This is a genomic window from Pararhizobium mangrovi, from assembly GCF_006516965.1.
GTDB lineage: Bacteria > Pseudomonadota > Alphaproteobacteria > Rhizobiales > Rhizobiaceae > Pararhizobium_B > Pararhizobium_B mangrovi.
The window spans coordinates 1-103,709 of sequence record NZ_VHLH01000018.1 but is presented as its reverse complement, the minus strand read 5'-3'; the positions used below and the strand labels follow the sequence as shown (position 1 = coordinate 103,709).

Sequence of the window (103,709 nt, the reverse complement as noted above, 5' to 3'; positions counted from 1 at the left end):
TGGCACCGTCCCCATGGCGGGATAAACGACACCGTGCCCATCAGCCGCCTCGGTCTCGATCGGGACAACCTGTTGAGGCTCCACATCTAGCCGATCGTCTGCTCCGGCAGTTCGATGAGCGGTGCGGGCACGTCGGTCGTCTTTTCCTTCGCCTTGCAGAGGTCGGCGATGACGCAGGCGGGACAGTCCGGCTTGCGCGCCTTGCAGACGTAGCGACCGTGCAGGATGAGCCAGCGATGCGTGTGCGGCAGGTAGTGGTCCGGAACCACGCGCATGACGTTCGCCTCCACTTCGTCGACCGTCTTTCCCGGCGCGAGCCCGATGCGGTTGGCTAGGCGGAAGATGTGGGTGTCGACGGCGACCGTCGCTTCGCCGAAAGCCATGGAAAGGACGACGTTCGCCGTCTTGCGGCCGACGCCCGGCAGCGTCACGAGGTCTTCCCGCGTGCGCGGCACGACACCGCCGAAATCGGCAATCAACCTTTCGCTGAGCGCGATGACGTTCTTCGCCTTGTTGCGATAGAGGCCGATCGTGCGGATGTGTTCGCGCACAGTCTCCTCGCCGAGCGCGAGCATGGCTTCCGGCGTGTCGGCGATCGCGAAGAGCTTCCTCGTCGCCTTGTTGACCCCGGCATCCGTCGCTTGCGCGGAAAGCACGACCGCGACGAGCAGTGTGAAGGCGTTCGTATGCGCGAGTTCACCTTTCGGCACCGGACGCTGGACGGAAAGGCGCCGGAAGATCTCCTCGATCTCTGCCTTCGCGTATCGGCTTCGCGGCAAGCGCCTGGCCGGCGCCTTCATGCGCTTCGTCGCCGCGTCGGCCGCTTTCGTCGCCGTTTTGCCCTTCAGCTTTCCCATCCGGCCTCTATACTCAGGCAGGATGAACGATGGCAATGCGAGCGAAGGCATGAACGAACGGCCGGTGTTCGAGGCGCTTCTGACGCCGCACCGATCGCTTGGCCGACGCGGCTTCATCGCACTGATGTGTGTGTTCGGGGCCGTGTGCTTCGCCAACGGCGTCGTCTTCGTCATCATGGGCGCATGGCCCGTCTTCGGCTTCTGCGGGCTCGACATCGCCCTGGTCGCGGGCGCGTTCTGGCTGAACTACCGCGACGGCCGGGCGCGCGAGGAAGTATCGATCTCGCGCACGCACCTGCATATCCGCAAGGTCGCCCCGTCGGGGCGTTTCGTCGATCACGACTTCAACCCGTTCTGGGCACGCTTCCGCGTGGCGCGGCACGAAGAGATCGGCATCACCCGCATGCGCGTTTCGGGTGAGGGCCGCTTCACCGACGTCGGCACCTTCCTGAACCCGGACGACCGGGAAACCTTCGCCGACGCCTTTTCCGGCGCGCTCGCTTCGGTCAAGCGGCCGTAAGGCCAAGAAGCCAATTTGGCAGGAATCGGGTGGCGGGGTGCATTTCCGCATGCTTGATTGGCACCGACGAAGGAGGCCAGTGCCATGACCGTCGCAGCAAGGTTCGAAGCCGATATCACACCCACCGGAACCGATTACGATACGGTACGCCGGGTCATCGAGCGGCTGTCGCGCGACTATCGCGAGCAGCCGACGCTGGAAACGATCGCCGCCGATCTCGGTCGTTCGCCGAGCGAGGTGCAGAAGACTTTCACGCGCTGGGCCGGCCTTTCGCCCAAGGCCTTCCTGCAGGCGGTGACCCTCGACAACGCGAAGCACCTGCTCGGTACGGAAGGCCTGCCGCTGCTCGATGCCAGCCTCGAGCTCGGCTATTCCGGTCCCGGCCGGCTGCACGACCTCTTCGTCACCCACGAGGCGATGTCGCCCGGTGTCTGGAAGGCGCGCGGCGAAGGGCTGACGATCGCCTACGGCTACCACCCCTCGCCCTTCGGTACGGCGTTGATGATGGCTACGGACCGGGGTCTCGCGGGCATCGCCTTTTGTGATGGGGACGAGGAGGAAAGCGCCTTCGAGGACATGGCGCGCCGCTGGCCGAAGGCTGCCTATGTCCGCGACGATGCGAAGACGGCGCCCTATGCGAGCCGCGTCTTCGATCCCGGCCGCTGGAGGGCGGACGAGCCGCTGCGCGTCGTCATGATCGGCTCCGATTTCCAGATCCGGGTCTGGGAGGCCCTGCTCGACATTCCGATGGGCCGGGCGAAGACCTATTCCGGCATCGCCGGCGAGATCGGGAGCCCGAAGGCCGCGCGCGCGGTAGGTGCCGCGGTGGGCCGTAACCCCCTATCCTTCGTGGTGCCCTGCCATCGCGCGATCGGGGCGTCCGGTGCGCTGACGGGCTATCACTGGGGCCTGACGCGCAAGCGCGCCATGCTCGGCTGGGAAACCGGGCGTCTCGGCGCCGGTTGAACGACACAGCGCACGCCGAACGAAACCCGACGAGCGACGACGCATCCCGAACCACCGGACGCGCGAAACCGGCGTTTCGCGCGTCCGGTTCGAAGAATTATTTTCCGTCGTTCGGGCGAGCCTTGTCGCCCTTTTCGTTCGACGTCGTCTTGGCGTCGCTTTCCTGGCCGAACTTGGTGCCGCCGAGATGGGCGCCGCCGGAGGTGTTGTCGACGGCCTTCTCGTCGTCGTGCTTCTTGTTCGTCATCGTCGAGGATTCCTTTCGCATGGACTGCGCGGCCAACCCGCTGCGCCGCTTCGAAGTTCCATCGCCTCCGCGGTTTTGCATCCAAAAGTATAAATCGCGACCCGTTGCGGCGCTTTACTGAAAGAAAGCTTGAACCAATCGGGCTTTTCGGTCAGATTGCCGCACTGCGACCATTTGGCAGGGGAGAGCCTCGGTCGCTTCTTCGAGGAGGAGGATTTCATGACCATAGAGACCGAAAGGGATACCCGGATTCCGACGCCCGGGCCGGAACTCGGCATTGCCGGAACCATATTCTTCGCGCTGGCGACCATCGTCTTTCTCGGCGGCGGCCTGTTCGCAGCCGCGTCGATGTTCTTTTAGAGCATTCAATCCAGACCGATCCGGTCTGGCGTCACGGACGATGAACGCAACTCGATGAGACGGATCGCTGCCGGTTCGCACCGTAAGCGCACGGGCATGTCTGCGATCGGCCTTCCGTCGCCAACATGGTCGGCTGCGATCATCGTTCGGCTGGGTCGTCCGGCGGGCATCGAAGTGTTCCCGGCTCTTAGCGAACCACTTCATTCAAGTGTCTGATCGATGCCGGAGGCCATGCTTTCATAGCGGAATTTCTTCCTAATTCTGCTTTACGCGGATGCGCTGCTCGGCTACGACTGGTGCCGCGCGGTCCGGCCTTCCGGATCGCGGGAAACGCATTTCGGCGCCCCGGAACGGACCGTAAGTCATGCTGTCGCATTCGCGCATATGGGCGGCCCTCGACGCGCTCGCGGCGCGCAACGGCCTTTCGCCATCGGGTCTCGCACGCCGTGCGGGCCTCGACGCGACGTCCTTCAACAAGTCGAAGCGGCGCGCCGCCGACGGCCGGGAGCGATGGCCGTCTACGGAATCGATCGCCAAGGTGCTGGGCGCCACCGGGGCCTCGCTCGACGACTTTTTGATGCTGGTACGCGGTGAAACGGCGCAAGCGCGCCGAACGCGCGATGCCTACCCGCCGCGGACGAGCTCCTTCCCGCTTCTGGGTTTCGCCCGGGCAGGCGCCGGCGGCTTCTTCGACGACAGCGGATTTCCCGTCGGCGAAGGGTGGGAACTCGTCGACTTCCCCACCCCGCCCGGCGAACGCGCGGGTGCCTACGCGCTCGAGGTGCAGGGCGACAGCATGCTGCCGCTCTATCGCGACGGGGACGTGCTCATCGTCGAACCGGGAGCACAGGTGCGCCGCGGCGACCGGGTCGTCGTGCGCACGCTTGGCGGCGAAGTCATGGCGAAGGTGCTCAACCGGCGCACGAGCGATGCGATCGAACTCGTCTCGATGAATACGGAGCATCCCAACCGCACCTTCGCGTTCGACGAGATCGAATGGATGGCGCGCATCGTCTGGGCGAGCCAGTAGCTGGGCCACCGGCCCCGCCCCGGCCTGTTGGAAGGTGGCGCGCCGCCGCTTTCGTTCGACCGGGGAACGCACTATGGTGCCGGGCCATCGACACGTTGCGGTGCGCGACGACGGAATCTCCAGCAGAGGTCACTCATGGCATCGACGATTTCAGTTCAGGACGCCCTCGTCTACATCATGGTGACGACATCGGCCGTCGATACCGCCATGAACGACAAGGAGCTCGCCCGCATCGGACGGTTGACGCGCTTCCTGCCGGTTTTCGACGGCTTCGACGAGGAACGCCTCATTCCGGTCTCGCGCGATTGCGCGGCGATCCTTTCCGAAGACGAGGGGCTTTCGACGATGCTCGCCCTCGTGCGCGACGCGATCCCGCCACGCCTGCACGACACGGCCTATGCGCTCGCCGTGGAAGTCGCCTCGGCGGACATGCATATCCAGGCCGAGGAGATCCGCTTCCTGCAGATGCTGCGCGACCGGCTCGACCTCGACAAGCTGACCTGCGCGGGCATCGAGCGCAACGTCATCGCCCGTTTCAGGACGCTTTGAAGCACCGGAGATTCCGGCGAAGGCATCGTCGCAGTCACTCGAACGTGTGTTGTCGGCCGGCGGCGCGGTTTCCATATGCGCAGGCGTTGACGAACGAGGCGAGTACGCCGCCTCGTCGCGTCCGGTACGTCGCCACGGAGTGCATCGGATGACCCTCGCCGGCTTTTCCGAGCCGATCGTACGGCTCGTCGCCTTCGCTGCGATCTTCGCGGCCATGAGCGTCTTCGAACTGGCCGCACCACGCCTCGAACGTGCGGAGATGGCAGGGGCATGGAAGTCCAGGCGATGGTTCGCCAATGTCGGCGTGCTCGTCGTCTCCTCGCTCTGCCTCCGGTTCGTCTTTCCGCTCGCAGCCGTCGGCACGGCGCTCTGGGCGAACGCGAACGGCATCGGTCTCTTTGCCCTTCTCGGCCTGCCGGCATGGCTTGCGGGGATCCTCGCCTTCGTCATCCTCGATTTCGGCGTGTGGGCCGAGCACGTGGCGAGCCACAAGGTTCCCCTTTTCTGGCGCATCCACCGCATCCACCATTCCGATACCGGATTCGACGTGACGACCGCCTTGCGTTTCCATCCGCTCGAAATCGTGCTCTCCATGGTATGGAAAACGGCGATCGTGCTTGTTCTCGGACCGCCGGCGATCGCGGTGCTCGTCTTCGAGATCGTGCTGAACGGCATGGCGATGTTCAATCACGCCAACCTCGCGCTTTCGCCGCGCCTCGACGGGTGGCTGCGCACGCTTCTCGTCACGCCCGACATGCACCGGGTCCACCATTCCTGCGAGCGGCGCGAGACGGATGCCAATTACGGCTTCAACTTCTCGCTCTGGGACCGTTTGTTCTCGACCTATGTCGCGCAGCCGGCACGCGGCCACGACGGCATGCATATCGGCCTCGACGACTACCGTGGACGGCGCACGGCAGGCCTCGGCTGGATCCTTCTCCTCCCCTTCCGGCGATGAACCGCAACGCGCTTCAGTAGAGGCCGCTCGGGAAGTAGCGCTGGTAGATCTCCGCGAAACGCCCGTCGCGCGTCATCGACAGGAGCGCATGGTCGAAGGCCTCGGCAAGGTCGCGATGCTTCTCGTCGACGGCGATCGCGAGGCCGTGACCGAGGAAATGCTCCGAAAGGTACGGGCCACCGAAGAAGGCACAACATTCCTTCGCCTGCTTGCTCGACAGCCAGAAGGACAGTCGTACGCCATCCCCGAAGGCGGCGTCGATCTTGCGCGAACGCAGCGCGTCGAGCATCGCGTCGGCGGTATCGAACGGCTTGGCGGCGAGCTTCGGAAAGAACGCGCGGAGCATGGCCGCATGTGCGGAGCCCTTCACCACGCCGACCGGCTTGCCGGAGAGCGCGATTGCGGGCGTACCGTCGAGGCTCGTCGCGCGGTTGCGCACGAAGCGGGCCGGCAGGTGCAGATAGGACCGCGTGAATGTGAAGCGTTCGCGCTGTTTCTGCGTGACCGCGAGACCGGCGATCACCGCTTCCCCCTTCCCCGTCGAGAGCGCACCGGTCAGGTCGTCGAAGGGCAGCGCCTGGATCTGGCAGCGGTCGACGATATCGAGTTCCTCGCAGAGGCCACGTGCCAGATCGATGTTGAAGCCGGTGAGCCTGCCGGTCTGGTCGATGAAGTTGAACGGCGGAAAGTCCGTCGTCGTGAGAAAACGGATCCGTTCGTAACCGGAAAGGTCGGGAAGGCTCAGCCTTTCGTTGGAATGGAAATAGGCCGGGATATCGCTCGACCCGTCAGACCCATCGGCCGGAAGCGACGTTTTCGGCACGGTATCGGCGGACGGTTCGCTTGCGCGAACCGGCGCGACCCGTTCGCCCGATCCATCGTCGGCCGGTGCAGCGCCCCGGGCGGGCATCGAGGCGGTCGCCATCGAGAAGCAGACGGCGCAAAGGAAAAATACGGATAAATTCTTTAACGAAAAATTTGCCTTATACGCCACGTTCGTTACCATCGGTGCGGGGAACTGGGGGCCGCCGTTTGGGGACGACGGTGAAAAAGATAATGCTTTCGGGTTCATACCTGCAAGGCTTGGTGTCGACGTATCGTGCCGAAACGGTACGACGTGGCACGCATGCGCCAAGGGCGACCAAGCCGCGAGGGTTCACGGCTTCACGAACAGTGCGCCCCGAAGACGCAGCGCACGGCATCGGCCGGCCGCCGCGGGAATCCATACGTTTTCTTCGCCGCCTCGGCATCGGCAAACCGGCGCTCGCCGCCGCATTGGAACGGTCGCGGCACAATGTCACCAGCCTCGAAGCCGAACTCATGGCCGCCGGCGACATCGACCCCGCCATCTATTACGAGGCGCTCGCGCAATGGCTCGGCGTGGCGTTCATCGCCGAAATGAACGCGGCGGACCTCGTGGAATGTCCACACATGGATGCCGCCCTGCGCGACTGTGCCCCCGTACGCGTCGAGCGGGCGGGGCAAACCATGCAGGTCATCGCTCCGTGCTTCGCGCAGTTCCAGGATCTCGCAGCGATCTTCGAGCGCAGGCCCGACCTTCGCGCGCGCTTCGCGATCGCGACACCGGCAACGATCCGCCGTTGCGTCTGGGAATGCCGCTCGATCGCGCGAGCACGCGAGACGACGCGGCGCCTCTTCGAGGGTTCCGCCTCCGAAAGCGCGCGGCTCGTCGTCACCGGCGCACAGGGGTTCTTCGCGGGTCTGGCGCTCGCCACGCTCCTTCTCGTTCTGACGGCCGCGCCATGGACATCGCTGTTCGTCACGCATGCATGCCTTTCGCTGCTGTTCTTCGCGTGCATCGCCATCCGCTTCTTCGCGCTCAAGCGAACCAGCGCCGACCCGTGGCGTCGGCCGAACGCCGACCCCGGAGTTTGCCCGCCCGTCTATACGGTTCTCGTCGCGCTTCACGACGAGGCGTCGGTCGTCGGCGAGCTCGTGGCCTCGCTCTCGCGCCTGGAATGGCCGCGCTCGCTCCTGGAGATCAAGCTCGTATGCGAGGCCGACGATCACGCGACGGTCGCCGCTCTCGAAAGCCTCGACCTGCCCGGCGAATACGAGATCGTCCGCGTGCCGGTCGTCGGTCCGCGGACCAAGCCGAAGGCACTTTCCTATGCCCTGTGCGGCACGACGGGCGACTATCTCGCGATCTACGATGCGGAAGATCACCCGCATCCCGAGCAATTGCTCGAGGCGCACTCCGTCTTCCGCCGGTCGCCGTGGAGGATCGGCTTCCTTCAGGCCCCGCTCGTCATCGCCAACGGGCGACGGTCTTCGTGGTCCGCACTCTTCGCGCTCGAATATGCCGGGCTGTTCCGGATGCTGCTGCCGATGCTCGCCCGCTTCGGCCTGCCGATGCCGCTCGGCGGCACGTCCAACCATTTCCGCATGCAGGCGCTTCGCGAGAGCCTTGCCTGGGACCCGCACAACGTCACCGAGGATGCCGATCTCGGCATTCGGCTCTACCGGCGCGGCTATCGCGGCGGCGTTCTGAATGCGCCGACGCTGGAGGTCGCGCCAGAAAGCCGAAGGGTCTGGCAGGCGCAGCGCACGCGTTGGTTCAAGGGCTGGCTGCAGACCTGGCTTGTGATGATGCGCGCGCCGCGTACGCTTCTCGCGGAAATGGGGCCGGTCGGCTTCCTCGTTTTCCAGGTACTCATCGGCGGCATGATCCTCTCGGCGCTTGCCCATCCGCTGCTGATCGGCTTCGTCGTCGAGGGCGTGCTTCACATCATGCCGCAATTTCATGCCCATACCGGCGTCTTCGGCTGGACGCTCTTCGGCATGGACGCGATCAACTTCCTCGGCGGATATATCGGCTTCCTGGCGCTCGCTCACCGCGCGATGGTCCCCGAAGAACGCCGGCGCGTGCGCGGCCGTGGGTGGCGGCTGCCGTTCTATTGGCTGGAAATGTCGCTCGCCGCATGGCTCGCCGTCTTCGAACTCGCCCGAAACCCCTTCTACTGGGCAAAGACGCCGCACGCTCCCGCTCGCACGCAAAAGGCCAAGACGGCACTGCCGTAAGACCGTGAACGATCGTCTTACGGCCGGCCGGTCCCCTAGAACATCGACCGCAGAGTCGTCCCGCCGAATGCCGTGCAAAAGCGCAACGCGCCGCGGCGAATGGGTCGGCGTCGCTTTCGACGCTTGCAATCCCGGCTTCGACGCCATTTAGTGCCTCGCGAATTCCCCTCGCGGGCACGTTCTTCGCGGGGCACTTTGCAAAGGAGCGAAGCATGCGCATCACACACGTCGGTTTCATTCTCGCGATCGCGTTCGCGGTTACCTCGTGTGGACGCACGGACTACGCGGCGAACGAGGCGAGCCAACCCGCAGGGCCCTCTTCCATCGCCGCCGCGCCCGTCGGCGGTGTCCAGCAGTCGCAGCTGCCGCCGCCAAGCGGTGATAACGGCATGGACAATGCTTCGACCGCGATGCCCGGCGACGAAACCGGCCCATCCTCCGACGATACCGGCGACCAGACGCAGATGGCGAGCCTGCCGACCGGCACCGGCGCTCCCTCGATCAGTCGCGAGGCGCTGCTCGGACGCTGGACGACCTCGACGGGAAGCTCGACCTGCGATCTCTTCCTCTCGCTTACCAAGTGGACCGGCGGCTACCGTGCCGCCTCGCGCAACTGCGCGGGCATCGCCGAAGACATTTCGGCCTGGGACGTGAAGAACAACACCGTCGTGCTCAGCGATTCGACCGGCAATCGCCTTGCCACCCTGACCAAGGCGGGCGACAAGAGCTATACCGGCACGACGCAGACCGGCCAGTCGATCAACCTGTCGCGTTAGGCCGATCGGTCGCGGTATCCGCGGTCACGAAGCCCCAGGACGATGGAGCCCGAACGATCGCGCTGCCTGATTCCATAACGGTCGTCGCGCGCTACAACGCGCTGGTCGATTCCGGCCGGGTCGAGAAGGACCCGGCACAAAAGGCACTGGCGGCGGCGCTCGACCGCGTTCTGGACGGCGTTCGCTCGCACCGCGTCGCGCGCAAGTCGAGCGCGCTCGGCTGGCTCTTCGCGAGCCGCCGCGAAGAGCCGCGGACCATCGAGGGGCTCTACATCCACGGCCCCGTCGGCCGCGGCAAGACCATGCTCATGGACATTTTCTTCAAGCTGGTGCCGGCCAAGCGCAAGCGTCGCACTCATTTCAACACCTTCATGAACGACGCGCACGAACGCATTCATGCCTACCGGCAGAAGGTGAAGGCCGGCGAGGTGAAGGACAGCGATCCGATTCCACCGGTCGCGGACGACCTGATGGCCGAAGGCTGGGTGCTGTGCTTCGACGAGTTCGCCGTCAGCGACATCACCGACGCCATGCTGCTCTCGCGGCTCTTTTCCGAACTCTTCTCGCGTGGATGCGTCCTCGTCGCCACGTCCAACGTGGCGCCACGCGATCTCTACAGGGACGGACTGAACCGCGATCTCTTCCTGCCCTTCATCGATCTCCTCGAAAACCATGCCCGCGTCTTCAACCTTCAGGCGCGAACGGACTATCGGCTGGAAAAGACTGCGAACCTGCCGGTCTACCATGCGCCGCTCGACGAGGAGGCGAGAAGCGCAATGGACTCGGCATGGCAGCAGGTCACCGCGGGCAAGACGGTGCGCGGCGAGGAACTTACGGTCAAGGGCCATGCGGTGCCGGTGCCGCAGGCGGCTGGTACGTCGGCGCGCTTTTCCTTCGAAGAACTATGCGCCCGGCCGCTCGGACCGGCGGATTATGCCGCGATCGCCGAACGCTTCTCGACGGTCTTCCTCGACGGCGTGCCGAAGCTCGCCGAAAGGCAGCGCAACGAGGCCAAGCGGTTCATCGCGCTCGTCGATACGTTCTACGATCGTCATGTCCGGCTTTTCGTTTCGGCGGAGGCCGAACCTGACGGACTGATGGAAACGGAAGGCACGACGGAAGCCTTCGAGTTCGAACGGGCCGCATCCCGGCTGATAGAGATGCGCAGCCGCGATTATCTCGACGGACGCCGATCGACAATATGATAGCTCGTTGACGTTTACGTCAATTGCGTCTTATCTAAGGGTCTGATTTTTCGTATCCTTGAAGTTTTGGTTGTCTTTTCCGTCTAGCGGCGTTATCCCCATCGCGTTTCCAGACGCCGACGCTTCCGGCCGGCGTCGTTTCACGGCTTGGACAAGGCGACCACGATGGGGCGCGAGAAAAGAACGCAAAAGCCCGGCGATGTCGGTGGAATGCCGTCGATCATCGCCTGGAAGCGATCTGCGACCTCGCATACGGCACGGGATGCCGCCCTTCCGGACGCACCGATCCTTCATCGGACACGATTCGAAGTTCGCCGAGGCTTCGGCTTCTGGCGGAACGACCGGCTCACGGCCGGCGTTCGACCTGTGTCCGCTCCCCTCCTGCCCGGCGCGAAGCCGGCGCGACCAGAGGAAACTCGACCATGAACATCCATGAATACCAGGCCAAGGCGCTCCTGAAAGGCTACGGCGCTCCGGTCGCCGAAGGCGTCCCGATCTTTTCAGCCGACGAGGCGCGCGATGCGGCGGCCAAGCTGCCCGGCCCGCTCTTCGTGGTGAAGAGCCAGATCCACGCCGGCGGGCGCGGCAAGGGCAAGTTCACCGAGCTCGGCGAAGGATCGAAGGGCGGCGTACGGCTGGCGAAATCGGTCGACGAAGTCGAAGCGAACGCGCGCGAAATGCTCGGCAATACGCTGGTGACCAAGCAGACGGGCCCGGCGGGCAAGCAGGTGAACCGCCTCTACATCGAGGACGGCGCCGACATCGACCGGGAACTCTACCTCTCGCTGCTCGTCGACCGCACGGTCGGCCGGCCGGCCTTCGTCGTCTCCACCGAGGGCGGCATGGACATCGAGACCGTCGCCGCCGAGACGCCGGACAAGATCCTCACTCGCGCCATCGATCCGTCGACCGGTGTCGGCGACGAGGACGTCGCCGCCCTTTCGGACGCGCTGAAGCTCGAAGGCGCCGCGCGCGAGGATGCGAAGACGCTCTTTCCCGCGCTCTACAAGGCCTTCGTCGAGAAGGACATGGCGCTGCTCGAGGTCAATCCGCTGATCGTCATGGAGAACGGGCATCTGCGCGTGCTCGACGCGAAGGTCTCCTTCGACGGCAACGCCCTCTTCCGCCATGACGACGTGAAGGAGCTGCGCGACACCTCCGAGGAGGACGAGAAGGAAATCGAGGCGTCGAAATACGACCTCGCCTACGTCGCGCTCGACGGCAATATCGGCTGCATGGTCAACGGCGCCGGCCTCGCCATGGCGACGATGGACATCATCAAGCTCTATGGCGCCGAGCCCGCGAACTTCCTCGACGTCGGCGGCGGCGCCTCCAAGGAAAAGGTGACGGCGGCCTTCAAGATCATCACCGCCGATCCGAGCGTGAAGGGCATCCTCGTCAACATCTTCGGCGGCATCATGCGCTGCGACGTCATCGCCGAGGGCGTGATTGCCGCGGTGAAGGAAGTCGGCCTGCAGGTGCCGCTCGTCGTACGCCTCGAAGGCACGAACGTCGAGATCGGCAAGAAGATCATCGACGAAAGCGGCCTCAACGTCATCTCCGCCGACGACCTCGACGACGCCGCCAAGAAAATCGTCGCAGCTGTCCAGAGCTAGAACGGATGGCACGCGAAGACACCGATCCGACCGAGGGGTTTGTCCTAGCTGCGAGCGGCGAGGGCCATGCCGTGTTGGCACAGCGCGCCGCACGTACGCTGCGCGAAGCCATGCCGGAATGCGTGATCGACCTCTTCACCGATCAAAACGTCGACAAAGATGTTTTCGATGGTGTCTTCGCGCTTGAGCGCTCGTGGTTTCGCCCGAAGATGGAAAGTCTTCGCCGTTCGCGTTTCGAGCGCACGATCTATCTCGACAACGACGTGATCGTGCTTTCCGATTTGTCGGAGATCTTTCAGGTATTGACCCGATTCGACATGACGGGCGTACAGATGATCCGCACGAACTGGAAGCTCGGACGCGTTCCTTCGGCATCGGACGTTCCACCTTGCTTCCCGCAGATCAACGGAGGCGTTCTCGGTATCGCGTCAAGTGCGCGGACGCGCAGCCTTGTTGACGAATGGGAGCGCAGGCTCATCAAGACCGGTGCGAAAAACGATCAGCCAATCCTGCGCGACCTGCTGTGGACCGGCGATGTCCGCTTTCACGTCCTGCCGCCCCAATACAACATGATGAGCCACAAGCTCTTGGCGAACTGGGACTCCTCCTTCGCGGCGCCACGGGTGCTTCATCTCGGCGCGAAGCTTAAGGCCGACGATCCTGGAGACGTTGCCAGCGCCTACGATCTCGATACCCTGATCGGACGAACTATGGCCGAACACATACGCGATCTTCGCGCCGCCGATCCGAACGTCGGGGGGAACCCGAAACACTCCGTACCGCCGTTGTCTTCTGCCATTCCGATCTCGTAGGCGACATTCGGTCCAACCGAACGACACATCAGCGATCATCGCCGCCATCTGCCGGAACGATCGCCGCAATAAACCGAGAGGCTTTGCCAATGTCCATTCTCGTCAACAAAGACACCAAGGTCCTGGTTCAGGGTCTGACCGGCAAGACCGGCACCTTTCACACCGAGCAGGCGCTCGCCTATCACGGCACCAAGATGGTCGCCGGCATCCATCCCAAGAAGGGTGGCGAGACGTGGACGGCCGGTGAAGGCGCGAAGGAAGCTTCCGGTACCGAGCTGCCGATCTTCACGAGCGTGGCAGAGGCGAAGGACAGGACGCAAGCCAACGCGTCGGTGATCTACGTTCCGCCGGCGGGCGCGGGTGCTGCGATCATGGAAGCGATCGAGGCGGAGATCCCGCTGATCGTGTGCATCACCGAGGGCATTCCGGTCGCCGACATGGTGAAGGTGAAGGCCAGGCTCGAAACATCGAACTCGCGGCTGATCGGGCCGAACTGCCCGGGCGTTCTGACGCCCGACGAATGCAAGATCGGCATCATGCCCGGCAACATCTTCAAGAAGGGCTCCGTGGGCATCCTGTCGCGCTCTGGAACCCTGACCTACGAGGCCGTGTTCCAGACGACGAACGAAGGCCTCGGCCAGACGACGGCCGTCGGCATCGGCGGCGATCCGGTCAAGGGAACCGAGTTCATCGAAATGCTGGAAATGTTCCTCGCCGACGACGCGACCGAATCGATCATCATGATCGGCGAGATCGGCGGCCAAGCCGAGGAGGACGCCGCTCAGTTCCTGAAGGACGAGGCGAAGAAGGGCCGCAAGAAGCCGGTCGTCGGCTTCATCGCCGGGCGAACGGCCCCTCCCGGACGGACGATGGGCCATGCCGGCGCCGTCATCACCGGCGGCAAGGGCGGCGCGGAAGACAAGATCGCGGCGATGGAGGATGCGGGCATTACCGTTTCCCCCTCCCCGGCGCAGCTCGGCAGCACCCTGGCCAGGAAGCTCAAGGGCTGACCGCCATCTTTGTTGGGCGATCGCGCACGAAAGAAGTGCACGATCCGGCGGTAACACGGTTGTAACGCGCACCGTGCACAACGACATGCGATAGGGCGGCGAAAGCGGCCGTATCGAACGGGTGCCGGAGGGCGCCCACGATGCAACGAAGGCCGGAACGGGACACCGGCACGACCCCAAGGATGCGCGGCGCGAGAACGCTTCGCAAAGGTTATGACCATGGCACGGCAGGAAGCCAACGACGCGTTCCAGGAAACCTCGTTCCTCTACGGCAGCAATGCGGGCTACATCGAGGAGCTCTACGCGCGCTACGAGGACGATCCGCAGGCGGTTCCCGAGGAGTGGCGCTCGTTCTTCGAGTCCCTGGCCGACGATGCGGAGAATGTGCGCAAGGCCGCTGCCGGCGCTTCCTGGGCGAAGTCCGACTGGCCCCCGAAGCCGAACGGCGAACTGATCTCCGCGCTCGACAACAACTGGGGTGCTGTCGAAAGCCATGTCGGCGCCAAGCTTCGCGACAAGGCCGAAAAGGCGCCGACGAACGGGGCCACCAACGGCCACGCGGCCGTCAGCGAAGCGGAAGTCATGCAGCAGACGCGCGATTCCGTTCGCGCCATCATGATGATCCGCGCCTACCGCATGCGCGGCCACCTCCACGCCGACCTCGACCCGCTCGGCATCGCCGGCCCGCGCGAGGACTATAACGAGCTCGATCCCAAGACCTACGGCTTCACGGACGACGATTTCGACCGTCCGATCTTTCTCGACAACGTGCTCGGCCTCGAATGGGCGACGCTGCGCGAGATGCTCTCGATCCTCGAGCGGACCTATTGCTCGACGATCGGCGTCGAGTTCATGCACATCTCCGATCCCGAGGAGAAAGCCTGGATCCAGCAGCGCATCGAGGGTCCGGACAAGGGCATCGAGTTCACCGAGCGCGGCAAGTCGGCGATCCTGCAGAAGCTCGTCGAGGCGGAAGGCTTCGAACAGTTCATCGACGTCAAGTACAAGGGCACGAAGCGCTTCGGCCTTGACGGCGCGGAAGCGCTGATCCCGGCGCTGGAACAGATCATCAAGCGCGGCGGCGCGATGGGCCTGAAGGAAATCGTGCTCGGCATGGCGCATCGCGGCCGGCTGAACGTGCTTTCACAGGTGATGCACAAGCCGCACCGCGTCATCTTCCACGAGTTCAAGGGCGGTTCGGCGAACCCCGACGACGTCGAAGGCTCGGGCGACGTGAAGTACCACCTCGGCGCCTCTTCCGACCGCGAGTTCGACGGCAACAAGGTGCATTTGTCGCTGACGGCGAACCCCTCGCATCTCGAGATCGTCAATCCGGTCGTCATGGGCAAGGCGCGCGCCAAGCAGGACCTTTGGGCCGGCAAGCCGCGCGAGGAAGTCGTGCCGCTCGAAAAGCGCGCACAGGTGCTGCCGCTGCTGATCCACGGCGACGCGGCCTTCGCCGGCCAGGGCGTCGTGGCGGAGTGCCTCGGCCTCTCCGGCCTTCGCGGACACCGCGTCGCCGGCACGGTGCACTTCATCATCAACAACCAGATCGGCTTCACCACGAACCCGCGTCTGCAGCGCTCCTCGCCCTACCCGTCCGACGTCGCGAAGATGATCGAGGCGCCGATCTTCCACGTGAACGGCGACGATCCAGAAGCGGTCGTCTACGCCGCCAAGGTGGCGATCGAATTCCGGATGAAGTTCCACAAGCCGGTCGTCGTCGACATGTTCTGCTACCGGCGCTACGGCCACAACGAGGGTGACGAGCCCTCCTTCACGCAGCCGAAGATGTATCAGACGATCCGCACGCACCAGACGACGTTGCAGGGCTATACCAAGAAGCTGATCGAGGAAAAGCTCGTCGACAACGATCGCGTCGAGGCGTTGAAGGCCGAGTGGCGTTCCCATCTCGACGACGAATTCGAGCGCGGCTCGAGCTACAAGCCCAACAAGGCCGACTGGCTGGACGGCGTATGGTCCGGCATGCGGGTCGCCGACGACGAGGACGAGCGTCGTCGCGGTAAGACCTCCATGCCGATGAAGCAGCTCAAGGAGATCGGCCGGAAGCTTTCCGAACTGCCCGAGGACTTCAAGGCCCACCGCACGATCAAGCGCTTCATGGACAACCGCCAGAAGATGATCGATACCGGCGAGGGCATCGACTGGGCGACCGGCGAAGCGCTCGCCTTCGGATCGCTGCTGCTGGAAGGCAACCCCGTCCGCCTGTCCGGCCAGGACGTGGAGCGCGGCACCTTCTCGCAGCGCCACTCCGTGCTCTACGATCAGGAGACCGAAGAGCGCTACATTCCGCTCAATCACGTCGGCAAGGGCCAGCAATTCTACGAGGTCATCAATTCGATGCTCTCGGAGGTCGCCGTGCTCGGCTTCGAATACGGCTATTCGCTCTCCGAGCCGAATGCGCTGACGCTGTGGGAAGCGCAGTTCGGCGATTTCGCCAACGGCGCGCAGGTGGTCTTCGACCAGTTCATCTCGTCGGGCGAGCGCAAATGGCTGCGCATGTCCGGCCTCGTCTGCCTGCTGCCGCACGGCTACGAGGGCCAGGGACCGGAGCACTCGTCGGCACGCCTGGAGCGCTATCTGCAGCTGTGCGCGGAAGACAACATGCAGGTCGCCAACTGCTCGACGCCGGCGAACTACTTCCACGTCCTGCGCCGGCAGATGAAGCGCGACTTCCGCAAGCCGCTCATCCTGATGACGCCGAAATCGCTGCTGCGCCACAAGCGTGCGATCTCGACGCTTTCGGAGCTTTCCGGCGACACCTCCTTCCATCGCCTGCTCTGGGACGATGCGGAGATGCTCAAGGACGAGCCGATCAAGCTCAAGAAGGACAACAAGATACGCCGCGTCGTCATGTGTACCGGCAAGGTCTATTACGATCTCTACGAGGAGCGCGAGCAGCGCGGCATCGACGACATCTATCTGCTGCGCCTGGAACAGCTCTATCCGTTCCCGGCGAAGGCGCTGATCAACGAACTCTCGCGCTTTTCGGGTGCGGAGATGGTGTGGTGCCAGGAAGAGCCCAAGAACATGGGCGCCTGGTCCTTCATCGACCCCTATCTCGAATGGGTGCTCGCCCATATCGACGCCAAGCACAAGCGCGTGCGCTACACCGGCCGGCCGGCCGCGGCGTCGCCCGCGACGGGCCTCATGTCCAAGCACAAGGCGCAGCTCGCGGCATTCCTCGAGGATGCGCTCGGCGGCGAATGACGACAGGCAAGCTGATTTCCGACAAGGACCGAAAGAATGGCAACTGAAATCCGCGTCCCCACCCTCGGCGAGTCCGTTACCGAGGCCACGATCGGCACCTGGCTGAAGAAGAAGGGCGACACCGTCTCGGCCGACGAGCCGCTGGTGGAACTGGAAACCGACAAGGTGACGCTCGAGGTTCCCGCACCCGCCGCCGGCACGCTCTCCGAGATCGTCGCCAACGAAGGCGACACCGTCGAGGTGGACGCGCTGCTCGGTTCCATCGAGGCCGAAGGCGCCGGCGGTGGCTCCGCCGGCAACGGCGCCTCGGGTGGCGGCGCCAAGGCGAAGGCGGAAACGACATCGGCCAGCGCGAAGAAGGACGATGCGGGCAAGGCCGCCAATGGCGGGGGTTCCGGCAAGGGCAGCGGCAAGATGGTCGACGTTCCCGTTCCGGCGGCCGGCGAATCCGTGACTTCGGCGACCGTCGGCGAAGTCTTCAAGAAGGTCGGCGACGAAGTGAAGATGGACGAGCCGTTGCTCGAACTCGAAACCGACAAGGCCGCGCAGGAAGTGCCCTCGCCGGCGGCCGGCGTCGTGCGTGAACTTCTGGTCGAACAGGGGCAGGACGTCGAGGTCGGCGAACTGCTGTTGCGCATCGAGGAAGGTGCGACCGGCGGATCGGCCGGTGCCAGCCACGAGAAGGGCGAGCCCGCCACGCCGAACGGTCCCGGCGAGACGCCCTCCCCACGCGAAGGCGGCGAGAAGAAGGGCGGCACCGACATGCCGCCGGCACCCTCGGCCAAGAAGATGATGGAGGAGAAGAACGTGTCCTCCGATCAGGTCGTAGGGTCCGGCAAGCGCGGCCAGGTGCTGAAGGGCGACGTGATGGACGCGGTCAACCGCGCCAGCCCCTCGAGCCCCGCTGAAGAGCCGAAGGTGCAGGCTCGCGCAAAGTCTTCCGACGAGGATTCTTCCCGCGAGGAACGCGTGAAGATGACGCGCCTGCGCCAGACCATCGCCAAGCGGCTGAAGGGCGCACAGAACACGGCCGCCATGCTCACCACCTACAACGAGGTGGACATGAAGCCGGTGATGGACCTGCGCGCCAAGTACAAGGAGCTCTTCGAGAAGAAGCACGGCGTCAAGCTCGGCTTCATGGGCTTCTTCACCAAGGCCGTCACCCATGCGCTGAAGGAAGTGCCGGCCGTCAACGCCGAGATCGACGGCACGGACATCATCTACAAGAACTTCGCCCATATCGGCGTCGCCGTCGGCACCGACCGGGGCCTCGTCGTACCGGTGGTGCGCGATGCCGACGCCATGTCGATCGCCGGCGTCGAGAAGGAGATCAACCGCCTCGGCAAGGCCGCGCGCGACGGGCAGCTTTCGATGGCCGACATGCAGGGCGGCACCTTCACGATCTCGAACGGCGGCGTCTACGGCTCGCTGCTTTCCTCGCCGATCCTGAACGCGCCGCAGTCCGGCATCCTCGGCATGCACAAGATCCAGGAACGCCCCGTCGCCATCAAGGGCGAGGTCGTCATCCGGCCGATGATGTATCTGGCGGTCTCCTACGACCACCGCATCGTCGACGGCAAGGAAGCCGTGACGTTCCTCGTGCGCGTCAAGGAAGTGCTCGAAGATCCCGAGCGTCTGGTGCTGGATCTGTAGAGCGGCAAGAACGGTGCGTAACTTAGGGGGAAGACGATGGAAGCGATGACCGGCGTACCGATCGAACTCAGCCTGCTCGGCTGGTCCGTCGTTCTCCTGATCGTCTACATGCTGACGCAGAGCGGCATCGCCACGAAGGATCGCGGGCTGACGTGGAACGCCGGTCCGCGCGACGAAGCACCGACCGAGCTCTCGAAGGAAGCCGGCCGCGCCGACCGGGCGTTGCGCAACTACCTGGAGACGTGGCCGGCCTTCATCGCGCTCGCGCTCGCCGTCGTCGTTGCAGGCGTCGCGGGCGGGCTGACGGCGACAGGGGCCTGGATCTGGTTCGTCGCGCGCATCGTCTACCTGCCGCTCTACGTCCTCGGGGTCCCCTATGTGCGCTCGATCGCCTGGGCCGCCTCGATCGTCGGGCTCGTGCTGATGCTGATCCCGCTTATCTTTTGACAAACGGGCGGTTCGCCCGCTCGGTTACAAACCGAACCCATTCTGGAGAAGTTCTATGGCCTATGATGTCATCGTCATCGGATCGGGCCCCGGCGGTTACGTCTGCGCCATCAAGGCGGCCCAGCTCGGGCTGAAGACGGCGGTCGTGGAAAAGCGCTCGACCTTCGGCGGCACCTGCCTCAACATCGGCTGCATACCGTCCAAGGCTTTGCTGCACGCCTCGCAGATGTACGACGAAGCCGGCAAAGAGCTCGTGCAGATGGGCATCGGCGAGGGCAAGCCCAAGCTCGATTTCAAGAAGATGATGGCGCACAAGGATGCGACCGTGAAGGCCAACGTCGACGGCGTCGCCTACCTCTTCAAGAAGAACAAGGTCGACACCTATACCGGCTTCGGCCAGGTGCTGGGCGGCGGCAAGGTCTCCGTCACGAACGACGAGGGCGAAACGCAGGAACTCGAGGCGAAGAACGTCGTGATCGCGACCGGTTCGCAGGTCGCCGGCATCCCGGGTCTCGACGTCGAGATCGACGAGAAGACGATCGTCTCGTCCACCGGGGCCCTCGAGCTCGAAAAGGTGCCGGAGACGATGATCGTCGTCGGCGCAGGCGTGATCGGCCTCGAGATGGGTTCGGTCTGGGCGCGTCTCGGCACCAAGGTCACCGTCGTGGAATTCCTCGACAAGGTGCTCGGACCGATGGACGGCGAGGTCTCCGAGCAGTTCCAGCGCATGCTCGACAAGCAGGGCATGGACATCAATCTCAGTTCCAAGGTCACCGCTGTCGAACGCACCGAAAAGGGCGCGAAGGTCACCTTCGAGCCGGAAAAGGGTGGCGACAGCCAGTCGATCGAAGCCGACATCGTCCTCGTTGCGACGGGCCGCAAGCCCTATACGGAGGACCAGGGAATGGCGAAGGCCGGTATTGTCTTCGACAAAGCCAATCGCATCGAGGTGGACTACCATTTCCGCACGTCGATCCCGAACGTGTACGCGATCGGCGACGCGGTGCGCGGCCCGATGCTTGCCCACAAGGCCGAGGACGAGGGCATGGCGGTCGCCGAGATCCTCGCCGGCCAGGCCGGCCACGTGAACTACGGCGTCATTCCGAACGTGGTCTACACGCACCCGGAAGTCGCCTCGGTCGGCAAGACCGAGGAGGACCTGAAGAAGGAAGGCGTCGAATACGTCGTCGGCAAGTTCCCCTTCACCGCCAATGGGCGCGCGCGTGCCATGCTGGCGACGGACGGCTTCGTGAAGTTCCTCGCGGACAAGAAGACCGACCGCGTTCTCGGCGTTCACATCATCGGCGCGGAAGCCGGCGACATGATCCACGAAGCCTGCGTGCTGATGGAGTTCGGCGGCTCGTCGGAAGATCTCGGCCGCACCTGCCACGCCCACCCGACGCTTTCGGAGGCGGTACGCGAGGCGGCACTCGCGACCTTCGCCAAGCCCATCCACATGTGAGTGTGGACATCCTGTGGACGGACGAACGGCCCGGCGCCTTGCGAGCACCGGGCCGCCGCATGGGGTGAAATCGGCGGTTTCCTATCCGAGATAGGGCACGAGCCAAAGGTCCACGGGAGCAGAGGCTGGCGCCAAAACCGCGGCCATCTCCTTTTTCACCGGCGTCGACATCTTTGCCGTGGTGTTGTGCCAGTCGCACGCCATGGCGCCGGTTGCGGTGAACATCGCGAATGCCAGCCCGAGGGCCAGGGTCTTCCTTGTCATTGCGGATCTCCTTTCCGGGTTCCAAGGAACTCGGAAAGAATACTGCGCCGTTTCGGCTCCGCAAAGGTGCTGCTTTGATCCCGCATCACGACTGCGTGAGATGGCGACGCTCTACGGCGAAAGCGATGGTTCAGTTGCGAACGGCGATGCGGGCCGCGCCCGCAGTCGCCGCATTCTTCAGCTTCGTGAAGAGACGCGTTCCATCCCGGTAGTCCGGGCCGGCGAGCGTCTCGACCCGTTGCCCGGCCGTCTGCTCGTCCGCGGCTTCGAAGTCGCCCTCGTCCTCGATGCCGATCGTGAGGCCGCCCATCGATGCCAGATAGCCGAAAGCCTGGAGATCGCTGGCACCGTCGCCCGCATAGACCATCTGGTCGAAGGGCACGTGCATGTCGTGCTCCTTGACGATCGACTCCGCCGAACCCGGCGAATTCGACTGCGAGACCGGGATGCCCTCGGCGATCGAACGCAAATGGAGCGCCTTTTCGGCGTGGGTGATCGTGTGCTTTACGCTCCTCACCAATCCGTCCTGAAAGTGGAAGGCGCCGCCGCGTATGGCGTCGAAGGCCTGTGCGACGTCGGTCCTGTCGAAAAGGTCGGCGAAGCCGGACGACAGGATGGTGAACTCGCAGGCGATGTCCTCGTCGAACGCCTCGACGTGGCGGCGCAGGCGCTCCGGCAGGTCGAGCACACCGGGAAAGGGGTCGATGCGCTCGCAAACGGCCTGAAGAAAGGCATCGTCGAGCTTCGTTCCGAAACTCTCAGCCGCGTCCATCAGCGCCTGTGCCTTCTGCTGGATCGGGTCCCAATCCTTGCCGAGCGGCTCGATGAAGCGATCGTCCCATTCGCTCCTCGACAGGCCGAGAACATGGCACGCGGCATCCCAGCTTTCGGACGCGAGCGTCCGATCGAAGTCGAAGACGAAACTGAGACGAGCAATATGCGGCTTCGTCGAGGGCATGGGCACTCCGTGCGTTGAAGGATCGGGGGGCGGAACGGACGTACCGTCTCGCGGCAGCAGGGCAAGCCCGGCGCAGCCGCGATCGGTCGCGAACCGCTGAAACGCTTATTGGGGCGTTTGGTCCCGAAAAAAGATCGAAACCGACAAACCGTTCGTTCCGTCGACTTCGATGCTGCCGTTGAGCTTGCGCACGCAGCTTTCGACGATGCGCCAGCCGAGAGACCGCGACTTGTGCAGCGTCGCCTCGGCGTTCTCGATGCCGGGTCCGTCGTCGCTCACCGTCAGGCGGATACCGCTTCCTTCGCGCACGACGTCGACCTTCACCACGTGGCGGGTCGTGTAGTCGCCGGCGACGTATTTGGCGGCGTTGGTCAGAAGCTCGTTGACGATCAAACCGATTTCGGTCGCCGTATCGAAGGAAACGTACAGCTTGTCGCTCGTCGTCTCGATTTCGATCCCGCTCTGGTCGAGTGCCGCCCGCAGCCGGCCGGCCAGCGTCTCGATATGCTGGCGCATGTCGACTTCGGCAACGTTTTCCCCGCGATGGAGAAGATTGTGCGCGCTCGCAAACGCCTGGATGCGGCCCGTCAGCAATTCGAGGGCAGCGCGCGTTTCCTCGCTTTCGGACTGGCGCGCCTGCATCAGGGCCAGCGACTGGATGATGGCGAGGTTGTTCTTCGTCCGGTGATGCATTTCGCGAAGCAGGAACTGCTGCTGCGCCAGCGCGTCGCGCAGCGCCCGGTTCTGCTCGCTCAATTCCTCCACGGCGGAACCATGACTGGCCTCGACGAGGACGTCGGCTGCCGACTGCGCAAGATCGGAAGGCGGCGTCGCGGTCTTCAGCTCGATGATGAGGTCGATGACCGTACCCGCTTCGCTGGTGTCGACGACGAAATCGTCGACGAGCCTGCGCGAACCGCTGAGCCCATGGCCGACGCCGCTTTGCACCGTGTGCCCCGAACCGAGCAGGGTGTCGATGTCGGCGATCCCGCCGCCGCGGTCCTGAACGCGGGCGACGAGGCGAGCGCCACGATCGCCTCCGTCGAAGGCGAACTCGGCGACCGCTTCCCGGCCGTACTGCAAGGCGTTGCGGGCGATTTCGGAAACGGCGGTCGCGAAGCGGATCTGGTCGTGGCTCGGGGCCTCGCCGACCTTGGCAATCAGGCGCGCGCTACGGCGTGCGTGCGAAATATCGCTGTCCTGCGCCAGGCTGATCGAAGTGACGACCGATTTCATGGATCGTACCTGACGACCAGCACGCCCGCATCGTCGCTGCCGCGCCGGCGCAACTTGTAGCGCGTCGCGGCGATGAGGGCGGCGCGACGGAAGAAGAGGGATCGCGGTTCGGGAACGCGCGCCGAACCTTTGAGGCCGTCGGTACTCATGACGAGAATGGAAGAGGCTGCCCACGGGTGCTCGCTCGGCCTCGGTCGTCGCGTCACGGCACCGAGGATGCCGGGCTTGGAAGGAATGCCGTGCACGTCGCCGTCCGACGTCATGATCTCGCCGCGCACATTGCCGAGCCCGACCGCACGCGCGACGCCGCCCTCGTGGGGGAGCTCCATGACGAGCGCGGCCGCCCCACGGCTGCCGGCGATCGCCTCGCCCATCGCGGCTTCGGTCTCCTCCAGCGATCGGCCGGCCGCTCCGAGAAACGCCTCGCGGGCGGTCTCGGCAATCGTCGCGGCGTTCGGTCCGTGGCCGAGCACGTCGACGAGCGTGACGAACGTCGCGGCCGCCTCCTCGCGCACCGCGAAGATGTCGCCGCCCTCGTCGAAGCCCGGCTTGGCCACGATGAGCCCGGCCGCATCGAAGCGCGACGATCGCCCGGCAGGCTTTCCGACGCGCGCGAGGAGCGTCGTTCCGTGCGAGGCACTGTGGATATCGAAATCGTCGGCTTGGCGCTGGATGGCGCCGAGGCCGCCGCCGATGCCCTTCGTCTGCTCTGCCGCCGTCGAGTAACCGTCGACCATGGCCGCCTCGACATTGGGGATGCCCGGCCCGTCGTCGAGTGCGATGACGGTAACGACGGGCGCTTCGCCGGCGCTGTCGACGTCGACCAGCATTTCACCGCCTGCGGCATGGCGCACCAGATTGGTGCATGCCTCAGTGACGATCAGCGCCAGCCGTTCGCATTCGTCTTCCGCCATGCCGGCATCTTCGGCGATGTGCGTGACCGCGCGGCGGGTGCTGCCGACCTGACTGTCTTCGGCAACGTCGAATGATTTCATCGTGCGCGGCTTTCCAGAATGACGACGGTGCCCGTGGTCTCGGAAGACCTGATCTCGAAACGATCGACGAGCCGTTTGGCTCCACCGAGACCGCGACCGAGCCCCTTGCCGGTGCTGTAACCGTCGGTCAGCGCCATCGCGACATCGGCGATGCCGGGTCCGCGGTCGGAACATTCCGCAACCACGCTCCGCACGCCCCCCTGCTCGCGTATTTCGAAAACGATCCGGCCGCCGCGGCCATAGATCACCGCGTTCCGCGCGATTTCCGATACGGCCGTCACGAACTTCGTGCGCCGTACCGTCGATGCGCCGATCTCCGTCATGGCCCGCTTGGCGGCCTCGCGGGCATAGGCGACGTCCTGCGCGCTCGCCAAAGTCACCGCTGTGCGCCCGTCTTCCACGACGGCTCAGGCCTGGCCGGCCCTGATCGCCTCGATGGCCCGGTCGGCATTGAGCGCGGTCTCCACCCCTTCGAGCGTCATGCCGAGGTCGACGAGCGTCATCGCGACGGCCGGCCGCATGCCGACGACGATCGTGCGGGCGTTCATCATTCCGGCCATCTGCGCCATGGCGCCCAGCATGCGCCCGGCAAAGGTGTCGACGATCTCGAGACTGGAAATGTCGATGACGACGCCGTTCGCGGAGCGTCGCGATACCTCCTCGACGAGTTCGTCCTGCAGCGTGAGGATGTCCTGATCGTCGAGATCGTCACGGATCGCGACGACGACGCAGCCGGCAATCGTGACGATCGGTACGCTTCCGCTCGCTCCGGCCACGGGCTTATCGTTCTCCGGCCGCCACGCCGATGCGCCGGAAGGCGTAGGCGAGACCGCTCTGCAGGTCGACGCGCGTCGTGATGTTCGGCAGGTCGACGCCGAGATTGACGACCGTCTGGGCGATCTTCGGGCTGATGCCGCAGATCACGCATTCCGAGCCCATCAGCCGGACGGCCGAAGCCGTCTTCAGGAGGTGCTGGGCAACGAGCGTATCGACGGTGGAAACGCCGGTGATGTCGATGATGGCAATCTCCGCTTCCCACTGGACGATCGCGTCGAGCAGGTTTTCCATCACCGTCTGCGCGCGGAAGGAATCGAGCGTGCCGATGAGCGGAACCGTGACGATGCGGTCCCAGATCTTCACGACCGGCGCGGAAACTTCGGTCATTTCCCCGCGCTGGCGCTCGATGATCGCCTCGCGCTTCTGCACGAGCGTTTCGATGGCGTAGAGGGCAACCTGGTCGACGATCCGCGTCGCGCTCCAGATCTCGCGCATCAGCTCCGCCGACGTCTCGCCGAGCTCTTCATGGAGGATCTCGAAGAAGGGTTGCTTGAGCGAGGCGATGAACCACCCCATCTCCGCCGCCGAGACACCGCGTTCGGTACGGTTTTCGGCGATTTCCTCCAGCGCCTCGCGCACCGGTGCCCACTGCGCGTCGGAAAGGTCGAAGCCGTCCGCCGTCGCCGCTTCGGGCGCGACGTCGGCAAGGGCAGCGAGCAGGTCGCGGCTCTGCTTTTCCGATTCCTTGGCCGAGACGAGGTCGGTGCGCTTGACGTTTTCGCTGGCCTGAACCTTCAGCCAGCCGGAAAGTACCCGATCGAAATCTTCTACCAGCACCGAGCCGGTCGTCACTTCTTTCGCCATGTCACGCTTTCGTGTTCTCAATCCGTGCGGGTATGCCGCGCCACGCGTCGATTCGCAATCGTCGAGCACCGAAGCGGCGCGAACGCATACGTAGAATATGCGCCGTAGCGGGCTCGCCTTAAAGGTTTGTTGTCGCACGCAGTGTATTCGCACGCGACAAAGAGGTGGAGCGATGCCAAGCGCGGCTTTCATTCTGGCCATCAATCTGGCCGTCGCCGGCATGTTCACGGCAGCGCTCATCGCCGTGGCCGCCGCCGATCGCACCAAAATCGCGCCGCGCTGGTTCGTCCCCGGGTTCCTCGCCGTCGGCCTCAATCTCGCTTTCGAATACACGCTCGCCAGTGCGGTACCGACCGAATGGATGCAACTCGTGACGTTCGTCGCGTTCCTGGCGGCGTTGTTCTTCATCAATATCGGGCTGTGCCATCTCTACGATCATCCGGTTCCGAAGTTGCTGCTTTCCGGCATCCTCGCAGGCGGCATCGTGCTTTGCCTCGTTTCGCAGGCGTTTCCCCGTGAATCCCTCTGGCGCCTCATCCTCTACCAGACCCCCGACGCCACGATGCAGGCCGTCGGCGCATGGGTGGTGCTCAGTCGCGCGAACAAACCGCTCGATCGGCTGTTCGGCACGGTACAGGCCGCAAGTGCGGTCCAGTTCCTGTCCAAGCCGTTCCTTGCAGCGCACCTGGGAGGTGCGGGTTCGGGTCCCACCCACTTCTTCGAGACCGATTACGCGAATGCCTCCCAGTCGCTCGGAACGGTGTTCGGCGTGGCGATCGCGCTGCTCCTGCTTTCCATCCTCGTACGCGACCTGCTCGGGACGGCCATCACGAACGCGCGCAGGGACGGCATGTCGGGCCTCCTGAACCATACCGCGTTCAACGCGGCATTGGCCGATCTCCTCGGCCGGGGCCGGAGCCGACCGGTCGCCTTCGTGCTGTGCGATCTCGATCACTTCAAGGCCATCAACGATCTCCATGGCCACGCGATCGGCGACCGCGTCATCACCGACTTCGCGGCGCTGTTGTCCGAAGCGACGCCGGCAAGCTGCCTCGTCGGCCGGCTCGGCGGCGAGGAATTCGCCGTCGCGCTACCCGACATCGGTCGCGACGACGCGCGCGTTTACGCCGAAAGCCTTCGCCTTGCCCTGAAGCACGCACGGATCGACGGTCTGCCGGCAAGCCACAGCGTGACGGCGAGTTTCGGCATCGCCGCGGTTCCCGCCAACGCGGGGATCGAACCGCTCGCGCTTACCCGAAGGGCGGATGCCGCACTCTACCTCGCCAAGCGCGCCGGCCGCGACCAGGTGAAGAGCGAACTCGACGTCGCGGTTGCCGAGGCACCGCTGCCTCCGAGGCAGGCCCTCGCCAGCTGATACGAGCAAGGCGCACGACGCTTTTTCGAACGGGGTTCACCGACCCCCGAGTATCCCGCCTGCCCGCGATGCCTCGAATGATTGGGGCGCGCATGCGTTGCAGGCTTGTGGCAATTCCCGACCTTGTCTAGCCTGCGTTCAAAAGCATTCGTGCATGCGTCGCGCGTTTTCGACCGAGCGGTCGATCATGTGAGGTGCGGCTTCGGAGCGAACCAGACGGAGGAAACGCATGAAGACCATCAAGGGACCCGCCATCTTCCTGGCCCAGTTCGCCGGCGACGAAGCCCCCTTCGACACGCTCGACGGCATCTGCGGCTGGGCGGCATCGCTCGGCTACAAAGGCGTGCAGATCCCGGCCTGGGATCTGCGTTTGATCGACATCGAGAAGGCCGCGGACTCCAAGGACTACTGCGACGAGATCGTCGGCACAGTCGCAAACCACGGGCTTTCCGTCACCGAGCTCGCCACGCACCTGCAGGGCCAGCTCGTCGCCGCCCATCCCGTCTACGACGAACTGCTCGACGGCTTCGCACCGGAAAAGGTGCACAACAATCCGAAGGCGCGCCAGGAATGGGCCGTCAATCAGGTGAAGTGTGCCGCCGTCGCCTCGAAGCACATGGGGCTCACCGGTCTGCCGACCTTCTCCGGCGCGCTCGCATGGCCCTTCCTCTACCCCTTCCCGCAGCGTGCACCGGGCCTCATCGAGACCGCATTCGAGGAACTGGCGACCCGCTGGAAGCCGATCCTCGACCATTGCGACGAGAACGGCGTCGATCTCTGCTACGAGATCCATCCGAGCGAGGACCTGCACGACGGCATTTCCTACGAGATGTTCCTGGAGCGGGTGAACGACCATCCGCGCGCGAACCTGCTCTACGATCCATCGCATTTCGTCCTGCAGCAGCTCGACTACATCGAATACATCGAGATCTATCACGAGCGCATTCGCGCCTTCCACGTGAAGGATGCCGAGTTCGTGCCGAGCGGACGGCAGGGCGTCTATGGCGGCTTCCAGTCCTGGGTCGATCGCGCCGGCCGCTTCCGCTCGCTCGGCGACGGCCAGGTCGATTTCGGCCGCATCTTCTCGCAGCTTTCGGCGCATGATTTCGACGGTTGGGCCGTGCTCGAATGGGAATGCGCGTTGAAGCATCCCGAAGACGGGGCGCGCGAAGGGGCCCAGTTCATCGCCGACCACATCATCCGCGTTACCGAACGCGCCTTCGACGATTTCGCCGGCGCCGGCTCGGACGAAGCGGCGAACCGGCGCATTCTCGGGCTCGAATAGGAAAGGACGCCATCATGGCCAGTCAGGAACATCCCGGCGGACGGCGCATCCGCCTCGGCATGGTCGGCGGCGGACAGGGCGCCTTCATCGGTGCCGTCCACCGCATCGCGTCCCGTCTCGACGACCGCTTCGAACTCGTTGCCGGCGCCCTCTCCTCCGATCCGGACCGTGCCGCGGCTTCGGCTGCGGAAAACGGCATCTCGGCGGATCGCAGCTATACGAGCTACATCGAGATGGCGAAGGCCGAGGCCGCGCGCGCGGACGGCATCGAGGTAGTCTCGATCGTCACGCCGAACCACCTCCATGCGTCGGCCGCCAAGGCGTTCCTCAACGCCGGCATTCACGTCATCTGCGACAAGCCGATGACGGTCAGCGTTTCGGAGGCGGAAGAGCTCGTCGAGCTCGTGCGCTCTTCCGGCAAGCTCTTCATCCTCACGCACAACTACACCGCCTACCCGATGATCCGGCAGGCCCGGGCCATGGTGCGCGACGGCGCGATCGGCCAGCTTCGCGTGGTGAAGGCGGAATACGCGCAGGACTGGCTCGCCGAAAAGGCCGAGGAGACCGGCGTGAAGCAGGCCGAGTGGCGCACCGATCCGGAGCGTTCCGGCGCCGGCGGCGCGATCGGAGACATCGGCACGCACGCCTACAACCTCGCCGCCTTCGTCACCGGCGAACTGCCGAACGAACTCTGCGCCGAGCTTTCGACCTTCGTCGAAGGACGCAGGCTCGACGACAACGTCCAGATCCTCATGCGCTACGAAAGCGGTGCGCGGGGCATGCTTTGGGCGAGCCAGGTCGCAGTCGGCAACGAGAACGGTCTCGCACTCGGCATCTACGGTTCGCGCGGCGGGCTCGAATGGTCGCAGGAGCATCCGAACCATCTCTGGTACGCGCCCTTCGGCGAAGAAAAGCGACTGATCACACGCGGTGGCGCCGGCATGGGCGAGGATGCGGGCCGTTTCGTCCGTGTGCCCGCCGGCCATCCGGAAGGCTATCTCGAAGGCTTCGCCAACCTTTACTCAGAAGCCGCGCAGGCGCTCTTCGCGGCACGGGAAGGCAAGTCGACACCCGGCGGCGTCATCTACCCGACGGTCGAGGACGGCCTCGACGGCATGAAGTTCATCGCGACGTCGGTGGAATCGTCGAAGAACGGAAGCGTCTGGACGAAGCTTTGATCGTGTCTTTGGCCGGGGCTCGGTCGGCACGAATATTCCGGGAGGCGTAAAGGGACAGGCGAAACGGTTCGGGGAGCGCAGCCATCGGCGGCTCGCCCGACACCCGTTCGTGATAAACATGGTATGGGGCGGCTCGTCCGGGTCGCTTTTCAATCGCGCTGTCGGGAGGCTTTGAATGGCGCGTGATGCGATTTCGGAAGAGAGCATGCCCGTCCTGGAGGCGCGCGGGCTGGCGAAGTCGTTCGGCCCCGTCGAGGTGTTGAGCGACATTGATCTCGCGCTCTACCCCGGCGAGGTCCATGCGATCATCGGCGAGAACGGTGCCGGCAAGTCGACGCTGATGAAGCTGATGGCCGGCCATCTTGCGCCGAGCCGCGGCTCGATCTCCTTGGAAGGCGAAACCCTCCGCTTTTCCGGTCCGGTCGACGCGGAAAAGCGCGGCATCGTGCTCGTGCACCAGGAAATCCTGCTCGCGCCGCACCGCACGGTGGCACAGAACATCTTCCTCGGCCGCGAACTCAAGCGCGGTTTCCTCACCCGCGACGGCGAGATGAACCGGCTTGCTGCCGCCGCCCTGAGCGATCTCGGCGCGGAGATCGATCCGCGCGCCGTCGTCGCTTCGCTTTCGATCGCCAAGCGCCAGCTCGTGCAGATCGCCCGTGCGCTGCAGGTCCCGCACAAGGCCGTCATCTTCGACGAGCCGACTGCGGCCCTCACCCCGTTCGAGACCGAAGCGCTGCTGAAGGTCATCCGCGACCTTCGCGATCGCGGCATCGCCGTCCTCTATATCTCCCACCGCCTTCCGGAAGTCGGCGCGATCGCCGATCGGGTCACCGTGCTTCGCGACGGACGTCGCGTCACGACACGTTCGGCCGAAGGGCTGGAACCGGTGGAGATGGCTCGCCTCATGGTCGGCCGCGACGTCTCGCAACTCTATCCCGAGCGCCATGTGCGCGCCGGCCGCGAAATGCTGCTTTCCGTCGAGAATTTCGAGGTGCCGGGCCTCGCCGCCAACATCTCCTTCACCCTGCATCGCGGCGAAATCCTCGGTTTCGCCGGACTGATCGGTGCCGGCCGGACGGAACTGATGGAGGGCATCGTCGGCCTTCGCCCCTCGCACGGCACGCTCAGGATCAAGGACCGGCCGACACGCTTTTCCTCCGCCGACCAGTCGATGAAGGCCGGCATCGTCTATCTTAGCGAAGACCGGAAGGGCAAAGGCCTGCTTCTCGACAAGACGCTCGCCACCAATCTGACGCTTGCGACCCTCTCGCGGTTCACGCGCGGGCCGATGGTCGACGGACGGCGCGAGAACGCCGCACTCGACAAGGCCTTCACCGATTTCGACATTCGTGCACGACGCCGCTCGCTGCTCGCCGGCCAGCTTTCCGGCGGCAACCAGCAGAAGCTGCTCCTTGCCAAGATGATGCTCGCCGATCCCAAGATCGTCATCATCGACGAGCCGACACGTGGCATCGATATCGGCACGAAGGAGCAGATCTACCGCTTCATCGCCGAGCTCGCCGAAGCCGGCAAGGGCGTCATCGTCGTCTCTTCGGAAATGCAGGAACTGATCGGCATCTGCGAGCGCATCATCGTCATGCGCGGCGGGCGAATGGCGGGAGAGGTTACGGGGGAGGCAATGACCGAGGACGAGATCGTGATGCGAGCAACCGGGGTCGAGTCCGTGGAGGAAATCGAGGGAGCGATGCACGCATGAGCGAAGAAACCGTAGCGCGGCCCGGCGAAACGCGCAGCTTCGGCCAACGCTTGCGCGAGACCGATCTCGCGGGCATCGCGCCCTTCGTCGCACTCGCGCTCCTCATGGTTCTCGGCTACGTCGTCAACGAGAATTTCCTGAGCGTCAACAATCTCCTGAACGTCGCGACGCGCTGCTCCTTCATCGCGATCATCGCCGTCGGCGCCACCTTCGTCATCTCCGCGGGCGGGCTCGACCTTTCGGTCGGTTCGATGACGGCGTTCGTGGCCGGCATCATGATTCTGTTCATGAACGGCGGGTACATGGCGGACGGCGTCGGCCTCGTCGCCGTCGCGATCCTCGTCGCGATCGGGACCGGCGCGCTGTCGGGTCTCCTGAACGGCACGGTGACGACGCTCGGGCGCATCGAACCGTTCATCGTCACCCTCGGCACCATGGCGATCTTCCGTTCCGTCACGGTCTGGCTCGCCGACGGCGGCTCGATCGCCATCTCGTCCAGCACCATGCGCAGTTATTTGCGGCCGATCTATACCGGAGAAATCCTCGGCCTGCCGGTGCCGGTCTGGATCATCCTCGCGGTCGGTCTCGTCGGCGCCTTCGTTCTCTACAAGACGCCCTTCGGACGCCACGTGCTCGCCGTCGGCTCCAACGAGGAGGTCGCGCGCTATTCCGGCGTCTCGGTCTCGCGGGTGCGTGCGCTCACCTACGTCATCCAGGGCGTCTGCGTGGCGATCGCGGTCGTCGTCTACGTACCGCGCCTCGGTGCTTCGACGACGACGACCGGACTTCTGTGGGAACTGCAGGCGATCACCGCCGTCGTCATCGGCGGAACGGCGCTCAGAGGCGGCGTCGGGCGCATCTGGGGTTCGATCTGCGGCGCCTTCATGCTGGAGATCGTCGGCAACATCATGGTGCTTTCGAACTTCGTCAGCGAATATCTGATCGGCGCCGTGCAGGGCGCGATCATCATCGTCGCCATGCTCATGCAGCGTTCGCTGATGCGCAAGGGCTGATACCATTCCTGAAGGTCCTGATGCCGAGGAGGAGCAGGGCCTTCATGATGCCGCCGGTCCGGAAGGGGATGCGGCGACTGGGAGGAGCGGGCCACCCGCCGTTTCGAAACGGCCCGCGCGTGAAAGGGAGAACACATGCGACGTAGCTTGATGGTCGGGCTGGCGGCGGCTCTTGCACTGAGCGCCGCAGTTCCCTGGGCGAGCGCCCAGGACAATGAGAAGAAGGATTACACGATCGGCGTTTCCGTGCCGGCGGCCGATCACGGCTGGACGGGCGGCGTGGTCTACCACGCCGAGCGCGAGGCGAAGATCCTCGAGAAGAAGTATCCCGGCCTGAAGGTGATGGTGAAGACCTCGCCGAACGGGGCCGATCAGGCGAACGCGCTCGAAGACATGACGGTGCAGGGCATCGACGCCCTCGTCACCCTGCCCCAAAATTCCGACGAGCTGACGGATCCCGTGCGCGAGGTCAAGGACAAGGGCATCTTCGTGACCGTCGTCGACCGCGCGCTCTCCGACGATTCGATCCACGACCTCTACGTCGCCGGCAACAATTACGGCCTCGGCCACGTCGCCGGGGAGTACATGAAGAAGAACCTCGGCAAGGCCAACGTCGTCGTCATCCGCGGCCTGCCGATCACCATCGACGAGGAGCGCCAGAAAGGCTTCAACGACGCGATCAAGGGTTCGGACATCAAGGTGCTCGACCGCCAGTACGGCAACTGGTCGCGCGACGACGCCTTCAAGGTCATGCAGGACTTCCTGACCAAGTACCAGAACATCGACGCCGTCTGGTGCCAGGACGACGACATGGCCGTCGGCGTGCTCGAAGCCATCAAGCAGGCCGGTCGCCAGGACGGCATCAAGATGGTCGTCGGCGGTGCCGGCATGAAGGACATGATCAAGCGCGTGGCCGATGGCGACAAGATGGTGCCCGTCGACGTTCTCTATCCGCCGTCGATGGTGGCGACCGCCATGGATCTGACGGCTGCCCATCTCTACGACCAGGCGCCGGTGCGCGGCAAGTTCATCCTCGACGCCACCCTCGTCACCAAGGACAACGCAATGGAATACTACTTCAAGGATTCGCCCTTCTAGCGCATTTTCCAGCCAGACGGATCCAGTCCGGCATCGTGAACAACGCTAAAAGCAAAGGGATAGAGCGCTGGACCTGATCCAATCAGGTCGCAAGGCGCTCCGGAAAAGAAACGCCGCGGTGAAACCGAACGGCCCCGTTTCGCAGCGGGGCCGTTTTCGTGTGCACCCGGCCGTCGTACGGGACAACCCGTCGCAAACGGTCGGTGTGGACTTTGCTGCGCTGCACTAGCATGCTCCGGCGACATCGTCGCAGCACAGGGATCACCGATTTTCCATGAAGACCGTTTCGAAGTTTCCGCACGAGATCGCCGAGCGGGACCACGTCCTCATACCGCTTCCCGATGGGTGCCGTCTATCCGCACGCATCTGGATGCCCGTCGATGCGAGCGAGAAGCCGGTGCCGGCGCTCCTCGAATACCTGCCCTACCGCAAGCGTGACGGCACGGCCGACCGGGACAGCCTCACCCATCCCTACATGGCCGGCCACGGCTACGCGTCGGTGCGCGTCGACATGCGCGGCAACGGCGATTCCGAAGGACTGATGAGCGATGAATATACCGAGCAGGAGCTCGCCGATGCCTGCGACGTGATCGCCTGGCTCGCCGAACAGGAATGGTGCGACGGCAATGTCGGCATGCACGGAATCTCGTGGGGCGGGTTCAACTCGCTGCAGGTTGCGGCGCTGCGGCCGCCCGCGCTGAAGGCCATCGTCACCATGTGCTCGACGGACGACCGCTATTCCGACGACATCCATTACAAGGGCGGCCTCATGCTCCACGAGAACCTCGGTTGGGGCGCCACCATGTTCTCCTTCACGCCGCGCCCGCCGGATCCCGAACTCGTCGGCGAGGACTGGCGCGCGCTGTGGATGGATCGCCTCGAAAACAATGCCATGCTGCACGCCACCTGGATCGAGCACCAGACACGCGACGATTACTGGCGACACGGTTCGGTCTGCGAGGATTATTCGGCGATCGAGGTGCCGGTTCTCGCCGTCGGCGGTTGGGGGGACGGCTACAAGAACGCCGTCTCGCGCCTCGTTTCCAACCTCGATGCGCCGGCCAAGGGCATCGTCGGGCCGTGGATCCATAAATATCCACACTTCGCAAAGCCGAACCCCATCGGTTTCCTTCAAGAGATGCGTCGCTGGTGGGACCACTGGCTGAAAGGTCTCGACACCGGCGTCGAGGACGACCCGGCCATGCGCCTCTTCGTCATGGATTCCGAACGCCCGCAGACCTGGTACGAGGAACGCACCGGACGCTGGGCGGCCGAAGCCGAATGGCCCTCGCCCCGGGTCGCCACCGAGACGCTGCAACTGAGCGGCGACGGCACGCTGTCGCGCAAGGGATCGGAACCGTTCGCCGTGGCCGTCTCGTCGCCGGCCGATACCGGGCTCTTCGGCGGCGAATGGTGCGCCATCTACTGGGGGCCGGAACTGCCCGGCGACCAACGCCGCGACGACGCGCTTTCGGCAACCTTCGACAGCGCGCCGCTCGAGGCCGATCTGACCCTTACCGGCGCGCCTGTGATCCGGCTCAAGCTCGCAAGCGACAAGCCCGTCGCGCAGATCGCCGTGCGGCTGAACGACGTCTATCCCGACGGCGCGGCGACGCGCATCACCTACGCCGTCCTCAACCTGTGCCACCGGAACGGACACGACCGTCCGGAAGCGCTCGTTCCGGGCGAGCCGTTCGAAATCGTCCTGCAACTGGACGACATCGCCTGGCGGATGCCGGCCGGCAACCGGCTTCGCGTGTCGATCTCGCCCGCCCACTGGCCGCTCGTCTGGCCGTCGCCCGAAATGGCGACGCTGACGCTGCACGGCGGGGAACTGGACCTGCCCGTGCATCCGGCCGTGGAAACGGACGAATGGCGTTTCGAGGAACCCGAAGCCGCGCGCTCGCGTGGCGTGCGTATCGTTCGAGCCCCGGAAAGCCGCCGCCTCATCGAGATGGACCAGAACACCGGTCTGACGCATGTTCGCATCGCCGACGATTTCGGCGAGAGCGAAGACACCGTCCACGGGCTCGTCGCAGGCAGCCATGTGGACGAGCACTGGCAGATCGATCCGGACGATCCCCTGACTGCGCGCGGCGAATGCGTCTGGACGCAGACGAGCGGGCGCGGCGACTGGTCGACGCGCAGCGAGGCGACGACGGCGCTGACGGCCGACGCGACGCATTTCCACCTCACGGGAAGCTTCCGCGCGTGGGAGGGAGAGACCCTCGTGTTTGAACGTCAGTTCAACAAGAAGCTTGATCGCCGGTGGCTATGACCCTATGGTCGCGTCTCAATCGCCGGGTGTGCCGCACGGACGCCCGCACAGGATCGAAGACAGCGAAAGGGAATTTCGTCATTCGTCACGCACGAATCGAACAGACGGTCACGATGACGATGCCCTTGAGACGCTGACGCCATTGCGGGCGCGGCGGACTTCCTTCTTCGCCGCCCCGCCAAGGGGCGCTCCGATTGATGCCGGGCTTGCGAAAGCCCGCCACTTGACGCCCCCCTTCGCTGCTACCGGCGTTTCGTGCGCCGGCCGATCGTATACAATACACCGGCCGCAAGGTCGCGATAAACCGGGAGAGCTTGAATGAGCAACAGGGAACTCGAATATCTCAGCCGACGCGTGGCTTCCGGTGGCATGAGCCGCCGCGACTTTCTCGGCCGGGCAGCCGCGCTCGGCGTCGCCGCGCCCTTCGCGGGCTCGCTGCTGACGACTGCCGCACAGGCCGCCCAGCCCGTTTCCGGTGGCACGCTGACCGCCGGCATCCAGGCCGGCCAGTCGACCGACAGTCTCGACCCCGCCTCATGGACGAACCAGGTTCCGACGATCTTCGGCCGTTGCTGGGGCGAGCAGCTCGTCCGGCTGACGCCGGACGGCAAGCCCATCCCGAACCTCGCGAGCGAATGGAGCTCGAACGACGACGCGACGGTGTGGTCGTTCAAGATCCGCAAGGACGTCCAGTTCCATAACGGCAAGACGATGAAGCCCGAAGACGTCGTCGCCACGATGGAGCGTCACTCCGACGCGAAGTCGAAGTCCGGCGCGCTCGGCATCATGCAGGGTATCAAGTCCGTCAAGAAGGACGGCGAGAACGTCGTCTTCACCCTCAAGACGGCGAATGCCGACCTGCCCTTCCTGCTGGAGGACTACCATCTCGTCATCCAGCCGAACGGCGGCCAGGACGATCCGAAGGCCGGCATCGGCACCGGACCCTACAAGGTCGCCGAGCATCAGCCCGGCATCCGCAACGTCGGCAAGAAGTTCGAGAACTACTGGAACAAGGGTGAGGTCGGTCACGCCGAAGAGGTCGTGATCCTCGTCATCAACGACGCCACGGCCCGCATGTCCGCGCTCCAGGGCGGCAAGGTACAGATCATCAACCGCGTCGAGCCGAAGATCGTGCATCTGGTCGAGCGGCTGCCCGGCGTGACGATCCAGAACACGCAGGGCAAGGGCTTTTACCCCTTCAACATGTTCTGCAACACCAAGCCGTTCGACAACAACGACGTGCGCATGGCGCTGAAGCTCGCCGTCAACCGCGAGGAGATGGTCAAGACCATCCTGCGCGGCTACGGCGCGGTCGGCAACGACTACCCGATCAATTCGGCATATCCGCTTTCGCCCGAAGGCATCCCGCAGCGCACGTTCGATCCGGACAAGGCGAAGCACCATATCCAGAAGTCGGGTCATGACGGGCCGATCGTGCTTCGCACGTCCGACGTTGCCTTCCCGGGCGCGGTCGACGCCGCGCAGCTCTACCAGCAGTCCTGCCAGCAGGCGGGCATCAACCTGCAGATCCAGCGGGTGCCCGGTGACGGATACTGGTCGGAGGTGTGGAACAAGGAGCCCTTCTCGGCTTCCTACTGGGGTGGCCGTCCGACCCAGGACCAGATGTATTCCGTCGCCTACATCTCCTCGGCCGACTGGAACGACACGCGCTTCTTCAACGACAAGTTCGACAAGCTGATCGTCCAGGCCCGCGGCGAACTCGACGAGAGCAAGCGCAAGCAGATGTACCACGAGGCCGCGATGATCATGCGCGACCAAGGTGGCCTCATTGCGCCGATGTTCAACCAGTTCATCGCGGCGACGAACGACAAGGTCGACGGCTGGGTCAAGGATCCCAACCAGGAATTCAGCAACCTGTCCGCCCTGATCCGCTGCTGGGTGAAGTCCTGAAGTAGCACCCATGGGAGCCGGTATCGCAAAACTGGTCGCCCAGCGTTTCGCGCTGGGCGTCCTTCTCCTCCTCGCCGTGTCCGTCGTCATCTTCGTCGGCACGAACATCCTGCCCGGCGACGTCGCGCAATCGATCCTCGGCCAGTCCGCGACACCGCAGGCGGTCGCCAATCTGCGCGAATCGCTCGGCCTCAATCAGCCGACCTATGTGCGCTACTTCGAGTGGCTCGGGGGCATTCTCCACGGCAATCTCGGCACGGCGCTTTCCAACGGCCAGCCGATCGGCCCGGAACTGCTTTCGCGTCTCGGCAACACGCTGTTCCTGGCGTTCTGGGCGGCGCTCGTCGCCGTTCCGCTGTCGATCATTCTCGGCCTGATCGCCGTTCGCCACCGCAACGGCTTCATCGACAATCTGATCTCGGCCTCGACGCTGGCGGCGATCTCGCTGCCGGAATTCTTCATCGGCTATCTGCTGATCTACTTCGTCGCCGTTCGCCTCGGCTGGTTCACGAGCGTGGCCACCGTCTATCAGAACATGCCCTTCCTCGACCGCATGAACGCGATCGCCCTGCCGGCCGCGACGCTGACGCTCGTCGTGCTCGCGCAGATGATGCGCATGACGCGCGCGGCCATCCTCAACGTCATGCAGTCGGCCTATGTCGAGACGGCCGAACTCAAGGGGCTGTCGCGCTTCAAGATCATCCTGCGCCACGCCTTTCCCAACGCGATCGCGCCGATCATCAACGTCATCATGCTGTCGCTCGCCTACATGGTCGTCGGCGTTGTCGTGATCGAGGTGATCTTCGTCTATCCGGGCATGGGACAGTACATGGTCGACCACGTCGCCAAGCGCGACATCCCCGTCGTCCAAGATTGCGGCCTCATTTTCGCGGCCGTCTACATCACCTTGAACATGCTCGCGGACATCTTCTCGATCCTTTCCAACCCGCGCCTGCGTCACCCGAAGTAAGGACGGCCCATGCTTCTTAGCCTACGCCGCATCCCCATCAGCGCGCAGGTGGGAATTCTCGTCACGATCGCGTTCGTGCTCGCCGCGCTGCTCGCACCGGTCATCGCGCCCTACTCGTCGACGGTCGTCGTCGGCGACGTATGGGAGCCGATGTCGGCCAAGCACTGGCTCGGCACGGACAATCTCGGCCGCGATCTCTTCACCCGCCTGCTCTACGGCGGCCGCATCACACTCTTCATCGCGGCGCTCGCGACCGCACTTTCCTTCACGCTCGGCGCCAGCCTCGGCTTTTCCGCCGCCGTCATCGGCGGCTGGTTCGACGAGGTGCTTTCGCGCTTCGTCGACATGATCATGTCCATCCCGACGCTGATCTTCGCCCTCGTGGTGCTTTCGGTGTTGCCGTCGAACACGGTGACGCTGATCGTCGTCATGGGCATCCTCGATTCCACCCGCGTCTACCGCATCTCGCGCGCCGTCGCCGTCGACGTGAACGTCATGGATTTCGTCGAGGCGGCGAAGCTGAGGGGCGAAGGCAAGATCTGGGTGATCTTCCGTGAGATCCTGCCGAACGCGCTCTCCCCGCTCGTCGCCGAGCTCGGGCTGCGCTTCATCTTCGCCATCCTCTTCCTTTCCGCCCTCTCCTTCCTGGGCCTCGGCGTGCAGCCACCACAATCCGACTGGGGCGGCATGGTGAAGGAGAACAAGGACGGCATCGTCTTCGGCATCCCGGCGGCCCTCCTGCCGGCGGCGGCGATCGCCATCCTGGCGATTTCGGTGAACCTCGTGGCCGACTGGGTGCTGAACCGCACCACCGACCTGAAAGGAGGGCGCGGCAATGGCTGACACGCTTCTCGACGTGAAGAACCTGCGCATCGAGGCGACGGTCTATCCGCCCGACGAGCCGGCCCACGACATCACCATCGTCGACGACGTCTCCTTCTCGCTCGAAAAGGGCAAGGTGCTCGGCCTCATCGGCGAGTCCGGCGCAGGCAAGTCGACGATCGGCCTTTCGCCGATGGCCTACGGACGCGGCGGCGTGCGGATCACCGGCGGCAAGGTCATGCTCAATGGCCGCGACATCCTGAAGGAACGCACGCGCGGCGTGCGCCGCCTGCGCGGCAAGGAAGTCTGCTACGTCGCCCAGTCGGCGGCGGCCGCCTTCAACCCCGCGCACAAGCTGATGGATCAGGTCATCGAGGCGACGGTGCGCCACGGCTCCGCCGGCAAGGACGAGGCGAAGAAGCGTGCGGTCGATCTCTTCCGCCGGCTCGGCCTGCCCGAACCGGAGCGCTTCGGCAACCGCTACCCGCACCAGGTTTCGGGCGGCCAGCTCCAGCGCGCGATGACCGCGATGGCGCTGTGCTCGCGTCCCGACCTCATCATCTTCGACGAGCCGACGACCGCCCTCGACGTGACGACGCAGATCGACGTGCTCGCGGCGATCAAGGACGCCATCCGCGATACCGGCGTCGCCGCACTCTACATCACTCACGATCTCGCCGTGGTCGCGCAGGTCTCCGACGACATCCTGGTGCTTCGCCACGGCAAGAAGGTCGAGCACGGCACCGCCCGGCAGATCATCGAGGATCCGCAGGAGCAATATACGCGCGACCTCGTCTCGGTGCGTTCCATCACGCACGAGGAGAAGAAGCCCGGCGACAGCCCGATCCTCTCGGTCAAGAACATCACCGCCGCATACGGCAAGGGACCGGCGGCCGTGCCTGTGCTGAAGGACGTGTCGGTCGACATCACCGCCGGCCAGACGCTTGCCGTGGTCGGCGAATCCGGTTCCGGCAAATCGACGCTCGCACGCGTCATCACCGGCCTTCTGCCCCCTCGTGAAGGCGAGATCACCTTCGACGGGCGCCCGCTCGCCCGTCGTCTGGGCTCACGCTCGCGCGACGATCTGCGCGAACTCCAGATGATCTACCAGATGGCCGACACGGCCATGAACCCGCGCCATACCGTGCGCACGATCATCGGCAGGCCGCTCGAATTCTATTTCAACATGCGCGGCAAGGAGCGAGACGCACGCGTTCAGGAACTGATGGACGAGATCGAACTCGGCAACGGCTTCCTAGACCGTTACCCGGCCGAGCTTTCCGGCGGGCAGAAACAGCGCATCTGCATCGCGCGCGCGCTCGCCGCCAAGCCGAAGCTCATCATCTGCGACGAGGTGACGAGCGCGCTCGATCCGCTGGTCGCGGACGGCATTCTCAAGCTGCTGTTGAACCTGCAGAAGATCGAGAACGTCGCCTATCTCTTCATCACCCACGACATCGCGACCGTAAGGGCGATCGCCGATTCCATTGCGGTGATGTATCGCGGCGAGGTCGTACGCTACGGCACGAAGTCGGAAGTGCTCTCCCCGCCCTTCGACGACTACACGGACCTGTTGCTCGCCTCGGTGCCGGAAATGAAGATCGGCTGGCTGGAAGAGGCGCTGAAACGCCGAAGCATGGAAAGCGCAGGCAACTAGACTCTTTCAGGTTTATACGGAAGCGCGGCGCCGTCTCCGACGAACGGCAGCGCGCTTCGCATCCTTCGTCAGACCGGCTTTGCGTACGGCCATTCGCCCGCCGCGAAGGCACCGATCGCGGCGATGACGCGCGCGAAACTCTCCCCCGCTCGGACCGTGCGATGGCGCGCCCTCAGATGGCCGTGGACGAGGCCCACATCCTCGAACCAGATCGCCCGGCCTCCCGCTTCGCGGATCCCTTGGCAATAGCGCTCTCCGTCGCTTGCGAGCGGGTCGAATTCGGCCGAGGCGACGAAGGTCGGCGGCAGCCCTGCGAGATTACCGTCCGCAAGGGGCGCGAAGGTCGGTTCGCCGCTGCGATCGCCATTACCGCTCCGGATCTCGCGGTAGAAGAGAAGGTCATCCATCGTCAGCATCGGCGCGTTCGCGTGCTCGCGGTAGGAGCGTCCCTCCATCTCGAAGCCGAGAGACGGATAGATCAGGACCTGACCGGCCGGCTCGCGCGAACTGCCGCGCTTGGCATGGGCGACCGCGGCCGCAAGGTTCCCGCCGGCGCTGTCGCCGCAAAGAACGAGCGGAAGGCCGCTCGTGCGTCCGACCCAGTCATAGGCGTCGAGGGCGTCGTCGAACGCGGCCGGATGCACGTGTTCGGGCGAAAGCCGGTAGTCGACCGAGACGACACGGCATCGCGTCGCCGCACAGATCTCCGCACAGACGTCGTCGTGGCTTTCCAGCCCGCCGACCACGAAGCCGCCGCCATGGTAAAAGACGACGCAGGCTTGCGGCGTCGTGTCCTCCCGGTCGTAGACACGGACGGGGACGGTGTGGCTGCCGGCATCGACGAACGTGTCGTTCGTGACGATGCCCACCGGTCGGCCGACGGCGAACGTCCGCGCCATGGCGTCGTAGACCGTGCGCTGGCGCTCGACCGTCAGATCGGCGGCGTCGGGCGGATAGCACGCTTCCGTCTCTTCGATGAAGGTGCGGACATCGGCATCGAGCCGCGCGGCATAGGCTTCCCGCCAGGAAGCTTCGGGTGCATCGTTGCGTTCCATCGGGCGATCTCCGGGCACGTGACCGCTACCGGCCCTTCCAGACCGGATCACGCTTTTCCGCGAACGCACGAAAACCTTCCATGTTGTCTTCGGAATCGTAGAGGACGTCCACGGTCTTGAACTGGCGTTTCGTCACGCGGTTCATCGCATCGCGGAAATCACGGCCCTCCGCCTCGCGCACGACCTCCTTGATCGCCGCGAAGACGAGCGGCGGGCCGCCGGCGAGCAGACGCGCGACTTCCCAGACGCGATCCTCGAGCTTTTCCTCCGGCAGCACCTCGTTGACCAGGCCCCATCGCGCGGCCTCACCGGCATCCATCCACCGACCGGTCAAAAGGAGATCCATGGCGACATGATAGGGAAGCCGCTTCGGCAGCTTGATGCTGGCGGCATCGGCAAGCGTGCCGGCGCGAATTTCGGGCAGCGCGAAGCTCGAATGCTCGGCGGCATAGATAAGGTCGCAGGAAAGCGCCAGCTCGAAGCCGCCGCCGACCGCCATGCCGTTGACGCAGGCGATCACCGGCTTGTTCATCTCCGGCAGTTCCTGCAGGCCGGCAAATCCGCCGACACCGTAGTCGCCGTCGACGGCGTCGCCACCGGCGGCCGCCTTCAGGTCCCAGCCGGCGGAAAAGAACTTCGATCCCTCGGTCCGCACGATCGCGACGCGCTGCGATGCATCGTCGCGAAACGCCTTGAAGACTTCGCCGAGTTCCCGCGAGGTCGCAAGGTCGATCGCATTGGCCTTGGGCCGGTCGAGCGTGACTTCGAGAACACCGTCTTCGGCGCGCGTGCGTACCACATCACTCATGGTCTTCTTCTTCCTCTTCGACGATCAGCGCGTCCGCGACGAACGCGCCTTTTTTGCATACGATCAGTGGATTGATGTCCATTTCGACGAGCGTGGCCGCGTTCGCCACGGCGAAATCGGCGATCTGCATCAGTGCGGTCACGGCAGCCTCGACGTCGCCGCGCGGGCGGCCGCGATAGCCGTCCAGAAGGGCGGAGAGCCTGAGCGAGCGGATCGCCTGCTCGACGGTTTCGCGTTTCGCAGGCAGGAGAACGGTCCGGCTGTCGCCGAGAAGTTCGACGAGGACGCCGCCGGTGCCGATCGTCAGGACAGGGCCGAACTGCGGGTCGCGCGTGACACCGGCGATCAGTTCGCCGACCACGTCCGGAATCATGCGCTCGACGAGAAGGCCGCTCCCCATATCGGCGAGATCCCCCGCTGCCCCGGCAACCGCCTCCGCGTCGCCGAGAGCAAGCCGCACGGCACCGCGTTCCGACTTGTGGGCGACACCGAGCGCCTTGACGGCCACCGGAAAGCCGAGCGCTTCGGCCGCGCGTACCGCTTCCCCGGCATCCGCGACGACGCGTCGTTCGGCGACCGGCAGACCGGCACCGGCGAGCCGGTCCTTCGCTGTCGCCTCGTCGAGCGTATGCCGCCTTCCGATTTCTGTGCGCGGTGGCGGAGCGAGCGGATCGGGGTTCGGGCTTGCCCAGACTTCCGCGATGAAGGCAGCCGCCTCCAGCGCGTCCATCGTTTCCGCAATGCCCATCAGCGGCGGCAGACCGCGCGCGATCAGGGCTTCGGCATGTGCCTCGGCAACGTTCTCGGTCATCGAAACGACGATCGCCCCGCGAGAAGCGTTGTTCGAAAGCGCACTCTCGAAGGCATCGATCGCCGGCCACCAATCCGCACAGGAGCATCGATCCTCGCGCGGAAAGTCGAGAACCAGAAGATTGCAGGCGAAATCGGATGTCGCGAAGGCGGTAAAGGTGCGCTTGAGCGCCGGCTCGTCGTTCCAGATGAAGGTATTGTAGTCGAGCGGATTGGCGACGGCGACGAGCGGACCGAGCGTTTCTCCGACGCGTTCGCGATGGGTCGCATCCAAGGCCGGAAAGCCGATCCCGCGGCCGTGGGCGGCGTCGGCCATCAGCCCCGCCTCGCCGCCCGAACAGCTCATCGAAGACACGCCCCGGCCTGCGAGCGGACCGCCGCAATGCAGGAGCTTCATCGTTTCGAGGAACGACGGCACGGAATGCACGCGGGCAATGCCGAGCCGTGCGAGAAAGGCGTCGGCCGCGGCGTCGCTTCCGGCGATCGACGCGGTGTGCGAAACGGCGGCTTCGCGCGCCTGTTGCGATCGACCGGCCTTCATGGCGACGATCGGCTTTCCGAGCGCGCGCGCTCTGGCGGCGAGACGCTCGAAATTCGCCACGCTGTCGAACGCTTCGATGTGAAGGCCGAGAACCGAAACGCGCGGATCTTCGAGAAGCCCGAGCGCCATCTCGGAAAGCCCGGTCTGCGCCTGGTTGCCCGCCGTCAGCACGTAGGCGAGCGGCAACCCGCGGCGCTGCATCGTCAGGTTGACGGCGATGTTGGACGACTGCGTGACGATCGCGGCACCCCGCATGCCTTCCGGCAACCGCTTGCCGCCGTGCTGGTCGGGCCACAGCAGCGCGCCGTCGCAATAGTTGATGACGCCGTAGCAGTTCGGTCCGACGATCGGCATTTCGCCGGCCGCCTCCACCAGTGCCGCCTGTAGCGCACCGCCTTCGCCGTTCCCGGCTCCCGTTTCGCTGAAACCGGCCGCAAAGCACACGGCACCACCGGCTCCGATCGCGCGAAGTTCTTCGACGATCGTCACGGTCAGGCTGCGATTGACGCCGACGAAGGCGGCATCCGGAACGCCCGGCAGATCGTCGATGCCGCGATAGGCTTTTTCGCCCGCGACCATGTCGCGTTTGGGATGAACAGGCCAGATCTTGCCGGAAAAGCCCATCTTGCGCGACTGCTCGACGACGGCTGCCGCCTGAACGCCACCGAAGACGGCGATCGAACGCGGCCGAAGCAGCCGGTCGAGCCGGTTTTCCGAAGCCGCGGGAAGGCCGCTTGCATCATAAAGCAGGGTCATCGCGCCCTTTCGTCCGCTGGTCGCCGCGCATCGTCCTTCAGCCTCCGAGCGGACGCAGGAGCGCGCGCGAGATGATGTGCCGCTGGATCTCGCTCGTACCCTCCCAGATCCGCTCGAGCCGCGCATCGCGCCAGATGCGCTCCAGCGGCAGTTCGTCCATCAGGCCCATGCCGCCGTGAATCTGAATCGCCTCGTCGGCGACCATGGCGAGCATTTCGGTCGCCTTCAGCTTGGCCATCGCCATGTCGGAATCGGTGACGGTTCCCTGATCGAACTTCCAGGCCGCCTCGAGCGTCATCAGTTCGGCCGCCTTCATCTCCGTCGCCATGTCGGCGAGCTTGAAGGAGATACCCTGGAACTTGCCGATCGGCTGGTTGAACTGCTTGCGCGTCGCCGCCCACTCGACGGAATGCTCCATCGCGCGCTCGGCCCGGCCGAGACAGGTCGCGGCAACCTGAAGACGGGTGGCGCCGAGCCAGTTGTTCGCCACATCGAAACCCTTGTCGACCTCGCCGAGAACGGCGTCGGAAGGCACGCGGCAATCGTCGAATTCGAGGATCGCGTTCGGATAGCCGCGATGGGCGACGTTGCGGTAACCCGGCCGGATCGCAAAGCCCGGATGGCCCTTGTCGACGAAGAACGCCGTCATCTTCTTGCGCTTGCCGCGCGGCCCGTCCTCCTCGCCGGTCGCGGCGAAGACGATGCAGAAATCGGCTTCTTCCGCATGGCTGATGAAGTGCTTGGTGCCGTTGATGACCCAGTCGTCGCCGTCCCTGACGGCCGTCGTCGCCATGCCGCGCAGGTCGGAACCGGCACCCGGCTCCGTCATCGCCAGCGCGTCGGCCTTCTCGCCGCGAACGCAGGGGTAGAGATATTTCTCCTTCTGCGCGTCCGTTCCGGCCATCAGAATGTTCGAGGGGCGAGCGACGCAGGTCCAGTGCAGCGCATAGCTCGCCCGCCCGAGTTCGCGCTCGTAGAGAAGCCACGTGACCGTATCGAGCCCGGCGCCTCCGGCCTCTTCCGGTATGTTGGCCGCGTAAAGGCCCGCTTCGAGCGCCTTCGCCTTCAGTTCCTCCACGAGATCCGGGCGCAGAACGCCCGTGCGCTCCACTTCCAGCTCGTGCGGATAGAGTTCGTTCTCGACGAAGGCCCGCGTCGTATCGACGATCAGGCGCTGCTCGTCCGTCAGGGAGAAATCCATGCAATCAGCCCTTTCTCGGCTGTCCGATCGCGCGGCCTGCCCCTTCCGGCATGGAAAGGCTGGCATGCGCATCGGCGAATTTCGCGAGTTCGGCGGCGATGGCTTCGGCCGGTTCGCTCGCCGATCGCGTCGCCATGTCGACGTGGAGGAGCATGTGCTCGCCGGTCGCGAGCAGCGTTCCATCGCCGTGATAGAGCGTATGGAAGAGCCTCAGCTTCTTGCCCTTGGCTTCCAGCACCTGCGTCTCGCAGCGGATCGGCTGCAGGGCGGCGACTTCGGCCAGATGACGGATATGCGTCTCGACGGTGAAATAGGATCCGCCCTTCGCGACGTAGTCCGCATCGACGCCGACCATGCGCAGGAACGCGTCGGACGCATCGGCGAAGCACTGCAGGTAGCGCGCTTCGTTCATGTGGTTGTTGTAGTCGGTCCAGTCCGCCGGCACCGTGCGGTCGAGGGTCGGCACCGGCTTCGTCCGATCGATCTCGGAGGGCTTCTGCGCGCCGGCATCGAAAAGGCGCTTCTCGTAGGCACCGAGCGTTTCACCCGCGCCCCAGTCGTTCACCTTCAGCGCCTGCATGATCGCAACCAGATTGTCGTCACGGATGCGTTCGAGCTCGCGGATCGAATGTCGGCCGGACTGCTCGTCGGACTGGCCGGCGATCAAATCGACGAGTTCGTCGTTATACTCCGGCACATCCATCAGCCGCGTCCACGGCCAGGAAAGCGTCGGCCCGAACTGATCGAGGAAGTGACGCATGCCCGCCTCGCCGCCGGCGATGCGGTAGGTCTCGAAGAGGCCCATTTGCGCCCAGCGCAGGCCGAAACCGTAGCGGATCGCGTCGTCGATCTCCTCGGTCGTTGCCACCCCGTCGCGCACCAGCCAGAGCGCCTCGCGCCAAACCGATTCCAGAAGCCGGTCGGCGATGAACGCATCGATCTCCTTGCGGATGGTCAGCGGCTTCATGCCGAGTTCCGGAAGGAAGGCCTCCGCCTTCGCGATCGTCTCGCCGGACGTCTTCTCGCCGCCGACGATCTCGACGAGCGGCAGGAGATAGACCGGATTGAACGGATGCGCGACGATCAGGCGTTCCGGGTTTTCCATCTTCGCCTGAAGGTTCGTCGGAAGGATGCCCGACGTGGAGGAGGCGATCACGGCATCGGCCGGTGCGCCGGCTTCCATTTCGGCATAGACCGCCTGCTTGATGTCGAGGCGTTCCGGCACCGACTCCACGATCCAGCCGGCGTCCGAAACGGCCTCGGCGACGCTGTCGGCATAGGTAATCGCGCCGGCTTTCGGTGCCGGCGCCATGGTCAGCCGCGAGAACGCGTGCCATGCGTTTTCGAGAACCGCGTCGATCTTCGCCCTGGCGTCGGGCGCCGGGTCGTAGACGGCAACGTCGATGCCGTTATAGGCGAGCCGGGCGATCCAGCCGGCACCGATGACGCCGCCGCCGATGCAGGCGGCCTTCGTGATAGTTTCCATGATCGACCTACCAGCGCTTTTCGAGCTTGAGCTTGGCGCGAACCTCGTTCGGCCCGAGGATGTTGCAGGCCATGCCTTCGGCCGTCTTCACCGCCTCGCGGGTCAGATCGCCGTTGGACGCGAGCACGCCCTTCTTCAGCCAGATATTGTCCTCGAGACCGACGCGGATGTTGCCACCGGCGAGAACGGCCGCCGCCACGTAAGGCAACTGGTCGCGGCCGATCGAGAAGGCGGAGAAGATCCAGTCGTCGGGCATGTTGGCGACGAGCGACATCAGGGTGGGCAGGTCGTTCGGCGCGCCCCACGGGATGCCCATGCAAAGCTGCACCATCACCGGATCGTCGAGCAGGCCCTGCGCATGCAGCCATTTGGCGAGCACCAGATGGCCGGTGTCGAAGACCTCGACCTCGGGCCGAACGCCGAGCTTCTGGATACGGCCGGCCATATCCTTCAGCATGGCGGGCGTGTTCGTCATGATGTAGTCGCCCTCGCCGAAATTCATTGTGCCGCAATCGAGCGTGCAGATTTCCGGGCGCACATTGGCGACGTGCTCGAGGCGCTTTTCCGCCGAGATCATGTCGGTCGCCGCGTCGTTCGGCGGCAGCGGCGCATCGCTCGGGCCGAGCGTCAGGTCGCCGCCCATGCCGGCGGTGAAGTTGATGACCATGTCCTTGCCGGAAGCAGCGATGTGCTCGGCGACCTTCTCGTAAAGCGCGGGATCGCGCGAAGGCTTGCCGGTCTCCGGGTCGCGAACATGGATATGAACGATCGCGGCACCCTCTTCGGCCGCCTCGATGCACGAATCGGCGATGGCGCGCGGGCTGACCGGCACCTTGTCCGAGCGACCCGTCGAGTCCCCCGATCCGGTCACGGCGCAGGTGATGAAGACGTCTCTGCTTGGCGTCAGGCTCATGGGGCTTTTCCTTCCGTCCGATCGAATTGTATCGAGCATCCCGCAGCTTGAAGTTCGAGGCTTTGCAAAATACGAAGTGCGAATGCCGGATTACGAACTCACATCGATCCTCTCGCCGGACGTCTCACCGCTGGAGGTCATCTTCCTGATCCTGCCGGGTGCATCGCTCATGTCCGTGGCCTCGGCGATCGATCCGCTGCGCGCGGCGAACCGGATCGAGCAACGCGAAGTCTTCCGCTGGCAGATCGTGACGCCGGACGGCGAGCCTGCCGCGACGACCTGCGGCATTCCCGTCGTACCGAACGACCGCTTCCGACCGGAACGGCGCACGGACCTTTTCGTGGTGGTCGCGAGCTTCGGCGCGGAAAGGGCCGATGGCCGGCTTCTCGCAAGGATCGCACGCGCCTCGAACGGTGCGCGGGCGACATGCGGTATCGAGGCGGGCTCCTGGCTCCTCGCGCGCTCCGGCCTCCTCAACGGCCACAAGGCGACGACGCATTGGGAGGATTTCGAGGATTTCGCGGCCGCCTTCCCCGACATCGACGTCGTGCCCGACCGGTACGTCATCGACAGGCGTTTCCTGACGACGGGCGGCGCCTCGCCCACCTTCGACCTGATGCTACACATCGTGCGCATGCGCCACGGCATGGCGACGGCGCTCGATGTGGCGAGCGTGTTCATCTACGAGCAGGCCTCGACCGGCGAGGACGCGCAGCCGCTCGTCTCGCTCGGCCGGCTCGACGATTACGATCCGCGTTTTGCCCATGCGGTGCGGTTGATGGAGGCGAGCATCGATGCGCCGGTGACCGTCGCAGCCCTTGCCAAGCGGTGCAGTGTGACGACGCGAACGCTCGAAAACGTCTTCGAAAAGACGATCGGCGAATCCCCCGGCGCCTATTTCCTGAGGCTGCGCCTGAGCGCCGCGCGGCGACTGGTGCGCGATTCCCGCATGCCGCTCGCCGACATCGCCGCACGCACGGGCTTTTCCTCCGCCGCCGCCTTTTCCCGCGCCTTCAGACGCGCCTACGGACAGAGCCCGAGCGGCGTACGCAGCGATTGAGATCCGCATCAAAACGAGGTCGAACGCCCATCGGCAACAACCGATCGGCACAATCGCGAATCACAATCTCCCCACGCATCCCGATTGTTCGCTCGCCGTAAAAGGGTGTTCCGGCCCGATCCCTCGCCTGCCTGTGCGTTTTTTTTCGATGTCGGCAAGGCTGATCGGCACTGCCCGATCCGTGGTGCAAGTGTCGACGAGCCTATCCTGCGGCTTAATCGCTCATCGTTATTTTCTACGGTCTTGTTCGGAAAAATTAGCATCGATTGCGCGTAATTTACGTTGCAGAATTCTTAATTAATATAACCTTACCAATAATATCCGCCGGAAAACGCGGTTTTACCGTCTATTTTCTGCCAAAATTACGAACGTATTCCTCATAACGCGTTGAAATATACGTCAGCCCCGCGAGCAAAATTAAGCTCGCAATCGTTTATTTCAGAAATCTAGGCGAAAGAGAAAATATGGCGAGTTTATCTGAAGGGCAGAGCTTTTCATCGTCTTCGGGGGAAACGACATCTTCCTTCGTTGATTCCATCGGCGTGAACGTTCACATGACCTGGACGGACACGGCTTACGCCAATGTCGATATGGTCGAAAGCAGTCTGCAGTATCTCGGCGTCGACAACGTGCGTGACGCCGCCCCGCCGGACTGGCTGAGCCAGCCGTTCGACCAGCTGGCCGATGCCGGCGTCGACTTCGACTTCCTCATTCCCGTCAACGACGGCGAGACGAAGCTTTACGGCAGCATCGACCGGATGGCCGATTTCGAGGACGCCCATCCCGGCAGCATCAATTCGATCGAAGGGCCGAACGAGGTGAACTACTCGCCCGCCCCCTGGAACGGATCGACGAGCCTGCAGGCCGAGGCCGACCTCCAGCACGACCTCTACAACGCCGTTCAGGACAACGCGACGTTGTCCGACATTCCCGTCGCCAACCTGACGCTCGCCGGGGTCGGCTCCTCGAGCTACGCGCCGCTCGGCGATCTTTCCGACGCGACCGACCTCGGCAACGCGCACATCTACTTCCCCGATGGCGAGCAGCCGAGCAATATCTGGGATCAGGCGCTTGCGACCGGCGAGACCCCGACGCCGTCCGAAACGGCGATCGTCACGGAAAGCGGCTACTACAGCATGCCGGACCACGACCGCGGCGTCAGCGAGACGGTGCAGGCGAAGTCCACGCTGAACCTGCTGATGGACGCCGCCGAAAGCGGCACGCAGACCACCTATCTCTATCAGCTGCTCGATCATGCCGAAGACAGCGGCAGCGATCCCGAACTGCATTACGGGCTCTTCAATCCCGACGGTTCGGCAAAGCCGGTCGCCGATGCGATCCACAACCTCACCACGATCCTCGACGACCATTCGGGCAACGCGACCTCGGCGGACGCATCCTTCGACTATTCCTTCTCCGGCGCACCCGACAGCGCCCACGAGATGGCGATGACGGCAGGCGACGGAACCACCGACATCGTCGTGTGGGACGAGCCGCAGATCTGGGACAGCGATACGGCGAGCGCGGTTCAGGCGGACACGCACGACGTGACGCTTTCGCTCGCTTCGGGCGAAGCCGACTTCACGGTCTACGACCCGATGACGGGAAGCGAACAGGTCGCGAGCGCGGACGACAGCGGCAACGTCACGTTCTCGCTTTCCGATCATCCGGTCATCATCAATGTCGACGAGGCTTCGAGTGCCAACCAGACGGCCTCCGCCAGCAATGGCACCGGCACTACTACCACCGGCACCGGCAATGCCACGACCGGTAGTACGGGTTCCGGACAAGCCGGCAACGTTTCCGCGCAGGTTCCTCCGACGAGCACCGACGATTCCGGTTCGAACAACGGTTCCACGACGGGCAACGACGACCACGCCTCGGCGAGCGCCGGAGACGACTCCGGTTCCGGCGACGACCAGCAGGCTTCCGGCGGATCCTCGACGGATGACTCCGGTTCTTCGGGCAACCAAGCGAGCGGTTCGGATGCCAGCAGCTCGGGCAACGGCGGCACCACGGTGGCCGACGGCTCGTCCAGTACGGACGACGGAACGCATACCGCCGACGGCTCGACCTCGCAGGGTGCGAGTGACGACGGCGCAGCGACCGGTAGCGACGCCGGGACGGACGACGGCTCGAGCGCCGACGCCGGTAATGCCGGCTCGCATTCCGGCTCCGGCCTTCCGTGGATGTCCGGCGATGCCGGCGACTGGCAGGGCGCGCTCGACTGGGCCCGCAACGCCGTCCATTCGCACGACTGGAGCGATCTTGCGGACCGCATGACACACGGCGACGGCAGCGACGTGCAGAACCTGCTCGATCACGTCTCTTCCGACCAGGCTGGCGGTGACGAAAGCGGTTCCACCGATCACGGCTCGCACGCCTTCGATTTCGACCAGATCCACAATTTCGTGGACCATCATCTGGCCGACTGGGGGTTCGCCGCCTAAACGCGGAACCCTCCTACCGAAGCACTGAGCGGCCCGGCGGATCCACCGCCGGGCCGCATATCCGCATTCGCGTAAGCTCGCGAAGCCCCGTGCTCGCGGCGACGAAGCCTCGCGGCCCTGCAAAGGCCCGCGCGTCGCCAGACCACGAGGGCGGACAATTCCGCTTGCCCTCTTCCATACGTTTCCGCGCGGCGGCGAAAGCCATCGCGCGGCACTGCTGCTTGGGACGACATTCATGAACCGCTCTTCCGACCGGCTGCTGCGCATCGTGCGAACGGCGGCGTTCCGTCTCGCGGGGCTCGGCCTCGTCATCAACGTCCTGCTGCTCGTGCAGCCGCTCTACATGCTGCAGGTCTACGACCGGATCCTGCAGTCCCGCTCGCTGGACACGCTGGTCTACATCTCCATCCTGGCCGCCGGCGCCGTCATGCTGCTCGGCCTACTCGACGCGATCCGCACCCTGATGGCCACGCGCATCGGCGTGCACCTTGCCGTCGCCGCCGGAGACACGGCCGTCGTCGCATGCATGCGCGGGCGCAAGGCCGGGCTCGGCGATATCCAGCCGCTTCGCGATCTGGAGACGGTCCGCAATTTCCTCGGCGGCCGTGGCGCGTTCGCGTTCCTCGACCTGCCGTTCACGCCGCTCTTCCTCCTGTTGCTCTATTTCATCCATCCGCTGCTCTGCCTCGTGGCGAGCCTCGGCGCGGCGGTCCTCATGCTGATCGCCTTCGCCAACCAGCGCTTCTCGGCCAAACCCTCGGCCGAGGTCGCCGAGCAGAACACGGCGGCCATGCTTTCGGCGCAGGCCATCGCCCGAAACGCCGAAAGCATCGAAGCGATGGGCATGACGCGCAGCGCCATCGGCGCATGGGGCGGCAGTGCGGCGCGCCACCTCCACGTGCAGAACACGCTCGGCCGGACCAACGCCGTCTTTTCTGGGATTTCCCGCGCCTTCCGCATTGCCTTGCAGATCGCCATTCTCGGCATCGGCGGCTATCTGGTCCTTCAGGGCGAGATGACCGCAGGCATGATCTTCGCGTCCTCGCTGATTTCCGGGCGGGCCCTCCAGCCGATCGACCAGATCATCGGCGGATGGAAGGGGGCGATCGAAGCCTCCCGCGCATGGTCGCGGCTGAAGGCGAAGCTCGACACGGCGGACGACGAAGAGCGGCGGACCGAACTGCCCACGCCGACCGGCCATATCACGCTCGAGGACGTGCTTGCCCTGCCCGCCGACGACCCTACGGGCGAACCGTTGTTGCGGCGCATTTCTGCCGTCGTCGAGGCCGGAACCTTTCTGGCGATCGTCGGCCCGTCCGGTGCGGGCAAATCGACGCTCCTGCGTGCCATGATCGGGGCCGTGCCCCTTCGCGCCGGTGCCGTGCGCATCGACGGCGCCGACATCCGCCAATGGAACCGGGAGCAGCTCGGCCGGCACGTCGGCTACCTGGCGCAAGACGTCGAACTGCTGCCGGGCACCGTGGCGCAGAACATCGCCCGCTTCGACCCGCACGCAACGGACGAGGCGATCGTCGAAGCCGCCCGCAAGGCGCATGTCCACGAGCTCGTCGTCGGCCTGCCGAAGGGCTACGACACGCCGGTCGGCCCGAGCGGCCTCAGGCTTTCGGGCGGTCAGCGTCAACGCATCGGCCTGGCACGCGCCTTCTTCGGCGAGCCGCGACTGCTCCTGCTCGACGAGCCGAACGCGAACCTCGATGCCGAGGGCGAGGCCGCACTCGAAAGCGCGTTGCAGGCCGCACACGAGGCCGGCGTGACGATCGTCGCCGTGACGCAGCGCCGCCATCTCGCCAAGCAGGCCGGCACCATCATGATCATCCGCAACGGGGCGCTCGAAAGCTTCGGCGAGAAGAAGCGCATTCTCGGCGCGGACTCTCCGATGCTCGCGGCGGCCTCGCGCGGCAACGAAACCGGAAAGGAGCCGTCCGACGCGTCCCGTGCGCAGGCTGGCGAGCGTCCCCGTCTACCCACGACCGTCGCAGGAGGTGCCCGTGGCTGAGATCACGCCGAAGCCGAGCGGAACGCTCGCACCCTTTTCCTCGTGGGGCGATACGGTCGTCACCGACATGCGCCGGCCGGGGCTGATCGCGCTTGCGACCACGGCCCTCTTCGTTCTCGGCTTCGGGCTTTGGGCCGGGTTCGCGCCGATCGCCGGCGCGGTCGTCTCGCAGGGCGTCGTCGTCGCATCCGGCAAGAACCAGGTCGTCCAGCACCTCGAAGGCGGCATCGTCCGTTCGATCCTGGTGCACGAGGGGGACCGTGTAGAAAAGGGCGATCCGCTCCTCAGACTCGACCCGACCGAGGCCGAGACGCAGACGAACCGGCTGACCAAGCAGGTCGTCGCCCTTTCGGCACGCATCGCCCGGCTGAAGACGGTGCGCGCCGGCGACGAGACGCTGACCTTTTCCGACAAACTGAAGACGATGGCGGGCGAAAGTGGCTCCGAGGACGTTCTCGCCGAGCAGCGCAACGAGTTCGCCGCCCGCCAGAAGCTGCACAGCCAGGAAACCTTTATCCTCAACCAGCGTCTGAAGGCGCTCGGGCAGAAGGTGGACGGGCTGAGCGCGCAGAAAAAGTCCGCATCCGACCAGCTCGCCACGGTCAAGGACGCGATGGCCCGCCAAAAGACCCTTCTGGAAAAGGGGCTGACCTCCCGTTCGCAATATACGACGCTCCTGCTTTCGCAATCGCAGATGCTCGGCCAGGTCGGCGAGACGAAGTCCGCCATCCTTTCCGCGCGCACCAATATCGAAAAAACGCGCGAGGAACTCTCGCAGCTCGACACCAAGCGCACGGAGCAGGCCGTCTCGCAGATCGACACCCTGCAGAGCCAGCTTTCCGACACGCGCGAGAAGCTGCAGGCGGCCGAAGACGTGTTCCGCCGGGTGGTGATCCGGGCGCCGTGCGACGGTGTCGTCGTGCGCATGCACGTCAACGCCATCGGCAGCGTCGTCAAGCCGGCCGATCCCCTCGTCGAGATTTTACCGACGGGGCGCAAGCTCATCGTCGAGGCGAAGATCCGGCCGCAGGACATCGACAAGGTCACGGTCGGACAGGAAGCGCGGCTGCGTTTTGCCGGCCTCAACAACCGTACGACCCCGACCGTGCCGGCAAGCGTCAGCTACGTCTCGGCCGACCGCCTCGTCGACGACAAGACGGGCAAACGCTACTACGTCGCCCGCCTGCAACTCGACGGAAAAGGCAAAGGCGTGCTGCCCGACGGCATGACGCTGAGGCCCGGCATGCCCGTCGAGGCCTATGTCGAGACCGGTTCGCGAACCTTCCTCGACTACCTGACCAAACCGATCCGCGACAGCTTCCACCGCGCTTTCCGCGAAAGCTGACGAGGCATCCGGCCGACGATCAGTAGTGAGATTGCCGCCGACAACGACGGCGCATGGACATGGCGGGCTCTCGCAGTATCCCGCGGCCATGCGTCGTCCATATTCCGAGCGTCAAACGAATGGCCTGGAAGCGCAGCGCCGATGCCGATCGAAGCTACCCCATGGCAAAGCTTCGACGAAACGCCGTCAATGCGCCTTTTTCTCGGGCGGCAGCCAGTCATCCCTGTCGGCGAGCTGCCCGCCGCTCTCGATGATCTTCCAGAAGCTGTAATCGGCCCAATGGATGATGGTATTCTCGAGACTGCGCGTCAGTAGCTCGCCTTCACCCGAATGAGCCCCGGCAATGTGCGCCACTTCCTCGGGCAGTTCGGCAGTCAGGCAGATATGCACGCCGTAGCCGGGATGGCGGATCGAAGGCATACCGGAGTTGGAGGGGTCCGCCCGCCAACGTTCCACGTTTTCGGGGTCGAACTCCCATACCTTGCCGATGTCGTGGCACAGACCGCCGGCTATCAGGATGTCCCGATCGTACTTGAACCCGGGCAGCAGGCTGTCGAATTCTTCGGCCATCGCGACGGCTAGGCGTGTCACGGACCGCATATGATCCGCTTGCGTGCCGGCGCGCAACGGCATGGAATCGTAATTGCCGGACGGCTTCATGTCGCCGATGCGGTCGAAACCGCTTGCAGCCAGTGCACCGGCCCAGGCGCCGAGGACCTTCGCCTTCAGTCCTTCATCGCTGATCCAGGCGATTTCCGGCATTTCCTCCAGCACCTTCTGGCGCATTTCCTCCGTTACGACGACCGTCTTGCCACGCAGGCGCACGGTTTGTTCTTCTTGCATTCTGTTCTCCATTGCAGGGTCAGTTCAGAAGCGAAGGCAGCCACAGGACTGCTTTCGGGAACAGCAGCACGATGGCGATGATCACGATGAGCGAGACGAGGAACGGCATGACACCGATCATGAGGTCGGTGATCGAACCTCTTCTTCGCACGCCCTGAACGACGAACAGAATCATGCCGATCGGCGGCGTGATCAAAGCGGTTTCGCACAACATGACGATGAGGATGCCGAACCAGATCGGATCGTATCCGGCCGCTACGACCAGCGGCGTGAGAACGGGGACCGTGACGATCATCATCGGCAGCGGGTCCATGAAGCAGCCAAGCACCACATAGATCGCGATGATCGAAAGCAGGAGGCCGAGCGGCGAAAGTCCCATGGATGCGATGGCGGAGTTGATCGCGGCGACGAGGCCCATCGCCGAAATGACGAAGTTCAGGAACCAGGCCGCCATGACGATCAGCATGATCATCCCGGTCGTGCGCATCGTGCCGTCTACGGCTTCCATGACCATTCGCAGCGTGAGCTGGCGATAGAGCGCGGCGAGGACCAAAGCTGCCAGTACGCCGAGGGAAGCCGACTCGGTCGGTGTCGCGATGCCCAGATAGATGGAGCCTATGATGACGGCGAAGATGAACAGCGGAGGCAGGAGCGAAGGCAGGCTCGCTATTCGGGACTGCCAGCTCGTTTCGATCTTGTAGCCGCCGAAGGATGGGCGGAGCAGGCAGATGATCAGGATGCTGGCGGAAAACAGGCCCGCCAGGACGATCCCAGGTAATATTCCCGCCATATAGAGTGCAGGAACGGATGTGCTCGTAAGCCAGCCGTAGAGGACGAGATTGATCGATGGGGGTACGAGGATACCCAACGTCCCCCCTGCTGCGACGGACCCGTAGAACAGGCGCTCGCTGTAGCCATATCTGCCGATCATCGGCTTCGCGACGACGCTGATCGTGGCGGCCGTCGCCACGCTGGAGCCCGAAGTCGCCGCGAATGCCATGCTGGCACCGATGTTTGCATGCATGAGGCCGCCCGGCAGCCAGCCGATCCACTGCATGATCGCCTGGTAGAGCCGTTCGGCGATGCCGGCACGCAGCAGGATTTCACCAAGCAGAATGAACAACGGGACGCAAACGAGAAGATAGTTCGACGACGACGTCCAGCTCAACTCCCCGACGGCGCGATAAAGCGGCATCGGAGAGAACCCGAAATCCAGTGCGAGCGCCAGGATCAGCATCATCGCGCCGATCGGTATCCCGATGGCAAGCAACGCAAACAGCAGTCCGAGGGCAACAGGTATCATCGTGCGTTACTCTTGACCGATCATTCTACCCTGAGTGTCATGGATGACGTCCTCGATCTCGTCGTCGGCACTCGGCGTACCCGCGATGCGAGCGATGTGGGAATGGTCTCCCCGCACGAGGAAGGTCGCCGCCTGCAGCGTGCGAACGAACGCGACCAGGGTGAACCAGCACAGGCCGAACAGCCAGGCTCCCTGCGGCAGGACGAGCGGCATGCCGAGCGTCGTGTTCGAGTGGGCGTCGAGGCGCAGGGAGGTTTCGAAGACCCCCAGCCCGCCGTACGAAAGGGCGAACCCGACGCCGGCCAGGCTCGCAAGCGCCACGATATCCAGGATGGAGCGCCAGAGCGGTGAAAGCCGCATGACGACGACATCGACGCGAACGTGTCCCCGTTCGAAGACAACGTATGCCAGCGACCACGTTGCACCGAGGGCAAGAGCGTACGAGGCCAGTTCGGCCCCCACGCTCAGGCCTCCAACGCCGAGTGAACGAAGACATACTTCGATCGATATGAGGACCGCGGATCCAAGGAGCCCTATGCCCCCGATCCTTGCCATCCATCGCGAGATCGTCGCGATGGATGATTCGATCTTTCCCATCGGAACGATCAGTTATCCGAGACGTGAACGCCGACCACCTTGCCGGCATTCTCGTTCCACTGCGAGACGCAGTCGGATCCGCATCTTTTCGCCCAGTCCGACAGGACGTTCTTCGTCAGGATCTCGCGAGCGTGATCTTTCTCGTCCGAAGTAAGGGTCACCAGCTTCATTGCGGGCTTGGCCTCGATACCGTTCTTGCAGGTTCCCTTGCCGGTATTGCAGTTTATGCCGTCCTGAACGTCGGCTTTCGCCTGCGCCCATTGCTTGTCTTCCATGTCGGAAAACTGCTTTTCGAGAAAAGCCTGCGTCTTTTCGGGAAGCTTGTTCCAGTTATCGGCATTCGCTCCGAAGAAAATCATCGACCATCCCATCGGCAGCATGACCAGATGGTCCGAAACTTCCCACCACCTTGCGGTATTGCCGGCGGACGTCGCGGTGATCGCGCAGTCGGCGACGCCTCGTTCCATCGCCGGCACGACTTCGGCGAACGGGATGTTCACCGATTGCGCCCCGAGCCCCTCCACGAGTTGCGCCATTCCTCGATTGAAGGTGCGAACCTTGAGCCCCTTGATATCCGCCAGGCTGGAAACCGGTTTGTTGCAGTAGAGAACCTGCAGGGCAATCGGCGCCAGGGAAAGCAGCTTCACACCAAATTTCGCCTTCATCGTTTTCGCGATCTCGGGCTTGAGACCTTCGGCCATCTTCCTCTGCTGATCGATATCCGAGGTCAGTCCCGGGAAATCCAGCGACTCGAAGAGAGGCGCTTCGCCCGCCATGTAGCTGAGCGTGCCTTCCGACATGTCGAACATGCCCATGCCGAGCAGACGAAGCACTTCGGGGCCCTGAATTCCAAGATCTTCCAGGGAGGAAAAGTTCACCGTCACCGCGCCATCGGACGCCTCGGGCAGTTGCTTGGTGAAGAAGGGCACCTCGACGAGCCGAAACTGGTTCTGCGTCCGGTTTCCGCCCGAGACCTTGAGATTCACACTGGGAATGTCTTGGGCGGCACACGGTCCGCCGATGAAGAGTGCCAACGATGCTAGGCTAACGGCCAGAGTTTTGCAGCGTATCAATTTTCCCTCCTGTTTCGACGGACAGTCGAACTGAACCGAACGGGCAGATATCCCATGAAAATCGTAACGCTATTGAAGGAGATAACCTAATTGGTAATATAAGCGCTGAAGCTTTAGAAATTTCAATATATGCGCATCACTCTGTCCCAATTGGAAGCGCTCGTCTGGGTGGCACGCCTTGGAACGGTCAGTAAGGCTGCCGTCCATCTGAACGTCACCCAGTCGACGCTGTCGTTGCGCCTCAAGGATCTTGGTTCGGCGTTCGGCAAGCCGATGTTTCGAAGGTCCGGACGCTACCTCCTGCTGACCCCCGAAGGCCACGGGGTGATCGATCACGCCGAGGCCATCATCGATCAACTCGACAAGCTCCATGAAAGGGCCAGACCGGAGCAGATTGGCGGGTCCGTCCGGTTGGGGGTGAGCGAAGCCCTGGCTCTCGCCGGCCTGCCTCGAATTCTAAGGATGTTGAAAGGCCGCCATCCCAGCCTGGAAGTCGCAGTTGCGATCGGTACCAGCGGGAACTTGCAGAAGGACCTCATGGACGGCGCGATCGACATCGCCCTGGGCATCAATCTCCACGATGATCCGCGATTGCGGGTCGTTCAACTGGGCATTCAGAAGGCTGCCTGGATTGCAAGCAGCGAAACCGATCTGCCGCCGCTGATCCGGCCGCGAGACATCGGTCAATTACCGATCCTGAGCAATCCCAATCCCTCGCCGATGTATCAGCAGACGGTCAACTGGTTCCGATCGGAAGGGCTGGCACCGCGCCAGATATCGGTGAGTAACAGCGTAAGCATCATCGCATCTCTGGTCTCGGCAGGTGTCGGATTGGCTATCCTGCCGGTGCGGCTCGTCGAGCAGGATGTGATCTCGGGAAAGGTAATGACGCTGAGCAGCGAGCCGGAGATCGAAGTTTCGAGAATGTGCGCGGCTTATCGCGCGGAGGACTGGCGACCGACGATCAAAGCGACATTCGAGGCATCCCGGGAGGTTGTCGACGCGATCGCGTGGCTCGAACCGATTCCGTGATCGAGGTACGTCGCCGACCGTGCCGGCCGCGCACGTTGCGTGCGTTTGTCGAGGTGTCTCGCCACGCCTCACCGCTCTTCGAGGAAGCAACCGGTCTCTTCAACGGCGCTGCAAAGAATGACAATCCGCACGAAAGGTCCGAAACCACGGACGACCGACTTCGAAGCGTTCGAGGATGTAAAATCCGCGAACGCTCGAAATCGGAAGCGATGGTCAGAAGACGCGCGGGCGGGGCTGGATGGCGTTCGGGGTTCGGGGATCGAACTTGAGCTTGGCGGAGATGTCTCCGATCGTCTCGCCGACCTTGGTATCGCCGAGTTCGGAAACGGGATGGAACTCCCCACACCAGTCGGTCGGCGGCGTGATCGGCCAGACGCGCTTCAGAGCGAGTTTCCGGCCGTCCTGAACCTCGGCGTATTGCGGGGGAAATCGACGACATTCATGCGCGAAACGCTCGTCACCGCGATACCAGAACACGCATGCTTCACAGCACCGTTCATCAACGCTCGTGCGATTTTTTCGCATGGGCCTCTCCAGAGAAAGATATGACGCACACCGATTTTGTAACTGCGGACCTTACGACCGGCGATGATTTAAGCTTTAACCCTTGGTAAAGCAACGTATGCTTGATCCATTATTTTTTTAAAAAACAGGGAACGAACGTTGTTTCCCGATACCGTGTTCAAATTCCGAAACGACCCCGGTTGATTTCGCTTTAAAAGTTTGTGTCTTTTGTGTGCTTTTTCGATACAGCATTAGTTTTTAGGCCTTTCGATAATCGTCGTTTAATTCATTTGACGACGGAGCGGCCTTCTCCGATCACGGTGCTATCATCCGTGTAGCGTACTGATCCGCCGATGCGGGAGGTTCGAACTCTCCCTGCGTTCGTCGCCCATGATCGCCTCATGCACCGCCGCCGCGAATTCCGGCGCACCCTCACGGAAAATGTTCTCGTGCAGGCCCGGTACGTCGCGAACCGTTACGCGACCCTGCACGATCGCCCGCCAGCCCAGCGCCTCGTCGAGGAACCGGCCGCGTGGCTGTGCGGCGCTCCTGACGATCAGCACGTCGCCTTCGAACGGCCGGATCTCGGCCAGCTCGCCGGCGGTCTCGATCCGCGTGATGCGTGCCAGTTCCTCGTCCTCGAGCGTCAGGGTCGGTTGCCCGAACGTGGTGCGCAGCCGGTTGCCGCCGCGAACGACGAGGCGACGCACGACGTCGCTGCGTGCTGCGAGCTGATCGAGCGAACGCACGCGCTCCCGGTGGATGCGGCGAAGGTGATGCATGGCCCGATGCAGCCGGTAGGTCCACAGATGCATCAGAGCGCCTACCCTCGAAAGCCGAAGCGCGTGCTGCGGTGCCCATGCATCCGCGGCGATGATCAGCTTCACTTCGCCACCCATCTCGCGGATCTGATGCGCGACCTCGAGGGCGAGCCGTCCGGCGAAACAGAATCCGATCAGCGCGCAGGGACCTTCGGGACGGACGGTGCGGATGATCGCCGCGTAGCGCGCGGCGAGCCGCGTGTAGTCGACGGCCTGACCGTCCAGTTCAGGCGGCATCGGCACGGCGAAGAAGGGTTGTTCGGGACCGAGCGCTGCGGCGAGACCGCGAAACAAGAACGTGTTGTGGATCGCGAAGATCGGCATGCGGCCGCTTCCGCCCTGCAACGTGATGATGTTGCCGGGCTGCGCCTTCCGCCGCTCTTCCGGTCTGCCGGAAGGGGTACCGGCGAGCGTCGCGGCGATCGTGCGCTTTTCGAACAGGTCGGCCGCCGAAACCGTGACGCCTTCGCGCCGGGCCTCGCTGACGATACGGAACAGGCTGAGCGAATCGACACCGAGCGAGAACAGATCGTCGTCGACATCGACGGGAAAGCTCAGGACTCCGCTGGCACAGCGCGCCAGGATCTCTTCGCGCGCCTGCCTCGTCAGCGCCCGCACGGGCGCCGGCGGAGCCGACGCCGCTCGCGTGCGGCTGACGGCGGGCGGTGTGGAAGGCGCCGGTAGCGCCCGCCAGTCGACCTTGCCGCTCGACCCGAGCGGCAGCGCGTCGAGGCGCACGAACGCCGCGGGGATCATGTAGTCCGGCACGAGGCGGGCAAGTGCTCCGCGCACGTCCGGTTCCTTCATCTCGCTGCCCGAAGGCCCGGCGTAATAGGCGACGATCTGGGGCGCGCCCGGCTGGTCCTCGCGCAGGATCGCCGCGCAATCGGCAAGACCCGCCTTGCGCAGCGCCGCCTCGACGTCGCCGAGTTCGATGCGGAAGCCGCGAAGCTTCACCTGTCGATCCATGCGGCCGGCGAGCCGAACGCTGCCGTCGCGCAGGATCCGCGCCCTGTCGCCGGTCCTGTAGAGGCGTTCGCCACGGATCTCGACGAAAGCCCGCTCCGTAAGGTCCGGCCGCAGGCGATAGCCGCGCGCAACGCCTTCGCCGCCAATATGCAACTGGCCGGATACCCCGCGCGGTACGAGCGCATCGTTCTCGTCGAGCACGACGAAGGTCGTGTTGGCGATCGGACCGCCGACGCCGATCGGTGCGCCGGCATCCGTGATCGGCGCCAGCGAGGACCAGATGGTCGTCTCGGTCGGGCCGTACATGTTCCACAGGGACCCCTCGCCGCTCAGGAGAGCGGCCGCCAGATCACCCGGCATGGGTTCGCCACCGCACAACATGCGCAATCCGGGCGGGGCCACGAAGCCCGCTTCGACCAGCATGCGCCACGTGGAGGGCGTGGCCTGGACCATGGTCGCCCCGCTCGCTTCGAGCGTTTGCAAAAGGTCGTAGCCGTCCCGCGTCTCGCGCCGGCTGGCGATGTGGCAGCATCCGCCGGCAACGAGTGGCAGGAAGAGTTCGAGGGCGGCGATGTCGAACGTCACGGTCGTTACGGCCAGCAGCGTATCGTCGGCCGCAAAGCCCGGTTCGTGCTGCATCGACAGCAGGAAATTGACGAGGCCGCGATGGCGCACCTCGACGCCCTTCGGATTTCCGGTCGAGCCGGATGTATAGATGACGTAGGCAAGCGCGTCGGACGATTGGTTCGCCGGCACCTTCGGCGTCTCGCCGCCATACGATTCGAGGGCGTCCTCGACGACGATCGTCTCGATGCCCTCGAGCACGTCGCCGGCATTCTTGCGGTCGCTCACGCAGGCCGCGACCTCGGCCTCGCCGAGGACGGCGTCCCGGCGCGCCTTCGGATGGTGCGGCGTCAGGGGAAGGTAGGCCGCTCCCGCCTTCCATACGCCAAGCAGAGTGACCGGCAACCAGGCCGAGCGTTCCAGGCAAACGGCAACGCAGTGGCCGGTTTCGACGCCCGATCGCTGCAACGCGACCGCGACCGCATCCGCCCGCTTCCCGAGTTCGCCGTAGGTCAGGCTCTCGCTGTCATGGCGGATGGCGACGCGATCGGGGGTGAGCGCGATCTGCCGCGCGATCAGGTCGGGCGTCCATGTCCCTTCGGGCAGGTCCACGACCGGGCCTTCCAGTCGACCGGCCAGAGCATCGATCGGGTCGAAGAGCGCGAGATCGCCGATCGGCCGTTCATCACCGGCGGCCATCGCGCGCAGGACGCGCCGCCACAGTTCGATCCATTCGGCGACGGTTTCGGGCGCGAAGAGATCGGTATTGTAGGTGCAGTCGAGCCTGAGCCCGCCAGGTTCCTGGACGACGTTGAACGACAGTTCGAAGGTCGAGAACCGCTTGGGGTTCGGCGCGTAGGTCGTTTGAAGCCCTTCGAAAGTCACGTTGCGGGCGATATGGTCGAGATTGAACTCCACCTCGACGAGCGGCATGCGGGCCGGATCCTTCGGCACGGCGAGTTTGCGGATCAGCGTGCCGAGGGTGCAACGCTGATGCTCGAAGGCTTCGAGTACGTGAGCGGCGTTGCGTTTCAGCAGGCCGTCGACACGCGTTTGCGCGTCCCACGTCGCACGAAGCGGAAGAAAATTGACGCAATGGCCGACGAGCGCGCCACTCTCGCGCAGCACCGACTGTTCCGCCGCCGGAATGCCGACGACGATATCCATGCGGCCCGAAAGCCTGGAAAGCAGGATCTGCAGGCTCGTGAGCAGCGTCGTAAAGAGCGTCGCGCCATGACGCGCGCCGGCCGTCTTGACCGCTTCCATCGTCGCTTCGTCGATCGTCGCCGTCGTCGAACCGCCGTTGAACGTGCGCCTGAGCGGCCGCGGACGGTCCGTCGGCAGATCGAGCGGCGCCGGCAGCGTGGCGAATTGCGAGAGCCAGAACGCCTCGTCGTCCGCCCGTGCGCCATCACTGTTCACCGAACGGGCGTAGCGCAGGAAGGAGACGGGTTCGGCGAGATCGACCGGAGCCTTTCCCTCGCGCATCGCGCCGTAGAGTTGCGCGACCTCGTCGAGCACGACGTTGAAGGACCATCCGTCGCAAACGAGGTGATGCACGCTGAGGACCAGCACGTGCAACCGCTCGGAAAGCCGGACGAGCCAGACGCGCATGAGCGGCCCCTCGACGAGGTCGAACGGCGTGCGCGCGTCCTCGGCGAGATGCACATTGAGCGCGGCCTCGGGATCGTCCGCCTGCGAGACGTCCATTCTCCGTACGGCGATGTTGCTTCCGTCGCCGACGATGAACTGCGTCCCGTCGTAGGAGAAACGACCGCGCAGGGATTCGTGGCGCCGCACGATGGTCTCGACAGCCCTGCTCAAGACCGGCGCATCGAGCGGACCCGTCAACGTGACCGAAAGCGATTCGTTGAAGGCGCAGGAGGCGTCGCGTCCGAGTTGCGCGGCAAGCCAGAGTTCCTGCTGGGAGTCGGTCGGGCGAACGGTGCCTTGTCCATTGCCCGACGGCTCCGTTTCCCGTCCGGCCGCGTCGCGACTTTTCCACGGCTCGGCTCCGTGTTTGCCGATGCCATTTGAAGAAGGGCCGAGCTGTTGGAGGATCGCGCCATGCTGTTCGAGCTGGCGCGAAAGCGCTTCCAGTCGGGCGGCCATCGCCGCGAGATCGACCGGCACCCGCGGTGCGGCGATCACCGTCTCCTGCGTCGCCGGCGTCCGTTCCGGAACCATCGCTCCGCCCGTCATCGCATCGGAGCCGATGCCGAAGACCGGCGCCGGCAGCGCCCTGACAACGTGTTCGACCAGTCGCGGCAGCGTCGAGACGTCGTTCAGAAGTTGGCGAAGAGTGACGTTTACGGCGAAGCGCTTCTGCACTTCCTGGGTAAGCTGGGTCAGAAAGAGGGAATCGAGGCCCAGTTCGAGGAAGGTCCTGTCCATTTCCTCGCCGGAAAAATCCTGGCCGGAAAGCTGGGCGAGGATCGCCAGCAGGTCGCGGCGGATGGTTTGCGCATTTTCGTCGAACGAGGGTGAGAGGGGGGGCGGTACGACGGACATCAGAGGTGTTTCCTGCGTACCGGCGCGATCGTTCGTGCGTGTCGCGTCGGCGTTTTTATAATCGAGGCCTGTATTGTGGCTATGTATGGTCGGCTTCGGCGCATCGATGAAATGTCGCATGCGTTCGAACGGATAGGTCGGCAGCGGAACCCGCAACCGGCGTGCGCCGTCCTGGATCGACGCCCAGTCCGGCTCGCCCCCGGCGGTCCAGAAACGGGCGATGGCGGCGAGCGGATGGCCGTGTCTTTCCGCGGTTTCGGGCATGCAGGCGGCGGCGATGGCGCTTCGCCCGACACCGGCATGGACGAGTGAAGTCATCGCCGCGCCCGGGCCGAGTTCCAGAAAGACGGGCCTTGCTTCGGCCGCCGTCTTCACCGCGCCGGCAAAACACACGGCGCGGTGCGCATGGCTCGCCCAGTATGCCGGATCGACCGCCTGCTCCGGCGTGATCCAGTCGCCTGTCGCGGTCGAAATCCACGGCATGGTGGGCGTTCGGGGGCCGATGGCAGCAAGATGCTGCATGAAGGGCTCGATCATCGGTTCGACCATCGCCGTGTGGAAGGCGTGCGAGGCTTCGAGCGGACGGCTCATGATCCCGGCTTCTTCGAGACGCTGTTCGAGCGCTGCGATGGCCTCCGCCGGCCCGGCCGCGACACACGCCTTCGGTGCGTTGATCGCTGCGATCTCTGCACCCGCGGGAAGAAGCTCGGCCAGCGTTTGCGTATCGCTGCGTACCGAAAGCATCCGGCCTTCCGGCAGAGCCTGCATCAGCTCGCCGCGCAACGCGACCAGCCGGATCGCCTCCTCGAACTCGAAGACGCCGGCAAGGCATGCGGCCACGAACTCGCCGACACTGTGGCCGAGCATGATGTCCGGGCGCACGTCCCAGCTCTTCAGCAATTGTGCGAGCGCGTGGGCGACGGCGAAGATCGCCGGTTGTGCGTTTTCCGTGCGGCGCAGGCGCCGCGCCGCCACCGCGGGATCGCCGTTTCCGTAGAGGACGTCGATCAAGTCCATGCGCTCCGAAAGCGCAGCGTGGGCCCGCTCGATCTCGTGGCGAAAGACCGGTTCGTTGTCGAAGAGGTGCCGGCCCATGCCGGGCCGCTGCGCACCCTGGCCCGGAAACATGAACGCCACCTTGGGCCGTTCGTTCGCCCGGCCGCGCACTTGTCCGCCGGCCCTGCCCTCGCGCAGCGTCCGCACGGCGGCTTCGCCATCCGAGCACACCAGCGCGGCGCGATGCTCGAAGCGCGTACGGCCGATCTGAAGCGTCGAGGCGACGTCGGCAAGCGCCACGTCCGGGTGGCGTTCGATGTGGCCGGCCAGCCTTTCGCAGGCGGCATCGAGCGCGGTTTCGCTGCGTGCGGAGAGAACGAGAAGCTGCTCCTTGCGCGCCGGCACCTCGCTTGCGACCGGCGGCGCCTCTTCGAGAACCACGTGCACGTTCGTGCCGCCGACGCCGAAGGCGCTGACGCCGGCTCGGCGCGCGTCCTCCCGCTCGGGCCACGGGGTCGTCTTGCCGGATACGAAGAAGGGTGTGTCCTCGAGCCCGAGATGCGGGTTCGCCTGCCTGAAATGCGCCGTCGGCGGAATGACGCCGCTTTCGAGCGCAAGCACCGTCTTGATGACGCCGGCGACCCCGGCTGCCGCATCGAGATGGCCGATATTGCCCTTGACGGAGCCGATCGCGCAGCGTGGGGCGTCCGCCCCGCCGGTGCCGAAGACCTTGCGCAGGCCCTCGATCTCGATCGGATCGCCGAGCGGCGTCGCGGTGCCGTGACACTCGATGTAGCCGACGCTCGCCGGATCGACTTCCGCGGCCGCGTAGGCCTGCGCGATCGCCTCGGACTGACCTTCCGGACTCGGCGCAGTGAAGGCGATCTTGCCGGAACCGTCATTGTTGATGCCGCAACCGCGGATCACGGCGCGGATCGTATCGCCGTCTGCGAGCGCGTCGTCCAGCCGCTTGAGGAGCAGCACGCCGGCACCGCTGCCGAAGACCGTGCCGTCGGCTTCGATATCGAAGGGACGGCAATGGCCGTCCGCCGACACCATGCCGCCCTCCTGGCTGCGATAGCCGCGCTTTTGCGGAAACGTGATCGAGACGCCGCCGGCGAGCGCCATGTCGCACTGGTGGAGAAGCAGGGCCTGTGTCGCCAGCGTCACTGCCGTCAGCGAGGTGGAGCACGCCGTTTGCAGCGTCATGCTCGGGCCACGCAGGTTCAGCCGGTAGGAAACCCGTGTCGCGAGAAAGTCCTGCGACGAGCCGAGGAGTTCGGGATAGCATCCGACCTGGTATTCGCTGCCGAAGCCTTCCACCGCCGAACGGTCGGAAAGCACGTTGCGCATCAGGTAGGTAGGCATGCTCGAACCCGCGAAGACACCGATCAGACCGGGCCATTCGCGCGGATCGTAGCCCGCCTGCTCGATCGCCTCCCACGCGCATTCGAGGAAGACGCGTTGCTGAGGGTCCGTCAGCGCGGCCTCGCGCGGATACATGCCGAAAAAGCCGGCATCGAAGAGATCGACGTTTTCGAGGATCGGGCGCGCGCGTACGAAGTTCTCCCGGTTGCGTATCTCCGGCGGAAAGGCATCCTCCAGCTCGTCGTCGGTAAAGCGCGCAATCGATTCCCTGCCGGCGAGCAGATTGTCCCAGAACGCGTCGAGGTTGTCCGCACCCGGCAGGCGCGCACCCATCCCGACGATAGCGATCGCGTTCGGAAAGTCGCGAAGGTCGGTCATGCCGTCCTGCCTCCGATACGAGCACGCGTACGCCGCAGGGCTTCCGCGCGGGCCTCGCTCCTTGCCCCTCCGTTGGAGGGCGTCGACCGGACCATGGTTCCAAGCGCGTTCAGATGCGTCGCGAGCGTCCGGATGGTCGGGTGCGCGAAAAGATCCGCGATGCGGATCGACGGCCAGCCCGCAAGCATGCGCTCGTGGACACGCGCGAGCATCAGCGACGTGCCGCCGAGATCGACGAAACCGTCGTCGATGCCGACATCGTCGAGATCGAGCACCGCACACCAGATTGCCGCAAGACGCTTCTCGACCTCGGTGCGCGGGGCGACCTTTTCGCCACGGGCCGAAAGCCGATGCCCGCGCGGTGCGGGCAGCGCCGCCCGATCGAGCTTGCGGTTGATGTTGAGCGGCATGCGTTCGAGGGCGACGAAGGCTGCCGGGATCATGTAGTCCGGCAGCGAACGGGCAAGGTGGCCGCGAAGCGCGGCGGCGTTCAGGTCCTGCGTGGCAACGATGTAGGCGGTAAGCAACGGCTCGTCGCCGGCATCCGTGCGCAGGACGACCGCCGCCTCCCAGACCGCCGGATGCGTAAGCAGCGCATGTTCGATCTCGCCGAGTTCGACACGGTGGCCGCGGATCTTCACCTGCTGGTCGACGCGCCCGAGGAAGACGATGTCGCCTCCGGCTTTCTCACGCACGAGGTCGCCCGTGCGATAGGCACGCATGCCGTCTTCCCCCGCCTCGACGTAGCGCTCGGCGGTAAGCTGCGGCCGGTTCAGATAGCCGCGCGTGACGCACGGACCGAAAACGCGCAGTTCGCCGGATTCGCCACTTGCGACGGGATTGCCTTCCTCGTCGGTGACGATCGCATGCACGTCGGCAAGCGGGCGCCCGATGATGCTTTCACCGTCGGGCGCATCCGCCGAAACATCGGTCCAGGTGACGAACACGGTCGTTTCCGTCGGCCCGTAGATGTTGAGAAGGCGGGTGCGCGTTCCATGACGCTCGAACCAGGGAACGAGCCGACGCCGGTCGAGCGATTCGCCACCGAGCATGATCAGATCGAGCGCCAGATGGTGACCACCGGAAACTTCCGCGTTCATCAGCGCGTAGAAGGCCGAGGGCGTCTGGCCGAGCACGGTGACGCCGCTATCGCCGAGTGCGTGGACGAGGTCTGCCGGCGAACGCACGACCGCTTCGCGGAAGAGTGCGAGCCGTGCACCGAAAAGGAGCGCGGAGAAGATTTCCAGCACCGAAAAGTCGAAGCAGTAGGAATGGAGCTGGGCCCAGGTCGTGCCCTGCCCCCGGCGCAGCCAGTCCGGACCGGCCGAAAAGAGCCGCGCCAGGTTGCGGTGCTCGACGCATACGCCCTTCGGGTGGCCGGTGGAGCCGGACGTATAGATGATGTAGAGCAGGTCGTCGGGCGAAACCGGGCCTGTCCGCTCGACATCGCTCGGGTCGTGCGCCGCGCGTTCCTCATCCTCGCCGCGCTCGGGTGAAATCTGCGTAATCCCCTCCAGGCAAAGCGTTCCGGTCGACGTTTCCTCGGCGATCAGCACGCACGCGCCGGTATCCTCGATCATGAAGGCGGCGCGATCGGCCGGACATGCCGCGTCGATCGGAAGGTAAGCCGCGCCGGCCTTGATGACGGCGAAGATGGAAACGATCATGGCCGGGCCCCGGACCAAGCGAAGCGCTACCACGGAGCGCGGACCGACGCCGAGCGCGATCAGCGCGTGGGCGAGCCGGTTGGCACGGCGATTGAGTTGCGAATATGTGATCGCCGCCCCCTCGAAAACGAGGGCGACCGCTTCCGGCGCAGCACGAACCTGCGCCTCGAAACGATCCAGGATGCCGGCCTCGCTCCGGCAGGTATCGACGGACTGCGTAAGCTCCTCAACGGTCATGTTCGATCCTTTCTCGCTTCCGACGAGGCAAGACTCGGGGTAATGCCGTCCGCCTAACGGGGCAGACGACGATTCGAACTCGTTACTATTCGGTTGCATCGAACACGCTTGGAGGGCTCCCGGCGGTGCGCCCGAGCGTTCGTGCGAACGAACCCAGTTGTCCGTCACCACACGTCATTCGCCGCCTTCGACCGATGAGACGATATCCCGGCCTTCGCCTTCAGGAGGTTTCCGCCGGGGTCCGGCGGACATCTCTGAAAAGGACCGCGCCATCGTCCGAATTCACGACCCTTCATCGCGCTCGGGATACTCGCCGGATACATCTAGCGTACATTTGACCATGCGAGAAACACAAATTAGCCATAAGTTAGAAAGTTAGTCAAGCACTCACCAACCTCTCGTCCGCACGGCTCTTCTCGGGAAAGACCTATGATTTACAATGATTTTTGTTGGGTTTTGTTCGGGATACGCATGCCGCCGCGGAGACATCCGAGATGGATCCTGAGCGCTGTTGCCAAAAAGTTACTCGAATATTACTGCGTGTCCGCCTCATAGGGAGGAAGCTGATCGAGGCGGAGCGCGATCTCGACGACGTCGGCCGGCTTGATGGCCGTATCGAGCGAGGCCTTGATGCTTGCCGAAGTGCCGTCGGCGTTCTTGCGATGGACGGTAATGTCCGGCTGGTCGCCACCACGAACGAGCTGGGAACGCAGGATGCCGGTGTATTCCATCTTCTCGCCGACGGCCTGTAGCTCCGCACGCGTGCTCGCAACATTCGTGCGCGCCTGTTCGAGGTCGCCGACGAGACCGAGCTGTCGATCGGCTTTCTCGCGATCGCGCTCCCGGACGAGGTTCGTGCGCTTCGTCAAAGCGTCCAGAATGTCGACCTTCGTCTGAAGCTCGAGCGTTGCCTGTGTCATCAGCGCACGTCGGGCATCCGTGACGCGTGGCGCCTGCGTCAAGCCGCGTTTCAGCAGATCCTGCAGGTCCGAAAGGTCCTTCGTCGCAGCGTCGATCTCCTTCTGCTGCACCTCGTTCTCCGCCTTCAACGTGCTGATCTGCTGCTCCATCTCCTTGATCGAATTCGACAGATGCTCCTGGCTCGCCTCGAAGTTCGCATCGCCGACCTGCATGATCTGGCGCTCGGCATCGACGATCTTTGCCACGAGATCGGACGCAAGCGGCAGGTTCTTCAACTGATTGCCGTCGATGTTGCCGTTTCCGGAAAGCTGCGCCTCGAGGCGCAGCATCGTCGCCTGCTGGCGTGCGAAGGTCGTCCAGAGCCTCACGTAGTCGCTGCGCAGATCGGCCGATTCCAGAAAGGGATCTGTCTTGCGCAGCCGCATCACGTCGTAGCCGCCGGCAAGGGCGACAAGCTGGCGTACCGTCATGCCCGGCCGATACGAACGATCGCCGGGCGTCGCGACGTCGCCGGTAATATAGACCGGTGCGCGTGCGACGACGCTGATCAGCAGGTCCTTCGCATCGACCGAGGTGATTCCCTCCTGCCCCGCCCCCTGCTGACCGGTGAAGATCTTCGAAGGCAACTCCGCCTGAAACTGCCGGCGCAAATCGTCGATGTCGCGCCCCTCCGCCTTGACCTCGCCGAAAAGCGGCAACGACACCCGGCCGTCCTCGTCCACCGTCGCGCGGCGATCGAGCGCAGGCATGCCGACCACCGACATTTCGATGACGTCGCCCTCCTCGAGCGGATCGGCAAGGGCGTTGACGGCGCCCGCCGTGGTGGACGCGAGAAGCAGCACGACCAGAGCGCAGCGACGCCCCGCCGCGGCGCGGAAAGAGCGATGGATCGAAAAGGAACGGGTCGTGCGCATGAGGCAATTTCCTAACGAGAGTTAAGGCTAGCTAACATTTCGGCTAACCCCTCGCAAGCCGTTTTGAACCAATCCGGCGCGACGGCGCCAGAGCGGCATATAGGAAGCTAACCACCCTGAATATGTGACATTTTTTCCACATCTCGGAATAATTCAGCGGTCGCAAAAATGTCAATTGACCGGAAAATGATTAGAAAGTATTAGCAAGTTAATTAGTTAATGACAGGCTGGCGGCACATGACCTCGGAACCATTGGTTCGTCTCGAGAGCGGTAGCGCTTCGGGCAATCGAGAGGCACCCTTCGTCGACATTCGAACGGTGCCCGCAAACGATCTCCACAGTACCGGAGTGGCCCTCAAGGTAAGTCCATATCTGCATTCGCGCACGAAGCGCGGGCTCGATATTACCTTCGCGCTGTCGCTTCTGCTGTTCTTCGCACCCCTCTTCCTGCTCATCGCGCTCGTGGTCGTCTCGAGCAGCCGTGGCGGGGTGTTCTTCCGCCAGGCTCGCGGCGGACGAAGCGGCGCGCCGTTCAGGATCGTCAAGTTCCGCTCGATGCGCGCGCAGCCCGTCGATGCGGCCGTCGTCCAGGCTCGCCGGCGCGATCCGCGCGTCACGCGGGTCGGCAGGGTCCTGCGCGCGACGAGCACGGACGAACTGCCGCAACTGATCAACGTGCTGAGGGGCGACATGTCGATGGTCGGGCCGCGCCCCCACGCGATCGACCACGACCGGTACTACGCCGCGATGGTCGACGGCTATACCCGCCGCTTCGCCGCGAGACCGGGCATCACCGGACTTGCGCAGACCTCCGGCTGCCGGGGCGAGACCACGACCCACGACGCCATGCAGCAGCGCGTCGACGCCGATCTCGCCTACATCGCCAACGCATCCTTCTCCGGCGACATGGTCATCCTCGCGCGCACGGCCATCAATCTGCTCGTCGACCGCAACGTCTACTGACGCGGCCGACCGGCGCCCTGCCGAGCCGAGAAAACCAATGGAGTTTCGCATGCAAGAGAACATGGAGCTTGGCGGCGAGCGTATCGTCCTTCTGCTTCGCCGTGCCCTGCGCCACAAGATCGTTCTCGCCGCGACGGCGCTCGGCGTCTTCGCCGCCTGCTGCCTCGTGATCTTCAATCTGACGCCGGCCTACCGGGCGAGTGCGCTTCTGCTGCTTCCCTCCGCGCGCGCCGACGACCCACGCTACGGTACGAACCAGATCCCGCAGACGGACCCCTTCCTGATCGCCAGCGAACTCGACGTGCTGACCAGCGAAGAGGTGGCGAGAAAGGTCATCGGCGAACTCGACCTCACCGATGCACCGGAGTTCAACACCACTTCCGCGCTCGCCTCGTTCGTCGGTTCGCTGAAGCACTTCTTCGGCGGCAGCGCCGACACGCCGTCCGACCGTGTCCAGCCATGGAGCGCGGCGCAGCTGCGCCTCGATTCCGTCATCGCCGCCTATCAGGACCGCCTTTCCGTCTATAATGACGGGCGGTCGACGACGGCCCATGTCAGCTTCACGAGCACCAACCCGCAGCTTGCCGCACGCATCGTCAACGCCCATGTCCAGGCCTATATCGACCTCCAGGCGGATCGTCGCGTAGGCTCGCAACAGCACGTCGTCGCCCTGTTGACGTCCGCACTCGACAAGCGCCAGGCCGACCTGCGCGATGCGGAACTCGCCCTTCACGATTTCCGCGCGCACAAGGACGCGGCGACGACCGAACGCACCCCTGCCTTCCAGGCATCCGAGGAAGCCAGGCTCGTGCGCGCGGTCGATACCGCCCAGTCCGACATCAGCCAGACGTCCGCCCGTCTCGAGGATGCTTCGCAGGCGCTGAAGAGCGGCATTCTCCAGAGCGCAAGCTTCGTCGCCAACGACGCCAAGCTCGTTTCGCCGGCCGGCGTGCCGACACGCAAGGTGTTCCCACGCACAACGCTCTTCCTGCTTGCCGGTTTGCTTGCCGCGAGCGGCTGCGGCTTCGCGGCGGCCGTCGGCGTCGACGTCGCCGTCAACCGTGGCGAGCGTTTCCGCGGCGCCATGCAGAGCCTCGGCTTGCCGATCCTCGGCTCCATTCCCCTGCGCAGCTCCATCTTCGGCCGCCGAAGCCTGAACGAGATCCGGTGCACCGAGCAGATGCGCTTCGTGCGCGAAGCCTTGCTCGAAAAGGTCGATGTCGACTGTCCGGTCGTCCTGGTGACATCCTCGATGCCGCGCGAGGGCAAGTCCTCCATCTCCCTGCGTCTCGCCCGCTCGTTGGCGGCGACTGGCAGGCGTACGCTCGTCGTCGACGCCGATCTGCGCATGGCGCGCACCTCGGCAACGCTCGGTCACGACAAGGCCGCCGCCGGCCTCGCGGACGTCCTTGCCGGTGACGTCCCGTTCGCGGAGGCGATCGAGTTCGTCGCCGCGGAAAGCCTTTACCTCATGCCTGCCGGCACGGCCGGCGACGTCGATGCGCTCGCCTCCCACCGCATCGGCGATCTCGTCGAGCAATTGCGGGGCCACTACCAGGCGATCGTCGTGGACAGCCCGCCGCTCGTCGCGGTCGCCGACGCCGTTTCGCTGGCACGGCTTGCCGATGCGAACCTGCTCGTCGTTCGCGTCGATCGTACCGCCGGCACCACGCTCGAAAAGAGCGTCGGGCTTTTGCGCGCGTGCCACGTGACCATCGCCGGTTGCGTGCTCACCGGCATCACCGGCCAGGAAAGCGACCTGCTCACGCCACGCGAGCGCAAGCGCTACGTGCCGCGCAGGAACCAGAAGAAGGCCACGAACGCCGCCCCCGCCGATCGGCCGGCGAGCGCGCCGACGACATCCGCTCAACCGAAGCGCGCGGAGGTCGAGGCATGAAGTCCGCTCCCGTTTCCGTGCTGATCCTGGCACGCAACGAAGAGGCGCTGATCGCACGCGCCATCGCCAGCGTCGCCTTTGCCGACGAGGTCGTCGTGGTCGACTCCGAGAGCACGGACCAGACGGCGGCGATCGCGAGGGCCAATGGCGCGCGCGTCGTCCGCCAGCCCTGGCTCGGCTGGCTCGCGCAAAAAGCCGTCGGGCTCGAGAACTGCGCCCACGACTGGGTCTTCTCGCTCGATGCCGACGAGATCGTGACGCCGGCGCTCGCCCGCTCGATCCAGGCGGCGATGGCGCGCAACCCCGATCCGCGCGACGCCTTCGCGCTCGAACGACACGAGGAGTTCCTTGGCCGGCTGATGCCGGGCATGCGCCGGCGTTCCAAGCGGCGCAACTTCGTGCGCCTCTTCAACAAGCGCCACAGCGGCTGGGACCCGAAGATGATCATCCACGAGGAGGTGTGCTGTCCGGGAACCGTCGTCCCGCTCGAAGGCGCGCTTCTCCACTGGCGCAACTATTCGATCGCCCGGCAGATGGAAACGCTGAACCGCAACGGCGAACTCGAAGCCGAGATGATCACGCGAGGCGACCGCTACGCGACGCGCACCCTCGTCCTCAAGCCGGTCCTGCGCTTCCTGTGGATCTACCTTGCCTGCGGGCACTGGCGCATGGGCACGCGCGGCTTCGTCTGGGCGGGGCTGCATTCCACGGCGGAATTCCTGCGATACGCCAAGGCCTGGGAAGCGCTCGAAACGCGGCCGATGCAGGATCCGCCGGAGGTGCTGCCCTTCGGCAAGCGCAAGGTCGGCCATGCCGCGGCACAGGCGAACGGGGGACGGCGATGACGCACGGCACCTCTTCCTTCGCCAGGCGCCGGCGGCACCATCGCGTCCTGCAACTCAACCGTGCCGGCTATCTCGGCGGCGTCGAACGGGTGATCCTGACGCTCGCCGAGGGGCTGCGCGGCGAGAACTACGAGACCGTGCTCGCCTGTCCGCCCGAAGGCGGTTTCATGGCCATGGCCGACGAGGCGGGCATCGAGACGGTGCCGACGCCGATCGAGCGCATGCGCATCACGCTCAATCCGGCCGTGGCACTGCGCTACCCGCTGAAGCTGCTTTCCGGTGGCCGCTTCGTGCGCGACCTTTGCCGGCGCGAACGCATCGACGTCATCCATGCGCATCACCCCGTCGGCGTGCTGTTCGCGCGTCGTGCGGCGCGCGAGCTCGGCATTCCCCTTCTCCTGCACGTGCACGAGATCCCGCCGGCAAAGCCCCTTTACACGCTGGCGCTCCAGCGCGCGTTGCGCGATGCCGATCGCGTCATCGCCTGCTCGCGCGCCGGTCGGGACCTCGTCGCCTCGGCCGGCGGCCGGGCGGACATGGTGGAGATCGTCCACAACGCCGTCGCGCCCGGCTTCCTGATTTCGGCCGAGACGGCAAAGGCTGCGGACGTCGGTCCCGGCGGCCCCCATATCGGCGTTTTCGGCCTTCTCGAACCGCGCAAGGGCCAGGATATCCTTCTCGCAGCGGCGAGCGCCGTGCTGGAGCACCATCACGATGCGGTGTTCTGGCTGATCGGCGGCGCGGCGCTCAGCGACAAGGCAGCCTATGTGAACCGGCTCCACGCGGCGGCGCAGAAGCATCCCCTTGCCGGTCACGTGCGCTTTGCCGGCCATCAGTCGGATGTCGCCGCCTGGATGAAGGCGATGGACGCCGTCGTCCTCCCCTCCGTTTCGAACGAGTCGCTGCCGATGGCGCTCATCGAGGCGATGACGCTCGCCCGACCGGTCGTCGCCAGCCGCATCGGCGGCACGCCCGAGATCGTGCGCGACGGCGAGACCGGCCGGCTCGTTCCGCCGGGCGACGTCGATGCGCTGGCTGCGGCGATCCTCGATGTCGTCGGCCCTGCGGGTGCCGGCTACGCAGCCCGCGCCGCGGCCGATGCCTGCGCCAGGTTTTCCAGCGATCGCTTCGCCGGCGAGATCGCCTCCATCTATGCCGGCCTGCTCGATCACAGTGAAAGGAGAGTGCGATGAAGGTTGCCCTGATCCACGAGGCGCTGACCGTCTACGGCGGCGCGGAGAAGGTGCTCGAGGAATTCGCCGCGATGTTCCCGCAGGCGCCGATCTTCGTGCCGATCTACGAACCGCATGCCTTTCCCGAAACGTTGCGCGGGCGCGACGTGCGCACGACGTGGCTCGACCGCATGCCCTTCGTCCAGCGCTACGCGCGCGGCGTGTTCCCGCTCTATCCGAGCCTGATGAACAGCATCGACCTCGACGATTTCGACCTGGTCCTCAGCAGTTCGTTCAACTTCGCGCACAATGTCGCCACGCCGCCCGAGACCTGCCACGTGTGCTACTGCCACTCGCCGGCGCGCTTCCTTTGGGACTACAACGGCTACGCCAGGCGCGAGGGCTTCGGCGCGATGGAACGCCGGGTCATCGAGTTCCTCCTGCCCCGCCTGCGCACCATGGACCGCACGGCCGCCCTCGGCGTCGATACGTGGATCAGCACGAGCAGCCTCGTGGAGCGCCGCATCCGCAAGATCTACCGGCGCGAGAGCACCATCGTCCCGCCGCCGGTCAACACGCGCGACTTCTTCATTTCCAGCCACCGGGACGGGTACTTCCTGCTATTGATGCGTCTGGTCGGCTGGAAGCGCGCCGACATCGCCGTTCGCGCCTGCACGGAACTCGGCCTTCCGCTCAAGGTCGCCGGGGACGGACGCGACCTTGCGCGGCTGAAGGAGATGGCCGGGCCGACGGTCGAGTTCGTCGGCCGGGTCGACGGGCGTGCCAAGGCCGAACTCTACGCCAATGCGGCCGCCCTCATCCTCACCTCGCTCGAGGATTTCGGCATCACCCCGCTCGAGGCGATGGCCGCGGGCCGGCCGGTGCTCGCCTACGGCCAGGGCGGCGTGCTCGATACGGTCGTCCCGGGCGTCACAGGCGCATTCTTCGCGGAGCAGACGGCGGAGAGCCTGAAGCAGGCGCTGACGACCTTCGAACCCGGCCGCTACGATCCGAACACCATCCGCAGGCACGCCGAGACCTTCGACAGCGCCAGTTTCAGACGGCGCATGCATACGGCCATCGACAAGGCGATGGAGGGCCATGCGCGCAGCATGGCGCTCGAGCCCGCTTCCCTTTCCGCCTCCGACCACGAGACGGTTCATGCTTCCGCAGCCTGAGGCAACGCTGCGGGCGCCAAGGTCCGCCCCGGTTCGCCGGGTCGGGCCTTGGCGTGTCCAGTTCGAGATGCTGGCGGTCATCGGGCTCATGTCCCTGCCCGCCTTCAGCGGTGCGGCGAAAGTGCTGCGGCCGGGCTTTCCCGTCCTCACCCTCGCCTTCGCCGCGTTTCTTCTGATGCGCGGCGACTACCGCCGCTACGTCTCCTTCTGCCTGTGGCTCTTCCTGCTCACGCCGGAGGTGCGCCGGCTCGTCGACCTGCGTGCCGGTTGGGTAGAACCGAACATGCTGATGCTGGCGCCCTATCTGTGCGGTGCGCTCAGCCTCGGCACGCTCGCCTTCGCGCTGACATCGCCGCGCCACCCGATCTCGCTCGGTCTCGTGCTGATGGCATTCGCTTCGCTCTACGGCTTTCTGATTTCGCCGATCAGCGGAACGTTTCTGGCCGGCGGGTACGATTTCCTGCGCTTCATCATTCCGCCATGCTTCGGGCTCGCCATCGCGATGAACGTCGGCAGCCACGACATCCTGCGCGCCGATCTCAGGGCGTTGCTCGTACTCTCGCTTACGCTCGTCGGCGGCTACGCGATCTACCAGTTCTGGTATCTGCCCTCGTGGGACGCGACGTGGATGGAAAACGCCAAGATGGAGTCCATCGGCTCGCCGGAACCGTTCAAGGTCCGCAGCTTCTCGACGCTGAATTCGCCCGGCTCGCTGGCGATCTTCCTGATGATCGCCCTGACGATGACCATCGGCACGCGCGGATGGCTGCGATGGCCGGCCATGGCGATCGGCACCTTCGCGCTTTCACTGACCGTGGTGCGCGCGGCCTGGATCGGCATGGCGCTCGTCTTCTTCTTCTACGTTCTCGCCGCACCGGCACGTACGCGCGGCAGCGTCGTGCTCCTGTGCATTGCCGGCGTCTTCGCCGCACCCTTCGTGCTCGTCAACGAGCAGGCGAACGAACTGATCACGCAACGCCTTTCCACGCTCACCAACCTTTCCGCCGACCAGAGCGCCAACGACCGGCTCGCCGCCTACCGTTCGCTCGGCGACGACCTGCAGAGCAGCCTTCTCGGCAAGGGTCTCGGCACGACGGGCTCGTATCAGAGCGCGTCCGGTGAGGGAAACGCGACCGTCGTCGACGGCGGGCCGATCGAGATCATCCTCAAGATCGGCCTTCTCGGCGCGTTCGTCTACTATGCGGGCGTCCTCGTCCTGATGGTGCAGCTCTTCTTTCCCGTCTTACGAAATCGTCCGCGCGACGGCGACTTTCTGGCCGCCTGTCGGGCCGTCGCCCTCACGGGCATCGTCCTGCAAGCGTCGAGCCCGTCCACGGTCGGCGAGATGGGGCTGTTCATGTGGTTGGCGGTGGGCTTCGGGCTCGCTTCGATCCAACGCTCCGACGCACGCATGGCGGCCGCGCCGGCAGCCCCGGACACGGCCCGCGCGGCGACGGCATAAAGACGCGGAGAGGCTTTCCATTCTTCCGAACCATTTTCGACGCGGATCCACGCGTCGATCCAGTGACGTCGCCACGCCGGTGCGCAAACACCGGCATGCGGCCGCAAGCGCCAGGAGTCGCGCATGAGCCTCGATATAGCCAACACGCTGCGCTTCCTGCCGGGCAGGCTCCTGCGCAGCAAGACGTCGACCTATGCCATCGTGCAGTCTTTGCTCACCCAGTTCTCGGTGCTCGTGGTCAATTTCGCCACCGGCATCCTGACAGCGCGGCTGCTCGGTGCGGAAGGGCGCGGCATCTTCGCAGCCATCGTGTTGTGGCCGCAGCTTCTGAGCGCGCTCGCCGTATCCGGCCTGACGGACACGACGAGCTATTTCGTCGGCCGTGCCGAGCAGGAGCGCGCCAGCGTCGTCGGCGGGGCGCTTCTCGTCAGTCTCGGCGCTTCGCTCGTCGCCGTCGTCGTGGCGTGGATCGCGTTGCCGGTCTTCATGAAGAACTACGATCCGCAGGTCCTCTTCGTCGCGCGCATATGCACCCTCACCGCGCTGACGACGACGATCCAGAACATCGTCAACAGCGCCCTCGTGGGGCTGCAGCAGTTCCGCCTCTACAACCTGTCGCGCTTCCTGCCGCAGGCTCTTTATCTCGTCGGCCTGTGGATCGCCTTCGTCGCGCACGATTTCGACTACGTGACCGCGGTCGCGGCGCAGATCCTCGGCGGCGTGGTGGCGCTGGCGGTGGTCATGCCCTTCGTCATTCCGTTGCTACGCGGCGGATTGCACAGCTTTCGCGCCACGTTCGGGGCACTGACCTCCTTCATGTTTCGCGCGGCCCCTGCCGATCTTCTCAAAAATCTCGGCGGCTATGCGGACCGACTGCTGCTGGTACCGGTCATCCCGGCCGTCGCCCTCGGCAACTATGCCGTGGCCTACAGCCTTTCGCGGGTTCTCGTCCTGATCATGCCGGCGATCACCGGCGTGCTCCTCGCCAAGCTGACCCGATCCCATCCGGCGGAGGCGAAGGAACACCACGACCGCGTGCTGCGCTTCATGCTCATCCTCATGGTTCCGACCTGCGCCGTGCTGACGGTGATCAGCGAACCTCTCCTGACCGTGCTCTACGGCAAAGATTTCCACGATACCGCCATGCTGTTCCGGATCCTGCTCGTCGAAGCGGTCTTCTTCAGCCTCGCCAGCCTGACGATGCAGCTTTATACGGTGCTCGGACGGCCGGGCCTCGGCTCCAACATCCAGATCGTCTCCTTCATCGGCGAGATCATCTGCCTCTTCCCCCTCGTCGCCGCCTTCGGGGCCACGGGCGCGGCGCTCGCCCTGCTGGCTTCGTCTGCGCTTCGCCTGCTGCTGCTCTTCGCCGGCATGAAGACGCATCTCGGCCTCGGCCTGCCGAGCCTTCGACTGCGCCGGTCGGATTTCACCTATCTCTTCGACAGGCTGCTTCATCCATGAACGAAAGCGACAAACGCTCTTTCCCGCACTCGCCCGGTCGGCGCGCCTTCACGCTAGGCGCACTCGCGGGCGGCGCCCTCCTCGCCGCACCCGCGGGCTGGATCGCCGCGCGCGGACAGGCGGGCGGAACCTCGACGCCCTACGACGTCGACGATCTTCTCGACAGCCTCGGCGTCAATACGCACATGTGGGATGCCAACCAGTCCGACGGGCGTCGCTACGACCTTCTCGCCGACCGGCTGCTTTCGCTCGGCGTGCGCAACGTGCGCGATTCCGCCGGTACGAACTACGAGGCCTATGCCGGCCGTCTGCACGAGCTCGGCCGCGAGGGCGTGCGCTTCGACCTGATCGTCGATCCGCGCGATCCCGCACGGGGCGTCGAAAACGGCATCGCCTTCGCGCGTACCGTACGCGGCGTTCTCGAATCCCTCGAAGGTCCGAACGAATACGACCAAAGCGGTGTCGAAGGCTGGCGCGACAAGCTGATCGCCTTCCAGCGTTCACTCTTTGCCGAAAGCCGGGCGGCCTTCGGACAGGACGTGAAGGTGCTTGCACCATCGTTCGTCGATACCGCCCCCTACCGCAAGCTTCCCGCCATCGGCGAGGCGGCGGACTGCAGCAACCTTCACGCCTATTTCTCGTGGCACGAACCCGGAACCTCCGGTTTCGGCGCGGAATGGCTGACCGGCTACGGCAGCATCCCCTGGTCGATGAGGAAGGCCAAGGCACAGGTGCCGGACGGCCCGGTCTGGGTCAGCGAAAGCGGATACCCGACCGATGTCGGCCGCGGCTCGCCATGGGCCGTTCCGGAGAGCGTGGCGGGGCGCTACATCCCGCGGCTCTGGCTCGGCTTCTACCGGGCCGGCGCGCGGCGGATCTTCCTGCACGAGCTTCTCGACCGCCCCGACATGCCGGAAGAAGACTGGCCGGTGAAGTTCGGACTGCTGCACGACGATCAGGCGATGAGCCCGAAGCCCGCCTATCGCGCCCTCGGTGCGATCATTGCCGTACTGACGGCGAACACCGCCTCCGCCATCCCGTTCGATGCATCGACGCTTGCCGTGGAGAAAGCTCCGCCGGGCTGCGCGTGGATGACCGTACGCGGACGGAGCGGCACGGTGTACGGTCTCGCCTGGCTGGAGCAACCATCGTGGGACGGGCGCTCAGGGCAAGCGGCACCGGCGGCGACCGGCGAGCTCCGTCTGCGCTCGGACGGTCTGCCGCAGCACGCCCTCCTGCACGTGCTCGACGATACCGGCGCGATGACCACCCGGCCGGTCGAGCCGACGGGCGATACGCTGACGCTACCGGTCACCGATCGTGTTTCGATCCTCGAACTCAGGACATAGGCGGGAGGTCGGAGCGATTCCGCCACGGCGGCGTGCGCCGGACGATGCGATAGTCCGGCGCGGCAGCGGCGATCGCGGCGATGACGCTCGCTCCGCACGGGAAGCATTCGATGCGCCATCGTTCGAACGGCGCGAAGGCCGCCGGCGCGCGGACGAGAGGCGTTACCCGATCGGGCGAGACCCCGACCACGATCTCTTCGGGCGAGGTTTCGAACCCGGTACCGAGCGCCTTGACCACCGCCTCCTTGCGCGTCCACGCCCGCGCGAACGCATCGGCGCGCTTTTCCGGCGGAAGGCGATCGAGTTCCGCCTTCTCCTCGACACTCAGAACCGAGGCAACAGCTCGAGAAGCGTCGCGCGCGATCTCGATATCGAGGCCCGGTTCGAGCGCTCGCGAAACCGCCAGCGCGGCAAGCGAGCCGCTATGCGAGAGATTGAACCGCGGTGCGTCCGGACGGGCTAGAAACGGCTTGCCGGCAGGGCCGTAGCGGAAGGCGAGCGAAGCTGGCTCCATAAAATCATACTGCGACAAAACGACGCGCATCCCGATATGCGCGCGGACGTAGCGATCGCGGTCGCGGGCGTGAACGAAGCGCCCGGCGCGCTGTCGCTCTTCGTGCGAAAGCGTCTCCATTCGGATGTCGGGAGGAGGCGCATGGCCCGAACGATCGGTCGTTTCGAGCTGCCATATCCACAGATCGACGATCGGCCGGGAATCGGACATCCGGATGCCTCGTTTCGTCTCTTGTGGCGTTATGACGATTTTGATCGAACGACGGTCATTTAGACCGCTTTTAGCTCAATAAGGCGTACGCGACCACCGCAACGACGACCCAGCACGCCAGAGCGGCGCAGACGATCAACAGACCGGAGAACCTTACTTTTCGTGGCGTTTTCACGGAGGCCGCGCTCATGCAGAAGTTGCCGGAAGACCAGCTTCGTGTACCACGGAGCGCCCCCCGCCGAAATGCACCGCCCGAGCTAGAATCGTCGCAGAATGGCGCATCGTCGATTTTTCCACATCGTCGAACCGACGGCGCGAAACGCTCCACAGCAAGTATTGCAAAAGCGGACTTGGCACGAACCGAAGCCTTGCGATTTTGGGGGTATACGATAATTCTCCCGGAAGGAAGAAAGATTAGAATCGCACGAGGAGCGGCGTGAACGTGCAACCCAGGAATGCCGATGTTGAACTATCCGATGTTCAATGGGATGGCGTGTCCCAAACGGCGAAATTGCGGTTGCTGCGGGCGAGAAGGGAAATGATGTACGCCACGCTCGCCGTCGTGAACGAGGAGATCTCCCGTCTTGAAAGCGGCGGGGAGAACGAGGATCTCGACCTCAGCGTGTTCCAGCCCGAATGGAAGGACGGCGAGCGCCTGAGTTCCGTCGGCCGCCGAGCCGCTTTTGCCGCGTTCGATCGAGGCATGCGCCAGGTGGAAGTCGCCCGGCTGCTGCAGATCTCGACGCCGAGCGCCCATCGCATCCAGAAGATCTGGGAGCAGAAGGCTCAGAACAACCGGTAGAGCGACCACCCCTCAAGGTAAAGGCGGTCGCGTATCCGCCGATCGATCCTGTTCGATACCCTGTGTGATCCGTGCCGCGGCGATGGTGCGTTCGGGGATGATGCGGTGCGTTTTACGGTCAGCTGCCACGCATCTGGCATGTCGCAATCCGCGGTGTTGCCGCCAGCCGACCGTCTTGTCTCGCCGATGCCGACCTGATCTTACTGCAGGCATGGAACCGACCCGCAAGCCGTCCGCAGCAAGCGCCAAGCACATCCATTACCGGCCCGCGATGGATGGGCTCAGGGGGTTGGCATGCCTGATCGTGCTGGTCGGGCATTCGGTGATGAGCAACATCCCCGAAACACACCCCTTCCTTCGAGGCGTACCGAAGGTCGGCGTCTGGCTCTTCTTCGCGCTGAGCGCCTTCCTGTTGACCGCACGCCTTCTCGAGACCGGCATCTCGTTTCGTTCGATCGCCTACTATGCCTGCGCCCGGTTCCTGCGGATCATCCCGCTCTTCGCGATTGCCGTCGCCTTCTACTTCGCGGTCGGAACGCTCGGCATACGGAACCTGAACGAGGCGGTGGAGGTCCTGACCTTCCAGAAGTCGGCCGGTCACCTCTGGACCATCCCGGTCGAACTGGGCTTCTATGTCGTGCTGCCATTCCTCCTGCTATGCACGCAATGGCTTTCCATCGGGGCCAGTATCGTCGTCATCGCACTTGTGTACCTGGCGGCGTTCTGGGCCTGGCCCGCCTGGCATACCCCGGAAAACAACCTGAATATCGGCTGGTATCTCTGCGCTTTCATCCCGTCGATCCTGGCGGCCATGCTGGTCGGATCCGGGCGCGCCATACCCGACCGATGGGTCGGCGCAACCCTCCTCGCCGCCCTGCTCTATATCCTGTTCGTAAAAATCGGGCTCGGCGGCGATGCGCTCGATGACCTGATGGACAAATTCTACGTCTTCGGGATCATTTTCGCCGGCACGGTAATGGCGATTTACGAGGGTTCAGGCCGATGGAGCCGGCTTTTCGCAAGCCGGCCTCTCGTCGTGGTCGGCGAAGCGAGCTTCTCGATCTACCTGTTCCACTGGGCCTTCATACACTGGACGCGCGCGCTGCCGAGCTGGATCGGCCTGCCCGTATCGATTGCGGTCTCTATCGCCGTCGGCTACGCGAGCTGTCGGTTCATCGAGATGCCGCTGTACGCGATGCGCAAATGGCGTTTGCCCGCATCGGGCACGCTTCGAAGAGCGTGATCACCGACGATGGAAAAGCTTCGCGCGCCCCTGCCTGCGGGGTCCGTCGGTGCATCGAACGCACATGCCGGCGGCACTTCGCATGGTGCATTCTGTCGTGCAGAACTTGCGCTCCGGTCAGACCGGCAGCCCGACGATGCAGCGAACTCGATATCCGAGAAAAGGCTAATGGTACGGTTGGGTGGATTCGAACCACCGACCTCAGGAGCCACAATCCTGCGCTCTAACCAACTGAGCTACAACCGCCCATGACCGATCGGCATTCGCCCATCACAGATGGAACGCGCCGTTTGCGGTCCCGCGCTGCCTACCGCGCAGCATCGCCTTTGGCAAGAGGCCCGGCGCGGCGGCGGACATGAAAAAGGCCGGGCTCCAAATGAGCGCCCGGCCCTTGCGGATACGGCCTGTCGGCAGGCGAACGGCGCGCTCAGGCGGCGTTGGCGGTTACCGACTTGGCTTCCTTCATCGCCTTATCCATGGCCGACTTGCCCGGCTTGGAGACGTCGTCCGCGACCTTGCGCGAGGTCTCCTGCATGGACTTGGCATGGTCGGCGCCCAGTTCCATCTGCTTGCGGAAGAAGGAGCTCTGGAGTTCCATGACTTCGGCGACGGACTTCACGCCGAGCAGCGCTTCCATGTGCGAAAGCGAATTCTCCGTATGGGCGCGCATGTAGTCGATCGCCTTGAGGCCGAGTTCGACGGTGCCTGCCTGCGCGTTCTCGAGCGTGGCCTCGGCCGTCTTCGTGGCGTCCTCGGCGACGGTCTTCATGCGCGTGTAGCCCTCGCGCGACTGCAGCATGCTCTTCTCGGCGAAATCGCGATAGGTTTCCGTGATCTTTGTCGGATCGAAGGCGGAAAAGCTGAAGACATCGGTGTTCTCGGTCTTCTTGGTAGCCATTATATGCACTCCTTGGTTGGAACCCTCTTCAAAGGCGTTCTTCGTTACGGGCAGAAATATAAGGGATTTCGTTGTGCGGTGCAACATATTTTTGCAATGCAGCATGCGCCGTTAACCCTGACGCAGGATAACGGCCGCGCGAACCCGCCGATTTCTGGACCGGCGCGCGCCCACGGGCTATTAAGGTTTGGTTAATGAACACGGCCGAAAGAGGGCCGCCATCGGGGTCTTGATGCCGGCTGGAACGTCCTTCATCGACATCGCTGTCCATGAGCACGTGCGAGCCCGTTTCGCGGCCGGGGAGGCGCTCGTGGTGCTCTCGCTCGACTGCAGCGAAGTGCTGTGGGCGAACGGCGCCGGGGCCGGCCTCTTCGGCTATGCCTGCCCCGAGGCGCTCGCAGAGCGTTGGGCGACCGGGCACGAAGCGCTTCGCCGCCAGCTTCGTTCGGCCGCTTCCCGGTCGCGCTCGGCGGCCGGCGAACAGACCGTTACGTTGCGCATTGCGCAGGGCTTCGCGAGCCGCCTTTCGAGCGTACGCCTTTCAGCCCTTCGCCTGGCGAACGGCTGGCCCGCGTTTCTGCTTTCGGGAGGACCGCCGGCCGTGCGCCCGACGCCAGACGAAGCCGCCGCTCACATCGTTTCTGGGCTCGGCGATGCGGATACGCATGTGGCCGTGCTCGACGCGACGGGCGCCGTCCTCGCCCATTCGAGCGGGATGCCGGGCCTCGCGCTTGGCGAAAGCGCACGCGGCGACCTCGTCGCGGCCGTCGCCGGCGCGAAGGGTCGTCTCGTCAAGCGCCGTATCGAAACCGCGCACGGCCTGCTGCCGGCCGCGATCGCACGGCTGATCGACGATCCGCCGCTTCACCTGCTTTTCGCGCTCGAACCGGAGGCGCCCGGCGGATCGAATGATACGACGCGCGTTCAAAGCGAACGTCTGGACGGAACCGAGGGGCAGAATTTGCAGGATCGCCAGATGCCGGCCGACCCGAAAGAAGAGACGCCGACCGACCGGAAGGAAGAGGCGAATGCCGATGCCGGCGAACCGTTCGTGTTCGCCCAGGAAGGCGATCCCGTCCGCTTCTCTTGGCGCCTCGACGAGGAGAGCCGGTTCACGCATGTCTCGCACGAGCTGGCGAACACCGTCGGCCCGAATGCTGCCGACGTCGTCGGCCGGCGCTTTTCCGACGTGGCGCGGATCTTCGGCTTCGATGCCGATTCCGGTATCGCCACGCTGATCGAACGCCGCGAAACCTGGTCCGGGCGCAGCGTTCTCTGGCCCGTGCAGGGGACCGAGCTCGCCGTTCCGATCGATCTCGCCGCCCTGCCCGCCTATAGCCGCGACCACGGCTTTACCGGCTTCCGCGGCTTCGGCATCGTGCGGCCGGCGGAAGCGGTAAGCGATCCCGAATCGATCGGCCTTGCCCTCGCCGACACCAAAAGGCCGGGTTCGGCGAACGAGGCACAGCCATCTCCCTTGCCCGACGACGGGGCCGAGGCACGAAACGGTTCGCAAGAAACCGAAACGCCGTCCGCCGACACCGGGCCGCAGGGGCGTGCGCTCGCGCTCGCCCCGGTCGTCGAGCTCAAGGACCACCGACCGCCCGTACGCGTGCCGCTGTCGACCGGCGAACAGGCCGCCTTTCGCGAGATCGGCAGGAAGCTCGAAGCCGCCTTCGTTCGCGTGCCTGCGGAAGAAGCGCGCGATGGCGATGACGCCACGTCGACGGATAAAGCGCCGGCGTCGCTCGACGACGCCCGAAGCGCGATCGTTGACGCCCCGGCGGAACCTCCGGAACGGCAGGACGAGCCGAGCGTCGATCCGACGGCCCACAAAGCCGACGCATTCCAACCGGACGATCCGCAAACGGCCGAGATCGGCGATGAGGAAGCGATCGGAGAGGCTGCACGTCCTGATGCGAACACACTTCCGCCCGGCGCCATGCCTTCAGCCTTCGCAGGCCGGCCTGCCGAAAAGGACGCCGAGGCGAGCGTACTCGCCGACCTGCCGCTCGCCGTGCTGATCCATAGCGAAGGCGTGCCGCTCTACGCCAACGCGGCCTTCCTCGCCCTGACGGGCTATGCGGATCTGGCAGCCTTCGCCGCAGCCGACGGCATCGACGGCCTCTTCGCGAACGAGGAGCCCGAAGTGGCCGTCCAGCCGGCGCCGTCGGGCGCGGTGGAACTCAGCCATGCCGATGGCGGAACGCGATCGGTCCGCGCGCGCCTCCAGTCGATCGACTGGACCGGCCGGCGCGCGCTGATGCTTTCGCTGGTGCCGATCGAGCCGGCGACGCCCGCAAGCGACGAGACCGCACGCGACGACGCAGAGCGTGCGAAGGAGCGCGCCGAGGCCCTGGCGCTCGAGGTGAGCGAGCTGCGCTCGATCCTCGAAACGGCGACGGACGGCGTCGTCATCCTCGGCGAATACGGCGAGATCCGCTCCATGAACCGTTCGGCGAGCGCGCTCTTCGACTACGAGGAGAGCGAAACCCGTGCCCAACCGTTCGCCAAGCTGTTTGCGCACGAGAGCCAGCGCGCGGTGATGGACTATCTCCAGGGGCTTTCCGAACACGGCGTCGCGCGCGTGCTGAACGACGGGCGAGAGGTGATCGGCCGCGAGGCGTCCGGCGGCTTCCTGCCGCTCTTCATGACGATCGGCAGGCTTTCCGGTTCGGGCGGCTATTGCGCCGTCATGCGCGACATCACGCAGTGGAAGCGCACCGAGGACGAACTGCGCACCGCAAAGCAGGCGGCCGAACAGGCGAGTGCCCACAAGAGCGAATTCCTCGCCCGCGTCAGCCACGAGATCCGTACGCCGCTCAACGCCATCATCGGCTTTTCCGACATGATGTCGGAGCAGCGCTTCGGGCCGATCGGCAGCCCGCGTTATCTCGAATATGCCCACGACATCGGCCGGTCGGGCAAGCACGTGCTCGACATCGTCAACGATCTTCTCGACATTTCCAAGATCGAGGCCGGCGAGATGGAAGTCGCCTTTGCCGAGGTCGCGCTGAACGACACGATCGCGGACGCCGTCTCGCTACTTCAGCCGCAGGCGAACAGCGAACGCGTCATCATCCGCACCAGCCTTTCGGCGACCGTGCCGGCCGTCATCGCCGACCAGCGGTCGCTCAAGCAGATCGCCCTCAACCTGCTTTCGAACGCCATCCGCTTCACGCCCGCCGGCGGGCAGATCGTCGTTTCGACGATCGCCGACAGCGATGGCGGCGTGACGCTGCGTATCCGCGACACCGGCGTCGGCATGAGCGAGAAGGAGCTGGAACAGGCGCTGAAACCCTTCCGTCAGGTGAGCGGCGCAAGCCGGCCGCGTGGCGACGGAACGGGCCTCGGCCTGCCGCTGACGCGAGCCATGGTCGAGGCGAACTACGCCCGTTTCGCCATCACCTCCGCGCCGCAGGAAGGCACGCTGATCACGATCACCTTCCCTGCCCAGCGCGTGCTTGCCGAGTGAGCGCTCCGGCACGATCCCGGGAAATTTACGTCTCGAGTTCGGAAAGCTCCGCGTAAAGGTCGAGCGCTTCCGGGTTGGCGAGCGCGCTCTTGTTCTTGACGGGACGTCCGTGGATCACGTCGCGCACGGCAAGTTCGGTGATCTTGCCGGATTTGGTGCGCGGAATGGCGTCGACGGCGATCACCTTGGCCGGGACGTGGCGCGGCGAAGCGCCGGAACGGATCTTCTTCTTGACGGCCGCCGTCAGGTCGTCGTCGAGCGTCACGCCCTCGGCGAGCACGACGAAAAGGATGACGCGCACGTCGTCCTTCCATTCCTGCCCGACACACAGGGCCTCGGCGATCTCGGGCATCTGCTCGACCTGATTGTAGATCTCGGCAGTGCCGATCCGCACGCCGCCCGGGTTGAGCGTCGCGTCCGAGCGGCCGTGGATGACAATGCCGCCATGCTCGGTCCATTCCGCAAAGTCGCCATGGCACCAGATGCCCTCGAAGCGGTCGAAATAGGCGTCGTGGTAGCGCTTGCCGTCGGGGTCGTTCCAGAACTCCACCGGCATGACGGGAAACGGCTTGCGGCAGACGAGCTCGCCCTTGCCGCGTTCGAGCGTGCGGCCCTCCTCGTCGACCACATCGACGGCGAGCCCGAGCCCGGGTCCCTGGATCTCGCTCGCCCATACCGGCCTGATCGGCACGCCGAGCACGAAGCACGACACAATGTCCGTGCCGCCAGAGATCGAGGCGAGCTGCAGATCGTGCTTGATCGCCTCGTAGACGAACTCGAAGCCGCTCGGCGCCAATGGCGAGCCGGTGGACGTCATGGCCTTGAGCGACGAGAGATCGTGCGTCTCGATCGGCCGCAGGCCGGACTTGCGCACCGCATCGATGTATTTCGCGGAGGTGCCGAAGAGCGTGAACCGCTCCGCCTCGGCGTAGTCGAAGAGCACCGAGCCGTCCGGGGCGAAGGGCGAACCGTCGAAAAGGCAAAGCGTCAGCCCGCTCGCAAGGCCGCTCGCGAGCCAGTTCCACATCATCCAGCCGCAGGTCGTGAAGTAGAACAGCCGATCGCCTTCACGCAGATCGCAATGCAGCGCGTGTTCCTTGACGTGCTGGATCAGCGCGCCGCCGGCCGAATGCACGATGCATTTGGGGACGCCCGTCGTACCGGAGGAAAAGAGGATGTAGAGCGGATGGTCGAAGGGCAGCCGCTCGAAGGTTACCGCCTGCGCCTCGTGCGCGCCGACGAAGGCATCGTAGCTGATGCCGTTCGTCACGCGTTCGGCGACGGCTTCGGCCTGACCCAGATACGCGACGACGACGGTGTGGACGGGCCGGAGCTTCGCACTGACGGCCACAAGCCGGTCGGCGACGTCCCGCTGCTTGCCGTCGTACCAGTAGCCGTCGCAGGCGATGAAGACCTTCGGCTCGATCTGGCCGAAGCGGTCCATCACGCCGGCCTCGCCGAAATCCGGCGAGCAGGAGGAAAAGATGGCGCCGATCGAGGCGCATGCGAGCAGGGCGATGATGGTCTCGGGCATGTTGGGAAGCATCGCCGCGACCCGGTCGCCACGCGTAACGCCGGCCGCGCGCAACGCCTGCTGGAGCCTGGAGACCGCCGCATTCAGTTCGTCGAAGGACATGCGCCTTTCGACCTTGTCCTCGCCACGAAAGACGATCGCATCTTCGCTGCCGGAGCGGCGCAGGCAGTTTTCGGCGTAGTTCAGCCGCGCGTCGGGAAAGAAACGTGCACCGGGCATGCGCTCGCCGTCGACGAGTACGCGTTCGCCTTTCTCGCCGACGATTGCGGCCTCGTCCCACATCGCCGACCAGAAGCGGGCGGGCTCGGCGACGGTCCAGGCGTGGAATTCCGCGTAATCGGAGAAGTCTCGACCGGCAGCCTCGCTGCAGCGGCGCATCATGGCGAACAGCCTGCTTGCCTCGATGCGTTCGGCGCTCGGCTCCCAGAGCGGTTGTCCCTCGATCATCGCTTTCCTCCTCGCTCGAACCGACGCGGTGCGTTCCAGACCGTCACGACCACGCTCTACCACCACCGCCGATGGCGGCAAACGGCCGCCCGGCAAATTTAACCTTCGCGGCCGTTTTCGGGATCGAACGATTGCAAAGGTCGGCCCCAGGCTCTACTGCCTTGATCGAAGGACCGAAAACCCCAAGCGAGAGATGCTGTTCGTCCATCGCGCCGTACGCAACAGGGGAAGGCGCAGGCTTCGCTGGGCGCTTTCCATCGTGGCGTTCACCGTCGTCGCTTTCGCCCTCATCGCCGTGGCGGTGCCGCTGGCCGTCTCGACGGATCTCGTGCGCCAGCGCCTCAAGCACGATATCGGTGCATGGGCGGGCCAGCGGGTAACGCTCGGCAACAACCCCAAGCTCACATTCTGGCCGATCCCGACGATCACCTTCGACAACGTCGCGCTCTATCCGCGCCGTCCGCACGCCAAGCCGATCGCCGTCGCGAGCAGCGTCGAGGGTGAGTTCTCGGTGCTCTCGGCACTGACGGGTAAGCCCCATTTCACGCGCCTTCTCTTCCGCTCGCCGATCTTCACCGTGGAGCGAGGCGCGACGGGCCTCGTCAACTGGCGTTCGGATTTCGGGCGAATCGCGGAAGCCGCGAGGATCGCCCGTGCCCGCGCCAACGGCAACAAGAAGGCGGGTTCGGTCCCCGACTATTCGCTGGGCACGATCGCGATCTCTGGCGGCACGATCCGTTACATCGACCATCGCGACGACGATATCGAGACGATCACCGACCTTTCCGGCACCATCGACTGGCCCGAGACGCTCGGAAACGCCAGCATGGACCTACGCGGCATGTTCCGCGGCAAGAAGGTCCATCTCGCCGCCAGTTCCAGCCAGCCGCTGCTCCTGATCGGCGGCGCCAACGCGCGGTTGAAGGCGAGCTTCGACGCCTCGCCGATCGGCCTTGCCTTCAACGGTACCACGACGCTCGCCGAACGCCCGTTCTTCGACGGGCGCATGACGCTCGACACGCCTTCCGTCGAGAAGATCCTTCAGTGGTTCGGCGCCGACATCAAGCCCGGCGCGGCGATCGGACGGCTGAACGTGGACGCCCATGTGACGACGCAGAGCGACCGCGTCAATTTCGACGATCTGACGCTGAAGGTCGGTGGAAATCGCGGCATCGGCGTGCTCGATGTCAACCTTCCGAAGCCGCGCTTTCCCGTGATCGCGGGCACGATCGCCTTCAATTCGCTCGACATCGTGTCGTTCCTGCGCGCCTTCAGCCCGTTGCCGAAACCGGGACAGAACATCGCCACGACGGTCGACACGCGCTTCCTGCGCCAGCTCGGCCTCGACCTTCGCCTTTCCGCCCAGTCGGCGAAGCTCGGCCCCATGATGCTCGACGACGTGGCGGCCACGGCACGCATCAGCGAAGGGCGCGCGTCTTTCGAGATCGGCGACGCCAGCGCCTATGGCGGCTCGCTCAACGGCGAGGTGCGCATTTCCGAAAAGGGGCTCGACGGCGGCGGCATGGTGCGTGCGGCTGCCGACAACGTCGACCTCGGCGCGATGTACGACGCGATGAAGCTCAGCGGACCGCTGCCGCGCGGACGCGGCTCGCTGCGGCTGGAACTGCAATCGGACCATCCGTTGTGGGCGACGGGCATCAGCGACATCACCGGGCAGATGAAGCTTTCCGTCGGCAACGGCACGATCCCGAAGCTCGATCTCGCGGCTTTCCGCGCACTCGCCGCGAAGGAACGCTTCTTCGATCTGTCGAAGATTTCGGGCGATGCGCTCGACTTCGCTTCCGCAAAGCTCGACTGCCGGTTTTCCGACGGCATGGCCGAGATCAACGACGCGACGATCACGACGAACGATACCGTCATCCGGCTGAACGGCGTCGTGCCCTATGCGCGCGGCAGCCTTGCCATGACGGGCAGCCTGGAGCCGAAACCGGCGCCGAAGAAGGGCGCGGCCAAGCCCGATGACACCGACGACGGCCTGCGCTTCTTCGTCGGCGGCTCGTGGCCCTCGCCCGTGATCTCGCCCGTCGTCACGCGCTGAGCGCCCCGCCATACGCGACGAGCGCCGCAGCCGTAACCCGCGGCGCGACGCTGCCGCGCGGACCCGCTCAGCGGTGCTTCGTACCCTCGCCGTAGAACATCTTCTCCCACTTCTTGTGGGCCTTGTAGCCCTCGCGAATGAAGGGGGTGAAGACGGCAAGGTTCAGGATCGCCCGGTTCGTCAGGTTCGCTGGAAACCTGGTCGGCTTGACGAAATCGACGAAGAGCACCACGCGGACCTCGTCGGAGTGGTTCCAGGCCTCGTGCTCGTAGGCGTCGTCGAAGATGAGCGCCTTGCCCTCTTCCCAATGGCACGTGCGGTCGTCGACACGGATGCCGATGTGCTCCGGCTCGTCGGGCACCATCAGGCCGAGATGGAACCGCAGGACGCCGTTATAGGGTCCGCGATGCGGCGGCAGGTGCTTGCCGGGTTCGAAGATCGAGAACATCGCCGATTTGAGGCCGGGGATCTTCTGCAGGATCCGCCATGTCTCGGGGCACTGTCGGATCGCTTCCTCGGACTTAATGCCGTAACCGCATAGGAAAAAGGTCTTCCAATTCTGGTCGTTCGAGATCGAACGCACTTCGGTGGAGATCTCGTGGAAGGCGGGAAGCTCGCCCTTGCGGGTGAGGATCTGGTCGAGTTCGGCGCGGATCAGCTTCCATTCGGCCTCGACTTCGCGCGCCCAAGGGAAAGCATCCGTATCGTAGACGGCAGGATTGCCGTGCGAGGCATATTTCAGGTTGAGCTGCTCCGCCCCGTCGACCATCTTCTGCACCGAGCGGGTGACGACCCCTTCGCCGCCCATGGTGTCTTCGAGACCTTCCGTCTTCGATTTCTGCTCCGCATTCGCCATCGTCGTCCTCGTCGCGTCCTGCCGTTTTTCTCAAAGACGGGTCGGCCTCGCCGGCGCCCGCCTCGTCATCGCACGATCGTAAACCCCTGCGAGCCTTGGCGAAAGCCTTGCCAAGCGAAAGTCCTCGTCGCAAGGGCTGCGAAGAACCGTTCACCGGAATCGCCTTGGGGACGAAACCATTTCGCCGGAGCCTCGTTATAACGACAAAGGCCTCCAGCCTTGCAATTGCGAACGCCTGCCGGATTCCCTGCCGGCAGGCGTTCTTCATTTCTGCCGCTCAGTCGAAGCGGATACGCCGCCAGATCGCCTCGGCGAACGAGTAGACGGCGAAGGCGACGAGCCCGATCCCCATCAGTCCGAGCAGAATGCTGCCGAAGGGCAGGCCCTGGATGAAGTTGAGCGCTGCGGACATGCCCGGCCGGCCGCCGCCCTGCCCGCCATCGATGCCGCGATAGACGAAGAGCAACGCGATCACCCAGAAGATGATGCCCCGCGCGATGAGGCCGGTTTTCGCGAGCGGATGGATAATGCGCATCTTGTCCGGCGATGCCTTAAAGAACTTCGCGTAGCCGGATTTGAACGCCTTGATGAAATGGGCGATGCCGACGCCTGCGAAGACGATCGCAAGGCACCACGCGACCACCTGCGCACCGACGATCGACGCGAAGAAGGACGAAACGCCCGATCCGCCCGACCCGGAACTGGAACCGGTGCTGCCGTACCACATGGAGAAGGTGTAGATGCACAGCGCGGCATAGGTGAACGCTGATGCGAGCAGACCGCCGCGGATCGCCAGCGCCTTGGCGCCGGTGCCGTGATCGTCGGTATCGAGAAGCGACTGCGTGACGCGCCAGAGGGCGTAGGAGAAGAGCCCGACGATCAGGATCCATGCGAGGATGCTGCCCGCGGTATTCTGCAGGAGCGTCTGCAACGCTCCATGGGTATCCTTCTTGGAGCCGTTGCCGAACGCGGCAAGGACTGCAAAGACGCCGATGACGAGGTAGATCAGGCCACGGGCGGCATAGCCGACCCGCGCGAATGGTCGTGCTACATCTGCCGCGTTTTGCGATGAAACCATTGAGCTGCCCGTGTTTGCCATGAAACCCTCTCGTTGATGTGAGGGAGGCAACGCACGGCAATGCGCACAAGTTCGAACCGAATTTCGAACTAAAGACGATTATCGACGGCGGAACGCGTCGACAATGCGTCCTTCAAAAGCATTTCCCGGCCATACCGATCCGGTCCGATGCTGCGAACGATATGCAAGACTTGAAGAGATGGAGCGCGCGGCCGGATCGATCAGGCCGCAAGGCGCCCTAACGTGTCGCGAGCAGGACGAGCAGGGTCACCAGACCGAGCGAGCTGATCGCGGCCGCCTGTACGACGGCGGTGCGCATGGACTTTTCGGCGATCGCGACGGCCTTTGCACGCTCGTCACGGGCGGATTTGATCAGGCGTTCGCTCATCGTCTCTCATATCCCTGCTGCATGCTTCGTATAAGACAAGGTAGGAACTTCGCTCGCGAGCGCAAGTCGAAACCGCGTGCACCGTGCGGCGGGCAAAAAAGCATCGAGCCTGCCGGTGGTATTTCCGCCCCGCCGCGTTATGGTCGCCGGCACATCCGCGCCTCGCGGTCCCGGCCCTTTCCTTCGGTGATTCATGACGTCCAAGACCAAGCCAGCGAAACCCGCCACGTCCACGCGGACGCGACGCAAACCGTCGGCGGCCGCCGCGCGCATCCGGGGTGCGAGCACGTGGCGCGAGGCGGCCGACTGGCTGCGGGCGCGCGGCATCGAAGACATCGAATGCATTACGCCCGACATTGCCGGCGTGCCGCGCGGCAAGATGATGCCGACCTCGAAATTCGTTTCCGAGACCTCGCTTTCCCTACCGTCCGCCGTCTTCCGCCACACCATATCGGGCGAGTATCCGGAGGAAACGGAAAACTTCCGTTACGATCCGCACGATGGCGACCTGAAGCTCGTGCCGGACATTTCGACGCTCTCCGTCGTGCCCTGGGAGAGCGATCCGACCGCGCAGGTCATCTGCGACATCGTCAACACGAGCGGCACGGCGGTTCCCTATACGCCGCGCAACGTACTTCGCCGCATTCTCGATCTTTATGCCGAGAGCGGCTGGAAGCCGATCGTCGCACCCGAGATCGAGTTCTATCTCGTGGCGAAGAACAACGATCCCGACTATCCGCTGCGCCCGCCCCAGGGCCGGTCGGGGCGCACCATCGTCGGCGGGCAGTCCTATTCCATCTCCGGCGTCAACGAGTTCGACGAACTGATCGACGACATCTACGACTTCTCCGAAAAGCAGGGTCTGGAGATCGACACGCTGATCCACGAGGAAGGCCCGGCGCAGCTCGAGATCAACCTGCGTCACGGCGATCCGCTGGAACTGGCCGACCAGGTCTTCCTCTTCAAGCGCACGCTGCGCGAGGCCGCACTCAAGCACGACATGTACGCGACCTTCATGGCCAAGCCCATGCAGGGACAGGCCGGATCCGCCATGCACATCCACCAGTCCGTCGTCGACGCCAAGACCGGCCACAACATCTTTTCCAACACCGATGGCTCGCCGTCGGAACACTTCTTCTCGTTCATCGGCGGAATGCAGCACTACGTGCCGAAGGCGCTCGCCATGATGGCGCCCTACGTGAATTCCTACCGCCGGCTTTCGCCGGACATGGCCTGCCCCGTCAACAACGCCTGGGGCTACGACAACCGTACCACGGCGTTCCGCGTGCCGACGTCCGAGCCGGCTGCGCGCCGTGTGGAAAACCGGCTGCCCTCGTCGGACGCCAACCCGTACCTGGCGCTCGCCGCGACGCTCGGCGCGGGCTGGCTCGGCATGACCCATTCCGTGCTGCCGTCGAACCCGACGGAAAAGACCGCCAACGAAGGTGCGGTCGATCTGCCGCGCGGCCTGCTCGAGGCGGTCGCGACGTTCGAGGGCGAAAGCGCCTTTACCGAGGTGTTCGACCCCGATTTCATCGGCACCTATTGCGGCCTGAAGCGCGGCGAGTTCGAGACCTTCATGCAGGTCATCAGCCCGTGGGAACGCGAATTCCTACTTCTGAGCGTTTGAGGGCCGACATTCCATGACCTACCAGAGCCCGATCGCGCCCGGAGTCTCGCTCTACGAAGACGGCCTCGAACGGCCGCGTTATCCCGCGCTCGACGGTTCGTGCACGGCGGACGTTGCGATCGTCGGCGGCGGTTTCGCCGGCCTTCAGTCCGCCTGCCGGCTCGCCGAAAACGGTGTCGACGTCGTCCTCATCGAACAGGCGCGTCTCGGCGACGGCGCTTCGGGTCGCAACGGCGGACAGATGGGCACGGGACAGCGCAGCTGGCCCGAGGATCACGCCGAAAAGCTCGGCCACGCCGCCGCGAAGGCGCTCTTCGACATTGCCGAAAGCGGCAAGCGGCACCTGCACGATTTTGCCGAACGCCACGGTATCGACATCGAATACCGCCCGGGCCAGCTCTCCGTCGTCCACAAGAGGCGCTACCTCGCCGCCTATCGCCGCCATGCGGACCGGGTCGCCGAGCGGTACGACTATCCACATCTTCGCTTCATGGACGCCGAAGAGACCGCCGAGCGGCTCGGCTCACGGGCCTATCTCGGTGGGGTACGCGACACCGGTACCGGCCACATCAACCCGCTGAAACTCGTTGTCGGCACGGCAATCGCCGCAAGCGCGGCCGGTGCGCGCCTCCACGAGGATACGCGCGCCACCGACATCGCCAGGGCCGACGGCCGAGTGCGCATCACGACGCCCACCGGCACGATCACGGCCGATCGGGTGCTGATCGCCGGCAACGGCTATGTCGGCCGGCTCGAAAGCCAGACGGCGGCGCACGTCATGCCGATCCGCTCCTTCATCGCCGCGACGGAACCGCTCGGTCCGCAGACCGACGTGCTGCCGGGCGGCGAGGCAGTGGACGATTCGCGCTTCGTGGTGCGCTACTTCCGCAAGAACGCCGAGGGCCGGTTGCTCTTCGGCGGGCGCGAGACCTACAGCCGTGACAATCCGCGCGACATCGCCGCACCGATGCGCCAGCAGATCGCCAGGCTCTATCCGCAACTGAGCGACGTGGCGGTGACCCATGCCTGGGGCGGGACCGTCGGCATCACCGTGCCGCGCGATCCATTCGTGCGCGAAGTGATGCCGGGGGCGACGGCCGTCGGCGGGTTTTCCGGACACGGCGTCGTTCTCGCGAACTATACGGGCAAACTCTATGCCGACGCCGTCCTCGGCGACGACAGCGCATTCGCGCAGCTGGCCGCCATGCCGGTTTCCGCCTTTCCAGGCGGGCGAAGCCTGCGCACGCCCCTCCTCTTCGCGGCCCTCACCTGGTTCGCCCTGCGCGACCGCGTCTGACGCTCGGTCGCCGGGCATCATGCCTGTTTACAAACGGCCGTTGCCGCATAGTTTCTTTGGTTCGACGACCAGCGTCGCATGCGTTCATATGGCCCCGAGCCGAAAAGGAACGCCGACGGGCTGGCATTCTTAAATCGATTAGACTATGTGTGTGGAGCCCGCGTCGGGAGGGCGTGCGCGGCGAACCCGAGAGCAGTGCGATGAGCAGCCAGATCATTCCCGTCGATCCGTTCGACTACGTCGTCTTCGGCGGCACCGGCGATCTCGCCGAACGCAAGCTTCTGCCCGCGCTCTATCACCGTCAGGCCGCGGGCCAGTTCACCGAACCGACGCGCATTATTGCCGCCTCGCGCTCCGACTACAGCGACGAGGCCTATCGCGACTTCGCGCGCGAGGCGCTCGACAAGCACCTGAACCACGCCGAGAGGGAGGCCGACCAGATCGAGGCCTTCGTCGCGCGTCTGCACTACGTTTCCGTCGACGCCATCGACAATCGCGGCTTCGAAGACCTGAAGGCGCTGCTGGACGAGGACCCAACGCGCATCCGCGCCTTCTACCTCGCCGTGGCACCGTCGATCTTCGGGCATATCTGCGAAGGCATTCGCGACCATGGGCTGATCACGGAAAACACCCGCGTCGTCGTCGAGAAGCCGATCGGCCGGGACCTCGATTCGGCGACGCGGCTCAACGACACGATCGGCGAAGTGTTCGTCGAGGACCAGATCTTCCGCATCGATCACTATCTCGGCAAGGAGACGGTGCAGAACCTGATGGCGCTCAGGTTTGCCAACGCGCTCTACGAGCCGCTCTGGAACGCCGCGCATATCGACCACGTGCAGATCACCGTCGCCGAATCCGTGGGCCTGGAAAGCCGTGCCGGCTATTACGACAAGGCCGGTGCGCTGCGCGACATGGTGCAGAACCACATGCTGCAGCTCCTGTGCCTCGTCGCCATGGAGCCGCCGCACTCGATGGAGGCCGACGCCGTCCATGACGAGAAGGTGAAGATCCTGCGCTCGCTCAAGCGCATCGATTCCGCCAACGTCGACAAGCTGACCGTTCGCGGCCAGTATACCGCCGGCGCCTCTTCGGCCGGTGCGGTGCGCGGCTATCTCGACGAGCTCGGCGACGAAAGCAACACCGAGACCTTCGTCGCGCTGAAGGCGGAAATCGCCAACTGGCGCTGGGCGGGCGTGCCGTTCTACATGCGCACCGGCAAGCGCATGCCGCACCGCGTCTCCGAGATCGTCATCTCTTTCAAGCCGGTCTCCCATTCGATTTTCGAGGAATCCGCCGGCCGTTTGATGACGAACCAGCTCGTCATCCGCCTGCAGCCCGACGAGGGCGTACGCCAGTGGATGATGATCAAGGATCCCGGCCCGGGCGGCATGCGGCTTCGCCACGTGCCCCTCGACATGAGCTTCGCCGAAAGCTTCAAGGTGCGCAATCCGGACGCCTACGAGCGGCTGCTGCTCGACGTCATACGGGACAACCAGACGCTGTTCATGCGCCGCGACGAGGTCGAGGCGGCATGGCGCTGGATCGATCCGATCCTGAAGGCATGGGAAGATACCGGCCAGGGCGTTCAGGACTACGTTGCCGGCACGTCGGGGCCGAGCCAGGCGATCGCGCTGATCGAACGCGACGGAAGGACGTGGCATGACGGAAAGTAAGGCCCGGCCGATCACGCTTCAGGAATTCGACGATCGCGCAGCACTCGCCGAAGCGCTCGCCGAGCGCATCTGCGAGACGCTGGAACGGGCGATCGCGGAGAAGGGCGAAGCGGTAATGGCCGTCTCCGGCGGTTCGACGCCGAAGCTCCTCTTCGAGGCGTTGTCCAAGCGCAATCCGGGCTGGGTGAACGTCACGGTGAGCCTCGTCGACGAACGCTTCGTGCCGCCCGAGGACGAGCGCTCCAACCAGCGCCTCGTTTCCACCTATCTCCTGAAGGATGCCGCCGCCGAAGCGACCTTCGTGCCGCTCTACCAGCACGTGGACGACGTCGATGCCGCCGCCGCCCTGGCATCCGGCAAGATCGACACGCTGGCGCTGCCCTTCGACGTCGCGATCCTCGGCATGGGAACGGACGGGCATACCGCATCCTTCTTCCCCGGCGGCGACAATCTGGAGGCCGCGACCGACCCCGGCGAACGGCGCTCGGTCCTCGCCATGCACGCCGGCGGCGCGGAAGAACCACGGCTGACGCTGACCCTGCCGCAACTCGTGGCAAGCACGATGCTCGTGCTTCACATCGAAGGCGGGAACAAGCGCGAAGCGCTGGACCGGGCACGCGAACCGGGCCCGGCGAGCGAAATGCCGATACGCAGCATTCTCGACGCGGTCGAGCGGCCGCTCGAGGTCTACTGGGCCGCCTGACGGCGGCAAGGCGCGGTGTGGCGCGGCTGCGCTCCGCCGGAAGGCCACCGGCGCAACGTCGCGATGCCACGGCGTCGCCGGCATCGAAGTCGCCGACGAGCGGCTTTGGCGATTGTGGCCGAGCCGCCCTTTCGCATGGTTGTCGAAGAACAGGATGATCCGATCATGACTGCCGACGCACGCATTGCAGCGATTACCGAGCGCATCGTCGAACGGTCGCGCCCGACCCGCGAGCCCTATCTGGACCAGGTCCGCCGCATGGCCGCGGCCGGTCCGCACCGTGCGAGCCTTTCGTGCGGCAACCTCGCCCATGGCTTCGCCGCCTGCCCGGCGGGCGACAAGGAAGCGCTGTCGGACGGGCATACGCCGAACATCGGCATCATCACCGCCTATAACGACATGCTTTCCGCGCATCAGCCCTTCGAGACCTTCCCGGCCTTGATCCGCGAAGCTGCACGCGCAGCCGGTGGAACCGCACAGGTCGCAGGCGGCGTGCCGGCAATGTGCGACGGCGTCACGCAAGGTCAGCCCGGCATGGAGCTTTCGCTCTTTTCGCGCGACGTCATCGCCATGGCCGCCGGCATCGGCCTGTCGCACAACATGTTCGACGCCGCGGTCTATCTCGGCGTGTGCGACAAGATCGTGCCGGGGCTCGCGATCGCCGCCCTCACCTTCGGGCACATCCCGGCCGTGTTCATCCCCGCCGGGCCGATGCCGAGCGGGCTTCCCAACGACGAGAAGGCGCGCGTGCGCCAGCTCTACGCCGAGGGCAAGGTCGGCCGCGACGCGCTGCTCGAAGCGGAATCGAAGTCCTACCATTCGCCGGGCACCTGCACCTTCTACGGTACGGCGAACTCCAACCAGATGCTGATGGAGATCATGGGCCTGCACATGCCCGGCGCCTCCTTCGTCAATCCGAACACGCCGCTACGCGATGCGCTGACGAAGGAGGCGACCGAGCGCGCGCTTGCGATCACCGCGCTCGGCAACGCCTTCACGCCGGCCGGCGAGATGATCGACGAACGGTCGATCGTCAACGGCGTCGTCGGCCTGCACGCGACCGGCGGATCGACGAACCATACGCTGCATCTCGTTGCGATGGCGCGCGCGGCCGGCATCCAGCTGACATGGCAGGATATCTCGGAGCTTTCCGACGTGGTGCCGTTGCTTGCCCGCGTCTATCCGAACGGGCTTGCCGACGTGAACCATTTCCACGCCGCCGGCGGCCTCGGCTACCTGATCGGCCAGCTTCTGAAGAAGGGGCTGCTGCACGACGACGTGCGCACGGTATACGGCGAGGGCATGGCGAATTACGCCAGCGAGGCGGTGCTCGGGCCCGAAGGCGGCGTGGCGCGCACGCCGGCTCCGGACGTCAGCCACGATCCGAAGATCCTCGCCACGGTCGACGAACCCTTCCAGCCGACCGGTGGCCTGAAGATGCTGACGGGCAATCTCGGCAAGGCCGTCATCAAGGTCTCGGCCGTCAAGAGCCAGCATCACGTGATCGAGGCCCCGGCGAAGGTCTTCCACGACCAGGCGGAGCTTCAGGACGCCTTCAAGGCGGGCGAACTGGACGAGGACTTCGTCGCCGTCATCCGCTTCCAGGGTCCGAAGGCGAACGGGATGCCGGAACTGCACAAGCTCACGCCGGTGCTCGGAATCCTGCAGGACCGCGGTCACAAAATCGCGATGGTGACGGACGGGCGCATGTCCGGCGCATCCGGCAAGGTGCCGGCGGCCCTTCACCTGACGCCCGAAGCCGTCGACGGCGGACCGATCGCACGCGTTCGCGAGGGCGACATGGTGCGCGTCGACGCCGTGAACGGCAGCCTCGAGGTGCTGGTGGAGACGAGCGCGTTCATGGCGCGCATACCGGAACAGGCCGACCTTTCGGCAAACCACACCGGCATCGGCCGCGAACTCTTCGCCTCGCTGCGCGCCGTGGCCGGCCCGGCGGACCAGGGCGCCAGCGTTCTTTACTAGAGCCTTTCAGGTTTATACGGAAACGCTCTGCCGACCCTGTTTGCGTCAGGACCGAAACGGATGGCGACGAGCGTACTGGTGGTACGGTCGAGCCATCCGTCGAAGCGTCATGGCACAAACAGGGCCGGCCCGAAGGGTTCGACCGTGCCGCCCTCCCACTTTGTCGCGTGGAAAACCGGCACGATCGAACAGAGCGCTTCCGTATAAACCTGAAAGGCTCTAGATGTGGAGCCTCAACAGGTTGTCCTGATCGAGACCGAGGCGGCTGATGGGCACGGTGTCGTTTATCCCGCCATGGGGACGGTGC

The 103,709-nt window shown here is 64.9% G+C and carries 79 protein-coding genes and 1 tRNA gene; 49 read left to right on the top strand and 31 right to left on the bottom strand.

Annotated features, from left to right (window positions below; genetic code table 11):
• Positions 1–86 precede the first annotated feature (86 nt).
• Positions 87–857, bottom strand: a complete 771-nt coding sequence (gene nth, locus FJU11_RS10595) for an endonuclease III (protein ID WP_407946703.1) — start codon at positions 855–857, stop codon at positions 87–89.
• A gap of 22 nt (positions 858–879) precedes the next feature.
• Between nth and FJU11_RS10590 the strand changes: the two genes are divergently transcribed.
• Complete coding sequence (locus FJU11_RS10590; protein WP_141167026.1) at positions 880–1,377, top strand: DUF2244 domain-containing protein; 498 nt, start codon at positions 880–882, stop codon at positions 1,375–1,377.
• 84 nt (positions 1,378–1,461) lie between these two features.
• Positions 1,462–2,343 carry a bifunctional helix-turn-helix domain-containing protein/methylated-DNA--[protein]-cysteine S-methyltransferase gene (locus FJU11_RS10585; RefSeq protein WP_141167025.1) on the top strand — a complete coding sequence of 294 codons (882 nt, stop codon included), beginning with the start codon at positions 1,462–1,464 and terminating at the stop codon, positions 2,341–2,343.
• A 97-nt stretch (positions 2,344–2,440) separates the two neighbouring features.
• On the opposite strand, the gene FJU11_RS18305 is transcribed toward FJU11_RS10585, so the two are convergent.
• Positions 2,441–2,590, bottom strand: coding sequence for a hypothetical protein (locus FJU11_RS18305; protein WP_181408142.1), 150 nt, complete (start codon positions 2,588–2,590; stop codon positions 2,441–2,443).
• A gap of 129 nt (positions 2,591–2,719) precedes the next feature.
• Here FJU11_RS18305 and FJU11_RS10580 point away from each other — a divergent pair, with 129 nt between their 5' ends.
• The 4 genes from FJU11_RS10580 (at position 2,720) to FJU11_RS10565 (ending at position 5,487) form a co-directional block, all read left to right on the top strand.
• Positions 2,720–2,950 carry a hypothetical protein gene (locus FJU11_RS10580; protein WP_141167024.1) on the top strand — a complete coding sequence of 77 codons (231 nt, stop codon included), beginning with the start codon at positions 2,720–2,722 and terminating at the stop codon, positions 2,948–2,950.
• A gap of 364 nt (positions 2,951–3,314) precedes the next feature.
• Positions 3,315–3,980 carry a S24 family peptidase gene (locus FJU11_RS10575; protein ID WP_141167023.1) on the top strand — a complete coding sequence of 222 codons (666 nt, stop codon included), beginning with the start codon at positions 3,315–3,317 and terminating at the stop codon, positions 3,978–3,980.
• Positions 3,981–4,115: 135 nt separating this feature from the next.
• Complete coding sequence (locus tag FJU11_RS10570) at positions 4,116–4,529, top strand: tellurite resistance TerB family protein (protein ID WP_141167022.1); 414 nt, start codon at positions 4,116–4,118, stop codon at positions 4,527–4,529.
• Between the two features lie 148 nt (positions 4,530–4,677).
• Positions 4,678–5,487, top strand: coding sequence for a sterol desaturase family protein (locus FJU11_RS10565; protein WP_141167021.1), 810 nt, complete (start codon positions 4,678–4,680; stop codon positions 5,485–5,487).
• A 13-nt stretch (positions 5,488–5,500) separates the two neighbouring features.
• Here FJU11_RS10565 and FJU11_RS10560 read toward each other — a convergent pair whose 3' ends face one another.
• Complete coding sequence (locus FJU11_RS10560) at positions 5,501–6,397, bottom strand: transporter substrate-binding domain-containing protein (protein ID WP_141167020.1); 897 nt, start codon at positions 6,395–6,397, stop codon at positions 5,501–5,503.
• 365 nt (positions 6,398–6,762) lie between these two features.
• Here FJU11_RS10560 and FJU11_RS10555 point away from each other — a divergent pair, with 365 nt between their 5' ends.
• The 10 genes from FJU11_RS10555 to lpdA all read left to right on the top strand — a co-directional run bounded on the left by FJU11_RS10555 (position 6,763) and on the right by lpdA (position 20,741).
• Positions 6,763–8,529: a glycosyltransferase family 2 protein gene (locus FJU11_RS10555; protein WP_181408141.1), complete on the top strand. Its 1,767-nt coding sequence runs from the start codon at positions 6,763–6,765 to the stop codon at positions 8,527–8,529.
• A 212-nt stretch (positions 8,530–8,741) separates the two neighbouring features.
• Positions 8,742–9,305: an AprI/Inh family metalloprotease inhibitor gene (locus FJU11_RS10550; protein ID WP_141167018.1), complete on the top strand. Its 564-nt coding sequence runs from the start codon at positions 8,742–8,744 to the stop codon at positions 9,303–9,305.
• A gap of 56 nt (positions 9,306–9,361) precedes the next feature.
• Positions 9,362–10,510, top strand: a complete 1,149-nt coding sequence (zapE, locus tag FJU11_RS10545; RefSeq protein ID WP_141167030.1) for a cell division protein ZapE — start codon at positions 9,362–9,364, stop codon at positions 10,508–10,510.
• Between the two features lie 422 nt (positions 10,511–10,932).
• On the top strand, positions 10,933–12,126 hold the full coding sequence (sucC, locus tag FJU11_RS10540) for an ADP-forming succinate--CoA ligase subunit beta (protein ID WP_141167017.1): 1,194 nt from the start codon (positions 10,933–10,935) through the stop codon (positions 12,124–12,126).
• 5 nt (positions 12,127–12,131) lie between these two features.
• A complete protein-coding gene (locus FJU11_RS10535; RefSeq protein WP_141167016.1) occupies positions 12,132–12,938 on the top strand; it encodes a putative nucleotide-diphospho-sugar transferase in 807 nt (268 codons plus the stop codon).
• An 89-nt stretch (positions 12,939–13,027) separates the two neighbouring features.
• Entirely contained in the window at positions 13,028–13,948 is a 921-nt protein-coding gene (sucD, locus tag FJU11_RS10530) for a succinate--CoA ligase subunit alpha (protein ID WP_141167015.1), read from the top strand.
• Positions 13,949–14,167: 219 nt separating this feature from the next.
• Entirely contained in the window at positions 14,168–17,179 is a 3,012-nt protein-coding gene (locus FJU11_RS10525; protein ID WP_141167014.1) for a 2-oxoglutarate dehydrogenase E1 component, read from the top strand.
• Between the two features lie 36 nt (positions 17,180–17,215).
• A complete protein-coding gene (gene odhB, locus FJU11_RS10520) occupies positions 17,216–18,832 on the top strand; it encodes a 2-oxoglutarate dehydrogenase complex dihydrolipoyllysine-residue succinyltransferase (protein WP_141167013.1) in 1,617 nt (538 codons plus the stop codon).
• 36 nt (positions 18,833–18,868) lie between these two features.
• Complete coding sequence (locus tag FJU11_RS10515) at positions 18,869–19,279, top strand: MAPEG family protein (protein ID WP_141167012.1); 411 nt, start codon at positions 18,869–18,871, stop codon at positions 19,277–19,279.
• 55 nt (positions 19,280–19,334) lie between these two features.
• A complete protein-coding gene (lpdA, locus tag FJU11_RS10510; RefSeq protein ID WP_141167011.1) occupies positions 19,335–20,741 on the top strand; it encodes a dihydrolipoyl dehydrogenase in 1,407 nt (468 codons plus the stop codon).
• Positions 20,742–20,822: 81 nt separating this feature from the next.
• Here the strand turns inward: lpdA and FJU11_RS10505 are convergent, their stop codons facing one another.
• The 7 genes from FJU11_RS10505 to FJU11_RS10475 all read right to left on the bottom strand — a co-directional run bounded on the left by FJU11_RS10505 (position 20,823) and on the right by FJU11_RS10475 (position 25,835).
• On the bottom strand, positions 20,823–21,005 hold the full coding sequence (locus tag FJU11_RS10505; RefSeq protein ID WP_141167010.1) for a hypothetical protein: 183 nt from the start codon (positions 21,003–21,005) through the stop codon (positions 20,823–20,825).
• A 130-nt stretch (positions 21,006–21,135) separates the two neighbouring features.
• The gene (locus tag FJU11_RS10500; RefSeq protein ID WP_141167009.1) at positions 21,136–21,963 is read right to left on the bottom strand and encodes an HAD family hydrolase; all 828 of its coding nucleotides are present in this window, start codon (positions 21,961–21,963) and stop codon (positions 21,136–21,138) included.
• Between the two features lie 105 nt (positions 21,964–22,068).
• Positions 22,069–23,199 (bottom strand): sensor histidine kinase, encoded by a 1,131-nt coding sequence (locus tag FJU11_RS10495; RefSeq protein WP_141167008.1) that lies wholly within the window; start codon positions 23,197–23,199, stop codon positions 22,069–22,071.
• On the bottom strand, positions 23,196–24,194 hold the full coding sequence (locus FJU11_RS10490; protein WP_141167007.1) for an ATP-binding protein: 999 nt from the start codon (positions 24,192–24,194) through the stop codon (positions 23,196–23,198). The genes FJU11_RS10495 and FJU11_RS10490 overlap by 4 nt, the downstream gene beginning before the upstream one ends.
• The gene (locus FJU11_RS10485) at positions 24,191–24,574 is read right to left on the bottom strand and encodes an ATP-binding protein (protein ID WP_141167006.1); all 384 of its coding nucleotides are present in this window, start codon (positions 24,572–24,574) and stop codon (positions 24,191–24,193) included. The genes FJU11_RS10490 and FJU11_RS10485 overlap by 4 nt, the downstream gene beginning before the upstream one ends.
• Positions 24,575–24,601: 27 nt before the next feature.
• Positions 24,602–24,970, bottom strand: coding sequence for an STAS domain-containing protein (locus tag FJU11_RS10480; protein WP_141167005.1), 369 nt, complete (start codon positions 24,968–24,970; stop codon positions 24,602–24,604).
• Between the two features lie 4 nt (positions 24,971–24,974).
• On the bottom strand, positions 24,975–25,835 hold the full coding sequence (locus FJU11_RS10475) for an STAS domain-containing protein (protein WP_141167004.1): 861 nt from the start codon (positions 25,833–25,835) through the stop codon (positions 24,975–24,977).
• Positions 25,836–26,007: 172 nt separating this feature from the next.
• Here FJU11_RS10475 and FJU11_RS10470 point away from each other — a divergent pair, with 172 nt between their 5' ends.
• The 11 genes from FJU11_RS10470 to FJU11_RS10420 all read left to right on the top strand — a co-directional run bounded on the left by FJU11_RS10470 (position 26,008) and on the right by FJU11_RS10420 (position 41,142).
• On the top strand, positions 26,008–27,210 hold the full coding sequence (locus FJU11_RS10470; protein WP_181408140.1) for a GGDEF domain-containing protein: 1,203 nt from the start codon (positions 26,008–26,010) through the stop codon (positions 27,208–27,210).
• Positions 27,211–27,439: 229 nt separating this feature from the next.
• Complete coding sequence (locus FJU11_RS10465) at positions 27,440–28,495, top strand: sugar phosphate isomerase/epimerase family protein (RefSeq protein ID WP_141167002.1); 1,056 nt, start codon at positions 27,440–27,442, stop codon at positions 28,493–28,495.
• A 14-nt stretch (positions 28,496–28,509) separates the two neighbouring features.
• Positions 28,510–29,673 carry a Gfo/Idh/MocA family protein gene (locus tag FJU11_RS10460; protein WP_141167001.1) on the top strand — a complete coding sequence of 388 codons (1,164 nt, stop codon included), beginning with the start codon at positions 28,510–28,512 and terminating at the stop codon, positions 29,671–29,673.
• Between the two features lie 205 nt (positions 29,674–29,878).
• Positions 29,879–31,393: a sugar ABC transporter ATP-binding protein gene (locus FJU11_RS10455; RefSeq protein WP_141167029.1), complete on the top strand. Its 1,515-nt coding sequence runs from the start codon at positions 29,879–29,881 to the stop codon at positions 31,391–31,393.
• Positions 31,390–32,406, top strand: a complete 1,017-nt coding sequence (locus tag FJU11_RS10450) for an ABC transporter permease (protein WP_141167000.1) — start codon at positions 31,390–31,392, stop codon at positions 32,404–32,406. Before FJU11_RS10455 ends, FJU11_RS10450 begins: the two co-directional genes overlap by 4 nt.
• Positions 32,407–32,541: 135 nt before the next feature.
• Entirely contained in the window at positions 32,542–33,504 is a 963-nt protein-coding gene (locus FJU11_RS10445; RefSeq protein WP_141166999.1) for an ABC transporter substrate-binding protein, read from the top strand.
• Between the two features lie 274 nt (positions 33,505–33,778).
• A complete protein-coding gene (locus FJU11_RS10440; RefSeq protein ID WP_141166998.1) occupies positions 33,779–35,782 on the top strand; it encodes a CocE/NonD family hydrolase in 2,004 nt (667 codons plus the stop codon).
• Positions 35,783–36,100: 318 nt separating this feature from the next.
• Positions 36,101–37,693 carry an ABC transporter substrate-binding protein gene (locus FJU11_RS10435; RefSeq protein WP_141166997.1) on the top strand — a complete coding sequence of 531 codons (1,593 nt, stop codon included), beginning with the start codon at positions 36,101–36,103 and terminating at the stop codon, positions 37,691–37,693.
• Positions 37,694–37,703: 10 nt separating this feature from the next.
• Positions 37,704–38,663, top strand: a complete 960-nt coding sequence (locus FJU11_RS10430) for an ABC transporter permease (RefSeq protein ID WP_141166996.1) — start codon at positions 37,704–37,706, stop codon at positions 38,661–38,663.
• A gap of 9 nt (positions 38,664–38,672) precedes the next feature.
• Positions 38,673–39,506 (top strand): ABC transporter permease, encoded by an 834-nt coding sequence (locus FJU11_RS10425; RefSeq protein ID WP_141166995.1) that lies wholly within the window; start codon positions 38,673–38,675, stop codon positions 39,504–39,506.
• Positions 39,499–41,142, top strand: coding sequence for an ABC transporter ATP-binding protein (locus FJU11_RS10420; protein ID WP_141166994.1), 1,644 nt, complete (start codon positions 39,499–39,501; stop codon positions 41,140–41,142). Before FJU11_RS10425 ends, FJU11_RS10420 begins: the two co-directional genes overlap by 8 nt.
• A 68-nt stretch (positions 41,143–41,210) precedes the next feature.
• Here FJU11_RS10420 and FJU11_RS10415 read toward each other — a convergent pair whose 3' ends face one another.
• From FJU11_RS10415 to FJU11_RS10390, 6 genes are read right to left on the bottom strand one after another with little or no spacing between them, the layout of a single operon-like run.
• Positions 41,211–42,197, bottom strand: coding sequence for an alpha/beta hydrolase (locus FJU11_RS10415; protein WP_141166993.1), 987 nt, complete (start codon positions 42,195–42,197; stop codon positions 41,211–41,213).
• Positions 42,198–42,222: 25 nt separating this feature from the next.
• Complete coding sequence (locus FJU11_RS10410) at positions 42,223–43,005, bottom strand: carnitinyl-CoA dehydratase (RefSeq protein WP_141166992.1); 783 nt, start codon at positions 43,003–43,005, stop codon at positions 42,223–42,225.
• A complete protein-coding gene (locus FJU11_RS10405; RefSeq protein WP_141166991.1) occupies positions 42,998–45,112 on the bottom strand; it encodes an acetate--CoA ligase family protein in 2,115 nt (704 codons plus the stop codon). The genes FJU11_RS10410 and FJU11_RS10405 overlap by 8 nt, the downstream gene beginning before the upstream one ends.
• Positions 45,113–45,149: 37 nt before the next feature.
• Positions 45,150–46,313, bottom strand: coding sequence for an acyl-CoA dehydrogenase family protein (locus FJU11_RS10400; RefSeq protein WP_141166990.1), 1,164 nt, complete (start codon positions 46,311–46,313; stop codon positions 45,150–45,152).
• A 4-nt stretch (positions 46,314–46,317) separates the two neighbouring features.
• Complete coding sequence (locus FJU11_RS10395; protein WP_181408139.1) at positions 46,318–47,799, bottom strand: carnitine 3-dehydrogenase; 1,482 nt, start codon at positions 47,797–47,799, stop codon at positions 46,318–46,320.
• A gap of 7 nt (positions 47,800–47,806) precedes the next feature.
• Positions 47,807–48,712: a BKACE family enzyme gene (locus FJU11_RS10390; RefSeq protein ID WP_141166989.1), complete on the bottom strand. Its 906-nt coding sequence runs from the start codon at positions 48,710–48,712 to the stop codon at positions 47,807–47,809.
• An 82-nt stretch (positions 48,713–48,794) separates the two neighbouring features.
• Here FJU11_RS10390 and FJU11_RS10385 point away from each other — a divergent pair, with 82 nt between their 5' ends.
• The 4 genes from FJU11_RS10385 (at position 48,795) to FJU11_RS10370 (ending at position 55,584) form a co-directional block, all read left to right on the top strand.
• Positions 48,795–49,772, top strand: a complete 978-nt coding sequence (locus FJU11_RS10385) for a GlxA family transcriptional regulator (RefSeq protein WP_141166988.1) — start codon at positions 48,795–48,797, stop codon at positions 49,770–49,772.
• A 554-nt stretch (positions 49,773–50,326) separates the two neighbouring features.
• On the top strand, positions 50,327–52,222 hold the full coding sequence (locus tag FJU11_RS10380) for a hypothetical protein (RefSeq protein WP_141166987.1): 1,896 nt from the start codon (positions 50,327–50,329) through the stop codon (positions 52,220–52,222).
• A 235-nt stretch (positions 52,223–52,457) separates the two neighbouring features.
• Entirely contained in the window at positions 52,458–54,239 is a 1,782-nt protein-coding gene (locus FJU11_RS10375; protein ID WP_141166986.1) for a type I secretion system permease/ATPase, read from the top strand.
• Positions 54,232–55,584, top strand: coding sequence for an HlyD family type I secretion periplasmic adaptor subunit (locus FJU11_RS10370; protein WP_141166985.1), 1,353 nt, complete (start codon positions 54,232–54,234; stop codon positions 55,582–55,584). The genes FJU11_RS10375 and FJU11_RS10370 overlap by 8 nt, the downstream gene beginning before the upstream one ends.
• Positions 55,585–55,770: 186 nt before the next feature.
• Here the strand turns inward: FJU11_RS10370 and FJU11_RS10365 are convergent, their stop codons facing one another.
• From FJU11_RS10365 to FJU11_RS10350, 4 genes are all read right to left on the bottom strand, one after another.
• Complete coding sequence (locus FJU11_RS10365) at positions 55,771–56,370, bottom strand: HD domain-containing protein (protein ID WP_210242870.1); 600 nt, start codon at positions 56,368–56,370, stop codon at positions 55,771–55,773.
• Between the two features lie 76 nt (positions 56,371–56,446).
• Positions 56,447–57,730: a TRAP transporter large permease gene (locus tag FJU11_RS10360; protein ID WP_141166983.1), complete on the bottom strand. Its 1,284-nt coding sequence runs from the start codon at positions 57,728–57,730 to the stop codon at positions 56,447–56,449.
• 6 nt (positions 57,731–57,736) lie between these two features.
• On the bottom strand, positions 57,737–58,285 hold the full coding sequence (locus FJU11_RS10355) for a TRAP transporter small permease subunit (RefSeq protein WP_181408138.1): 549 nt from the start codon (positions 58,283–58,285) through the stop codon (positions 57,737–57,739).
• Positions 58,286–58,335: 50 nt separating this feature from the next.
• Entirely contained in the window at positions 58,336–59,313 is a 978-nt protein-coding gene (locus tag FJU11_RS10350) for a TRAP transporter substrate-binding protein (RefSeq protein WP_181408137.1), read from the bottom strand.
• A 216-nt stretch (positions 59,314–59,529) separates the two neighbouring features.
• Here FJU11_RS10350 and FJU11_RS10345 point away from each other — a divergent pair, with 216 nt between their 5' ends.
• Positions 59,530–60,432, top strand: coding sequence for a LysR family transcriptional regulator (locus FJU11_RS10345; RefSeq protein WP_141166980.1), 903 nt, complete (start codon positions 59,530–59,532; stop codon positions 60,430–60,432).
• A 213-nt stretch (positions 60,433–60,645) separates the two neighbouring features.
• Here FJU11_RS10345 and FJU11_RS10340 read toward each other — a convergent pair whose 3' ends face one another.
• From FJU11_RS10340 to FJU11_RS10325, 4 genes are all read right to left on the bottom strand, one after another.
• On the bottom strand, positions 60,646–60,909 hold the full coding sequence (locus FJU11_RS10340; protein WP_141166979.1) for a hypothetical protein: 264 nt from the start codon (positions 60,907–60,909) through the stop codon (positions 60,646–60,648).
• Between the two features lie 353 nt (positions 60,910–61,262).
• Entirely contained in the window at positions 61,263–68,543 is a 7,281-nt protein-coding gene (locus FJU11_RS10335) for a non-ribosomal peptide synthetase/type I polyketide synthase (RefSeq protein ID WP_141166978.1), read from the bottom strand.
• On the bottom strand, positions 68,540–70,447 hold the full coding sequence (locus FJU11_RS10330) for a non-ribosomal peptide synthetase (RefSeq protein ID WP_181408136.1): 1,908 nt from the start codon (positions 70,445–70,447) through the stop codon (positions 68,540–68,542). The genes FJU11_RS10335 and FJU11_RS10330 overlap by 4 nt, the downstream gene beginning before the upstream one ends.
• Positions 70,448–70,980: 533 nt before the next feature.
• A complete protein-coding gene (locus FJU11_RS10325; protein WP_141166976.1) occupies positions 70,981–72,282 on the bottom strand; it encodes a polysaccharide biosynthesis/export family protein in 1,302 nt (433 codons plus the stop codon).
• 237 nt (positions 72,283–72,519) lie between these two features.
• Here FJU11_RS10325 and FJU11_RS10320 point away from each other — a divergent pair, with 237 nt between their 5' ends.
• The 8 genes from FJU11_RS10320 to FJU11_RS10285 all read left to right on the top strand — a co-directional run bounded on the left by FJU11_RS10320 (position 72,520) and on the right by FJU11_RS10285 (position 82,612).
• The gene (locus FJU11_RS10320; RefSeq protein WP_141166975.1) at positions 72,520–73,245 is read left to right on the top strand and encodes a sugar transferase; all 726 of its coding nucleotides are present in this window, start codon (positions 72,520–72,522) and stop codon (positions 73,243–73,245) included.
• 49 nt (positions 73,246–73,294) lie between these two features.
• A complete protein-coding gene (locus FJU11_RS10315) occupies positions 73,295–75,142 on the top strand; it encodes a tyrosine-protein kinase domain-containing protein (RefSeq protein WP_181408135.1) in 1,848 nt (615 codons plus the stop codon).
• Positions 75,139–75,987 (top strand): glycosyltransferase family 2 protein, encoded by an 849-nt coding sequence (locus FJU11_RS10310; protein WP_141166973.1) that lies wholly within the window; start codon positions 75,139–75,141, stop codon positions 75,985–75,987. The genes FJU11_RS10315 and FJU11_RS10310 overlap by 4 nt, the downstream gene beginning before the upstream one ends.
• A complete protein-coding gene (locus tag FJU11_RS10305) occupies positions 75,984–77,180 on the top strand; it encodes a glycosyltransferase (RefSeq protein WP_141166972.1) in 1,197 nt (398 codons plus the stop codon). The genes FJU11_RS10310 and FJU11_RS10305 overlap by 4 nt, the downstream gene beginning before the upstream one ends.
• Positions 77,177–78,337: a glycosyltransferase gene (locus FJU11_RS10300; RefSeq protein ID WP_141166971.1), complete on the top strand. Its 1,161-nt coding sequence runs from the start codon at positions 77,177–77,179 to the stop codon at positions 78,335–78,337. The genes FJU11_RS10305 and FJU11_RS10300 overlap by 4 nt, the downstream gene beginning before the upstream one ends.
• Positions 78,321–79,799, top strand: a complete 1,479-nt coding sequence (locus FJU11_RS10295; RefSeq protein ID WP_141166970.1) for an O-antigen ligase family protein — start codon at positions 78,321–78,323, stop codon at positions 79,797–79,799. Before FJU11_RS10300 ends, FJU11_RS10295 begins: the two co-directional genes overlap by 17 nt.
• 123 nt (positions 79,800–79,922) lie before the next feature.
• Positions 79,923–81,263: a lipopolysaccharide biosynthesis protein gene (locus tag FJU11_RS10290; RefSeq protein WP_141166969.1), complete on the top strand. Its 1,341-nt coding sequence runs from the start codon at positions 79,923–79,925 to the stop codon at positions 81,261–81,263.
• The gene (locus FJU11_RS10285) at positions 81,260–82,612 is read left to right on the top strand and encodes a hypothetical protein (protein WP_141166968.1); all 1,353 of its coding nucleotides are present in this window, start codon (positions 81,260–81,262) and stop codon (positions 82,610–82,612) included. The genes FJU11_RS10290 and FJU11_RS10285 overlap by 4 nt, the downstream gene beginning before the upstream one ends.
• Here FJU11_RS10285 and FJU11_RS10280 read toward each other — a convergent pair.
• Positions 82,602–83,336 (bottom strand): 4'-phosphopantetheinyl transferase family protein, encoded by a 735-nt coding sequence (locus FJU11_RS10280; protein ID WP_141166967.1) that lies wholly within the window; start codon positions 83,334–83,336, stop codon positions 82,602–82,604. The two genes, FJU11_RS10285 and FJU11_RS10280, sit on opposite strands and share 11 nt — an antisense overlap.
• Positions 83,337–83,874: 538 nt before the next feature.
• On the opposite strand from FJU11_RS10280, the gene FJU11_RS10275 reads away from it, so the two are divergent.
• Both FJU11_RS10275 and FJU11_RS10270 read left to right on the top strand, forming a co-directional pair.
• The gene (locus tag FJU11_RS10275; RefSeq protein ID WP_141166966.1) at positions 83,875–84,138 is read left to right on the top strand and encodes a hypothetical protein; all 264 of its coding nucleotides are present in this window, start codon (positions 83,875–83,877) and stop codon (positions 84,136–84,138) included.
• 211 nt (positions 84,139–84,349) lie between these two features.
• The gene (locus FJU11_RS10270; RefSeq protein ID WP_181408134.1) at positions 84,350–85,381 is read left to right on the top strand and encodes an acyltransferase family protein; all 1,032 of its coding nucleotides are present in this window, start codon (positions 84,350–84,352) and stop codon (positions 85,379–85,381) included.
• A gap of 169 nt (positions 85,382–85,550) precedes the next feature.
• On the opposite strand, the gene FJU11_RS10265 is transcribed toward FJU11_RS10270, so the two are convergent.
• Both FJU11_RS10265 and FJU11_RS10260 read right to left on the bottom strand, forming a co-directional pair.
• A tRNA-His gene (locus FJU11_RS10265) sits at positions 85,551–85,627 on the bottom strand.
• Positions 85,628–85,808: 181 nt separating this feature from the next.
• Positions 85,809–86,279: a phasin gene (locus tag FJU11_RS10260; RefSeq protein ID WP_141166964.1), complete on the bottom strand. Its 471-nt coding sequence runs from the start codon at positions 86,277–86,279 to the stop codon at positions 85,809–85,811.
• Between the two features lie 232 nt (positions 86,280–86,511).
• Here FJU11_RS10260 and FJU11_RS10255 point away from each other — a divergent pair, with 232 nt between their 5' ends.
• Entirely contained in the window at positions 86,512–89,754 is a 3,243-nt protein-coding gene (locus FJU11_RS10255) for an ATP-binding protein (RefSeq protein ID WP_141166963.1), read from the top strand.
• A 25-nt stretch (positions 89,755–89,779) separates the two neighbouring features.
• Here the strand turns inward: FJU11_RS10255 and FJU11_RS10250 are convergent, their stop codons facing one another.
• Positions 89,780–91,735, bottom strand: a complete 1,956-nt coding sequence (locus tag FJU11_RS10250) for an acetoacetate--CoA ligase (protein WP_141166962.1) — start codon at positions 91,733–91,735, stop codon at positions 89,780–89,782.
• Between the two features lie 193 nt (positions 91,736–91,928).
• Between FJU11_RS10250 and FJU11_RS10245 the strand changes: the two genes are divergently transcribed.
• Complete coding sequence (locus tag FJU11_RS10245) at positions 91,929–93,794, top strand: AsmA family protein (RefSeq protein ID WP_181408133.1); 1,866 nt, start codon at positions 91,929–91,931, stop codon at positions 93,792–93,794.
• Positions 93,795–93,861: 67 nt separating this feature from the next.
• On the opposite strand, the gene FJU11_RS10240 is transcribed toward FJU11_RS10245, so the two are convergent.
• The 3 genes from FJU11_RS10240 to FJU11_RS18300 form a co-directional block, all read right to left on the bottom strand.
• Positions 93,862–94,650 (bottom strand): aspartyl/asparaginyl beta-hydroxylase domain-containing protein, encoded by a 789-nt coding sequence (locus FJU11_RS10240; RefSeq protein WP_141166960.1) that lies wholly within the window; start codon positions 94,648–94,650, stop codon positions 93,862–93,864.
• Between the two features lie 277 nt (positions 94,651–94,927).
• Positions 94,928–95,728, bottom strand: coding sequence for a DUF1206 domain-containing protein (locus FJU11_RS10235; RefSeq protein ID WP_141166959.1), 801 nt, complete (start codon positions 95,726–95,728; stop codon positions 94,928–94,930).
• Positions 95,729–95,966: 238 nt separating this feature from the next.
• On the bottom strand, positions 95,967–96,116 hold the full coding sequence (locus tag FJU11_RS18300; protein WP_181408132.1) for a hypothetical protein: 150 nt from the start codon (positions 96,114–96,116) through the stop codon (positions 95,967–95,969).
• A 193-nt stretch (positions 96,117–96,309) separates the two neighbouring features.
• Between FJU11_RS18300 and FJU11_RS10230 the strand changes: the two genes are divergently transcribed.
• From FJU11_RS10230 to edd, 5 genes are all read left to right on the top strand, one after another.
• Positions 96,310–97,746 carry a glutamine synthetase family protein gene (locus tag FJU11_RS10230; RefSeq protein WP_141166958.1) on the top strand — a complete coding sequence of 479 codons (1,437 nt, stop codon included), beginning with the start codon at positions 96,310–96,312 and terminating at the stop codon, positions 97,744–97,746.
• A 13-nt stretch (positions 97,747–97,759) separates the two neighbouring features.
• Positions 97,760–99,043, top strand: a complete 1,284-nt coding sequence (locus tag FJU11_RS10225; RefSeq protein ID WP_141166957.1) for an NAD(P)/FAD-dependent oxidoreductase — start codon at positions 97,760–97,762, stop codon at positions 99,041–99,043.
• A 200-nt stretch (positions 99,044–99,243) separates the two neighbouring features.
• Positions 99,244–100,716, top strand: coding sequence for a glucose-6-phosphate dehydrogenase (zwf, locus tag FJU11_RS10220; RefSeq protein WP_141166956.1), 1,473 nt, complete (start codon positions 99,244–99,246; stop codon positions 100,714–100,716).
• Positions 100,703–101,419 (top strand): 6-phosphogluconolactonase, encoded by a 717-nt coding sequence (gene pgl, locus FJU11_RS10215; protein WP_141166955.1) that lies wholly within the window; start codon positions 100,703–100,705, stop codon positions 101,417–101,419. The genes zwf and pgl overlap by 14 nt, the downstream gene beginning before the upstream one ends.
• A 165-nt stretch (positions 101,420–101,584) precedes the next feature.
• Positions 101,585–103,402 carry a phosphogluconate dehydratase gene (edd, locus tag FJU11_RS10210; RefSeq protein ID WP_141166954.1) on the top strand — a complete coding sequence of 606 codons (1,818 nt, stop codon included), beginning with the start codon at positions 101,585–101,587 and terminating at the stop codon, positions 103,400–103,402.
• The last annotated feature ends 307 nt before the right edge of the window (positions 103,403–103,709 follow it).

Bases quoted from the DNA above. Each gene is read 5' to 3' on its own strand.
- FJU11_RS10440 (WP_141166998.1), top strand. From the start codon at position 33,779: ATGAAGACCGTTTCGAAGTTTCCGCACGAGATCGCCGAGCGGGACCAC.
- FJU11_RS10455 (WP_141167029.1), top strand. From the start codon at position 29,879: ATGCCCGTCCTGGAGGCGCGCGGGCTGGCGAAGTCGTTCGGCCCCGTC.
- FJU11_RS10245 (WP_181408133.1), top strand. From the start codon at position 91,929: ATGCTGTTCGTCCATCGCGCCGTACGCAACAGGGGAAGGCGCAGGCTT.
- pgl (WP_141166955.1), top strand. From the start codon at position 100,703: ATGACGGAAAGTAAGGCCCGGCCGATCACGCTTCAGGAATTCGACGAT.
- FJU11_RS10490 (WP_141167007.1), bottom strand. From the start codon at position 24,194: ATGAAATCATTCGACGTTGCCGAAGACAGTCAGGTCGGCAGCACCCGC.
- sucD (WP_141167015.1), top strand. From the start codon at position 13,028: ATGTCCATTCTCGTCAACAAAGACACCAAGGTCCTGGTTCAGGGTCTG.
- FJU11_RS10550 (WP_141167018.1), top strand. From the start codon at position 8,742: ATGCGCATCACACACGTCGGTTTCATTCTCGCGATCGCGTTCGCGGTT.
- FJU11_RS10300 (WP_141166971.1), top strand. From the start codon at position 77,177: ATGAAGGTTGCCCTGATCCACGAGGCGCTGACCGTCTACGGCGGCGCG.
- FJU11_RS10390 (WP_141166989.1), bottom strand. From the start codon at position 48,712: ATGAGCCTGACGCCAAGCAGAGACGTCTTCATCACCTGCGCCGTGACC.
- FJU11_RS10385 (WP_141166988.1), top strand. From the start codon at position 48,795: ATGCCGGATTACGAACTCACATCGATCCTCTCGCCGGACGTCTCACCG.
- FJU11_RS10295 (WP_141166970.1), top strand. From the start codon at position 78,321: ATGCTTCCGCAGCCTGAGGCAACGCTGCGGGCGCCAAGGTCCGCCCCG.
- odhB (WP_141167013.1), top strand. From the start codon at position 17,216: ATGGCAACTGAAATCCGCGTCCCCACCCTCGGCGAGTCCGTTACCGAG.
- FJU11_RS10330 (WP_181408136.1), bottom strand. From the start codon at position 70,447: ATGACCGTTGAGGAGCTTACGCAGTCCGTCGATACCTGCCGGAGCGAG.
- lpdA (WP_141167011.1), top strand. From the start codon at position 19,335: ATGGCCTATGATGTCATCGTCATCGGATCGGGCCCCGGCGGTTACGTC.
- FJU11_RS10575 (WP_141167023.1), top strand. From the start codon at position 3,315: ATGCTGTCGCATTCGCGCATATGGGCGGCCCTCGACGCGCTCGCGGCG.
- FJU11_RS10365 (WP_210242870.1), bottom strand. From the start codon at position 56,370: ATGCGCCAGAAGGTGCTGGAGGAAATGCCGGAAATCGCCTGGATCAGC.
- FJU11_RS10400 (WP_141166990.1), bottom strand. From the start codon at position 46,313: ATGGATTTCTCCCTGACGGACGAGCAGCGCCTGATCGTCGATACGACG.
- FJU11_RS10380 (WP_141166987.1), top strand. From the start codon at position 50,327: ATGACCTGGACGGACACGGCTTACGCCAATGTCGATATGGTCGAAAGC.
- FJU11_RS10585 (WP_141167025.1), top strand. From the start codon at position 1,462: ATGACCGTCGCAGCAAGGTTCGAAGCCGATATCACACCCACCGGAACC.
- FJU11_RS10435 (WP_141166997.1), top strand. From the start codon at position 36,101: ATGAGCAACAGGGAACTCGAATATCTCAGCCGACGCGTGGCTTCCGGT.
- FJU11_RS10355 (WP_181408138.1), bottom strand. From the start codon at position 58,285: ATGGCAAGGATCGGGGGCATAGGGCTCCTTGGATCCGCGGTCCTCATA.
- FJU11_RS10450 (WP_141167000.1), top strand. From the start codon at position 31,390: ATGAGCGAAGAAACCGTAGCGCGGCCCGGCGAAACGCGCAGCTTCGGC.
- FJU11_RS10515 (WP_141167012.1), top strand. From the start codon at position 18,869: ATGGAAGCGATGACCGGCGTACCGATCGAACTCAGCCTGCTCGGCTGG.
- FJU11_RS10415 (WP_141166993.1), bottom strand. From the start codon at position 42,197: ATGGAACGCAACGATGCACCCGAAGCTTCCTGGCGGGAAGCCTATGCC.
- FJU11_RS10345 (WP_141166980.1), top strand. From the start codon at position 59,530: ATGCGCATCACTCTGTCCCAATTGGAAGCGCTCGTCTGGGTGGCACGC.
- FJU11_RS10255 (WP_141166963.1), top strand. From the start codon at position 86,512: ATGCCGGCTGGAACGTCCTTCATCGACATCGCTGTCCATGAGCACGTG.
- FJU11_RS10335 (WP_141166978.1), bottom strand. From the start codon at position 68,543: ATGACCGACCTTCGCGACTTTCCGAACGCGATCGCTATCGTCGGGATG.
- FJU11_RS10240 (WP_141166960.1), bottom strand. From the start codon at position 94,650: ATGGCGAATGCGGAGCAGAAATCGAAGACGGAAGGTCTCGAAGACACC.
- FJU11_RS10360 (WP_141166983.1), bottom strand. From the start codon at position 57,730: ATGATACCTGTTGCCCTCGGACTGCTGTTTGCGTTGCTTGCCATCGGG.
- FJU11_RS18305 (WP_181408142.1), bottom strand. From the start codon at position 2,590: ATGACGAACAAGAAGCACGACGACGAGAAGGCCGTCGACAACACCTCC.
- zwf (WP_141166956.1), top strand. From the start codon at position 99,244: ATGAGCAGCCAGATCATTCCCGTCGATCCGTTCGACTACGTCGTCTTC.
- FJU11_RS10460 (WP_141167001.1), top strand. From the start codon at position 28,510: ATGGCCAGTCAGGAACATCCCGGCGGACGGCGCATCCGCCTCGGCATG.
- FJU11_RS10445 (WP_141166999.1), top strand. From the start codon at position 32,542: ATGCGACGTAGCTTGATGGTCGGGCTGGCGGCGGCTCTTGCACTGAGC.
- FJU11_RS10420 (WP_141166994.1), top strand. From the start codon at position 39,499: ATGGCTGACACGCTTCTCGACGTGAAGAACCTGCGCATCGAGGCGACG.
- FJU11_RS10305 (WP_141166972.1), top strand. From the start codon at position 75,984: ATGACGCACGGCACCTCTTCCTTCGCCAGGCGCCGGCGGCACCATCGC.
- FJU11_RS10590 (WP_141167026.1), top strand. From the start codon at position 880: ATGAACGATGGCAATGCGAGCGAAGGCATGAACGAACGGCCGGTGTTC.
- FJU11_RS10270 (WP_181408134.1), top strand. From the start codon at position 84,350: ATGGAACCGACCCGCAAGCCGTCCGCAGCAAGCGCCAAGCACATCCAT.
- FJU11_RS10315 (WP_181408135.1), top strand. From the start codon at position 73,295: ATGCAAGAGAACATGGAGCTTGGCGGCGAGCGTATCGTCCTTCTGCTT.
- FJU11_RS10225 (WP_141166957.1), top strand. From the start codon at position 97,760: ATGACCTACCAGAGCCCGATCGCGCCCGGAGTCTCGCTCTACGAAGAC.
- FJU11_RS10325 (WP_141166976.1), bottom strand. From the start codon at position 72,282: ATGCGCACGACCCGTTCCTTTTCGATCCATCGCTCTTTCCGCGCCGCG.
- FJU11_RS10465 (WP_141167002.1), top strand. From the start codon at position 27,440: ATGAAGACCATCAAGGGACCCGCCATCTTCCTGGCCCAGTTCGCCGGC.
- FJU11_RS10290 (WP_141166969.1), top strand. From the start codon at position 79,923: ATGAGCCTCGATATAGCCAACACGCTGCGCTTCCTGCCGGGCAGGCTC.
- FJU11_RS10375 (WP_141166986.1), top strand. From the start codon at position 52,458: ATGAACCGCTCTTCCGACCGGCTGCTGCGCATCGTGCGAACGGCGGCG.
- FJU11_RS10235 (WP_141166959.1), bottom strand. From the start codon at position 95,728: ATGGTTTCATCGCAAAACGCGGCAGATGTAGCACGACCATTCGCGCGG.
- FJU11_RS10505 (WP_141167010.1), bottom strand. From the start codon at position 21,005: ATGACAAGGAAGACCCTGGCCCTCGGGCTGGCATTCGCGATGTTCACC.
- FJU11_RS10560 (WP_141167020.1), bottom strand. From the start codon at position 6,397: ATGCCCGCCCGGGGCGCTGCACCGGCCGACGATGGATCGGGCGAACGG.
- FJU11_RS10405 (WP_141166991.1), bottom strand. From the start codon at position 45,112: ATGACCCTGCTTTATGATGCAAGCGGCCTTCCCGCGGCTTCGGAAAAC.
- FJU11_RS10410 (WP_141166992.1), bottom strand. From the start codon at position 43,005: ATGAGTGATGTGGTACGCACGCGCGCCGAAGACGGTGTTCTCGAAGTC.
- FJU11_RS10475 (WP_141167004.1), bottom strand. From the start codon at position 25,835: ATGGCGAAAGAAGTGACGACCGGCTCGGTGCTGGTAGAAGATTTCGAT.
- FJU11_RS10525 (WP_141167014.1), top strand. From the start codon at position 14,168: ATGGCACGGCAGGAAGCCAACGACGCGTTCCAGGAAACCTCGTTCCTC.
- FJU11_RS10280 (WP_141166967.1), bottom strand. From the start codon at position 83,336: ATGTCCGATTCCCGGCCGATCGTCGATCTGTGGATATGGCAGCTCGAA.
- FJU11_RS10570 (WP_141167022.1), top strand. From the start codon at position 4,116: ATGGCATCGACGATTTCAGTTCAGGACGCCCTCGTCTACATCATGGTG.
- FJU11_RS18300 (WP_181408132.1), bottom strand. From the start codon at position 96,116: ATGAGCGAACGCCTGATCAAATCCGCCCGTGACGAGCGTGCAAAGGCC.
- FJU11_RS10565 (WP_141167021.1), top strand. From the start codon at position 4,678: ATGACCCTCGCCGGCTTTTCCGAGCCGATCGTACGGCTCGTCGCCTTC.
- FJU11_RS10260 (WP_141166964.1), bottom strand. From the start codon at position 86,279: ATGGCTACCAAGAAGACCGAGAACACCGATGTCTTCAGCTTTTCCGCC.
- FJU11_RS10310 (WP_141166973.1), top strand. From the start codon at position 75,139: ATGAAGTCCGCTCCCGTTTCCGTGCTGATCCTGGCACGCAACGAAGAG.
- FJU11_RS10500 (WP_141167009.1), bottom strand. From the start codon at position 21,963: ATGCCCTCGACGAAGCCGCATATTGCTCGTCTCAGTTTCGTCTTCGAC.
- sucC (WP_141167017.1), top strand. From the start codon at position 10,933: ATGAACATCCATGAATACCAGGCCAAGGCGCTCCTGAAAGGCTACGGC.
- FJU11_RS10395 (WP_181408139.1), bottom strand. From the start codon at position 47,799: ATGGAAACTATCACGAAGGCCGCCTGCATCGGCGGCGGCGTCATCGGT.
- FJU11_RS10230 (WP_141166958.1), top strand. From the start codon at position 96,310: ATGACGTCCAAGACCAAGCCAGCGAAACCCGCCACGTCCACGCGGACG.
- FJU11_RS10470 (WP_181408140.1), top strand. From the start codon at position 26,008: ATGCCAAGCGCGGCTTTCATTCTGGCCATCAATCTGGCCGTCGCCGGC.
- FJU11_RS10320 (WP_141166975.1), top strand. From the start codon at position 72,520: ATGACCTCGGAACCATTGGTTCGTCTCGAGAGCGGTAGCGCTTCGGGC.
- edd (WP_141166954.1), top strand. From the start codon at position 101,585: ATGACTGCCGACGCACGCATTGCAGCGATTACCGAGCGCATCGTCGAA.
- FJU11_RS10495 (WP_141167008.1), bottom strand. From the start codon at position 23,199: ATGAAATCGGTCGTCACTTCGATCAGCCTGGCGCAGGACAGCGATATT.
- FJU11_RS10275 (WP_141166966.1), top strand. From the start codon at position 83,875: ATGATGTACGCCACGCTCGCCGTCGTGAACGAGGAGATCTCCCGTCTT.
- FJU11_RS10250 (WP_141166962.1), bottom strand. From the start codon at position 91,735: ATGATCGAGGGACAACCGCTCTGGGAGCCGAGCGCCGAACGCATCGAG.
- FJU11_RS10425 (WP_141166995.1), top strand. From the start codon at position 38,673: ATGCTTCTTAGCCTACGCCGCATCCCCATCAGCGCGCAGGTGGGAATT.
- nth (WP_407946703.1), bottom strand. From the start codon at position 857: ATGGGAAAGCTGAAGGGCAAAACGGCGACGAAAGCGGCCGACGCGGCG.
- FJU11_RS10535 (WP_141167016.1), top strand. From the start codon at position 12,132: ATGGCACGCGAAGACACCGATCCGACCGAGGGGTTTGTCCTAGCTGCG.
- FJU11_RS10285 (WP_141166968.1), top strand. From the start codon at position 81,260: ATGAACGAAAGCGACAAACGCTCTTTCCCGCACTCGCCCGGTCGGCGC.
- FJU11_RS10430 (WP_141166996.1), top strand. From the start codon at position 37,704: ATGGGAGCCGGTATCGCAAAACTGGTCGCCCAGCGTTTCGCGCTGGGC.